This is a genomic window from Halopenitus malekzadehii (genome assembly GCF_900108505.1).
Lineage (GTDB): Archaea > Halobacteriota > Halobacteria > Halobacteriales > Haloferacaceae > Halopenitus > Halopenitus malekzadehii.
In genome coordinates, this window is record NZ_FNWU01000001.1 from 447,685 (window position 1) to 562,622 (window position 114,938).

General features: G+C 66.8%; 109 protein-coding genes, 2 tRNA genes and 1 pseudogene (2 of these 112 only partly in view). 66 read left to right on the top strand and 46 right to left on the bottom strand.

All coding sequences use genetic code 11. The annotated features are described in order from the left end of the window. The 8 genes from BLW38_RS02290 to BLW38_RS02330 form a co-directional block, all read left to right on the top strand. Positions 1-690 carry the 3' portion of a DNA polymerase domain-containing protein gene (locus BLW38_RS02290; RefSeq protein WP_092813709.1) on the top strand. Its footprint begins 3,318 nt before the window's first position, so only the last 690 of its 4,008 coding nucleotides appear in the window; its start codon lies off the left edge, out of view; its stop codon occupies positions 688-690. Positions 691-843: 153 nt separating this feature from the next. Further along, positions 844-1,767, top strand: coding sequence for an ABC transporter ATP-binding protein (locus tag BLW38_RS02295; RefSeq protein WP_092813712.1), 924 nt, complete (start codon positions 844-846; stop codon positions 1,765-1,767). 51 nt (positions 1,768-1,818) lie between these two features. Continuing rightward, positions 1,819-3,243: a Fe-S cluster assembly protein SufB gene (sufB, locus tag BLW38_RS02300; RefSeq protein ID WP_092813715.1), complete on the top strand. Its 1,425-nt coding sequence runs from the start codon at positions 1,819-1,821 to the stop codon at positions 3,241-3,243. A gap of 1 nt (position 3,244) precedes the next feature. After that, positions 3,245-4,474, top strand: coding sequence for a Fe-S cluster assembly protein SufD (gene sufD, locus BLW38_RS02305; protein ID WP_092813718.1), 1,230 nt, complete (start codon positions 3,245-3,247; stop codon positions 4,472-4,474). 125 nt (positions 4,475-4,599) lie between these two features. Then, positions 4,600-5,085 carry a ferritin family protein gene (locus tag BLW38_RS02310; RefSeq protein ID WP_092815512.1) on the top strand — a complete coding sequence of 162 codons (486 nt, stop codon included), beginning with the start codon at positions 4,600-4,602 and terminating at the stop codon, positions 5,083-5,085. 58 nt (positions 5,086-5,143) lie between these two features. Next, positions 5,144-5,575, top strand: a complete 432-nt coding sequence (locus tag BLW38_RS02315; protein ID WP_092813721.1) for a metal-dependent transcriptional regulator — start codon at positions 5,144-5,146, stop codon at positions 5,573-5,575. Positions 5,576-5,736: 161 nt separating this feature from the next. Beyond that, positions 5,737-5,892: an HNH endonuclease gene (locus tag BLW38_RS16765; RefSeq protein ID WP_394327071.1), complete on the top strand. Its 156-nt coding sequence runs from the start codon at positions 5,737-5,739 to the stop codon at positions 5,890-5,892. Positions 5,893-5,926: 34 nt separating this feature from the next. Then, positions 5,927-6,029 (top strand) — tRNA-Gln (locus BLW38_RS02330). Positions 6,030-6,125: 96 nt separating this feature from the next. On the opposite strand, the gene BLW38_RS02335 is transcribed toward BLW38_RS02330, so the two are convergent. The 4 genes from BLW38_RS02335 to BLW38_RS02350 form a co-directional block, all read right to left on the bottom strand. After that, a complete protein-coding gene (locus tag BLW38_RS02335; protein WP_092813727.1) occupies positions 6,126-6,668 on the bottom strand; it encodes a hypothetical protein in 543 nt (180 codons plus the stop codon). Next, the gene (locus BLW38_RS02340; RefSeq protein WP_092813730.1) at positions 6,669-6,986 is read right to left on the bottom strand and encodes a hypothetical protein; all 318 of its coding nucleotides are present in this window, start codon (positions 6,984-6,986) and stop codon (positions 6,669-6,671) included. A 316-nt stretch (positions 6,987-7,302) separates the two neighbouring features. Next, entirely contained in the window at positions 7,303-9,303 is a 2,001-nt protein-coding gene (gene acs, locus BLW38_RS02345) for an acetate--CoA ligase (protein WP_092813733.1), read from the bottom strand. A gap of 123 nt (positions 9,304-9,426) precedes the next feature. Further along, positions 9,427-10,074 carry an FAD-dependent oxidoreductase gene (locus tag BLW38_RS02350; protein WP_092813737.1) on the bottom strand — a complete coding sequence of 216 codons (648 nt, stop codon included), beginning with the start codon at positions 10,072-10,074 and terminating at the stop codon, positions 9,427-9,429. Positions 10,075-10,412: 338 nt separating this feature from the next. Between BLW38_RS02350 and BLW38_RS02355 the strand changes: the two genes are divergently transcribed. The 5 genes from BLW38_RS02355 (at position 10,413) to BLW38_RS02375 (ending at position 16,230) form a co-directional block, all read left to right on the top strand. Further along, entirely contained in the window at positions 10,413-12,158 is a 1,746-nt protein-coding gene (locus tag BLW38_RS02355) for a 2-oxoacid:acceptor oxidoreductase subunit alpha (RefSeq protein WP_092813740.1), read from the top strand. Positions 12,159-12,161: 3 nt separating this feature from the next. Beyond that, entirely contained in the window at positions 12,162-13,025 is an 864-nt protein-coding gene (locus BLW38_RS02360) for a 2-oxoacid:ferredoxin oxidoreductase subunit beta (protein ID WP_092813743.1), read from the top strand. A 155-nt stretch (positions 13,026-13,180) separates the two neighbouring features. Beyond that, positions 13,181-14,440: a digeranylgeranylglycerophospholipid reductase gene (locus BLW38_RS02365; protein WP_092813746.1), complete on the top strand. Its 1,260-nt coding sequence runs from the start codon at positions 13,181-13,183 to the stop codon at positions 14,438-14,440. A 100-nt stretch (positions 14,441-14,540) separates the two neighbouring features. Then, a complete protein-coding gene (locus BLW38_RS02370) occupies positions 14,541-15,383 on the top strand; it encodes an aldo/keto reductase (RefSeq protein WP_394327068.1) in 843 nt (280 codons plus the stop codon). A 109-nt stretch (positions 15,384-15,492) separates the two neighbouring features. Further along, positions 15,493-16,230 (top strand): hypothetical protein, encoded by a 738-nt coding sequence (locus BLW38_RS02375; RefSeq protein ID WP_092813749.1) that lies wholly within the window; start codon positions 15,493-15,495, stop codon positions 16,228-16,230. A gap of 18 nt (positions 16,231-16,248) precedes the next feature. On the opposite strand, the pseudogene BLW38_RS16910 reads toward BLW38_RS02375, so the two are convergent. Continuing rightward, a pseudogene (locus tag BLW38_RS16910) lies at positions 16,249-16,329 on the bottom strand (DUF7097 family protein); the annotation flags it as partial. Positions 16,330-16,410: 81 nt separating this feature from the next. Further along, the gene (locus tag BLW38_RS16640; RefSeq protein ID WP_281241158.1) at positions 16,411-16,545 is read right to left on the bottom strand and encodes a hypothetical protein; all 135 of its coding nucleotides are present in this window, start codon (positions 16,543-16,545) and stop codon (positions 16,411-16,413) included. Positions 16,546-16,863: 318 nt separating this feature from the next. Between BLW38_RS16640 and BLW38_RS02380 the strand changes: the two genes are divergently transcribed. The 3 genes from BLW38_RS02380 to gatB all read left to right on the top strand — a co-directional run bounded on the left by BLW38_RS02380 (position 16,864) and on the right by gatB (position 20,382). Further along, positions 16,864-17,622: a lycopene cyclase domain-containing protein gene (locus BLW38_RS02380; protein ID WP_092813753.1), complete on the top strand. Its 759-nt coding sequence runs from the start codon at positions 16,864-16,866 to the stop codon at positions 17,620-17,622. Then, a complete protein-coding gene (locus tag BLW38_RS02385) occupies positions 17,612-18,724 on the top strand; it encodes a Brp/Blh family beta-carotene 15,15'-dioxygenase (protein WP_092813756.1) in 1,113 nt (370 codons plus the stop codon). Before BLW38_RS02380 ends, BLW38_RS02385 begins: the two co-directional genes overlap by 11 nt. Before the next feature lie 170 nt (positions 18,725-18,894). Further along, positions 18,895-20,382 (top strand): Asp-tRNA(Asn)/Glu-tRNA(Gln) amidotransferase subunit GatB, encoded by a 1,488-nt coding sequence (gatB, locus tag BLW38_RS02390; protein ID WP_092813759.1) that lies wholly within the window; start codon positions 18,895-18,897, stop codon positions 20,380-20,382. Between the two features lie 77 nt (positions 20,383-20,459). Here gatB and BLW38_RS02395 read toward each other — a convergent pair whose 3' ends face one another. Further along, positions 20,460-21,884, bottom strand: coding sequence for an MATE family efflux transporter (locus BLW38_RS02395; RefSeq protein ID WP_092815521.1), 1,425 nt, complete (start codon positions 21,882-21,884; stop codon positions 20,460-20,462). 150 nt (positions 21,885-22,034) lie between these two features. Here BLW38_RS02395 and BLW38_RS02400 point away from each other — a divergent pair, with 150 nt between their 5' ends. Continuing rightward, entirely contained in the window at positions 22,035-22,784 is a 750-nt protein-coding gene (locus tag BLW38_RS02400; protein WP_092813763.1) for a DUF2103 domain-containing protein, read from the top strand. Positions 22,785-22,847: 63 nt separating this feature from the next. Here the strand turns inward: BLW38_RS02400 and BLW38_RS02405 are convergent, their stop codons facing one another. Continuing rightward, complete coding sequence (locus BLW38_RS02405) at positions 22,848-23,948, bottom strand: pyridoxal phosphate-dependent aminotransferase (protein WP_092813766.1); 1,101 nt, start codon at positions 23,946-23,948, stop codon at positions 22,848-22,850. Between the two features lie 83 nt (positions 23,949-24,031). Next, positions 24,032-24,982: a calcium/sodium antiporter gene (locus BLW38_RS02410; protein ID WP_092813769.1), complete on the bottom strand. Its 951-nt coding sequence runs from the start codon at positions 24,980-24,982 to the stop codon at positions 24,032-24,034. A 152-nt stretch (positions 24,983-25,134) separates the two neighbouring features. On the opposite strand from BLW38_RS02410, the gene BLW38_RS02415 reads away from it, so the two are divergent. Next, the gene (locus BLW38_RS02415; protein ID WP_092813772.1) at positions 25,135-25,986 is read left to right on the top strand and encodes a shikimate dehydrogenase; all 852 of its coding nucleotides are present in this window, start codon (positions 25,135-25,137) and stop codon (positions 25,984-25,986) included. Between the two features lie 78 nt (positions 25,987-26,064). Here the strand turns inward: BLW38_RS02415 and BLW38_RS02420 are convergent, their stop codons facing one another. The 5 genes from BLW38_RS02420 to BLW38_RS02440 form a co-directional block, all read right to left on the bottom strand. Continuing rightward, complete coding sequence (locus BLW38_RS02420) at positions 26,065-26,520, bottom strand: type II toxin-antitoxin system VapC family toxin (RefSeq protein WP_245710028.1); 456 nt, start codon at positions 26,518-26,520, stop codon at positions 26,065-26,067. Next, positions 26,456-26,692 (bottom strand): antitoxin VapB family protein, encoded by a 237-nt coding sequence (locus tag BLW38_RS02425; RefSeq protein ID WP_092813778.1) that lies wholly within the window; start codon positions 26,690-26,692, stop codon positions 26,456-26,458. Before BLW38_RS02425 ends, BLW38_RS02420 begins: the two co-directional genes overlap by 65 nt. Positions 26,693-26,772: 80 nt before the next feature. Next, positions 26,773-27,672 (bottom strand): thiamine-phosphate synthase family protein, encoded by a 900-nt coding sequence (locus BLW38_RS02430; RefSeq protein ID WP_092813781.1) that lies wholly within the window; start codon positions 27,670-27,672, stop codon positions 26,773-26,775. Between the two features lie 3 nt (positions 27,673-27,675). Beyond that, complete coding sequence (gene dcd, locus BLW38_RS02435) at positions 27,676-28,326, bottom strand: dCTP deaminase (RefSeq protein WP_092813784.1); 651 nt, start codon at positions 28,324-28,326, stop codon at positions 27,676-27,678. An 86-nt stretch (positions 28,327-28,412) separates the two neighbouring features. Beyond that, a complete protein-coding gene (locus BLW38_RS02440) occupies positions 28,413-29,210 on the bottom strand; it encodes a YIP1 family protein (protein ID WP_177167402.1) in 798 nt (265 codons plus the stop codon). Positions 29,211-29,263: 53 nt separating this feature from the next. Between BLW38_RS02440 and pth2 the strand changes: the two genes are divergently transcribed. From pth2 to BLW38_RS02455, 3 genes are all read left to right on the top strand, one after another. Further along, positions 29,264-29,602 (top strand): peptidyl-tRNA hydrolase Pth2, encoded by a 339-nt coding sequence (gene pth2, locus BLW38_RS02445; RefSeq protein ID WP_092815524.1) that lies wholly within the window; start codon positions 29,264-29,266, stop codon positions 29,600-29,602. Positions 29,603-29,605: 3 nt separating this feature from the next. Beyond that, complete coding sequence (truD, locus tag BLW38_RS02450) at positions 29,606-31,084, top strand: tRNA pseudouridine(13) synthase TruD (RefSeq protein ID WP_092813790.1); 1,479 nt, start codon at positions 29,606-29,608, stop codon at positions 31,082-31,084. 76 nt (positions 31,085-31,160) lie between these two features. Beyond that, entirely contained in the window at positions 31,161-31,619 is a 459-nt protein-coding gene (locus BLW38_RS02455) for a transporter (RefSeq protein WP_092813793.1), read from the top strand. Positions 31,620-31,652: 33 nt separating this feature from the next. On the opposite strand, the gene BLW38_RS02460 is transcribed toward BLW38_RS02455, so the two are convergent. After that, the gene (locus BLW38_RS02460) at positions 31,653-32,579 is read right to left on the bottom strand and encodes a sulfide-dependent adenosine diphosphate thiazole synthase (protein WP_092813796.1); all 927 of its coding nucleotides are present in this window, start codon (positions 32,577-32,579) and stop codon (positions 31,653-31,655) included. A 164-nt stretch (positions 32,580-32,743) separates the two neighbouring features. On the opposite strand from BLW38_RS02460, the gene BLW38_RS02465 reads away from it, so the two are divergent. Then, positions 32,744-33,238 carry a metal-dependent hydrolase gene (locus tag BLW38_RS02465; protein ID WP_092813799.1) on the top strand — a complete coding sequence of 165 codons (495 nt, stop codon included), beginning with the start codon at positions 32,744-32,746 and terminating at the stop codon, positions 33,236-33,238. 45 nt (positions 33,239-33,283) lie between these two features. Here the strand turns inward: BLW38_RS02465 and BLW38_RS02470 are convergent, their stop codons facing one another. After that, positions 33,284-34,045 (bottom strand): PHP-associated domain-containing protein, encoded by a 762-nt coding sequence (locus tag BLW38_RS02470; protein WP_092815527.1) that lies wholly within the window; start codon positions 34,043-34,045, stop codon positions 33,284-33,286. 118 nt (positions 34,046-34,163) lie between these two features. Between BLW38_RS02470 and BLW38_RS02475 the strand changes: the two genes are divergently transcribed. The 11 genes from BLW38_RS02475 (at position 34,164) to BLW38_RS02525 (ending at position 43,489) form a co-directional block, all read left to right on the top strand. Then, positions 34,164-34,454: a DUF7565 family protein gene (locus BLW38_RS02475; protein WP_092813802.1), complete on the top strand. Its 291-nt coding sequence runs from the start codon at positions 34,164-34,166 to the stop codon at positions 34,452-34,454. A gap of 95 nt (positions 34,455-34,549) precedes the next feature. Then, positions 34,550-36,064 (top strand): D-aminoacyl-tRNA deacylase, encoded by a 1,515-nt coding sequence (locus tag BLW38_RS02480; protein ID WP_092813805.1) that lies wholly within the window; start codon positions 34,550-34,552, stop codon positions 36,062-36,064. Between the two features lie 127 nt (positions 36,065-36,191). Beyond that, entirely contained in the window at positions 36,192-37,403 is a 1,212-nt protein-coding gene (ftsZ, locus tag BLW38_RS02485) for a cell division protein FtsZ (protein WP_092813808.1), read from the top strand. 160 nt (positions 37,404-37,563) lie between these two features. Beyond that, positions 37,564-37,740 carry a protein translocase SEC61 complex subunit gamma gene (locus BLW38_RS02490; protein ID WP_092813811.1) on the top strand — a complete coding sequence of 59 codons (177 nt, stop codon included), beginning with the start codon at positions 37,564-37,566 and terminating at the stop codon, positions 37,738-37,740. Next, positions 37,740-38,195 carry a transcription elongation factor Spt5 gene (locus BLW38_RS02495; protein WP_021075180.1) on the top strand — a complete coding sequence of 152 codons (456 nt, stop codon included), beginning with the start codon at positions 37,740-37,742 and terminating at the stop codon, positions 38,193-38,195. Before BLW38_RS02490 ends, BLW38_RS02495 begins: the two co-directional genes overlap by 1 nt. Positions 38,196-38,340: 145 nt before the next feature. Further along, positions 38,341-38,946 (top strand): helix-hairpin-helix domain-containing protein, encoded by a 606-nt coding sequence (locus BLW38_RS02500; RefSeq protein WP_092813814.1) that lies wholly within the window; start codon positions 38,341-38,343, stop codon positions 38,944-38,946. 119 nt (positions 38,947-39,065) lie between these two features. Further along, positions 39,066-39,521, top strand: a complete 456-nt coding sequence (locus BLW38_RS02505; RefSeq protein ID WP_092813817.1) for a Rieske (2Fe-2S) protein — start codon at positions 39,066-39,068, stop codon at positions 39,519-39,521. A 56-nt stretch (positions 39,522-39,577) separates the two neighbouring features. After that, on the top strand, positions 39,578-39,871 hold the full coding sequence (locus BLW38_RS02510; RefSeq protein WP_092813819.1) for a DUF7385 family protein: 294 nt from the start codon (positions 39,578-39,580) through the stop codon (positions 39,869-39,871). A 5-nt stretch (positions 39,872-39,876) separates the two neighbouring features. Continuing rightward, positions 39,877-40,596 carry a cob(I)yrinic acid a,c-diamide adenosyltransferase gene (locus BLW38_RS02515; RefSeq protein WP_092815530.1) on the top strand — a complete coding sequence of 240 codons (720 nt, stop codon included), beginning with the start codon at positions 39,877-39,879 and terminating at the stop codon, positions 40,594-40,596. Between the two features lie 18 nt (positions 40,597-40,614). Continuing rightward, positions 40,615-42,336 carry a cobyric acid synthase gene (locus tag BLW38_RS02520; RefSeq protein ID WP_092813821.1) on the top strand — a complete coding sequence of 574 codons (1,722 nt, stop codon included), beginning with the start codon at positions 40,615-40,617 and terminating at the stop codon, positions 42,334-42,336. 94 nt (positions 42,337-42,430) lie between these two features. Continuing rightward, positions 42,431-43,489, top strand: coding sequence for a glycosyltransferase family 4 protein (locus tag BLW38_RS02525; RefSeq protein ID WP_092813824.1), 1,059 nt, complete (start codon positions 42,431-42,433; stop codon positions 43,487-43,489). Between the two features lie 104 nt (positions 43,490-43,593). On the opposite strand, the gene BLW38_RS02530 is transcribed toward BLW38_RS02525, so the two are convergent. From BLW38_RS02530 to BLW38_RS02545, 4 genes are all read right to left on the bottom strand, one after another. After that, positions 43,594-44,214, bottom strand: a complete 621-nt coding sequence (locus BLW38_RS02530; protein WP_092813827.1) for a halocyanin domain-containing protein — start codon at positions 44,212-44,214, stop codon at positions 43,594-43,596. A 151-nt stretch (positions 44,215-44,365) separates the two neighbouring features. Then, a complete protein-coding gene (locus tag BLW38_RS02535; protein WP_092813830.1) occupies positions 44,366-45,082 on the bottom strand; it encodes a cyclase family protein in 717 nt (238 codons plus the stop codon). A gap of 106 nt (positions 45,083-45,188) precedes the next feature. After that, positions 45,189-46,622: a sodium:solute symporter gene (locus tag BLW38_RS02540; RefSeq protein ID WP_092813833.1), complete on the bottom strand. Its 1,434-nt coding sequence runs from the start codon at positions 46,620-46,622 to the stop codon at positions 45,189-45,191. Positions 46,623-46,760: 138 nt separating this feature from the next. Then, positions 46,761-47,897, bottom strand: a complete 1,137-nt coding sequence (locus BLW38_RS02545; protein WP_092813836.1) for an NrpR regulatory domain-containing protein — start codon at positions 47,895-47,897, stop codon at positions 46,761-46,763. Between the two features lie 256 nt (positions 47,898-48,153). Between BLW38_RS02545 and BLW38_RS02550 the strand changes: the two genes are divergently transcribed. Next, a complete protein-coding gene (locus tag BLW38_RS02550) occupies positions 48,154-49,158 on the top strand; it encodes an agmatinase family protein (protein WP_092813839.1) in 1,005 nt (334 codons plus the stop codon). A 25-nt stretch (positions 49,159-49,183) separates the two neighbouring features. On the opposite strand, the gene BLW38_RS02555 is transcribed toward BLW38_RS02550, so the two are convergent. Genes BLW38_RS02555 through dapA form a run of 6 tightly spaced genes read right to left on the bottom strand, consistent with a single transcriptional unit; the run spans position 49,184 to position 55,711 of the window. Then, complete coding sequence (locus tag BLW38_RS02555; RefSeq protein WP_092813842.1) at positions 49,184-50,443, bottom strand: M20 family metallopeptidase; 1,260 nt, start codon at positions 50,441-50,443, stop codon at positions 49,184-49,186. Beyond that, a complete protein-coding gene (gene dapF / locus BLW38_RS02560; RefSeq protein WP_092813845.1) occupies positions 50,440-51,573 on the bottom strand; it encodes a diaminopimelate epimerase in 1,134 nt (377 codons plus the stop codon). Before dapF ends, BLW38_RS02555 begins: the two co-directional genes overlap by 4 nt. Then, positions 51,570-53,066, bottom strand: coding sequence for a diaminopimelate decarboxylase (lysA, locus tag BLW38_RS02565; protein WP_092813848.1), 1,497 nt, complete (start codon positions 53,064-53,066; stop codon positions 51,570-51,572). Before lysA ends, dapF begins: the two co-directional genes overlap by 4 nt. Then, on the bottom strand, positions 53,063-53,902 hold the full coding sequence (locus BLW38_RS02570; RefSeq protein ID WP_092813851.1) for a 2,3,4,5-tetrahydropyridine-2,6-dicarboxylate N-succinyltransferase: 840 nt from the start codon (positions 53,900-53,902) through the stop codon (positions 53,063-53,065). Before BLW38_RS02570 ends, lysA begins: the two co-directional genes overlap by 4 nt. A 58-nt stretch (positions 53,903-53,960) precedes the next feature. Next, positions 53,961-54,779, bottom strand: a complete 819-nt coding sequence (dapB, locus tag BLW38_RS02575; RefSeq protein WP_092813854.1) for a 4-hydroxy-tetrahydrodipicolinate reductase — start codon at positions 54,777-54,779, stop codon at positions 53,961-53,963. Continuing rightward, positions 54,776-55,711 carry a 4-hydroxy-tetrahydrodipicolinate synthase gene (gene dapA / locus BLW38_RS02580; protein WP_092813857.1) on the bottom strand — a complete coding sequence of 312 codons (936 nt, stop codon included), beginning with the start codon at positions 55,709-55,711 and terminating at the stop codon, positions 54,776-54,778. Before dapA ends, dapB begins: the two co-directional genes overlap by 4 nt. A gap of 454 nt (positions 55,712-56,165) precedes the next feature. Here dapA and BLW38_RS02585 point away from each other — a divergent pair, with 454 nt between their 5' ends. Both BLW38_RS02585 and BLW38_RS02590 read left to right on the top strand, forming a co-directional pair. Next, entirely contained in the window at positions 56,166-56,690 is a 525-nt protein-coding gene (locus BLW38_RS02585; protein WP_245710029.1) for a DUF7342 family protein, read from the top strand. A 4-nt stretch (positions 56,691-56,694) separates the two neighbouring features. Beyond that, on the top strand, positions 56,695-57,138 hold the full coding sequence (locus tag BLW38_RS02590; RefSeq protein ID WP_092813860.1) for a hypothetical protein: 444 nt from the start codon (positions 56,695-56,697) through the stop codon (positions 57,136-57,138). A gap of 66 nt (positions 57,139-57,204) precedes the next feature. On the opposite strand, the gene BLW38_RS02595 is transcribed toward BLW38_RS02590, so the two are convergent. Next, positions 57,205-57,600, bottom strand: a complete 396-nt coding sequence (locus BLW38_RS02595; protein WP_092813863.1) for a hypothetical protein — start codon at positions 57,598-57,600, stop codon at positions 57,205-57,207. A 220-nt stretch (positions 57,601-57,820) separates the two neighbouring features. Here BLW38_RS02595 and nadA point away from each other — a divergent pair, with 220 nt between their 5' ends. From nadA to nadC, 3 genes are read left to right on the top strand one after another with little or no spacing between them, the layout of a single operon-like run. Then, positions 57,821-58,954, top strand: a complete 1,134-nt coding sequence (nadA, locus tag BLW38_RS02600; protein WP_092813867.1) for a quinolinate synthase NadA — start codon at positions 57,821-57,823, stop codon at positions 58,952-58,954. 5 nt (positions 58,955-58,959) lie between these two features. After that, positions 58,960-60,528: an L-aspartate oxidase gene (locus BLW38_RS02605; protein WP_092813870.1), complete on the top strand. Its 1,569-nt coding sequence runs from the start codon at positions 58,960-58,962 to the stop codon at positions 60,526-60,528. Next, positions 60,518-61,366, top strand: a complete 849-nt coding sequence (gene nadC, locus BLW38_RS02610; RefSeq protein WP_092813873.1) for a carboxylating nicotinate-nucleotide diphosphorylase — start codon at positions 60,518-60,520, stop codon at positions 61,364-61,366. Before BLW38_RS02605 ends, nadC begins: the two co-directional genes overlap by 11 nt. 49 nt (positions 61,367-61,415) lie before the next feature. On the opposite strand, the gene BLW38_RS02615 is transcribed toward nadC, so the two are convergent. Further along, positions 61,416-62,342, bottom strand: a complete 927-nt coding sequence (locus BLW38_RS02615) for an HFX_2341 family transcriptional regulator (RefSeq protein WP_092813876.1) — start codon at positions 62,340-62,342, stop codon at positions 61,416-61,418. 115 nt (positions 62,343-62,457) lie between these two features. Between BLW38_RS02615 and BLW38_RS02620 the strand changes: the two genes are divergently transcribed. After that, positions 62,458-62,955, top strand: coding sequence for a LabA-like NYN domain-containing protein (locus BLW38_RS02620; RefSeq protein WP_092813879.1), 498 nt, complete (start codon positions 62,458-62,460; stop codon positions 62,953-62,955). Between the two features lie 22 nt (positions 62,956-62,977). Continuing rightward, positions 62,978-63,163: a hypothetical protein gene (locus tag BLW38_RS02625; RefSeq protein WP_092813882.1), complete on the top strand. Its 186-nt coding sequence runs from the start codon at positions 62,978-62,980 to the stop codon at positions 63,161-63,163. A 27-nt stretch (positions 63,164-63,190) separates the two neighbouring features. Here BLW38_RS02625 and BLW38_RS02630 read toward each other — a convergent pair whose 3' ends face one another. After that, positions 63,191-64,585, bottom strand: a complete 1,395-nt coding sequence (locus BLW38_RS02630; RefSeq protein WP_218143019.1) for an MFS transporter — start codon at positions 64,583-64,585, stop codon at positions 63,191-63,193. 203 nt (positions 64,586-64,788) lie between these two features. Here BLW38_RS02630 and BLW38_RS02635 point away from each other — a divergent pair, with 203 nt between their 5' ends. Beyond that, positions 64,789-65,295: a PUA domain-containing protein gene (locus tag BLW38_RS02635; protein ID WP_092813885.1), complete on the top strand. Its 507-nt coding sequence runs from the start codon at positions 64,789-64,791 to the stop codon at positions 65,293-65,295. Between the two features lie 56 nt (positions 65,296-65,351). Here the strand turns inward: BLW38_RS02635 and BLW38_RS02640 are convergent, their stop codons facing one another. Then, on the bottom strand, positions 65,352-65,987 hold the full coding sequence (locus tag BLW38_RS02640; protein WP_092813888.1) for a DUF7344 domain-containing protein: 636 nt from the start codon (positions 65,985-65,987) through the stop codon (positions 65,352-65,354). Between the two features lie 150 nt (positions 65,988-66,137). On the opposite strand from BLW38_RS02640, the gene BLW38_RS02645 reads away from it, so the two are divergent. From BLW38_RS02645 to BLW38_RS02665, 5 genes are all read left to right on the top strand, one after another. Then, positions 66,138-66,497, top strand: a complete 360-nt coding sequence (locus tag BLW38_RS02645) for a response regulator (RefSeq protein ID WP_092813891.1) — start codon at positions 66,138-66,140, stop codon at positions 66,495-66,497. A 236-nt stretch (positions 66,498-66,733) separates the two neighbouring features. Continuing rightward, on the top strand, positions 66,734-67,264 hold the full coding sequence (locus tag BLW38_RS02650; RefSeq protein ID WP_092813893.1) for a hypothetical protein: 531 nt from the start codon (positions 66,734-66,736) through the stop codon (positions 67,262-67,264). A gap of 112 nt (positions 67,265-67,376) precedes the next feature. Continuing rightward, positions 67,377-69,560: a PKD domain-containing protein gene (locus BLW38_RS02655; protein ID WP_092813896.1), complete on the top strand. Its 2,184-nt coding sequence runs from the start codon at positions 67,377-67,379 to the stop codon at positions 69,558-69,560. Positions 69,561-69,613: 53 nt separating this feature from the next. After that, complete coding sequence (locus tag BLW38_RS02660; protein ID WP_092813899.1) at positions 69,614-69,871, top strand: MTH865 family protein; 258 nt, start codon at positions 69,614-69,616, stop codon at positions 69,869-69,871. A 76-nt stretch (positions 69,872-69,947) separates the two neighbouring features. After that, entirely contained in the window at positions 69,948-70,736 is a 789-nt protein-coding gene (locus BLW38_RS02665) for a J domain-containing protein (protein ID WP_143040786.1), read from the top strand. Positions 70,737-70,946: 210 nt separating this feature from the next. Here the strand turns inward: BLW38_RS02665 and BLW38_RS02670 are convergent, their stop codons facing one another. From BLW38_RS02670 to BLW38_RS02685, 4 genes are all read right to left on the bottom strand, one after another. Next, positions 70,947-72,365, bottom strand: a complete 1,419-nt coding sequence (locus BLW38_RS02670) for an NAD(P)/FAD-dependent oxidoreductase (RefSeq protein WP_245710031.1) — start codon at positions 72,363-72,365, stop codon at positions 70,947-70,949. An 81-nt stretch (positions 72,366-72,446) separates the two neighbouring features. Beyond that, the gene (artA, locus tag BLW38_RS02675) at positions 72,447-73,418 is read right to left on the bottom strand and encodes an archaeosortase A (protein WP_092813902.1); all 972 of its coding nucleotides are present in this window, start codon (positions 73,416-73,418) and stop codon (positions 72,447-72,449) included. Positions 73,419-73,489: 71 nt separating this feature from the next. Next, on the bottom strand, positions 73,490-76,609 hold the full coding sequence (locus tag BLW38_RS16410; RefSeq protein WP_218143020.1) for a BGTF surface domain-containing protein: 3,120 nt from the start codon (positions 76,607-76,609) through the stop codon (positions 73,490-73,492). 1,227 nt (positions 76,610-77,836) lie between these two features. Beyond that, positions 77,837-78,601: a VOC family protein gene (locus BLW38_RS02685; RefSeq protein ID WP_092813905.1), complete on the bottom strand. Its 765-nt coding sequence runs from the start codon at positions 78,599-78,601 to the stop codon at positions 77,837-77,839. A 169-nt stretch (positions 78,602-78,770) separates the two neighbouring features. On the opposite strand from BLW38_RS02685, the gene BLW38_RS02690 reads away from it, so the two are divergent. Further along, a complete protein-coding gene (locus BLW38_RS02690) occupies positions 78,771-80,243 on the top strand; it encodes an MATE family efflux transporter (RefSeq protein WP_092815543.1) in 1,473 nt (490 codons plus the stop codon). A gap of 102 nt (positions 80,244-80,345) precedes the next feature. Here BLW38_RS02690 and BLW38_RS02695 read toward each other — a convergent pair whose 3' ends face one another. Further along, complete coding sequence (locus tag BLW38_RS02695) at positions 80,346-80,957, bottom strand: TIGR04206 family protein (RefSeq protein ID WP_092813908.1); 612 nt, start codon at positions 80,955-80,957, stop codon at positions 80,346-80,348. 4 nt (positions 80,958-80,961) lie between these two features. After that, complete coding sequence (locus tag BLW38_RS02700) at positions 80,962-82,071, bottom strand: OBG GTPase family GTP-binding protein (protein ID WP_092813912.1); 1,110 nt, start codon at positions 82,069-82,071, stop codon at positions 80,962-80,964. A 203-nt stretch (positions 82,072-82,274) separates the two neighbouring features. Here BLW38_RS02700 and BLW38_RS02705 point away from each other — a divergent pair, with 203 nt between their 5' ends. Next, positions 82,275-82,475: a VNG_1110C family protein gene (locus BLW38_RS02705; protein ID WP_092813915.1), complete on the top strand. Its 201-nt coding sequence runs from the start codon at positions 82,275-82,277 to the stop codon at positions 82,473-82,475. Positions 82,476-82,525: 50 nt separating this feature from the next. Here BLW38_RS02705 and BLW38_RS02710 read toward each other — a convergent pair whose 3' ends face one another. Beyond that, positions 82,526-82,981: a hypothetical protein gene (locus tag BLW38_RS02710; RefSeq protein ID WP_092813918.1), complete on the bottom strand. Its 456-nt coding sequence runs from the start codon at positions 82,979-82,981 to the stop codon at positions 82,526-82,528. Between the two features lie 270 nt (positions 82,982-83,251). On the opposite strand from BLW38_RS02710, the gene coxB reads away from it, so the two are divergent. From coxB to BLW38_RS02730, 5 genes are all read left to right on the top strand, one after another. Then, entirely contained in the window at positions 83,252-84,043 is a 792-nt protein-coding gene (gene coxB / locus BLW38_RS02715; RefSeq protein ID WP_092813922.1) for a cytochrome c oxidase subunit II, read from the top strand. Further along, positions 84,043-86,529 carry a cbb3-type cytochrome c oxidase subunit I gene (locus BLW38_RS02720; protein ID WP_092813925.1) on the top strand — a complete coding sequence of 829 codons (2,487 nt, stop codon included), beginning with the start codon at positions 84,043-84,045 and terminating at the stop codon, positions 86,527-86,529. The genes coxB and BLW38_RS02720 overlap by 1 nt, the downstream gene beginning before the upstream one ends. A gap of 119 nt (positions 86,530-86,648) precedes the next feature. Next, positions 86,649-86,792: a hypothetical protein gene (locus BLW38_RS16125; protein WP_177167404.1), complete on the top strand. Its 144-nt coding sequence runs from the start codon at positions 86,649-86,651 to the stop codon at positions 86,790-86,792. Between the two features lie 36 nt (positions 86,793-86,828). Continuing rightward, positions 86,829-87,101, top strand: a complete 273-nt coding sequence (locus BLW38_RS02725; protein ID WP_021074466.1) for a cytochrome C oxidase subunit IV family protein — start codon at positions 86,829-86,831, stop codon at positions 87,099-87,101. 157 nt (positions 87,102-87,258) lie between these two features. Beyond that, entirely contained in the window at positions 87,259-87,666 is a 408-nt protein-coding gene (locus tag BLW38_RS02730) for a universal stress protein (RefSeq protein WP_092813928.1), read from the top strand. 43 nt (positions 87,667-87,709) lie between these two features. On the opposite strand, the gene BLW38_RS02735 is transcribed toward BLW38_RS02730, so the two are convergent. Together BLW38_RS02735 and BLW38_RS02740 are read right to left on the bottom strand one after the other, a co-directional pair. Next, positions 87,710-88,744 (bottom strand): lysylphosphatidylglycerol synthase transmembrane domain-containing protein, encoded by a 1,035-nt coding sequence (locus BLW38_RS02735; protein ID WP_092813931.1) that lies wholly within the window; start codon positions 88,742-88,744, stop codon positions 87,710-87,712. Then, positions 88,741-90,132, bottom strand: a complete 1,392-nt coding sequence (locus BLW38_RS02740; protein WP_092813934.1) for a sulfatase — start codon at positions 90,130-90,132, stop codon at positions 88,741-88,743. Before BLW38_RS02740 ends, BLW38_RS02735 begins: the two co-directional genes overlap by 4 nt. 143 nt (positions 90,133-90,275) lie before the next feature. Here BLW38_RS02740 and BLW38_RS02745 point away from each other — a divergent pair, with 143 nt between their 5' ends. From BLW38_RS02745 to BLW38_RS02755, 3 genes are all read left to right on the top strand, one after another. After that, positions 90,276-91,271 (top strand): glycosyltransferase, encoded by a 996-nt coding sequence (locus tag BLW38_RS02745; protein WP_092813937.1) that lies wholly within the window; start codon positions 90,276-90,278, stop codon positions 91,269-91,271. Between the two features lie 138 nt (positions 91,272-91,409). Beyond that, the gene (locus tag BLW38_RS02750) at positions 91,410-92,447 is read left to right on the top strand and encodes a glycosyltransferase (RefSeq protein WP_092813941.1); all 1,038 of its coding nucleotides are present in this window, start codon (positions 91,410-91,412) and stop codon (positions 92,445-92,447) included. 119 nt (positions 92,448-92,566) lie between these two features. Continuing rightward, positions 92,567-94,210, top strand: a complete 1,644-nt coding sequence (locus BLW38_RS02755) for a DUF2070 family protein (protein WP_092813944.1) — start codon at positions 92,567-92,569, stop codon at positions 94,208-94,210. A 75-nt stretch (positions 94,211-94,285) separates the two neighbouring features. On the opposite strand, the gene BLW38_RS02760 is transcribed toward BLW38_RS02755, so the two are convergent. Next, positions 94,286-95,512, bottom strand: coding sequence for an FAD-dependent oxidoreductase (locus BLW38_RS02760; RefSeq protein WP_092813948.1), 1,227 nt, complete (start codon positions 95,510-95,512; stop codon positions 94,286-94,288). Between the two features lie 96 nt (positions 95,513-95,608). On the opposite strand from BLW38_RS02760, the gene BLW38_RS02765 reads away from it, so the two are divergent. The 4 genes from BLW38_RS02765 (at position 95,609) to gltB (ending at position 103,848) form a co-directional block, all read left to right on the top strand. Beyond that, positions 95,609-96,364 (top strand): GNAT family N-acetyltransferase, encoded by a 756-nt coding sequence (locus BLW38_RS02765; protein WP_092813951.1) that lies wholly within the window; start codon positions 95,609-95,611, stop codon positions 96,362-96,364. 161 nt (positions 96,365-96,525) lie between these two features. Beyond that, on the top strand, positions 96,526-97,218 hold the full coding sequence (locus tag BLW38_RS02770; protein ID WP_177167405.1) for an HD domain-containing protein: 693 nt from the start codon (positions 96,526-96,528) through the stop codon (positions 97,216-97,218). 100 nt (positions 97,219-97,318) lie between these two features. Continuing rightward, entirely contained in the window at positions 97,319-98,794 is a 1,476-nt protein-coding gene (gene proS, locus BLW38_RS02775) for a proline--tRNA ligase (protein WP_092813954.1), read from the top strand. Between the two features lie 305 nt (positions 98,795-99,099). Beyond that, positions 99,100-103,848 carry a glutamate synthase large subunit gene (gene gltB, locus BLW38_RS02780; protein ID WP_092813957.1) on the top strand — a complete coding sequence of 1,583 codons (4,749 nt, stop codon included), beginning with the start codon at positions 99,100-99,102 and terminating at the stop codon, positions 103,846-103,848. A gap of 57 nt (positions 103,849-103,905) precedes the next feature. Here the strand turns inward: gltB and BLW38_RS02785 are convergent, their stop codons facing one another. Then, positions 103,906-104,403: a hypothetical protein gene (locus tag BLW38_RS02785; RefSeq protein ID WP_092813960.1), complete on the bottom strand. Its 498-nt coding sequence runs from the start codon at positions 104,401-104,403 to the stop codon at positions 103,906-103,908. Between the two features lie 377 nt (positions 104,404-104,780). Here BLW38_RS02785 and BLW38_RS02790 point away from each other — a divergent pair, with 377 nt between their 5' ends. From BLW38_RS02790 to BLW38_RS02805, 4 genes are all read left to right on the top strand, one after another. Continuing rightward, positions 104,781-106,706 (top strand): beta-CASP ribonuclease aCPSF1, encoded by a 1,926-nt coding sequence (locus BLW38_RS02790; protein ID WP_092813963.1) that lies wholly within the window; start codon positions 104,781-104,783, stop codon positions 106,704-106,706. A 105-nt stretch (positions 106,707-106,811) separates the two neighbouring features. After that, on the top strand, positions 106,812-107,234 hold the full coding sequence (locus BLW38_RS02795) for a DUF7518 family protein (protein ID WP_092813966.1): 423 nt from the start codon (positions 106,812-106,814) through the stop codon (positions 107,232-107,234). 27 nt (positions 107,235-107,261) lie between these two features. Further along, positions 107,262-110,858 carry a chromosome segregation protein SMC gene (gene smc, locus BLW38_RS02800; RefSeq protein ID WP_092813969.1) on the top strand — a complete coding sequence of 1,199 codons (3,597 nt, stop codon included), beginning with the start codon at positions 107,262-107,264 and terminating at the stop codon, positions 110,856-110,858. Beyond that, the gene (locus BLW38_RS02805) at positions 110,851-111,885 is read left to right on the top strand and encodes a segregation and condensation protein A (protein WP_092813972.1); all 1,035 of its coding nucleotides are present in this window, start codon (positions 110,851-110,853) and stop codon (positions 111,883-111,885) included. The genes smc and BLW38_RS02805 overlap by 8 nt, the downstream gene beginning before the upstream one ends. A 45-nt stretch (positions 111,886-111,930) precedes the next feature. On the opposite strand, the gene BLW38_RS02810 is transcribed toward BLW38_RS02805, so the two are convergent. Further along, positions 111,931-112,698 carry an HD domain-containing protein gene (locus BLW38_RS02810; protein WP_092813975.1) on the bottom strand — a complete coding sequence of 256 codons (768 nt, stop codon included), beginning with the start codon at positions 112,696-112,698 and terminating at the stop codon, positions 111,931-111,933. Between the two features lie 4 nt (positions 112,699-112,702). Further along, positions 112,703-113,398, bottom strand: a complete 696-nt coding sequence (locus BLW38_RS02815) for a phosphoribosyltransferase (RefSeq protein WP_092813978.1) — start codon at positions 113,396-113,398, stop codon at positions 112,703-112,705. Positions 113,399-113,514: 116 nt separating this feature from the next. On the opposite strand from BLW38_RS02815, the gene BLW38_RS02820 reads away from it, so the two are divergent. Next, positions 113,515-114,003: a nucleoside deaminase gene (locus BLW38_RS02820; RefSeq protein WP_092813981.1), complete on the top strand. Its 489-nt coding sequence runs from the start codon at positions 113,515-113,517 to the stop codon at positions 114,001-114,003. A gap of 80 nt (positions 114,004-114,083) precedes the next feature. On the opposite strand, the gene eif1A is transcribed toward BLW38_RS02820, so the two are convergent. From eif1A to BLW38_RS02835, 3 genes are all read right to left on the bottom strand, one after another. Further along, positions 114,084-114,368 (bottom strand): translation initiation factor eIF-1A, encoded by a 285-nt coding sequence (gene eif1A / locus BLW38_RS02825; protein ID WP_092813984.1) that lies wholly within the window; start codon positions 114,366-114,368, stop codon positions 114,084-114,086. A 169-nt stretch (positions 114,369-114,537) separates the two neighbouring features. After that, positions 114,538-114,612: transfer RNA gene (locus BLW38_RS02830), tRNA-Met, on the bottom strand. A 117-nt stretch (positions 114,613-114,729) separates the two neighbouring features. Next, positions 114,730-114,938: the final stretch of a GtrA family protein gene (locus BLW38_RS02835; protein ID WP_245710032.1), read on the bottom strand. Its footprint extends 250 nt past the window's final position; only the last 209 of its 459 coding nucleotides appear in the window; its start codon lies beyond the right edge, outside the window; its stop codon occupies positions 114,730-114,732.

A 114,938-nucleotide genomic window follows, 5' to 3' on the forward strand; every position in this document is an offset into this window, starting at 1 on the left:
GAGTTCGAGAAGCTCTACCGGCGCTTCTTCCAGGCGGGACGCAAGAAGCGATACGCCGGCCACATCGTCTGGAAGGAGGGGAAGGACGTCGACGACATCGACATCACCGGCTTCGAGTACAAGCGATCGGACATCGCGCCGATCACGAAGGAGGTGCAAAAACACGTCATCGAGACGATCGTCACCGGGGACGACATCGAGGCGGACATCGCCGACATCAAGACGTACCTCTCGGACGTCATCGAGGACTTCCTCACCGGGGAGGTGGACCTCGACGAGATCGGCATTCCGGGCGGAATCGGGAAGCGACTCGACGCCTACGAGACCGACACCGCGCAGGTTCGGGGAGCGAAATACGCCAACCTGCTGCTCGGCACGAACTTCGATCGCGGTTCGAAACCGAAACGGCTCTATCTCGAGACGGTCCACCCCGACTTCTGGCGACGGATGGAGGACGAACGCGGGCTCGATCCCCACACCGATCCCCTGTACGGCGAGTTCAAACGCGATCCAGACGTGATCTGCTATGAGTACGCCGACGAGATCCCCGAGGAGTTCACGATCGACTGGGAGCTGATGCTCGAGAAGACGTTGAAGGGGCCGATATCCCGGGTGATCGAGGCCCTCGGAATGAGTTGGGACGAGATCAAGACCGGTCAAGAGCAAAGCGGTCTCGGACAGTTCATGTGAGTTCCGGTACCGATACGGGGCCGATTCGGGACCGTGATTCACACGGTTTTTCGTTTCGGAAAGAAAATTTTCTTTTGACACCCATTTGCACGGGGTAATCCGTAACCATTAACCGCGGTAGCGACCACTATTCGGATACGAGGAATCACAGCTATGGCAACTCTTGAGATCAATAACCTCCACGCCGAAGTGGCAGAAGAGGGCGGAGAACAGATACTCCGTGGCGTCGACCTGGAGGTCGCCTCCGGGGAGATCCACGCACTGATGGGCCCGAACGGCTCCGGAAAGTCGACGACCGCGAAGGTCATCGCCGGCCACCCGGCCTACGAGGTCACCGACGGCGAGATCGTGCTCGAACTCGACGAGGAGGACGTCGACGACATCGACGTCGAGCTCTCCGAGTCGGATTACCGGTGGAACCTCCTCGATATGGAGCCGAACGAGCGCGCAGCGCTCGGCATCTTCCTCGGCTTCCAGTATCCGGCGGAGATCGAGGGCGTCACGATGACGAACTTCCTCCGACAGGCGATCAACGCGAAACACGACGAGCGCCAGGAGCTCTTCGCGGACGAGGCCGACCTCGACGAGGCCGCAGACGAGGACGAGGACGCGGGCTATGAGACCTCCCCGATGGAGGGGCCCGCCGACGACGGCGAGATCGGCGTCGCCGAGTTCCAGGAGCTGCTCACGGCGAAGATGGAGCTGCTCGACATGGACGAGAAGTTCATGCAGCGATACCTCAACGCCGGATTCTCCGGCGGCGAGAAGAAGCAGAACGAGGTCCTGCAGGCCGCGCTGCTCGAGCCGGCGATCGCTGTCCTCGACGAGATCGACTCGGGGCTCGACATCGATCGCCTCCAGGACGTCTCGGAGGGCATCAACGCGCTTCGGGACGAGCAGGGTACCGGAATCCTCCAGATCACCCACTATCAGCGCATCCTCGACTACGTCGAGCCCGACCACGTGCACGTGATGCTCGACGGGAAGATCGCGAAAAGCGGCGGCGCGGAGTTGGCGACCGAACTCGAGGACGAGGGGTACGACTGGGTCCGCGAGGAAGCCTACGAGGCGGCGTAATCACTCGTGGTTACACATAGAGCTATCCGACAGGAGACGTAACTACTACATATGAGTTCAGAAGACCTGCAAGACACCGATACCGAGGCCCGCTTCGAGTTCAAGAAGGAACAGAAGTCGGCGTTAAAAGCGGACAAGGGCCTTACCGAGGAGACCATCCGCCTCATCTCGGATGACAAGGACGAACCGGAGTGGATGCTTGAGCGGCGCCTTCGTGCCCTCAAGCAGTTCCAGGAGATGCCGATGCCGACCGATTGGCCCGGCCAGCCCGACCTTTCGGAGGTCGACGTCGACGAGATCGTTCCGTACATCCGCCCCGACGTGGACGTCCGCGCCGGCGTGGACGACTGGACGGAGCTCCCGGACGACATCAAGGACACCTTCGACAAGCTGGGCATCCCCGAAGCCGAGAAGAACGCCCTCTCGGGCGTCGGCGCCCAGTACGAATCCGAGGTCGTCTATCAGAACATGCGCGACCGATGGGAGGAGAAGGGCGTCATCTTCTGCAATATGGACGAGGCGGTCCAGGAACACGAGGAGATCGTTCGCGAGCACTTCATGACGAAGTGCGTGCCGCCGTCGGACAACAAGTTCGCGGCGCTCCACGGCGCGATCTGGTCCGGCGGATCGTTCGTGTACGTTCCCGAGGACACGACCGTCGATATGCCCGTCCAGGCGTACTTCCGAATGAACTCGGAGGGGATGGGCCAGTTCGAGCACACGCTCATCATCGCCGAGGAGAACTCCGAGGTGCACTACATCGAGGGCTGTTCGGCGCCGAAATACTCGGCGTTCAACCTCCACTCCGGCGGCGTCGAGGTGTTCGTCGGCGAGGACGCCCACGTCCAGTACTCGACCGTGCAGAACTGGTCGAAGAACACCTACAACCTCAACACGAAGCGCGCGATCGTCGAGGAGAACGGCCGGATGGAGTGGATCTCCGGTTCGATGGGGTCGAAGGCGACGATGCTGTACCCCTCTACGATCCTGAAGGGCCGTGGCGCCTCCGACAACCACATCACGATCGCCTTCGCCGGCGAGGGCCAGGATATCGACACCGGCGCGAAGGTCTACCACAACGCGCCGAACACCAAATCCACGATCGAATCGAAGTCGATCTCCAAGGACGGCGGCCGCACCAACTACCGCGGGCTCGTCCACATCGCCGACGGGGCCGAGGGCTCCTCAACGGCCGTCGAGTGTGACGCGTTGATGTTCGACAACGAGTCCACCTCCGACACGATGCCGTACATGGAGATCAACGAGTCGAACGTCGACGTCGCCCACGAGGCGACCGTCGGGAAGATCGGCGACGAGGACATCTTCTACCTCCAGTCACGCGGTCTCGACGACGACGACGCCAAGCAGATGATCGTCTCGGGCTTCATCGAGCCGATCACGGAGGAACTGCCCATCGAGTACGCCGTCGAGTTGAACCGACTGGTCGAACTCGAGATGGAGGGTTCACTCGGATAATATGAGCACGCAGGTACTCGATAGCCTCTCAGAGGACACGGTCCGACGCATCGCCGAGGAACGCGACGAGCCCGACTGGCTCCTCGAAACGCGACTGGACGCGTTCGACGAGCTCGACGAGCTCGATCTGCCGGACGTTATCCAGACGCCCGGCCGCCGCTGGACGAACCTCGAGGGGCTCGACTTCGAGTCGCTCGTCGACCCGCTCAACCAGGCCGACGTCACCGAGCGCGACGGCGAGGACGACGTCGTCGTCCTTCCCTTCACGGAGGCGTTCGCGGAGTACGGGGACGTCATCGAGGCGAACTTCGGCTCCGTCCTGGATCCCCAGGAGAACTACCTCACCGCGCTCTCGGTCGCGCTCTTTACGACCGGAACGTTCGTCTACGTCCCCGCCGGCGTCGACGCCGAGGACGTGACGATCCGCGCGGAGATGAACTCCCGGTCGCTGTTCAGCCAGACGCTCGTCGTCACCGAGGAGTCCTCGTCGGTTACGATCCTCGAGGGGATCGAATCCGGCGCGGACGCGGCGGCGGACGTGAGTCCGGCCAATGCCGACCGGTACTTCTCAAACCTCGTCGAGGTCGCTGCCGGGGAGAACTCCTACGTCCAGTACGGGTCGCTGCAGAACCTCGCGGAGGACACCTACACCTACACGCTCAAGCGTGGGTCGACGGATACGTACGCGACGATCAACTGGATCGAGGGGAACCTCGGATCCGCGCTCACCCGGTCGGACGTCGAGACGGAACTCGACGGCGACGGCTCGGAGACCCAGATCGTCGGCGCCTTCTTCGGTCACGACGACCAGCACCTCGATCTCAACGCGCGCGTCTGGCACAACGCCGAGAACACGACCGCCGACCTCGTCACGCGCGGCGTGCTCGACGAGGAGGCCCGGTCGGTCTACGAGGGCGTCCAGGACGTCGGTCGTGACGCCTGGAACACTTCCTCCTACCAGCGGGAGAACACGCTGATGCTCTCCGACGACGCCGAGGCGGACGCGTCGCCGAAGCTCATCATCCACAACCACGACACCGAGGCGTCCCACTCGGCGACCGTGGGACAGGTGGACGCCGAGGAGCTGTTCTATATGAAGAGCCGCTCGATCGACCCCGAGACCGCGCGGAACATGCTCGTCGAGGGCTTCTTCGTGCCGGTTCTCGAGGAGATCCGCGTTGACGAGTTCCGCGACGATCTCGAGGAGCTCGTGCAGGCACGGCTGGAGTAGCCGCGGCTCGACCCGGCCTGCGTTACGGTATCGGACCGGGTAGCTCCGGCCCGAGGGGAACTCCTTAAGTCGATCACTGCCTGAGAACCGTGTATGCGACCGGTATCGCCGATCGGGGGTGTTCGATGAGCGTCGGAAACCGGATCACCTCCGACGACCAACTCGCGCGCCTCCTACAGATCGGGATCGTCCTTGAGGAAGTCGTCGAGGCGCGCGCGTACCACCACTACTCCAGCCTGGACGCCGAGCTCGACGCGGCGGTCGAGGACCTGCTGGAACACGCCGCCGAGGAGTCGGCCGACCATCGTCGGCGGCTCGAGGACCTCATCGAGGACCTCGACGTCGAGAGCGTTCCCTTCGACGAGATCGAGGGGCTCGTGGAGGCCCGATACGGGCGGACCCAGCCCGACGACTTCGACGGCGTGCTCTACGACGCCCTGTGTAACGAGGAGACGGCCTACAAGTTCTACGACGACCTCATCGAGGCGATCGAGGCCTCGGACGCCGAATTCTCGGTCAACCGCGAGGAGTTGATCGCGACGCTGTCGGCGATCCGCGAGGAGGAGGCCGAGGGCGTCGAGGAGGTCACGGCGATCATGGAGAAACGATGAGGCAGCCGAGAACCCACAGCGACGACCGACCGACCGGGACGACCCAGGAGGGTCAGCCGTGAACACCGCCGACCAGTATCTCAAGACGATCTATCTGATCCAGAACCAGGAGGACGGGCCAGCCTCGACGGGATCGATCGCCGACGCGCTCGACGTCAGTCCCGCCAGCGCCAACGAGATGATCGGCAAGCTCGAGGGGCGTGGCCTGGCCGACCACGAGAAGTACAAGGGCGTCACGCTCTCCGAGGAGGGGATCGTCCGCGCCCGGGACGCGCTCCAGACCTACTGCATCATCGAGCGCTTCCTCGCGAACGTGCTCGGCGTCGAGGAGTTCCGCGCCGAGGCGCGCCAGCTGGAGGCCGTGATCGACGACACCGTCGCCGACCGCCTCGACACGATCATCGATCGGGAGCCGGAGTGTCCCGACTGCTTCGACGCCGAGGCCGACGCCTGCGCCTGTCTGGAGGCGGCCTTCGAGGGCGCGGACTGATGGGGAAATTTTTCTTGTTTTAGGAAAACGTAGTTGGTGAATCACATCATCAATTTCGGGAAGGAGACACAAAATACCGCGGAGATTGGTGGCGTGTCCGGCGTACAGCGCTTTCTCGGGACGATCATAAATGGCAGAATTGTGTCATTAATACGGAAGAGATCGGGCGGGAACCTGATGTTCACCATCTCAAACCGGTCCGGGAGTTTGAGGACCCCCAGGATACCCATACACTTTCGAACGCGGTAACACTATGTCGCTTATGTCATCGGCTGGCGGAAGCGGGAACGATTGAAATCACAAGTCCGAAACAGTAAGTCTATTTGTCGTCGATGGTTTGTGTGTAATTGAAGTCCCGTGGTGTAGCTGGCCAATCATATGGGCCTTTGGACGCTTACTGTTCAACAGGGGCGAGAGACAGCCCATGACGGCGGTTCGAATCCGCCCGGGACTATCCTGCGGCGAACGGTATCGTGAGCCGCAGATATTAGCGGATTCGAACCGCGAGGACTCGCGTTCGCTCGTCCTCTGGATTCGAATCCGCTCGGGACTACACCAAATCGTCGTCGGAGGCGTCGTCGCTAGCTTGTCGGAGGGTTCGGGTCGCTTGCGCGACGTAGGTGTTAGTGTCCCAGCTCCGCGCATCACTCATCTCCGAGACCAGCGCTTGAGCGTCATTCGACGAGAGAAACTCGTTTCGGACGAGTATGGTTACGAGCGTCGGCGTCGTCACGAGGCGGGTATCCGCAAGGGACGCGTGTATAAGAGCGAGGCGATTGAATTCGTCGCAGAGAAACTGCGTCGCGCCGAGGTCGTTAGCGAGAGAAACCGCTGCGTTCTCGCCGTCATCGAGCGGGAAATCCGCATCGAGAGCTGCAGTCCGGACACGGAACGTGGTTCGGCGATCGAGAACCGCCCGTGCAGCGGTTCCCGACTGATCATCGTATGATGCGGTTTCCTCCAACTCCGCGAGCACTCGATCGGGGACGATGACTCGATGTGCATCGAGAATGATATCAAGCGGGTTCCGCTCGTGGGTGGCGACGGTGCCAAGCGTCACGAGAGCGGACGTATCCGCGACGAGAAGCACCATCTATGAGTCTGCCAGCTCCTCCGCGGCTTCTTCGAGAAACTCCTCACGAAGTTGTCCTTTTAAAACACGAAAGTTCGCAGCCTCCTCGTGACCGACGAGTTCCGTTAATTGCTCGAACGTAATATCATCCTCGTAGTATGCGCCGGCGATCTCCTGTTTGATATCGTCATCGTGAGATGCTTCTCGGAGGTATTCACGGAGTGCGTCGGTAAGGATGTCCGTACGGTCCGTCTCGAGGACGGTCGCGAGTGCGTCCGCTCGGTCGATCAAACCTCGCGGCGCGCGGAACTGCACGCGTTTCTTGCTCTCCGAGCTCATATGTGTACAATGTGAGTGCAGTTGGGTAACTCTTTCTACAGGCGGAACAGGCCGAGTGCCTCGGGGTCGGACGGAAATCAAAGATTTCCGTAATGACGAGAGATGGAGTCTCTCGAACCACTTGACCCCGAGCCGGTTCACCGACTGGATCCAGCACTGGGATGGTGACGACGTCGCCTCGCACGCTGCTTTATAAGGGAAAAGACCTCCTACTCGGTTCGAATCCGCCCGGGACTATTCACTCCACGCCGGGTCCGCGATCGGTGACTCCGGAACGTCGAGCCGAACGAGCCCACCTCCGAACCCCGATCCCGCCTCAGTCGCCCTGGACGGTCCGCTGGATGTCCTCGACGACCTCGGGATTTCGCAGGGTGCTCGTGTTGCCGAGCTCCTCGTCGTTCGCGATGTTCTCGAGGAGGCGGCGCATGATCTTCCCGGAGCGCGTCTTGGGGAGTTCGGGCGTGAAGATCACCTGCTCGGGCTTGGCGATCGGGCCGATCGCCTCGTTGACGCCGTCGATGATCCGCTGGCGAAGGTCGTCGGTCTCCGCATAGCCCTCCTCGGTGATGACGTACGCGTAGACGGCCTCGCCCTTGATCTCGTGGTTGCCGCCGACCACGGCGGCCTCGGCGACGCCCTCGACGCCGACGATCGCCGACTCGATCTCCATCGTCCCGAGGCGGTGGCCGGAGACGTTGATCACGTCGTCGACGCGACCGAGAACGGTGATGTAGCCGTCGTCGTCGATCTTCGCGCCGTCCTCGGGGAAGTAGACCCAGTCGTCGGGGTCGTCGCTGTCGACGTCGGAGTACTCCGCCCAGTATTCCTCGATGTAGCGTTCGTCGTTGTTGTAGAGGGTTCGCAACATTCCCGGCCAGGGCTTTTGAACGGTGAGGTAGCCAGCCTCGCCGGCGCCGATCTCCTCGCCGGCGGTGTCGACGATCCGGACGTCGAGTCCCGGCAGCGGCGGGCCGGCCGACCCGGGCTTCATGTCTCCGATCCCGGGCAGCGTGGTGATCATCATCCCGCCCGTCTCGGTTTGCCACCAGGTGTCGACGATCGGACAGTCCTCGCCGCCGATGTGTTTGTAGTACCACTTCCACGCGCGCGGGTTGATCGGCTCGCCGACGGTCCCGAGCAGCCGAAGGCTCGAGAGGTCGTGCTCGGCCGGGTACTCCTCGCCCCACTTCATGAACGCCCGGATCGCGGTCGGGGCGGTGTACAGCTGGGTCGCCTCGTACTCCTCGACGATCTCCCAGAGTCGATCCCGGTCGGGCTGGTCGGGGGCACCCTCGTACATCATCGTCGTCGTTCCGAGCGCGAGGGGTCCATAGACGATGTAGGAGTGGCCCGTGATCCAGCCGATGTCGGCCGAACAGAAGTAGGTGTCCTCCGGTTTGACGTCGAGGACGGATTGGGAGGTCCAGCTCGCCCACGCGAGGTAGCCGCCGGTCGTGTGCTTGACCCCCTTCGGCTTGCCGGTCGTTCCGGAGGTGTACATCAGGAACAGCATGTCCTCGGCGTCGCGGCTGACGGGCTCGACGGTGGCGCCCTCGTGGCCCGCAAGCAGGTCGTCGTAGGTCCGCTGGTCGGGCCCGAGGTCGTGGTCGACGCCGTCGCCGTTGGCCGCGAGCCGTTCGACGACCACGGTTTCGGTGTCGTGTTCGACCCCGTCGAGTCCCTCGGTGGCCTTCTCGAGGTGGTCGAGGGCGTCACCGCGCCGGTAGTAGCCGTCACAGGTGACCAGGTATTCGGAGTCGGCCGCGTTCATCCGGGTCGCGAGCGCGTCCGCGGAGAACCCCGCGAAGACGACGCTGTGTGGGGCGCCGATCCGGGCGCAGGCCAACATCACGATCGGCAACTCGGGGATCATCGGCATATACAGCGTGACGACATCGTCCTCGCCGACGCCCAGATCCCGGAGTGCTGCGGCGGCCTCGTTGACCTCGCGATGGAGTTCCTCGTAGGTGTAGGTTCGGTTCGCCTCGTCGACCGGTTCGCCGACCCATTCGATGGCGGCCTCGTCGCCGCGCTCCGCGAGGTGACGGTCGATGCAATTGGCCGACGCGTTCAGTTTTCCGCCCGTGAACCACTCGTAGAAGGGTGGGTTGTCGTCGTCGAGTACCCGATCGTAGGAGTCCTCCCACTCGAGGAGGTCGGCCGCGGCCGCCCAACAGTCGGGCCAGTTCTCCTCGAACTCCTCGTAGATCGCCGGATCGGTCACGTTGGCCTGGTCGGTGAACGACGCCGGCGGTTCGAAGACGTCCTGTTCGGCGAGTCGCGCTTCCAGTTCGGGTCCCTCGTCCGAGTCTGACATACATGTCGATGATTCGCATCGTCCGCTATAAACGTGTGGTACTCTCGCTCGTGATGCGCACTCACATATACGAAAATCGTTTATATTCGGTCCGCGAACGCTACCGATCGACGTGGAAGCTCGCTACCCGAAGTTCTCGATCTTCGCGCCGTCGGTACTCGATCCGATCGCTTCGAGTGCGTCCTCGACGTCCTCGATGAAGGAGGCGAAGCCGTACACGAATACCTGTTCCTCCGGATCGTCGGTGACGACGTCGTCAACCGCGTCGGCGAGGTCGGTGGTCCCGTCCTCGAGCAGCCGCACCGTTGCGCCGCGGTCCGCAAGCGTTTCGAGCCGCGCGCGATGCGCGAGCTCCTCGTCCCGGTACACGATCGCCGCCTCGTTCCCGTCAGCGAGCGCGCGCTCGCCGATCCCGACGGCGGGGCCGATGCCGGGTCCGCCGGCGATCACCACGACTCGCGGTTCGCCCTCGTAGTGATCGCTGCCGTATGGGCCGCTCATCTCGATCTCGTCGCCGGGTTCGAGCGCGGCGAGGTATGCCGAGAACGGGCCCCCCTCCTCGTGGTCGATCTCGATCGTCGTCTCGAAGGTTTCGTCGGTGTTCGGCGAGGAGAGCGTATAGAACCGTGAGTACTCCTCGTCGTCGACGGTTCCGGTGAGTTTGATGAACTGCCCGGGTTCCGCCGAGAACCCGTCCGGCGTCTCGAGTTCGAGGGCGATCGTGTCCGTACCGACGTCGTCGATCGACGCGATGACTACGTGTGCGTCCATACGTCCGGTTGTGGGTTGAGACACAAACCAGTTCCCGTCCCGGCCGAGGCTGCGGACATCGATGACGGATCGATCGCGGACGCATTCGGACGGTCAGCGAGCACGACCCACCGGCACGCTTGCCGGACCAAACTGGTTCGACGATCGTCGAATACGGTGCGGTCCGGAACTCGTCGATCCGCCACGAAACGTTGACGTTTGGATATAATGGACTCGAATATGGAGAAATAAAACAACACTAGTGCCCATATGTCGACGTTACTGACCAAACGTGAAATGTGGCGGTAGGACGCCTTTCAGAAGTCTTTTGATTGGTGCAACAGAAGAACCGGAATAGTATGGTCGCGGACTTCAACTGGGCCATCGGCGGGGAAGCCGGCGATGGCATCGACTCGACGGGCAAGATCTTCGCCCAGGCGCTGTCTCGCTCGGGTCGGCACGTCTTCACCTCCAAGGATTTCGCCTCCCGGATCCGGGGCGGGTACACCGCCTATAAGGTGCGGACGTCCGTCGACAGAGTACAAAGCGTCGTCGACCGACTCGACGTCCTGATCGCGTTGACGCCACGGACGATCGAGGAGAACCTTCCGGAGCTTCACGAGGGGTCGGTCATCATCTACGACGGCGAACGAACCACGATGGCGAACGCCGAGATTCCCGAGGAGATGGTGGGTCTCGACGTTCCGCTCAAGCGCCTCGCGGAGGAAGCCGGTGGCGCCATCATGCGCAACGTGGTCGCCCTCGGCGCCGCCTGTGAGGTCACCGACTTCCCGATCGAGAACCTCGATTCGGCCCTGGAGAAGCGGTTCAAGGACAAAGGTCAGAAGCTGGTTGACAACAACCAGGAGGCCGCCCGCGCCGGGCAGTCCTATGTCGCCGAGGAGTTCGACCACGAGTTCGATTACGAACTCGAGACGACCGACAACGACTACGTCCTGTTGAACGGCGACGAGGCGATCGGTATGGGCGCCATCGCGGCCGGCTGCCGGTTCTACTCCGGCTACCCGATCACGCCCGCGACGGACGTGATGGAGTACCTCACCGGACGGATCGAACGGTATGGCGGCCACGTCGTGCAGGCGGAGGACGAGCTGTCGGCGATCAATATGGCCCTCGGCGCCGCCCGCGGCGGTGCCCGATCGATGACCGCGACCTCCGGCCCGGGTATCGACCTGATGACGGAGACGTTCGGCCTCGTGGCGACCTCCGAGACCCCGCTCGTCATCTGTAACGTGATGCGCTCGGGTCCCTCCACCGGGATGCCGACGAAACAGGAACAGGGCGATTTGAACGGGATGCTCTATGGCGGTCACGGCGAGATCCCGCGGTTCGTCCTCGCGCCGACGACGATCGACGAATGCTTCTGGAAGACCGTCGAGGCGTTCAACCTTGCCGAGAAGTACCAGACGCCGGTCTATCTCACCGCGGATCTCTCGCTTGCGGTCACTGAACAGACCTACGAGCCCGACGCGTTCGATATGGATGCCGTCGAGATCGACCGTGGATTCGTGGTCGACGAGGAGACGATCGGCGACCACCAGACCGACGCCGAGCAGTTCAAGCCGCACGAGATCACCGACGACGGAATCTCCCCGCGTGCGTTCCCTGGCACGAGCGGCGGCGCTCACATGTCGACGGGGCTCGAACACGACGAGCTCGGACGACGGACCGAGGAGCAGGAGATGCGCGTTGAGCAGGTCGACAAGCGCAACCGGAAGGTCGAGACGGCCGAGGAACGTGAGGACTGGAGCCCGCGCGAATTCGGCGACGCCGAGGCCGACACGCTCGTCGTTTCGTGGGGTTCGAACGAGGGCGCGCTCATCGAGGCGCTCGAGTATCTCGAGGAGGACGACATCGACGTCCGCGTGATCTCGGTGCCCTACATCTTCCCCCGACCGGACCTCACCGAGGCGGTCGAGGCCGCCGAGGAGACGATCGTCGTCGAGTGTAACGCGACCGGGCAGTTCGCCGACCTCGTCGAACACGACGTTCTCGAACGCGTCGAACGGATAAACAAGTACACGGGCGTGCGGTTCAAGGCCGACGAGCTCGCACGCGACATCAAGGCGACCCTGGAGGCGTAACCAATGAGTTCAGACGTTCGATTCACCGACTTCAAATCCGACAAGCAGCCGACGTGGTGTCCAGGATGTGGCGACTTCGGGACGATGAACGGGATGATGAAGGCCCTCGCGGAGACGGGCAACGATCCCGACAACACCTTCGTCGTCGCCGGGATCGGCTGTTCGGGCAAGATCGGGACGTACATGCGAAGCTACGCGCTCCACGGCGTCCACGGCCGCGCGCTCCCGGTCGGGACCGGCGTCAAGCTCGCCCGGCCCGACATCGAGGTGATGGTCGCCGGCGGTGACGGCGACGGCTACTCCATCGGTGCCGGCCACTTCGTCCACGCCGTCCGCCGGAACGTGGACATGACCTACGTCGTGATGGACAACCGGATCTACGGATTGACCAAAGGGCAGGCCTCTCCGACCTCCCGGTCCGACTTCGAGACGTCGACGACGCCCGAGGGGTCGAAACAGCCGCCGGTCAACCCGCACGCGCTCGCGTTGGCCTCCGGAGCGAGTTTCATCGCCCAGTCGTTCTCCTCGGACGCGCTGCGTCACCAGGAGATCATCCAGGAGGCGATCGAACACGATGGGTTCGGGTTCGTCAACGTCTACTCGCCGTGTGTCACGTTCAACGACGTCGACACCTACGACTACTTCCGCGACTCGCTGGTCGACCTCCAGGAGACCGACCACGACCGTCACGACTACGAGGACGCCAAGGAGGTCATCCTCGACGCCGACAAGGAGTATCAGGGCATCATCTACCAGGACGAGGACTCGGTTCCCTACGCCGAACAGCACGGGATCAGCGCGGATATGTCCGACATCCCGGACGGCGCACCGGAGAACGCGACGGATCTCGTCCGCGAGTTCTACTGAACGACGGCGACGTTCGGCCGCCGTCGATAGCCTCTCCCAAGCGGCGCGTGATCGGAGTCCTCAGAGCCGTTTTCGACCCTTTCAAGGGGACGAAAACCCCGGGACGGACGGGGCGTATCAACAACACTCATTAGCGGCACGCGACACGTTCGGGTATGAGCGATCGTTTCGACGTGGTCATCGCCGGGGCCGGCCCAGCGGGCGCCCAGTGTGCCCGCGACCTCGCCGCGCGGGACTACGACGTTCTCGTTCTCGAGACGGAACCTGAGGCGGAGTTCCCGCGCCAGAGCAACAAATCCACCGCGGGCACGTTCCCGTCGATGATGGCTTCCTTCGGGGTCCCCGACGACGTCGTGATGCAGTTCACCGACTCGGTGGTCCTCGAGTCGCCTAACGATTTCTACGTCCAGAACCAGCCGGGAGCGGTCCTCGAGTTCGCGGAGTTCAAACGGTGGCTCGTCGCCGACGGACGCGAGCAGGGCGCCGAGTACCGCTTCGATTCCCGGGCGACCGCGCCGATCGAGTCGGACGGGTCGGTCGTCGGGATCCGGTACGACGGGTCCGAGGAGGTGTATGCCGACGTGGTCGTCGACGCGACCGGCCCCGCCGCGCCGCTGGCGAAGGCGCTGGACGTCTGTGACCTGCACCGCGAGAACCAGGCGATCGGCATCGAGTGGGAACTCGAGGGCATCGACGTGGACCACACCGGCTACGCCGATCTCCACGACGCGATGATGCTGCGGCTCGACCACGACGTCGCGCCGGGCGGCTACTCGTGGATCTTCCACACCGGCGGGGATACCGCCAAGGTCGGGGTCTGTTACATCCAGAACGACCGCCACCGTGAGCACGCCGACGAGGACCTCACGATCGACGGGTACCTCGAGCGCTGGCTCGAGTCGGACCCGCGGTTCGCCGACGCCGAGAAGATCGAGGGGAAGGTCCACCGTGGATCCGCCCACATTCAGCAGCCGGCCGAGATGAGCACGGACGGTTTCGTCGCGATCGGCGATACGGTCCCCTCGATCGACCCCCTCTGGGGAGAGGGGATCCACAAGGGGATGAAGTCCGCCCGCGCGGCGGCGGCGGCGATCGACCGCTGTCTGAGTCCCACCGAACCGGACACCTCCGCCGCACAGCTGTCGACCTACGACGACCTCTGGCACCGCGATGTCGCGCCGAAGGCCCGACAGCGGCTGTTGATGACCGAGCTCCTCTATCTCGCCTCCAACGACCGGTACGACCGCCTGATGCGTGATCTTCGGGCGACCGAGGAGGACACTCTGGCGGAGATAAACGGCGGCAACCTCGCCGCCTTCCCGAATCTCATTCATCTCGATGACCTCTCGCTGCTTGCCACCTTCGGCAAGGAGCGATTCCTCGAGGGATCGCCTCGCTGGCTCGGCGACGACTGATCGGTTCCAGCGCGTTCCGTCGCCGATCGACGGCGATCGTCGCACATCCACCATCGCCCGTCCCACAACCTCTTTCTCACGCGCGCGCCTCGGATCGGCTATGACGGACACACCGCAGCACGGTGGCGACCCGGAGGCGATGCCGACCCACGACGGGATGGCGATGCTCGGATACGGCACCTGGAAGCTGGCCGACCGGGACACCTGTATCGACGCGATCACGACCGCACTCGAGACTGGCTACCGCCACATCGACACGGCGCGGATGTACGACAACGAGACCCACGTCGGGGAGGCGATCGCGAATGCCGGCGTCGACCGCGATGAGGTCTTCCTCGCGACCAAGATCTGGCCGGACGACCTCGCGTACGACGACGCGATCGACGCCGCCTACGACAGCCTCGACCGGCTGAACACCGACCATCTGGACCTCCTGTACGTTCACTGGCCGGCGAGGGCATACGACCCGGCGGAGACGCTCGATGCCTTCGACCGGCTCGTCGAGGAGGGCGTCACGGACCGGATCGGCGTCTCGAACTTCACTCCCGAGCTGCTCGCGGACGCCTGCGATCGGACCACGGCGCCGATCTTTGCGAACCAGTTCGAGTGTCATCCCCTGCTTCCCCGTCAAGGGTGGCGTGATGCATGTGCCGAACACGACGTCCAGCCGGTGGCGTACGCCCCGATCGCGCGCCAGGAGGTCTTCGAGGTCGAGACGATCGTCGAGATCGCTGACGCACACGACGTCTCGCCGGCGCAGGTCTCGCTCGCCTGGCTCCGCCAGCACGACGTGACCGCGATCCCGAAGGCCGCAAGCGCGGACCACATCCGTGACAACTGGGCGTCGCTGTCGTGCACCCTCACGGAGGCGGAGCTGGACGCCATCAACGCGATCGAAACGCGGTCCCGGAAGGTGAATCCGGAGTTCGCGCCGTGGAACTGACCCACGCCGGCAGCCCCCGACCGATCGCCGCCGACGGCGGTGGTTCGATCCGCCCCGCGATCGACACGAGGCACAAGGTTCACGTTCCACCACGCGAGAGTTGACGCCGATGGAACGACGGTCCCCGGGGTTGCTCGGCGCGATACGCATCGACGTCACCCGGCTACACGATACGTGGATGGAGGTCGCCTTTCCCCGCCAGCTCGACGCCAGCAGCGTGCTTGGCAAGTGGCAACCGGAGACGACCCCGCAGCGGATCGCCTACAAGCTGTGGGCGGCGATCGGGATTCCCCTCGTCCTGTTCGGCTACCCGTTGCTGCTGGTCGGGTTCGCGACGCGGTATTACGCGACACGGCTCGACTCCGCGGTGACACGGATCGGCGTCCTCGGCGTCCTCCTCGTCGCGACGCTCGTCTGGGGTACCCTGACGCTCATCACGCGGCTACAGCTCACCACGGAGGCGTTTCTCGCGGTGGGGGCCGCCAGCGTGGTCGCGATCGTGTCCGCGGGGCTTGCCGCGCTGTTCTCGAAGGTCGGCGGCCGAGCCACGAGCGTCCTGCTTGCGTACCCGTTCGCGATGACGGCGCTGTTCCTGCCGCCGGTCGTCGCCGCCCTCTTTACGCCCTCGCTCGGGGAGGTCATCTTCCCGAACAGCACCGAGCTCGCCGTCTGGATCCTCGATACGCTGTTGGCCGTCGGCGGACTCAACGACTGGCTGCGCGCCAACTTCACGCTTGAAGGGACCGGCTACGTCCTGATGTGGTTCGGCCTCGCGATCCCGACCGGTTGGCTGCTCGGCCTGCTCGTGGCGCTCGCCGACGTCATCCGACCGAAACCGGACGAGTGAACGTCTCCACCGCTCGGCATCAGTCCGGTGATCACGGACTCCCACGACGTCGGAGGGGTCGTCGACGCCGACGGGCGTCCCGTTCGGTGTCCGCTCCATACCACCGCGTGCGAGCGACCGTCAAAAACGCGCCGCCGACGGTGGTCAGGGCCAGCGGTGGCGAGAGGTCCGAACCGGAAGCTAGCGCCGCACTATCGACACCGTGACCGCATACAGCGCGCCACAGTCACACGGGATCGTGGTGTTCGGTTCGGGGTCTTCGGTGACGTATTCGATCGTCGATCCACACGACGGGCATTCGAGTCCGATATCCATTGGGTGGTCTCCTCTCCGCGGTGAACACCCCTGGGAAGGCGACGATCACGTCGATACCGGCGGCGTTCCGCCCTGAAGCGGGATGGTATACCGTGGCAACACGCCACATCTTTACCGTCGCACCGGTAACGCTCGACCGCTCCCACCGTGGGGGCTGTTCGAGAGGGAACGCCGAAGCTTGGTGGGCTCCGTTCCCTCTCGCGCACCTGTCGTGCGCACGCCTGGCTTTTTCGTACAGCATTAAGAAGCTACGGGCCGAGTTATCGATACGGATAGTGAACCCCCGGTTCGGGACGGGGGATCGGCCCGAACTCATCGATGACCACTCCAACAACGTATTTCGACGTTCATCTGCTGTTTCTGTTCCCGCCGATCGCCGGTCTCGGCTTCCTCGCGTGGCGTCGATCGGTGCTCGATCGACGGTTTCTCGGCGCAGTCGCGATACTGACCGTGCTCGCGGTCGGATACACGACGCCGTGGGACGCACGGCTCATCGCGGTTGGTGTCTGGTGGTACGGGGATGGCTCCGTGTCTCGACGATTCCTCGGAGTGCCCCTCGGCGAGTACGCCTTCTTCCTGCTACAATCGGTGGTGACGCTGTTGTGGGTGGGCTGTATCACTCGCGGGGATCGACTCCGCGTTCCAGCGCGACCGTCCCGCAGCGACCGGATCGTCGGCTTCCTGGCGGGGGTCTCCGTCGGCGTCGGCGGCTGGCTGCTTCTTGCTGGCCCACGAACGTGGTTGTACCTCGGTGCCATCCTTCTGTGGGCGGGGCCGGTGCTCGCGATCCAGTGGGCCTACGACTGGCCGAGCCTCCGCCGTCGTCGGTGGCCCCTCACGGTCGGCGTCCTCGTACCGACCGGCTATCTCTGTCTGGTCGATCGGGTCGCGATCGACGCCGGCGTCTGGAACGTTTCGAGGACGTACACGACCGGCCTCACGGTCGGCGGACTGCCCGTGGAGGAGGCCGTCTTCTTTCTCGTGACCAACGTGTTCCTCGTCCAGGGCTACCTGTTGTACGACGACCTGTTGGACCGACGAGAGATCGAACGCCCGACGGCGGAGGATGAGGGATGAGACCGTGACCGCCACCGGCGAGGCCGATCGCACGCTCGCCGCGTTCGCCCTCGTTCCCGGCTGGATCGCCGTCGGCGTGCTCATCAGTATCGTCGCCGCTGGGGTATCGATCCCGCTCCGGTATCGGTGGGTTCCGCTGGCCGTGAGCGTGCTCGTGGTCGGGTTCCCACACGGGGCGGTCGATCATCACCTCCTTGCTCGAGTGCGAGACGACTCCACACCCCGTGGATCCCTGGCGCGCGTCGGAGCCACCTACGCCGTCCTTGGCGGCGGATACGCGTTTGTGTGGTTCTTCCTGCCGCGGGTAGCCGTCACCGTATTCCTTCTGGTGACGATCGTCCACTGGGGAACCGGTGAACTGTATCCACTCATCGAGATCGCGGGCGTCCACCACCTCGGATCGTCGACATCCCGACTCGCCACCGCGACGATCCGGGGTTGCCTTCCCATCCTCGGGCCCCTCGTCGCTTTTCCGGACCGGTTTTCGACGGTGGTTTCGCTGCTCGTCACTCCGTTCCTCGGAACGCCACCGGCGTGGATCGCCGCCCTGGGCGACCCACACGTTCGTGCCGCGATCGCCGCGTCGGTCGGGGGTGGCGTCGTCGCGACGCTGGCGCTCGGTGCTGCCCGGGCTCGCGCGGTGGATGCGGCGCTAATCCACAGGGCCCAGCCCACCTCCCAGGTGGACGCGATCGTTCGGCCACGGACCGCAGTCGGCGGCTGGCTGCTGGATGCCTGTGAGACCGTGCTGTTGTGTGCGTTCTTCCTCGTCGTTCCGCCGGTTTTGGCGGTCGGGACGTACTTCTGTCTCTGGCACTCGCTGCGTCACGTTGCCCGGCTGATCACGTTCGACGACCGTTCGACCACCGACCTCGCTGACGGTCGAATCGGCCGGCCCCTGTGGCGGTTCACGCGGGATGCGCTCCCACTCACTGCGGGCGGCCTGCTCGTCATCGCGGGAGTGTTCGTTGCCGTTCCTCGGTCTCCCGGAACGCCGACCGAGTCGATCGGCGTCTACCTCGTGGCGATCGCCGTCCTGACGCTCCCCCACACCGTTCTCGTGGCGATCGCTGATCGCGAGCAGGGGATCGGCCCCTGGTGACCCACGCGGTGGGCGGGTGTGGTTCCTGGCGGCGGCCGCTCACGGGTGAGCTCGAACGGGCGTGGACTCGAACGGGTGTGGACTCAAGCGAGTGGCGAACTCGAACCGGTGGGTGAGCACCAGCGGGCGACTCGACACGCTTTACACCCCACACGCACAACGACTCCGCAATGAGTACGCGGACCGCGACCGACGAGCGGGCGGTCGTCATCGGCCTCGAGGTGCACGTGCAACTCGAGACGGACACGAAGATCTTCTGCGGCTGTTCGACCGAACCGGCCGAGGACGAGGAGCCGAACACCCGGACCTGTCCGGTCTGTCTCGGGCTGCCGGGTGCCCTCCCGGTGCTCAACGAGGGCGCCGTCGAGGCGGCGGTCAAGATCGGCAAGGCCCTCGAGGCCGACATCCCCGAACGGACCGACTTCCACCGGAAGAACTACTACTACCCCGACCTCCCGAAGAACTTCCAGATCACCCAGTACGACGCACCGATCTGTGCCGACGGCGAACTCGAGGTCGCCGTGGAGGACTCCCGACGAACGATCGGGATCACCCGTGCCCACCTCGAGGAGGACCCGGGGAGCCTCCAGCACGCGGGTGGGTCGATCGACACCGCCGACCACACGCTCGTCGATTACAACCGCGCCGGGACCCCGCTCGTCGAGATCGTCACGGAGCCGGATTTCCGGTCGCCCGCCGAGACGCGCGCGTTCCTCGCGAAGCTCGAGGAGGTCCTCGAGTATCTCGGCGTCTTCGATGCGACCCGCGACGGCAGTCTCCGAGTGGACGCGAACATCTCACTCGTGCCCGGCGAGTCGGTCGCCGGGGACGGGTCGATCGACGACGACGCGCTCGCGGCGGCCAATCGGACCGAAGTCAAGAACATCTCGAGCCACAAAGGTGCCGAGAAGGCGCTCGCCTACGAAGTCACCCGGCAGCGGAACGCCCTGCGCCGCGGGCGCGCGGTCGAACAGGAGACGCGCCACTGGGACGAATCGCGGGGAATCACCGTCTCGATGCGCTCGAAGGAGGCCGAAAAGGACTACCGGTACTTCCGCGAGGCGGACCTGCCGCCCCTCGAGGTGAGTGACTGGCGCGAGTCGATCCCGATCCCCGAGCTGCCGGATGCCCGCCGCGAACGCTTCCGTGCGGAGTACGGCCTGGGTGCCGAGGCGGCCGACAAACTCACCTCACGGAAGGCCGTCGCGGACTTTTATGAGGACGTCGCCGACCGATTCGACCCGGATCTCGCGGCCACCTGGGTCGCGGATAACCTCCTCGGCGAGCTCAACTATCGCGATATGGCGATCACCGACGTCGACGACCGCCTCGAGGAGTTCGCCCGCCTGATCGAGCTCGTCGACGCCGATGATCTCACGACGAAGAACGCCGAGGAGGTCGTGCTCCGCGGGATGTTGGACGACGGCGACGACCCCGACACGATCGTCGAGCGTGAGGGACTCGGAACCGCCGACACCGGCGAGGTCGAGGCCGCCGTCGCGGACGCGATCGACGAGAACCCCGAGGCTGTCGACGACTACCACGACGGCGACGACGGCGCGATCAACTTCCTCGTCGGCCAGGTGATGCAGCGGACCGGCGGATCCGCCGACCCCGGCGAGGTCAACGCGCTGCTGCGCGAGCGGCTCGCGGAGTGAGTCGACCGCGACGTGGTCGTCGCAGTCGATCCGGCTTTTTCGCCTTCCGCCCCTTCTGTTTCCGTCCGTTGCCCGGCTCAGTCATCGACCGGCACGACGTCGGGCTCGGCGGTCTCCGTCTCGCCGTCCCCCTCGAGGACGCCCTCCCGCCACGTTCCGCGCAGGAACCACGCGATCCCGACGACGAACGACGCCACGGCCGCGGCCGCATAGGCCCACCAGAGCCCGACGACGCCCCGGTCGAGCCCGGTGTAGGTGAGGCCGATCACGGGGATCGTGACGGTCCCGAACGCCAGGATCGCGGCGAGCGGAATCCGCAGGATCCACCGCGAGAGCAGCGAGAGCACCATCGCGATCCGGGTGTCGCCGGCGCCGCGGAACGCACCCTGTAACACCATCAAACCGCCGAAGAAGCCCCACGAGAGCGCGATGACGCGGAGAAACACGACGCCCTCCCCGATCACGGCGGGATCGTCGATGAACACGCCGATCGCGGCGGCCGGCCGGAGCCACACGGCACCTCCGGCGGCCGTCAGGAGGGCCATCGTCGCCGCCGTCGCGACCATCGTCACCCGGTGGGCGCGGTCGGGCGTCTCCGCGCCCAGGTTCTGCCCGACGCCGGTCGCGGTCGCCTGCCCGACGGCGCCCGAGACGGTCCAGGAGACGGACATCAGTCGCACGCCGATGCCGTAGGCTGCGGTGGCGACGGGGCCGAACCGGGCGACGAGCGCGGCCATCGCCACCGCGGCGAACGACCGGGCCCACCCGTCGAGCGTCGCCGGGTAGCCGACGTCGACGAGCCGGCCGAGGATCGCCGGATCCGGCCGGAGGTCACGGGGGTAAAGCTGGACGCCCCAGTCGCCCCGGACGAGGACGTAGATCCCGATCACCGCGGCGAAGAGCCGCGAGACGAACGTGGCGATCGCAGCACCCCGGGTCCCCATTGCGGGAACCGGCCCCCAGCCGAGGACGAGGAACGGATCGATCACGATGTTGAGGCCTGCGGAGGCCGCCACGAGCCACATCGCGGTCTTGGTGTCGCCGGCCCCCTGCAGGGAGGCCCGGAACGCGAAGAAGAGGAAGGTCAACGGGAGCGCCGCGAGGATCACCTCGATGTACGCGAGCGACTCGGCCAAGACCTGCCCGCGGGCACCGATCCAGTAGAGCAGCCAGTGGCGGCCGAGAAACCCGACGACCGCGAGGACGACCGAGACGACCGTCGCGAGCAGGCACGTCTGGGCGACGATCCGGTCGGCCCGTCGATCGTTGCCGGCCCCGACGTGCTGGGACACCAGCGCGATCGTGGCGGCGGTGACGCCCATCGCCGTCGAGACGAACATCCACGACAGCGGGAACATCAACGAGACCGCCGCGACCGCCTCGGGGCTCACTCGGCCGACCCAGAACATATCCGCGAGGTTGTACAGCGTCTGCAGCAGGTTCCCGAGCACGAGCGGCCAGGCCAGGGTGAACAGTCTGGGCGTGATCGCCCCCGTCGTCATATCCACGCGCGTGTCCTGGTTGGCCACGTGTCTCGCTCCGTCGATCGGATGGGCTGGCGACCGTGTAGGTCTTGTGACTTCATAGCGTGGCCCGATTCGGGATCGACCGCGGACAACGCGCTTTTACTCGCCCCGGCCCTGCGATCGAATATGGACTGTCGGCGGTGTGGCACGCCACTCGAGAAACCGGGGGACTACTGTCTCACCTGTGACACCGCCAACTGCGACGGCGTCGTCATCGAGTTCCGGCCGGACCACGCCGAGGTGACGATGCTCGAGGAGGACGACGTCGTCGGCCGGACGACCGTCACCACGACGCCGGAGCGCGAGGACCTCGGCGAGCGCGGCGTCGTGCAGGTTCGGAACTTCGCCGGACGCGTCGCCGACGAGGTGCGCCGAAAGCGCCCCGAAACCGTCTACGCCGCCGGCGAGCGCGATCCGCTTCGGGAGGCGCGAGCGCAACTACATTACGAGTTCTACCGCGTCCCGAACGCGGACCGGCGCGACGGCGACGGCCTCGTCGAGTGGGTTCGGGATCGACGCGGGGAGCGCTCGCTCGCGGTCGTCGATGCCGCCCCCAGGGAGAAGATCGGCGGCACCCACTCGACGCTCATCGGCGGGCGGACCGGTCGGACGGCGATCCGCACCGTGGCCGAACACCCCCACGTCAAGAAGATCGTTCCCGGACCGATCGACGCCGGCGGGACGGGCTCGCGGACCGGCCTCCGCGCGAAGGCGACCCGCGCCGACACGAACGGGAACGTCCGCCTCCTCCTGCGTGACGGCTCGAGCGTGCAGGAGAACCGCGTCGTGACGACCGCGATGGACCGGGAGACCGGCGAGCGCGTCCGGGAGGACCTGAACGAGGCGCTCGTCGAGGCAGAGCTCCGTGAGGCGTGAGGTCGGAGTCGGCGGCGGGGTCGGAGCCGACCGCAGCGGGCTCGGTGCCGCCCACGAACCGACTCACTCGAAGTACGCGGCCAGCCGCTCGGCCGCCTCTCGCGCTCGCGGCGTCACGAGCGCGAACCGGATCCACTCCTCGCGGGCGGTTCCGAACGTCTCGCCGGGCATCCCGGCGACCCCTGCCTCGTCGATCAGTCGCTCGACGTTCGCCATCGTCCCGGGGAAATCATCGAACCGCGCAAGCACGTAGAACCCGCCATCCGGCGTTGTGTACTCGGCGCCCGCGGCCTCGAGGGCGTCAGTGAACGCGTCGATCCGGTCGGACAGCAGCTCGCGGGACGCCGCGAAGTACTCGTGCTCGGTCGCCTGCAGCGCGTGGTGGACCGCGTACTGTGAGGGCGCGGGGCCGGTGACGTTGACGAGCATATGTCGCGCGCGAAGGGAATCGGCGTGTTCGGGCGGCGTGATGGCGTAACCGACCCGGAATCCGGTGATCGCCAGCGACTTCGAGAAGCCACCGGTGACGATCCGGTTCGGGGAGTCGATGGCGAGCGCGCTCTCGAAGCGTCCGGAGTGGTCGAACCGGTCGTAGACTTCGTCGACGACGACGAGCGCGTCGTGTCGCTCCGCCAGCCGGACCACCTCGGCGACCGCGTCGGGGTCGTAGACCGCGCCGGTCGGGTTGTTCGGCGTGTTCACCATCACGAGCGCGGTTCGGTCGCTCATCGCCTCCCGGATCGCCGCGAGGTCGATGCCACCGTCGCGGGCGGTCGGGACCAGTCGCTGGGTCCCACCGAGCAGCTCGACCTTGCCGGGGTAGTACGGGTAGACCGGGTCGAGCAGGATCGCCTCGTCGCCGGCGTCGCGCTCGAAGGCGCGCGCCATCGCGAGGTAGTTCGCCTCGCCGGTGCCGACGGTGACGACCACCTGGTCCGGGTCGACTCCTCGCCGGTCGGCGATCGCCTCGCGCAGCTCGGGCAGTCCGTCGCTGGCCGGGTACTGGAACGCCGCCGGGTCGAGCCCGGCGTACTCCCGGAGCGCGTCCCGGAGCGCCTCGGGTGGCTCCCAGTCCGGGTTGCCGCTCACCATATCGATCACGTCCCGGTCCGCGGTCGCCGCGTACTGCATCACGCGAAAGAACTGCGGCTCCTCGTAGTCCATGGGTGCCGATCGTCGCGGATCCCCGTGTGTGTTTCGCGATCACTCGAGGGTCCTTCCCCGTGGTCGCCGCCGGCAGCCACGTCTCACGGGAACAGGAGATACACGAACGCCACGTAGGCGACGAGCAGGATCGCGCCGTCGACTCGGGAGATCCACCGACCGCGAAGCATCAGGGCGACGACGAGGAGGGTGAACGCGATGAGGGCGGGGAACTCGAAGGACCGTACCCCGGCCGAGATCTCGACGGGCGTGATCACGGCGAGGACGCCGATCACGGCGAGGACGTTGTAGATGTTCGAGCCGACGACGTTGCCGACGCTGAACTCGGCTTCACCCCGGATCGCGGAGACGGCCGAGGCGGCGAGTTCGGGCAGCGAGGTTCCGAGGGCTAACACCGTAAGCCCGATGAACAGCTCGGAGAACCCGGCGGCGACGAGCAGTCCCTGCCCGCCGTCGATGAGCCAGCTCGAGCCGGCAAGCAGGGCGACCAGTCCCCCGACGATGTAGCCGACGTCGAGGAGGGTCGGGTCCGGCATCCGGTCGCGCTCGGCCGCGGAGATGGAGGCCTGCGTTCGCTGAATACGCCGCAGGACGACCCACGTGAACGCGACGAGCGCCGCGAGCAGGATCACTCCGTCGACCGCGTCCAGCCGTCCGTCGAGTCCGAGTCCCACGAGCAGGAGCGCGGCGAGGATCATGAACGGAACGTGGCTCTTCAACACGGTCTCGGTGACATCCAACGGCCGGATGAGCGCGGAGATCCCGAGGACGAGGCCGATGTTGGCCACGTTCGACCCGAGGATCGCGCCGAGGCCGATGTCCGTCGAGACGGTGAACGCGCCCACGAGCGTGACGAACAGCTCCGGGGTCGTCGTCGCGAACGCGACCACCGTGACGCCGACGGTCGAGGCACGTAGGCCGAACCCCAACGCGAGCTCGGCGGCACCCTTCACGAGCAGCTCCGCGCCGGCGTACAGGAGGGCGATCCCCGCTGCCAGCAGCAACACGTCGACGATCGGCGCGGCGAGTGGCACGCCCGTTCCTTCCGGTACCGGCGGCAAAACGGCGTCGGTCCGGGTCGCGGATTCGTGCCGCGCGTCCCGTTCGCGTGGTCCGGCCCGTGTCGGGCGCGTGGTCCGGACCGATCGAACCGCGGATTTTTGCTCCCCGGGGCGCCCGTTCCGGTATGGACGTCTACGGTCTGATCGGGAACCCGGTCGAGCACTCCCTGTCGCCGCCGTTGCACGAGGCGGCCTACGCGGAGCTGGGGATCGACGCGCGATACGTCACGTTCGAGCCCGACCGCGACGCAGCGGGGCAGGCGATCGACGGCGCCGCCGCGCTCGGCGTTCGCGGGCTCAACGTCACGATCCCCTTCAAACGGGACGTCGTCAAGCACGTTCGAACCGACGACCTTGCCGAGCGAATCGGCGCGGTGAACACGATCGATTTCGGTCCGGTGGCGGACGACGACCACGAAACGGGTACCGACGCCGATCCACCTCGTCCGCGAGGCTACAACACCGACGCGGCCGGCGTTCAGCGCGCCTTCGCCCATCACGACGTGGCGCTCCCGGGAACCGACGCCGTCGTGGTCGGTGCCGGCGGGGCGGGCCGTGCCGCCGCGTTCGCGCTCGCCGACGCGGGATCGCGCGTGCACGTCGCCAACCGGACCGCCGAGCGCGCGCACTCGCTCGCCGAGGCGGTTCCGAACGCCACCGGCGGCGGCCTCGACACGCTCGCCGACCGGGTCCCGGCGGCGGACGTACTCGTCAACGCGACCAGCGTCGGGATGGAGTCGGACGAGACGCCGGTCGATCCGGATCTGCTGCACGCCGACCTCGCCGTGCTCGACGCTGTCTACTCGCCCATCGAGACGCGGCTTCTCCGGGCGGCGAACGCGGCCGGGGCGACGACGATCGACGGCGCGTGGATGCTGCTGTTTCAGGGCGTCGAGGCCTTCGAGATCTGGACCGGCCGCGACGCGCCGGTCGACGTGATGAACGAGGCGCTTCGGGCCGGGTTGGACCGATCGTGAACCATACCATCCCGAACGCGGTCGAGAGTCCTCCGTCCTCAGCGGAAGGGGACGTCAAAACGTGCAGAATCAGTAGGCTCAGTACGTTTCGACGTCGACGCCGAGGCGTTCGAAGTCCGCGACGTTTCGCGTGAGAACAGGCTCTTCCACGACATCGGCGGTCGAGCCAATGATCACGTTACCATCGCCCACGGGAGCTCCGTCGTTCTGCAACTCTCCTGCAAGTCGCCCTGCCTTCCGCATAACGGCGGTATCTGCGGGATGAACGGGTTTTGACGCGAGGACTTGTTCCACCTTCTCCCGCTCGGTTTCGGCATTGACTGCCCGGGCGATGCCATAATACAGCTCGAACAGCGTCATCGAGGAGAGACGTTGCTGAACGAGGTCGTTTTCCAACGTCTCCGCCTTCGTGATGGCGTCCTCGTCGCCATTCATCAGATCGATGAGGAAGGACGTATCGAGCAGCACGTCACGCTCCCCGCATCCGGTCCGCGACCTCCTCAAGTCCGTTCGCGCGGCGTTCACGACGGTCATCGATGGCATCACGGAGTGCGTCGGCTTCCTCGTCGCTTAGAATCCCCGCGATTTCCAGTAGCGATCGCTCACCGGCCAGCCGAAGAACGACTTCGGAGAACGTCTCGTCCTCTGTTTTATGAGCCGCAAGGCGATCGTAGGCCTCCTCCGAGAGGCGAATGCTTTTCGACATATGCATACAGTTGTATGCTCTCTCCCAAATGCTTTTCTTTGGGCGTTCTTTCTAAGTGCCTCTCCCAGTCGTTCAGGCCCTTATAAATACTCCCGGACGATCCGGGCGGCCTCGACGGCGTCACCGGCGAGGACGTAGACGATCGGCTCGACGCCGACCGCGCCCGTCTGGTAGATCACGACCGGCGCGTCGCCGGTCCAGCCGTCGAGCGCGTCCCGGACGGCCTCGGCGGAGGGGGCCTCCGCGTCGAACTCCACGGTCGGATGGTCCTCGCCGAGCGCCGCGAGGAGATCCGGGTCGTACCGGAGGTTGACCGCGCCGCGGACGGGGGCGCCGGCCGCCCGCGCTGCGAGCAGCACGGTGGCGACGTGTTCGCTCACGCCGAACTCGGGGTCCCCGGGGACCATCGTGGAGCCCTTGACGTCGACGAGTCGGCCCGGGATCGCCGCGACGTCGTCGATCGTTTCCGCGTTGGGGAGGGATTCCGCGACGTTCGCACCGACGTTCGGGATGAGCGCGGCGAAGCCGGAAGCGTTCTCCAGCGTGCGGAGCCCGCGTCGGACCGACGCGAGCACGCGCTCGCGCTCCCGGAGCGCGTTGTCCGGGTCGTGAACCGCGAACTCGACGTCCGCGTCCGCGAGCTCGGGCATCGCCTCCTCGTGGAGCTCCGCCAGCAGGTCGCCCGCCTCCAGCCGGCGGATCAGGACCTCGATCTCCACGAGCGCCGCGACTCGGCTCACGTCGCCGGTGGCCAACCCCTTCCCCACCCGGTCGACGAGCTCCTGAACGCGGTCGTCGTCGACGATCCGGGGGTGTCGGGCGACCTCGCCGTGGGCATACTTCGAGACTGCCGACTGGGAGATGCCGAGCGCCTCCGCGACCTCGTGTTGGGTCAGCCCGCGCTCGCGGAGGTCCTCGGCCAGCATCGACCGAACGGTCGGGAGGAACTCCTCGACGACGACCTCCTCGATGAAGCGCATGGCTTATCGCTCCCGGTCCACGCCGTCGGCGCCAGCGTCGGCATCGACGTCCCCCTCGTCGACCTCCGGATCGTTGTCGTCGAACTCCGGATCGCTGCCGATCCGGGAGGCTTGAGGGCCGTCCTGGTTCTGATACTTCGATCCGCGCTCCTCGCCGTAGGGGCGATCGGCGGGCGTGGTCAGCTTCGTGAAGGTGAGCTGGGAGACGCGCATTCCCGGCGAGAGCGCGACCGGCGCGGTTCCGAGATTCGACAGCTCGAGGGTGATCTGGCCCTCGTACCCCGGATCCGCCAGCCCCGCGGTCGCGTGCACGACGATCGCGAGGCGGCCGAGCGAGGACCGCCCCTCGACGTGCGCGACGAGGTCGTCGGGGATCGCCACGCGCTCCGTGGTCGTCCCAAGGACGAAATCACCCGGATGGAGGACGAACTCGTCGCCCTCCTCGACGAAGGTTTCCGTGACGTACTCGCTCACCTCGTCCGCGCTGGCGGGGTGGATGCAGGGGATGTTCGCGCGCTGGAACTCCAGAAACCGCTCGCCGAGCCGGAGGTCGACGCTTGCGGGTTGCACCTGCTGGTCGAGGTCGTCGATCGGCTCGATGGCGAGATCCCCCTCCTCGAGGCGGCGAAGGATGTCGACGTCCGAGAGTATCATACCGGTACCACGGATCGCCGCAACCTTAATGCTCGGAAATCCCGCGGGGGGCACACGGCGGGTGGGGAGCCCACAGCCATCGGGAGTCACACCGCGATCAGTAACGTGATCACGGCGAAGGCGCCTGCCACGGTTCCGGCCGCGAGCGTCGAGACGTCGTGCCGTTCCGTGACCCCGCCCCGAAGGATCCACCACTGCCACGCGATCGTGGCGACGGAGACGACGAGCAGCGGCGTCTCGATCCCGGCGAAGGCGACGAGCAGCTCGTCCCGGAACGCCTCCGGCGAAGCCGCCTCGATCGTCGTGTTCTCGATGGCGTAGTAGATGGCCGAAATCCCCACCGCCAGTCTGAGCAGTTCGGGGACGAGCGCCCACGCCGCCACCGTCAGTGAGTCTCGGATCGTCCCTCCCCCGCCGGCGGCGCGAGCGCCAACGTGAACGACGCCGGCAGCCAGCAACCACCAGAGCCCGACGCCGAGGAACCCGTAGTGGAGGAACCCGGACGTCGCTTCCCGAAGCATCGACCCGAGATCGCGGTCGATCTGTTCCGGCTCCTGGCAGGCCTCGTACATCCGCGAGTCGGCGTCCCCACCCAGTTGCTTGCAGACCCAGTCGTCGGGGCGGTCGGGGTTGTCCACCGTGACCGTCGCGTCGATCGTCGCGTCGAAGACGACACCGAGCGCGAGGATTCCGACGGTGAGCGCGATTGCGACGAGCAGGACCACGCCGATCCCGATCGCGAGGGAGTCGCCGTATGGGGACGATCTGAAGAACCGACGCGGCCTGAGAAGGGCGGTCCGAACCGCTCCGAGACCGGCTTGACCCGTTGCGAGGGCGGAGCGGGCGCTGGCGAGCAGCGCACGCACGTCGCGTTGGAGGGACACGGATCGCGTTTTCCAAAGCGCGTATATAAAACCGTGGCCACGAACGATGGAGTATGAAACAGGCCATCGTCGCCCGGGCGGATCTCGGAATGGGCGAGGGGAAGCTGGCAGCACAGGTCGCACACGCCTCGCTGTCCGCGTACGAGGACGCGGGCCGCAAGGCACGCAAGCGGTGGAAGGGAAGCGGACAGAAGAAGGTCGTTCTCCGGGGCGACTCCGAGAGCCAGCTCTTCGAGCTCGCCGATAAAGCCGAGCGCAAGGGGCTCCCGTACGCGATCGTCCGGGATGCCGGCCACACCGAACTCGATCCAGGAACGGTCAGCGCGCTCGCGGTCGGGCCGGGCTCCGAGGAACTGGTCGACCGCGTCACCGGCGACCTCCCCCTGTACTGACCGATGCGCGAGGCACACCCCCGTGAGCGGGCGGTCGGGATCGACCGTTACGTCTCTGAGACGGACGGGATCGGCGGCCGGCTCCGCGTCTCGCCCGAGGACTTCCGCGTTCGCGAGCTGGAGGCCTTCGACGCCGAACCGATCGGCGACGAAAGCGACGCCGAACCGATCGACGATGGCACGGCCCCCGACCGGGGTGCGTACCCGGAGCTTGTGGTCCGCGTCCGGCTGTTCGACTGGGACACGAACGACTTCGCACGTCGGCTCTCGGACGCCCTCGGGATCAGCCGCGAGCGCGTCTCGTGGGCCGGCACGAAGGACAAACGCGCCGTGACGACCCAGTTGATGACCGTCCGCGACGCGGACCCGGCTGCGGTCCGCGAGATCGCGGGCGGGATCGACGGCGCGTCGATCGAGGTCCTCGGCGTAGCCGGCCGGCCGATCTCCTTCGGCGACCTCGCCGGCAACGCCTTCGAGATCCGGGTTCGCGATCCGGACGTCGGCGGCGGCGAGGGGCGACGTACCGACGCCGGTGCCGCCCCCGACGATCGGGCTGCCGCGATCGCCGACGAGCTGCGCGCGTTCGCGACCGGTGCCGACGACCCCGATTCGGTCGACCCCGACGATCCCGCCGCCGCGCCGAACTACTTCGGCCAACAGCGGTTCGGGAGCATTCGCCCGGTCACCCACGAGGTCGGGCTGGCGATCGCCCGCGGCGAGTGGCGCGAGGCGGTCCGAACCTACGTCGGGAACCCCGACGACGCCGAGCCGGCGGACACCCGCGAGGCCCGGGCGTTCGTCGACGAACAGTTCGCGAGCGAGTCGCCCGACTGGGAGGCCTGTCTCGACCGGATCCCGGGCCGGCTCCGGTTCGAGCGGGCGATGCTCCACCGGCTGACGGAGCCGACGCCCGAGGAATACGCCGATTCGGAAACGGCCGGCGGCCGCTGGCGGCACGCGCTCGAGGCGGTTCCCTCGAACCTCCAGCGGCTATTCGTGAACGCCGCCCAGTCGGTGCTGTTCAACCGGATCCTGAGCGAGCGCCTCGATCGCGGGATCCCCTTCCACGAGCCGGTCTCCGGCGACGTGGTCTGTTTCGCGGACGATGAGGCGCCCGCGGAGCTGTACGCGCCGGACGTCGACCGCCTCCAGCGCGTCACCGAGGACCGCGTGCCGGTGTTGCGACGCCACTGTGCCCGGCAGCGTGCGTTCGTCACCGCGCCCCTGATCGGGACCGAGACGGAGCTCGGCGACGGCGAGCCCGGCGAGATCGAGCGCGAGGTGCTTGCGGAGGCCGGGATCGAGCCGGCGGACTTCTCGCTGCCCGGCGAGTTCGACTCGACCGGGACTCGTCGGGCGATCCTCGTGACGACGGACCTGTCCGTCTCCGAGGACCTCGAGTTCGCGTTCGCGCTGCCGAGCGGGAGCTACGCGACCGTCCTGCTGCGTGAGTTTTTGAAGAGCGGTCCAGTCGATCTATGAGGCCGACTCGAGTGCCGAGGGCGGTCCGTCGGGACGGGTGAACGGTATTTAAGGATCCGGCGATCCTACCGTGGTTATGGACCTCATTCCTGCGGCGGTGTGGACGCTCCACGTCGCCTTCGCGGCCCTGTGGACCGGCAGCGTGCTGTTCGTCTCGGCGACGGTGGTGCCCGCGGCGACCAGCGCGACGATCGGGACCGACGCGATCGCCTCGATCGTCGGCCGGTTGCAGTTGGTGACGCGGCTGTCGGCGGTCGTGCTGTTCGCGACCGGCGGCCACATGGCCGGGACGACCTACACGATCGAGCGGCTGACCGGCACCGGACGCGGCCACCTCGTGTTGACGATGCTCGTCCTCTGGTTCGTGCTCGCCGCACTGGTCGAGATCGGCTCGAAGAAACTTCTGTCGGGCGTCTCAACCGACAAACTCCGTGAACCCGCCCGTGACGCTCGACCCCTCTTCCTGGGTGCGGCGGTGGTCTCCGTCCTCCTGCTCGTCACGGCCGGCGTGCTCGCGAGCAACGTCGTCGCGTGACGTTCGGACCGGGTTGGTGACGTTCGGACCGTCTCAGTCGTCGGCGGGCGCGGGCGAGGAGAACCCGACGTCCGCGGCGTCGACGCCGAGCTCGTCGATGGCGGCCTGGGCGGCGCGCTTGCCGGAGACGAGCATCGCGCCGAAGGTTGGCCCCATCCGTGGAAGCCCGTAGGCCGTCGCGACCGACATCCCGGTGGCGATCAGGCCGTCGTGGACGACGCCGGTGTGGTCGACGACGGCGTCCTCGCTCTCGGAGACCCACATCGAGTCGTGACCGGGCGAGTCGTGACCGGGCGCGCCGTACTGGTCGTCACCGGTCGCGTCCATTCCCGTGTTGTGCTCCTTGGCGTGCTCGATACCGGGCGCCTCGAAGACGCCGCGCTCGTCGAGCTTGCTGATCGCGACTGCCTCGTGGCCCGTCGCGTCGATGACGAGATCGGACTCGACCGCGATCGGGTCGACGCAGGTGATCTCGCGGGGCAGCGCGTGGACCGGCGTCCAGTTCATCACGATTCCGCCGACGCGGTGGTCGTCGCGGACCACGATGTCGGTGAACTCCGTCATGTTCTGGATCTTCGCGCCGGCGTCACAGGCCGCCTTGATCAGTCCGGAACAGGCCTCGGGCCCGTTCGAGACGTAGAGCCCGTCGGCCTCCTCGGTCGGCTCGTAGTCGACATCGAGTTCGTCGAGGACCTCCTGGGCCGGGTCCCGGACGGTCACCTTGTTCATCAGGAAGCCGCCGAGCCAGAAGCCGCCGCCGAGGTAGTTGTTCTTCTCGACGACCATCACCTTCACGCCGCGCTCGGCCAGCTCCTTGGCGGCCATCAGCCCGGATGGCCCGCCCCCGACGATGATCACCTCGGACTCGGTGAACTCCTGGAACTCCTCGCTCCAGGCGTTGCCGATCGCCTTGGTCACGTTCGCCTCGCTGACGTCGCTGAACGAATCGAAGTCGCTCATACAACTAATGAATATTCACGAGTTGTATTAGTGGTTGTGGTCGACATCCGCCACCGGAACTCGTGGTCACTCTTCGGTGGCGACGGGCTCTGGCGCAGGCCCGGGCGCGGACCGCGGATCGTGGGGGGAAACGCTTGAGTCGGTCCGCCTTCGAGCATTCGGTGATGAACAAACGCGGTCACGTGCTCAACGCGTTATTGCTTGCCGTCGGCGTCGGATTCGTCCTCGAACCGGCCGTCGACCGCAACACGGCGATCAAGATCGCCCAGGTCACCGTCCCGATCGTCCTGGGTGCGCTGTTCCCGGACGTCGACACCGCCTTCGGGAAGCATCGAAAGACGTTGCACAGCCTCACCGTGCTCGGGATCGTGGCGGCGTACCCCATCGTCTTCAACAACCTGCAGTACGTCTGGGTCGGCGTTCTCACGCACTACATCCTCGACCTGATCGGGAGCCGGCGCGGGATCGCGCTGTTTCACCCGCTGTCGAGTTCGGAGTACTCGCTGCCGTTCGGCGTCACGACCTCGAGCGACTACGCCGACCTCGTCACCGTCGTCATCACGGCCCTGGAGATCGCCGCGTTCTGGGCGGTCCACACCTACGTCGTCGACCTGAACGTCGACGTCGCGACGGTTTCACAGGCCATCGGGATGTCGTGATCACGCACCCGACCTCCCACCGGGTCAGCACACGTCTCGCTGGGGTCAGTACACGGCGACGTCGTCGAACCGACCCTCGTAGAAGACGCTGTGTGGATTCGTCGGGTCGTCGCCCGACAGGAAGAGCCGGTCAAGGCGCTTCCAGGTGTTCTCGTAGGCGAGATGGGCGTACTCGATCGCGCCCCGTGCGCGGTGTTCGATCCCGGCCCGGTGAACCACGCGGCGGTCGACGTCGCTTTTGAATGCCTCGACGACCGCCGCCGGCGTCTCCAGGTCCGTCTCGAAGGCGGTCCAGGCCTCGCCGACGGTGGCCCTGAGGTGGGCGTATGAGCTGCCGAACGCCGGCAGATCGAGGTCACGAGCCACCCGGCGAGCCCGCCGGTTCTGGTGGGGCAACAGTTTCGCGTTGTATCCCCCGACCGCGTCGATCCGGTCGCGGTGTGCGTCCAGCTCCGGCCGGGTGAGCGAGACGGTCGCGAACGTCGGATGCGGGACGAGAATCGCCGCGTCCTGGCGCTCCAGCTCCGCCATCGCTCCCTCGAAGGTGATGAAGTCCGGGATCGGCTCGGAGAGTCCGAGCGCGAGGAGGTGCCGGCGGTTCCGCCAGTCGCCGGTGAAGACCTCTCGAGCGGGGACGACGAGCAGTTCGTCGTCGGAGAACCGATCGGCACGCTCGCGGATCGTCGGCAGCCGCTCGAAGTGTGGCGCGTAGACGATCGCGTCGAGCCCGCGTTCCTTCGCGCGCTCGACGACGGTCTCGTCGAGTACCTTCACGTGGGCGTCGATCCGGGTCCCGGTGTGTGGCACGTTCGGGACGTCGGCGTCGTCCAGCAAATGCGTGTCGTTCCCCGACGACGGTGTCCGTGGTGACGGCTCAGCGTCTGCGGGGAAAACCGTTAATGCGACTCGGTCCGTCGCTTCGGGTATGCCCGGCTGGACGTGTGGGATCAGCGGATGTCGCGCCGCCTTTGAGGACGTCGAGTCGGCGATCGTTCACCAGACGACCGAGCACCAGCGTCACGAGTGTAAGGTGTGTGGCACCGTCATTCCGGACGGTTACTTTGCGATCCGCCATGCCTTCGACGAGCACACCCGCGCCGAGTACGTCCGCGCGTACGACGCCGACTCCGAGGACGTCCGCGAGCGCGAGCAGATCAAGGAGACGGTCGAGTCGACTGCCGACCTCCAGTCGGTCGTCGACCGGATCAACGGGTGATCCAACCCGGTTTTGGGCTCGATCGGTGATCGGAACTGACGCCTCGCCGTCCGCGATCGACGCCTATTCAATCGCGCCCCGTCGACCATTCGTCAGTGATCGCGATCGTCGTCAGCCGCGCGGACCGCGCGTCCGAACACATCCGCGACCGGCTCCTTGAGCTCGACGACTGGGACGTCTGCGTGGACGAGTCACGTCCCGACGCCGACGGCGGTGGGACCGTTTACCGCCGTCCGGGCGCGGAGCTGCGAACGTTCGAGGACCTCCACATCCACCTCGACGACCCGACGCCCGCCTTTGGGACGGTTACGTCGGCAGTCGATGAGGCGAACGGCTCGGCACCCTCCACTCCCGAGGATCGCGAGCCCGGTCTCCTCGCCGACCGTGAGCCCGAGCTGCTCGTCTTCGTCTCCAGGCACGCCGGCGAGACGGGGCCCCTGTTGACCGCCCACTTCACCGGAAACTTCGGGCCCGCAGAGTACGGCGGGGACGACGGGGCGCTCGCACGCGCTGCCCCGGCGGCCCAGAAGCGGCTGGTCGCCGGGTTCACCGAGCACGCCCCGGCCGACTATGACGTCGGGATCGAGTGTACCCATCACGGTCCCAGCGAGACCGCCGTTCCCTCGCTGTTCGCGGAGCTCGGGTCGGACGACGATCAGTGGGATGATCCCGCGGGTGCCCGGGCCGTCGCCCGTGCCGTCTCGGATCTGATCGACGACTTCGTCACCGGTCGGTCGGCGGATTCGATCGACGCGGCGAACCTCCTCGGTGACGACGGGGTACCCCGACACGTCGTCGGGTTCGGCGGCGGTCACTACGCGCCGCGGTTCACTCGGATCGTCGAGGAGACGGCGTGGGGCGTCGGCCACATCGGCTCGGACTGGCAGCTCGCTGAGCTGGGGTCCCCCGCCGAGCACGCCGACGTCGTCGAGCGGGCCTTCACGGCGAGCGCCGCCGAGTACGCCGTCATCGAGGGCGACCGACCGACCCTCCGTGAGACGATCGACGACCGCGGCTACCGCGTCGTCGGCGAGACGTGGGTCCGGGCGGTCGGCGACCGTCCGCTCGCGCTCGTCGAGCGCCTCGAGGCGGCGATCGCGACCGTTTCGGACGGGCTGCGGTTCGGCGACGTCGTCCCGGAGTCCCCCGATTCGATCACGGTTCGGGAGCTCCCTGCGGACCTGATCTCGCGGGCACAGGGGATCGACCACGAGACGACTCGGGCAGTCGTCGAGCGACACACGGTCGCCTTCGAGACGGAGGAATCGGGGACGCGAGCTGCCGGGAAGGCGGCGTTTGCGCCCGATGGCACCGACGCCGACGCTGCCGATACCGCCGACGACGGTGACAACGACGCCGCCGATGGATACGACGTCCTCGTCCGGGCACTCGCCGACGTCCTTCGGGAGCGGTTCGACGAGGTGACGCTCACTGCGGACGCGGTCGTCGCCAGCGAGGCGGCGTTCGATCCGGAGCTGGCGGCCGAGCACGGCGTCCCCGAGGGGCCGAAGTTCGGTCGACTCACTGCGGGTGACGCCGTCGAGGTCGACGGGCGGACCGTGACGCCCGAGGACGTCACGCGCGATCGAGACGTTCGGTTCCCACGGTGACGCGAAACGCCGTTCCGGTTTCCATTCTTCGGGTCCGTTGAACGTCGAGAACACCCGTCTCGGCGTCTGACGGGAGTCTGACGAATGGGGAAAGGTAATTAACCTCGCTGCACAACCCTTCCCCAAGATGGACTCTATCGTTGAGGACGCGATCGACGAGGCCGAGGAGTCCGGATCCGCGGGATCCGGCGAGATCGGCGAGGCGGACGCGAACGGGGGATCGAGCGCCGGCGGCTCGAACGCCGGCGGAGCGCCACAGACCGGAATGATGACCGACGACGAGCTGCAGGACGTCCTCCAGGACCTGCAGACGAACATCACCGTGGTCGGCTGTGGCGGCGCCGGCGGTAACACCGTCAACCGGATGACCGAGGAGGGGATCCACGGCGCAAAACTTGTGGCGGCCAACACCGATGTCCAGCACCTCGTGAACATCGAGGCGGACACGAAGATCCTGATGGGCCAACAGAAGACCCAGGGCCGCGGCGCCGGGTCGCTCCCGCAGGTGGGCGAGGAGGCCGCCATCGAGTCCCAAGAGGAGATCTACGACGCCATCGAGGGCTCGGACATGGTCTTCGTCACCGCCGGCCTCGGCGGCGGGACCGGGACCGGCTCGGCGCCGGTCGTCGCGAAGGCCGCCCGCGAGTCGGGCGCGCTCACGATCGCGATCGTCACGACGCCGTTCACCGCCGAGGGCGAGGTCCGCCGGACCAACGCCGAGGCGGGCCTCGAGCGTCTCCGCGACGTCGCCGACACCGTCATCGTCGTCCCCAACGACCGGCTGCTCGACGCGGTCGGCAAGCTTCCCGTCCGCCAGGCGTTCAAGGTCTCCGACGAAGTGCTGATGCGCTCGGTGAAGGGGATCACGGAGCTCATCACCAAGCCCGGCCTCGTCAACCTCGACTTCGCCGACGTCCGGACCGTGATGGAGAAGGGCGGCGTCGCGATGATCGGCCTCGGCGAGTCCGACTCCGACTCGAAGGCGCAGGACTCCGTGAAGTCGGCCCTGCGGTCGCCCCTGCTCGACGTCGACATCTCCGGCGCCAACTCCGCGCTCGTCAACGTCACCGGCGGCTCCGACATGAGCATCGAGGAGGCCGAGGGCGTCGTCGAGGAGATCTACGACCGGATCGACCCCGACGCGCGGATCATCTGGGGGACCTCGGTCGACGAGGAGATCGACGGCCAGATGCGGACGATGATCGTCGTCACCGGCGTCGAGTCGCCCCAGATCTACGGCCGGAACGGCGAGGAGGCGCCACAGCCGCAGGGCGTCGACGGGCCTGCCGAAGGCGACGCCGTCGAGGATCCGACCGACGACATCGACTACGTCGAGTAGTCGTCAGTCCGACGCTCGCACCTCGTTCTGACGCTCGTACCTCGTTCTGACGCCGTCGAACCCGTCCCGAGATCGCCAGACACGACGGCCCCTCTCCGCGTTTCCGGCCGGGAGACACATCACAAGGTAAAAAACGCCCCGTCGTGTACGGTCTTCCAATATGGACGTTCCCTACGACCTCAACAGTTACATTCGGGTGCTGAAGCTGGCGAGTACCCCATCCTCCGAGGAGTTCCTGCAGGTGTCGAAGATCGCCGGCGCCGGCATTCTCCTCATCGGCTTCCTCGGCTTCCTGATCTACATGATCATGAGCCTGCTGCCGGGGGTCGGCGTCTGATGTCGTCGATCTTCGCGGTCAAGACGACCGCGAGCCAGGAACGGACGGTCGCGGACATGCTCGCCGAAAAGGAGATGCCGGAGATCCACGCGGTCCTCGCACCCGACCAGCTCACGAGCTACGTGATGGTCGAGGCCGACGACGGCAGCGTCTTCGCCCGCGTCCTCGACGAGATCCCGCACGCTCGCGGCGTCATCTCCGGCTCCGACGGCCCCGCCGAGAGCGGCTTCTCGGAGGTCGAACACTTCCTCTCGCCGACCCCCGACGTCGAGGGGATCGCCGAGGGCGACATCGTCGAGCTCATCGCCGGCCCGTTCAAGGGCGAGAAGGCGCGCGTCCAGCGGATCGACGAGGGGAAAGATCAGGTCACCGTCGAGCTCTACGAGGCGACCGTTCCCATCCCGGTGACGGTTCGGGGCGACCAGATCCGCGTGCTCGACAGCGACGAACGGTAGCAACCGCTCGTTCACGCGACGAGGGAAGCGAGAGCGCTCGAACGGAACCGCCCACGACGAACCCGGCCGTGTCGACCCCAGTCGCGGCAGTGTCCGGTCGATCCGTCGGTGCCTTTTAACTGTCCACCGTTCATACGGAGTCACAATGGCACTCCTACAGAAGCTCAAAGAGAAACTCGGGATCGGCGGCACGTCGACGACCGACCATACCGACACCGACACCGAGGTCACCGTCGAGCACGACCCCGACGAGGCGGTCGCGCAGGACGCCGGCGATCCGGCCGCGGACCCGGATCAGGGTGCCGCGGCGGAGACGGACGCGGCCGCCTCGACGGAGACGCTCGTCGACGAGGCGGCCGCCACGGAGCCCGATGAGGCGGCCGAACCGGCCGAGGCCGCCGGTCCGGACGCGCAGGATCGCGAGGCGACGGCCGACGGTGCTGACGCGGAGACGACCGCAGAGGACGGGGATGCCTCCGAGACCGTCGACACGGAGTCGGCTGCGGCGGACGGGAACGAGTCCACCACGGAGGAGGACGACGTGGACGAACCCGAGGACGCCGACGGTGCCTCCGGCACGCCGGTCGACACGATCAAGGGTATCGGCCCCGCCTACGCCGAGCGACTCGCCGAGATCGGGATCGGCTCGGTCGGGGACCTCGCCGACGCGGACGCCGCTGCGGTCGGCGAGGGCGCGAACGTCGGGGAGTCCCGGGCAGCCACCTGGATCGAGCGCGCGAACGAGGCCTGATCCCGACTGTCCCCCCGGTCGGGGATCGGAGCGGGGTGGCGTCGCCGGAGCGGCGTCGGAGGCACAGCAGACCGTGAGCGTCTCGCAACGTTCAAACCGCCCGCCGAGCACCGGATCGTATGGACGAGGATCGTCGGATGCTTCCCGCGGCGGACGTGCCGAGGGACGGAACGGTACTCGTGACGCTACGGCCGGTCGGGGACGTCGAAACCGGAACCGGAGACCAGGGCGGCGACGGCGAGGAGCTCGAGGCGATGCTCATCGAGCTGGCCGACGGCATCGCCTGCTACCGCAACTACTGTCAACACTGGACGGACGTTCGGATCGATCGTGGAAACGGCGCGACCGTTCGCAACGGGGAGATCGTCTGTGAGAAACATGGCGCGTACTTCGCGTCCGACACCGGCGTCTGTTCGTTCGGCCCGTGTGAGGGTTCGGTCCTGGATGCGATCGACGTGGCGGTTCGAGACGGCCACGTGGTGTTGGCCGATCCCGATTACGCCTTCGAACGGCTCGGTCCCACGGAGCGGCCGGACGCCGCAGGCGGATCCCGGATCGATTTCACCGGATCGTAGCGACGCGATCGACGTCCGGAGTAACATTCAGGTAGCGGTGTCGAGAAGGGATAGGTATGCCACCCGCGACCGACGACGATGACGCCGACGGAACCCAGGGCGGACTGACCGAAGCGGACCTCCAGGAGCTGACCGACGGACTCGTGAAACACTCCTCCGGCGGCGGGACGACGGTGTACAAGAACGCCGCGGGTGTCGGCTGTCCGAACCCGAACTGCGACCGCGGCATCTTCCGGACGCTGTTCGTCAGCGACACGGGCTGGCAGGAGCTCGGCGCCACCCGCGAGGGCGTCCACCTCTGTCTCACCTCGACCGACGACACGCGGCTCGTGTTCATCCACGAGGAGTGATCCCGGTGGACGGCACACCCGATCAGCACGAGGAGGCTGCCGGCCGAGGACCGTCCGGCGACGCCGAGCGCGGGACCCCCGGCGCCGGCGTCACCCCGACCGCGCGGGAGATCGCCCCGGCCGCCCCCGAGGATTTCGGCCTCGTCCAGGTCTGGTGGGGCGACGGCAAGGGGAAGACCACCGCGGCGCTCGGGATGGGAATGCGGGCCGCCGGACACGGCTATCGGGTCCACCTCCTGCAGTTCATGAAGGGCGGCGCCGACTCCGTCGAGCCGGACCGCGGCGAGTACAACGCGATCGCCGCACTACCCGGGATGTCCTACGAGAACACCGGCCACTACGGCTGGCACGGATTTCGGGACGGTTCGGCCGACGACGACCACGCCGCGAAGGCCGCCGGCGGACTGGCGCGAGCCCGGGAGCTGATCGACGCGGCCGCCGACGCCGACCTGACCGATCCGCTCCCCCTGGCCGGCGATCCCGAGGACGGGGTTCACCTGTTGATCCTCGATGAGGTCCTGTATGCCGCCGATAAGGGGCTCATCGACGCCGCCGACGTCCGCGAGTTGATCGACGCGAAGCCGGCCGATCTCGAACTCGTCGTGACCGGGAGCCACACGCGTCCCGACTACCTCGAGGACGACGTCGATCTGATGACCCGCGTCGGCAAGGAGAAACACCCGATCGACGCCGGGATCCGGGCGCGAAAGGGGACCGAGTTCTGAGCCGGAACCCGTGATTCGATGACCCGATCGGACACGCGTACGCTGCTCGTCGCCGGCACGGCCAGCCACGTCGGCAAAAGCACCGTCGCCGCCGGGCTCTGTCGGCTCCTCGCCGACCGGGGCGTCGACGTCGCGCCGTTCAAGGCACAGAACATGTCGAACAACGCTCGAGCCGTCCCCCGCGCGACCGGGTCGGATCACTCCCCGGCGGCCGAGTCGGATGCCGGCTCCGGCTTCGGCGAGATCGGCGTCTCCCAGTACACCCAGGCGCGTGCGGCCCGCGTGCCTCCGACGACCGACCACAACCCCGTGTTGCTCAAGCCCAGCGGTGGCGGCGAATCGCAGGTCGTCATCGACGGCGTGCCGGCGGCGACCGTTCCCGCCGGGGAGTATTATGACGACCACTGGGAGACAGCTCGAACCGCGGTTGACGACGCCCATGCCAGACTCGCCGCTGATGCGGAGATGATCGTCGCCGAGGGGGCCGGATCGATCGCGGAGATCAACCTTCACGATCGGGACCTCGCCAACATCGAGACCGCACGGATCGCCGACGCCGACGTGCTCCTCGTGGCCGACATCGAGCGTGGCGGCGTCTTCGCGTCGCTCGTGGGGACTCTCGAGTTGCTTCCGGACGACGTTCGGGACCGCGTCGTCGGCGTCGTGATAACCAAGTTCCGCGGGGATCGATCCCTCCTGAAGCCCGGTCTCGAGGCGTTCGAGGACCGGACGGGCGTGCCGGTTCGCGGGGTGCTCCCCTTCGACGATCCGGGCTTGCCGGCGGAGGACAGCGTCGACCTCCCGGCGGCCGATGCCCGGACGCCGACGGTTCGCGGGGATGATGACGGCGTTCCCCCCACCGATGCGATCACGATCGCGGTACCGCGGCTGCCGCGGATCTCCAACGTCACGGACCTCGAACCGCTTGCGGCCGAACCGGGCGTCCACGTGCAGTACCTGCCGGTTGGGGACCGCCGAGACGTCGGCTCCGGATCCGCCGCACCGCTCGCGGACGCCGACGCCGTCGTCCTCCCCGGAACGAAGAACACCGTCGACGACCTGATCGCCCTTCGGGATGCCGGGCTTGCCGCGGCGATCCGCGACTTCGAGGGGCCGGTCGTCGGCCTCTGTGGCGGCTACCAGCTGCTCGGCGACCGGATCCTGAACGCCGATGTCGAGGGGACGACCGACGTCTCGACGGTCGAGGGGCTGGGGCTGTTGCCGGTCGAGACGGTCTTTTCACACGACAAGCACGTCGTCGAGACCACCCGTCGGATCGACGGAGTCGGTCCGCTTGCCGGCGCGACGGGGACGGTCCGGGGTTATGAGATCCATATGGGCGAGACGCGACCGGCGTCTCGCGACGCTCCTCTTGCGGCGGGCGTCGACCCGGCGCTGCAGACCCCGTTCTCGGCGATGACCGACACCGACGTCGTCGGTGACGATGCCGACGACGGTGGCGCTGCTGACGGCGGTGACGTGGATCGGGACGACCGGGACGGCGTCGCCCTCGGGGCCGCGCTCGGCGGCCGGTCCGGGGTCGTCGGGACCTATCTCCATGGGCTCTTCGAGAACCGTGACGCTCGGTCCGCGTTCCTCGCAGCGGCGGGCGGTTCGGATCCGGATCGATCGATCGACCGATTCCGCGACTCCGCTGGCGAGGACCCCTCTCCGTATGACGCGGCCGCCGATCTGCTCGTCGAACACGTCGACCTCGATGGACTGCTTCCGGACCGATAGGTTCGGACCGGTACCCGACCGATGCGTTCGGGCGGCGTCGCTCGGCGTACCGGATGGCGTGGATTTTTATCGTCCGGCGACGACCCGTCCACGTATGCGTGTCGCGTTCGTCTCGCTTTTCACTCCACACCACGGCGACACCCCTGCCCGACGTCGAACGCGACGACTCGCCGACGCACTCGCCGACCGCGGCCACGACGTCGCATGGCTGTGTACCCAGTGGTGGGGTGGCGACCACGGTGCGTTCACCGAGGACGGGATCGAGTACCGGCGCGTCGGTGCCGACCCGGAACCGATCGCGTTCACAGCCCGGGTTCCGGCGGCGTTGCGGCGGTTCGACCCGGACGTCGTCCACGCCGTCAACAGCCCACCCGGCGGCGCCATCGCGGCGACCGTGAGCCGGCCGATCCACGGCGCGCCGGTCGTCGTCGACTGGTGGCGCGACCGTCCCGAGGACGGCACGGTCGGATACCGGATCCTGGCTCGACGTGCGGACGCGGTCGTGACGCCGGCCAAGACGGTGGCGACGCGGGTCCGCGAACACGGCGCGCCCGATGACGGCGTCGAGACGATCCCCGAAAGCGTCGACCTCGACGCCGTCGACTCCACCCCCGTCGATGACCGGTTCGACGTGGTCTACTCCCGACGGCTCGACCGGCACGCGAACGTCGACTCGTTCTTACTGGGTCTCGCGGAGCTGCGTGATACGGACTGGTCGGCGGCGGTCATCGGCGACGGCCCCGAGCGCGCTGCCGCCGAGGCGACTGCCGCCGACCTTCGGCTCGCGGACCGGGTCGAGTTCCTCGGCGAGCAGCCGCTTGCCGATCGCCTCGCGACGTTCAAGGGCGCCCACGTGTTCGCCCAAACTGCGACCAGCGAGGCGTTCGCGGGCGATCTCCTCCGGGCGCTCGCGTGTGGTTGCGTCGGCCTCGTCGAGTACCAGGCCGGATCCAGCGCACACGAGCTCGTCGAGGGCGACGCCCGTTCCAGCCTCGTCACGAGCCCCCAAGAGCTCGCGACCGCCTTCCGGGAGGCCGCTACACAGCCACACCGGACGACCGGTGACGGGTTCGAGGCGTACGACCGCCGCACGGTGTTGGAGCGGTATCTCGAACGCTATCGCTCGGTCCGCTCCGATCGCGGCCTGTTGTAGTCCGCTCCCGACTGGATGGACGTCGACGACTGGCTGATCGTCGACGATCGCGACATCGCCTCGGTGGCGGTGTTCGGGACACGAGGACGGTCCGGCGCCGGTGGCTATTCGTCGCCGCCGTCGCCGCCGTATCGGAGGAAGAAGAACGCCATTCCGAGCGTCGAGACCATCGCGATGAACGTCGCGATGCCGAGTGCCTTTGCCCCCTCGGGAACGAAGACGACGCCGGAGGCGCTGTCCCCGCCGCCGGTCGATTCGGTTTCGATGTCTCCGCCGACGGCGATGCCGCCGTGCATACCGACCTGGGAGTGTGGGTCACACTGGTAGTGGGTGATGCCGGCGTCCTCCTCGGAGGTTTCGTACTCGAAGGTGAACCCTTCCTCGCCGGTGATCTCGCTCTCGAAGGAGGCGGGGCCGTCGACCGCGTGGACGTTGTGGTCGCCGCCGTTGCCCGTCCACTCCCAGACGATCGTGGTTCCGGGGTCGACCCAGACCTTCGTGGGGTCGAACGCGAGGCCGTCGCCCGCGCCGACCGCGATCGTTACCTCGTCCTGTCCGCGGGCGTCCGTGTAGCTATCCACGTTCCCCTCGACCGACGAGGGCCACACCGGGACCTCCTCCTGTGCCGCCGCCGATCCGGCGGCACCGGCGGCGACCCCAGCCGCGGCAGCGGTGCCGCCGGCCGTGCGAAGCAGCGCCCGTCGCGAGACGTCCTCCGTACTCATACCCGTGGCTTGGAGACGCCCTGTAGTGAATACTTTGGTTCGCGGTCCGCCGATCGAGCGCCTCGGTCACACGATGCGGCATCGGCGAGCCGTTCATCAAACCACGCTCCCGGCCGTCGTAGGCGGTTCGTGGACCTGTTTACGAGACCGGTCAGTGATCCGCGCTTGGCGCCTCCTCGACGAACGCCACCGCGCGCACGGGCGCGCCGTCGGCGCCGGCGATCGGCAGGGGAAACGCGTACAGCGTGAACCGGTCGGGAAGCCCGTCGAGGTTCGTGAGGTTCTCGACGATCGGGAGGCCGGCCCCGAGAAGCGCGTGGTGGACCGGAAATCCGTCGGGTTCGTCCGGCTGATCCGGGTCGTCCGACCCGTCGGACGTGGCGTCCCCGGAGGGCGTCGGATCCGGGTTGAGCACGTCGATCGCGACCCCACAGTCGGCCTCGCGGAGCGCTCGTGCCGCTGCCGGCGTCAGGTAGGGATGATCCCGGTAGCAGTCGGCGTTCCAGTGGGCGTCCCAGCCGGTTCGGACCACGAGGAGGTCGGCGGCCGCGAGCGCGTCCGGGTTCGGGAGGGCGTCGGCACCGATGGGCTCGCGGGCCGAACACGGCGTGACGTCGAGGAACCGGGCGTCGAAGACGTACTCGCCGACCGGCCGGTCATTGAGGTCCGCCCCGCCGGATTCGGTGTGGCTCGGCGCGTCGATGTGCGTGCCGGTGTGGCTGCCGCAGTGCAGTTCGTGGACGGCGGCGCCGTCGTCGGCGATCGTCGCGGCCGGCGTGAGTTCGACCGGCGGATCGCCGGGGAACGTGGACATTCCGGACTCGATCGGCTGTGAGAGGTCGCGATACGCGTCGGATCGGTGGGGCATACCGAGCCCTTCGACGAGGATCCCCGAGAAACGTGCGGATCGTGAGAATGGTCAGTCAACGGAGGAGGCGGAGGGCCGGTAGTGGCCAACCCGTCGCGCTACGCGGTCACTCGATCGACGGTCCGTCGGAGATGCTCTCGAGCCAGGCCTCGAGCTTCTCACGCGGCGGCGGGCCGGTGACCAGGCTCACGCTCACGAAGAGCACGAGGCTGGCGACGAGCCCGTAGATGATCGGGCGGTTCGAGCCGAAGCCGTAGACGGCCATCGACGCCACGACGACGACGGAACTGCCGAGGATCGACGCGACGGCGCCCTGCCAGGTCCCGCCGCGCCAGAAGAACGCCGCCATCAGGGGCACGAAGATCGCGCCCGTCAGCAGGTTGTACGCCAGCGTGAGCGCGTTGACGACGTCCCCGATGAGGATCGCCACTCCGATCATCCCGATGCCGAGCACGAGGATCCCGACCCGGGAGACCAACGTATACCGTCGCTCGCTGGCGTCGGGGTCGATGAACCGCTTGTACACGTCGTTGGTGAACAGCGTGCTCGAGGCGAGCAGCGCCGAGTCGGCGGTCGACATCATCGCCGAGATGAACCCGGCCAGGATGAGCCCCGAGAGGCCGGTGGGAACCGTCTCGAGGACCAGCTGCGGAAGCGCGAGATCGGCGTTCTCGAGCCCGGGGAACAGCACCAGGGCGATCATCCCGAGCACCGCGGTCGCGATCCCGTAGACGACCGCGTACGCGCCCGTGGCAATGTTCCCGACCCGAGCCGTCCGCGGGCTGTCGGCCGTGAAGACGCGCTGCCAGATGTCCTGGCCGATCATGATCCCCAGGAAGTACAGCAGGAAGTAGCTGATCACGGTGTCGATCCCGATGCCGGTCGGGCTGAAGTAGGAGGGATCCAGTTCCGCCGTGAGCCCCGAGATCCCGCCGACCTCGAGCAGACCAAGCGGCAAGGCAAACACGAAGACGCCGATCGTCATGATGATCCACTGAACGAAGTCGGTGATCGTGACCGAGAACATCCCGCCGAGTGCGGTGTACCCGATGACGATGATTCCAGCCACGAGGATCATCGTGTTGAGCTGGTAGTCGAGCAGCGCCGTGAGCACGGTTCCGATCGATATCACCTGCGTGATCGCAATCGTCAGCGCGTAGATGCCGGCGACGAGCGCGCCGACGGTCGCCGAGTACTTCTCGAAGCGTCGTTCGAGGATCTCGCCGAGCGTGTACGCCTTGAGGTTCGCGAGTTCGGTCGAGATGAGAAAGCCGATCGCCGCGACGCCCAGCCCGAGCCAGACGACGAGCCAGGCGCCGGAGACGCCGTGTTGGTACCCCAATCCGCCGCCGCCGATCGTCGATGCGCCGCCGAGGATGACCGCGGACATCACCGGCACGTACATCCAGATCGGGATGTCCCGTCCGGCGACGAGATAGTCGTCGAGGGTATCCGAACGTCGGTACCCCCAGTAACCGACGCCCAACAGGCCGATCATGTAGAGCACGATGATGCCGAAGTCGATGCCGACGAGTGACATGGAAATTGTTTGCCACCAGTCCGGTTGTAAACGTTTCGCTCCACGAGCGATCGCTCATCAGTCAGCGCCGCTCATCAGTCAGCGCCGCTCATCAGTCAGCGCCGCTCATCAGTCAGCGCCGCTCACCGGTCGTCCCGCTTACCGGTCGTCCCCGAACGGTCCGTCAGTCTCGAGTCGGTCGGCCGGGCGGAGCCGATCCCGATCGATCGTGTCGTACAGCGTGTCCCACTCCGACGACAGGCCGCGTTCGGCGAGCACGGCGATGGCGAGTTCGCCGGATCCGCCGTACGTCGCGGCCCCGAACTCCCAGCCCGGTGGCCCGAGGGGGAAGGGACCGCCCTCCCGGGGGCGACGAACGTCGATCACGCCGCCGAGCGCGTCGCGGGTCGCGACCACGAGATCGCGAGCTTCGGAGTATCGAGTGAGCGGAAACTCCCGGTAGTCGACAGCGAGAACGCCGCTATCACCCTCCTCGAGGATCGGGGTCGTGTCGGTACGGCCCGCCTCGATGAGGAGCGAGAGGACGTCGACGGAGGCGTCCTCGCCGCTGATCACGTCGACGTATCGGTCGATCCGGCCGCCGAATCGACCCTCCTCGTCGGTTCCATCGCCCTCGCCGTCGTCTCCGTCCTCGGAACCGTCCGCATCCGTGCTCGCCACGTCCACGTCGGCGGCGCCTCCGGCCTCGGCGTCGTCGGAGCGATCGGGTCGGGCCGTAGGTGGCGTGTACGCCACCACACCGGCGGTCCGGAGGTCGGTGTCGATCCCGTGTGAGAGGAGGACCCCGTCGAGGGTGAGACTCGAGGGAACGAGGACGCGATGGCGGTCGGCGCCGTCACCGACCGGCTCGATCGCGGCGGGGACGGGACCGAGCGGACTCGTGTGCAGCGACCGGATCGCCTCCAGGGCGGGATCGAGGTCGGCGGTGTCGACGAGCGCGCTCGAGACGAGCAGCACGCCGGTATCCTCGAGGGGATCGTAGGTCACCCGGCTTCGCAACGTCGCGATCCGCGAGCGAACGTGGTCGAGCCGGCTGCTGACGTTTCCCCGTTCGAGCTCGGTCCGTCCGGCAGCGGTGAGGCGGCGTCCCTGGCCGGGGACCTTCTCGGTGAGCCCCGCCTCGTCGAGGTCGGCAAGCGTGAGCCGGATCGTCCGTCCGGTGATCGAGTAGCCGTGCCGCCGCATCAGTTCGACGAGCCGGATGCTCCCGACCGGCTCGTGTCGGTCGACGAGCCACAGCAGGTCGTACGTCCGACCGTCGAGGTCGCGGTCCATCGTTCCGTCCCACGGGCACGGCCTACAAGACTTCGGCGGTCTCCCGGGCGCGGTGGCGTCCCGTTCGCGACGCTGTCCACGCTTGCGGGGACGCGATCGCCGATCGAGGAGGAAGGTTTATGCGAGTTCCGTGACGAATCGGTGGCAATGAGGTTCCACCAATGACGGTCATGCGACCCGATTCGACCGACGCAGAACACACGGGGCGGGCAACGATCACCCACCGATTCGACGGAAGTCGCTTCGAGGTGGTCCGATGAGTCGCGAGACGCCCGCCGGTCGTTTCCGCGGGGACCACCCCGCCTCGTCGCTCGAGTTCGCGTACGCGGGGATCCCGACCTTCCTGAAGGCCGATCATCGCGACGTCGAGGACATCGCGGACTATAACGCCGGCGTCGTCGGCGTCCCGTACGACTCGGCCGTCAGCAACCGCCCCGGGGCACGGTACGGGCCGCGGGCGGTCCGGGAGGCCAGCGGCTGGTGGGATTACCTCTCGGGGTACAAGGGCGGGTTGACGAACATGCGAACCGGCGAGGACGTCGACTTCGGCGCGCTCTCGGTCGCCGACTGTGGCGACGTGCCGGTGTTCCCGATGGACCAGAAGACGACCGCCGAAAGCATCACGGCCCACGTCGCGACCGTTGCCGAGCGGGCGTTCCCCGTCCTCATCGGCGGCGACCACTACTGTACGTTCCCCGCGTTCCGCGGGTTCGCGGAGGGGGCCGGTCACGACGACGTCGGACTCGTTCAGATCGATGCCCACACCGACACCGTCTCCGAGAGTCCGATCTTCGGCCGGGAGTTCCACGGCTCGAGCACGGCGCTGATGGCCGACTCGCCGTACGGCGATCTCGAGAACGTGAGCCAGGTCGCCATTCGTGGCTACGAATCCCCGGCGTTCTTCGAGTTCGCCGAGGAGACCGGACTCAACCTCTTCGCGATGCCCGAGATCGAGGAGCGCGGACTGGACGCGGTGATCCGCGACGCGATCGCGGCTGCCGCCGAGGGGACCGACGCGGTCTACGTCACCTTTGACATCGACTCCGTCGACCCGAGCGTGGCGCCCGGAACGGGGACACCCGAACCGGCCGGGCTCTCGGCCTCGCAGGCGTTGACCGCGATGGAGGTCCTGGGCGGCCACGACGCCGTCGGCGCCGTCGATCTGATGGAGGTCGCTCCGGACTACGACCCGGCCGGGAACACCTCGCGGCTGGCGGCGAACCTGCTCGTGGCGTTCCTCGAGCGCAAGTTCGCGGTCTAACCCTGACGCCGCCGCTGCCCGCGGATCACTCCGCTTCGAGCAGCCCGGACAGCGTCCGCGTGACCGCGTCGCCGGCCCACTCCACCTCGCGAACGCGGACGTACTCGCGGTCGGCGTGGGCCACGGCGCCCTCGGCGTCCGCCAGATCGCCCGGACCGAAGACCACGGTCGGGGCCGGCGAGAAGTAGGACGCTTCGGTCGCGGCCGAGAACGGACGGACCGCTCCGCCCCGATCGCGAACGGCGGCAGGAGCGTCCTGGACCCCGTGAGCGTCCTCGTCCTCGTCCGCGGGCGTGTCCTCTCCCGCAGATGTGTCCCCACCCGCAGGACGCGCCGCATCGATCGCGTCCGCGAGCAGCCGAACGAACTCGTGGTCGGGGTCGGTCGAGAAGGCCTCCAGAAACGGCGACTCGCGGTCGGTGAGTTCGAACGCGACGCCGACGTCATCCGGGACGGCCGCCCGGATGTCGTTCGCCAGCGACTCGCGGAAGCCCGCGGCCGTCTCGGGTGGGATCGACCGCCGGTCGACGACGATCGCACACCGGTCGGGGACCTGGTTGGTCGCGCCGCCGCCGTCGATCACGGTCGGCGTGAGCCGCGCCGGGCCGAGTTGGTCGTGGGACGGCCGGTCCGCGTCGAACTCGCGGACGGCGCCGAGCGCCCCTTCGGCGGCCGCCACCGCGTTGGTTCCTTCGTCCTCGGCGGCGTGGGCGGTTTCACCCGACAACTCGATCGTCCCCTCGAAGCGTCCCTTCGCGGCCGTACAGACGTCGAGGCCGGTCGGTTCGCCGACGATGTACAGATCCCCGTCGAGCTCGTCCCCGGTTCCCTCGAGTCCGCCGGTGAGCGCCGCGGCGCCGAGGGAGTGTACCTCCTCGTCGGGCGTGATCGCGAGCGTGAGCCGACCGCGATCGGGATCGGTCGCGAGAAAGCCGACGAGCAGCGCTGCAAGCGGACCCTTGGCGTCACAGGACCCACGGCCGCGGATCACGTCGACGCCCGATTCGCCCTCGACAGTCGCATCCGGGTCGCGTTCGAACGGGATGTGGGGCGTCACGGTGTCGATGTGGGTGTTACAGACCACGTGTGGTCCGGTGTCGGGGTCGATCGACGGCTTGCTCGCGAGCACGTTGCCGGCGTCGTCGACCCGGGCCTCGATCCCGTGCTCGGCGAGTGTCTCGAGAAGGAACTCACGCATTTCCCCGACGTCCTCGTGGGACGGATGACGGACCGCGGTCTCCAGAAACGCGATCGGATCGAAGCCGTCGCCGTCGGACCGAGTCATCGCGGATCGTCCTCCGCGTTTCGGTTCGGGTCAGCGGCGTCTGCGGCGTCGTCGACGTCGTCAGCAGCGTCTGGGCCGTCAGTATCGGACCCGGACTCGGTCCCCGGATCGACCGCGGGGGTCGCGTCGGCGGCGGCCGCCTCATCGACCTCCGGATCGGCGACGAGCTCGCCGGCGCCCTCCTCGGCGACCGGACCGGAAAGGGTCGCGGGACCCTCGTCGGGAACGGTGATCTCGAGCTCGCCACCCGGCGGTCGCGATCGGACGGTTTCGGCGTCGACCCGGCCGGTCCGGCGCGCGACCGCAGCGATCGCGACCGCGCCGGTGCCGCACGACCGCGTTTCGCCCTCGACGCCGCGCTCGAAGGTGCGCTGGCGGTAGGTGGGAACGAGGCCGTCGAACTCGCGGTCGTCAGCCGACCCGTCGTCGGGCGTGTAACTGACGCGCCCGGCGAGGTTCACGTTCGCCCCCTCCGGAAAGACGTCGGCGTGGCGAACCGGCTCGGCGACCGCTTCGAGATCGATGTCGTCGATCGCCTCAGCGTCCGCATCGCCGTCCTCCTCGATGAACGCCACCGCGTGCGGGACGCCGGTGTTGACCGCGGAGACGGTGAGCCCCTCGACATCGGTCTCGATGAGGGGCGCGTCGGGATCGCCGTCCCGGAGTTCGGGATCGTCAGCGCGCGAGCGATCGACCGGGACGCCCGCGGGATCGAACCGGGGGATCCCCATCTCGATCGTGACGTCCCGGCCGTTCGCGTCGACCGCGGCGCGCCGGTCGCCGGCCGGCGTCTCGATCACGAAATCGGTCTCGCCGGTGCGGTCGTGTGCCCAGGCGGCGACGACCCGGGCCCCGTTGCCACACATCGCCGCGGTGGAGCCGTCCGGCTGGACAAGCGACATCGTGACGCGGGTCGGGTCGGCTTCCGCCTCGATCCCGAGGAACAACACGCCGTCGGCGCCGCGACGTCCCGCGCCCGGCAATTCGACGCCGGTGTCGCGATCACAGTGTGCGATCGCGAACGGGCGACGATCCGCGAGCGCGGTCACCCCGGCTCGGTCGGCGTCGGCCTCGTCGACGACGATGAAGTCGTTGCCCGTGCCGTGGTACTTCCGGAACGGGACCGTCATTCCGCATCCTCCGTGGAACTTATGTCGCCGGCGGGACGCACCGGGTCCTCGAGCGCTGCGAGCCCCTCGTAGCCCGCTCGGCGCTCGACGGCGGTCACGTCGGCGATCGTCTCGCGATCGCGGACCAGGGTCGGGCCGGGATCGGTCGCATCGGGGCTCTCGTCGGTCCCCATGGCCGCATCCCTCCCGGCCCCGACGGCGACTTCAGCCGGTCGCGGCCGGGAGTTGTACTGGCTGGCCATCTCGTAGCCGTAGGCGCCCGCGATCCCGATCGCCAGGACGTCGCCGCGTTCGGGAGCCGGAAGCGGCCGGTCCTCACAGAACATGTCCGCCGTCTCACAGATGGGGCCGGTGACCGTGGCCGGGATGGTCTCACGGCCGCCCCGATCGTCGATGACGTCGCCCCGGTCCTCCCCGCTGTGGGACGACGCCGAGACGTTCCGGATCGGATGGAACGCGTCGTACATCGCGGGGCGGAGCAGATCGGTCATCCCGGCGTCGACGCCGACGACGGTTGTTTCCGGCGCCGGCTTGACGGTGTTGACTCGCGTCAGGAGGACGCCTGCGTCGGCGACCACGTAGCGACCGGGCTCGACGGCGAGGTCGAGGCCGGCATCGTCATCGACGTCGGCGTCCTCCAGGGCGGTCTCGAACGCCTCCCGCGTCGCGTCGGCGACCGCCGGAAGGTCGAGCGGCGGTTCGTTATCGCGGTAGGGGACGCCGAAGCCGCCGCCGACGTCGACGTACTCGAGGGTGATGGGGTCCGCGTCAGCGTTCTCACGATCCCCGGCTGCCGGATCGACGAGGGCGGCGGCCAGCGCACCCATTCGCGAGACGAGCTCGCGGTGGCGATCGAGGCCTTCAGCGTCGATCCCGGAGCCGGCGTGGGCGTGGATCCCGACGACGTCGAATCGATCCGTCGCCTCGCGGACGACGCTCGCGGCGCGGTCGTAGGGGACGCCGAATTTGGCGTGGGCGCCGGTTCGGACCTTCTCGTGATGGCCGGCCCCGACGCCGGGAGTCACCCGGATGCAGACCCGGCCGTCGAAGCCGCGGTCGGCCAGCCGGTCGAGGGTGTCGACCGCGCCGGCGGTGATCGTGATCTCGGGGTGCTCGCGCCATCGATCGACGACGCGGTCGAGATCCCTCGCGGGCGGATTGACGGCGGTGTAGTGGATCCGGTCGCCGGGGAAGCCGGCTGCGAGTGCGCGTTCGAGCTCGCCCGCGGAGGCACACTCCGCTGCGAGGCCTGCACGCTCGACCGTTCGAAGGACCGACTGGCCGGTGTGGGCCTTCACGGCGTACCGGACGTCGGCGTCCGGGAAGGCGTCCCGGAGCCGGGCACAGTTCTCCCGGACCCGATCGCGGTCGATCACGTACAGGGGCGTCCCGTACCGGTCGGCGAGGGCCGCCAGGCGGTCCGGATCCCAGTCGGCGAGCCGGCGAACCGGCGGGTTCGACGACGATGCGTCCTCGGGCGTGGGACCGCTCATTCCCGGAGCGCCTCCTCCCGCTGGGTGGCCTCGAGGGTCTCGTCCTCGACGTCAGTCGCGACGACGGCGGGCTTGTAGGCGCCGCCCTCGAAGAGGTCGTGGTCGCTCACCGAGGATTCGACCATCCGGGTGAACGCACGGCGGTTCGCGGGGAGGTGGCCGAAGACGACCGCCTCCTCGACGAGGTCGTAGACGGGGATCCGCGGGGTGAGAAGCGTGTTCTCGCCGACGATCGAGTTCTCGCCGATCCGGAAGCCGGAGGTGACACGGCAGCCGGCCCCCAGCGCGACGCCGTCCTCGATGACCACCGGTGCGTCCTCGACCGGCTCGAGCACGCCGCCGATCAGCGTGTTCGCGCCGAGCTTGACGTTCGCTCCGATCTGTGCACAGGAGCCGACCGTGTCACAGGAGTCGACGAGCGTCCCGTCGCCGACGTACGCGCCCACGTTGACGAACGAGGGACTCATCATGATGCAGTCGCTCCCGAGGTAGGCTCCCCGCCGGATCGCGGTGCCGTCCGGCGTGTTCCGGGTTCCGCGCTCGCCCAGATCGGCGGTGTCACGCAGCGGGAGGACGTCGTGGTAGGTGACGTCGCCGTATGTCCGTCCCTCGGTCTCGCGGAGCCCGAAGTTGAGGAGGATCCCCCGCTTCACCCAGGCGTTCGCCTCCCAGGAGGTCACGTCGGTGCCCGTCTTCTCGGCCGCACGGACCTCGCCGGCCTCGAGGGCGTCGAGGAAGTCGTCGAGGACCGCCTCGTCGTCCGCGGTCGTCCCACCCGCCGAGAGTCCCTGTTCGGAGCGTCGCCAGAGGTCGGTGACGTCTGCTTCGAGCGTCATGGTGAACCAATGGGTGAGTGGGGGTTTTTAGCCGTCGGTTCCGGGAGCGGTCGCGATCTCACGCATCGTCGATCACGTCGCCGAAGTCGTACCAGCCGGCCGGTCGGTCGGCCAGCCAGACGGCCGCGTCGAGCGCGCCCGCGGCGAACACGCCACGATCGCCGGCCCGATGGGTGAGCTCGAGGACCTCGTGGTTGCCCGCGAGCAGCACTTCGTGCTCGCCGGTGACGTCGCCGGCCCGCCGGGCGTGCACGCCGATCTCGCCCGGCTGGCGGGGCGCGTCGCCCTCGCGCCCGTGGACGCGGCCGTTCCGCGAGAGGTCCTCGCGGACGTCCTCGAGATCGTCGAGGAGCGTGTTTGCGGTGCCCGAGGGCGCATCCCGCTTGCCGTTGTGGTGCGTTTCGGTCACCTCGACGTCGTAGTCGGGGACCGCCGCGGCCGCCTCCCGAACCGCGCGGCGCAACGCGGCGATCCCCCGCGAGAAGTTGGCCGCCTTGAGCACCGGCACCGACTTGGCGACGTCCTCGAGGGCGGCGAACTGCGCGTCCGAAAACCCGGTAGTGCCGGTCACCAGCGGGACGCCGGCGTCGGCACAGGCCTCCGCGTACGCGACCGCCGACTCGGGACCGGTGAAGTCGACGACGGCGTCGGGATCGACCGCGTCGAGCCGCTCGGCGAACTCGTCTGCGGGGTCGACCGCGACGCCCGAGACGGGCTCCGTCTCCGAGCGGTTGACCGCCAGCGCGACCGCCAGGTCCTCGCGATCGACGGCCGCCGCGATCACCTCGGTGCCCATCCGGCCGCCGGCACCGGTCACGGCGATGCGGAGGTTCGGATCCGCGTCGGCGGTTTCGTCCGTTTCGGCGCCCTCGCTCATCGCGACGCCTCCTCCGTCGCGAACGGACCGATCTCACCGGGTGCGGCCGTCTCGTACTCCGCGAGCAGGTCGGCGAGGGATTCCCGGTGCTCCACGGAGAGACGGGTGAGCGGCGACCGGACGTCGGGCCGACCGCGGTCGCGGATGGACATCGCCTCCTTGACTGGGATGGGGTTCGTCTCGACGAAGAGCTCCCGGCACAGCGGCGAGAGCTCGTGGTGGATGGCGCGGGCACGCTCGTAATCGCCCGCGAGCGCGGCGCCGACCATCGCGCAGGTGCGCTCGGGCTCGACGTTGGCGACGACGCTGATGGTTCCCGTGCCGCCGACCGACAGGATGGGGAGGGTGAGCCCGTCGTCGCCCGAGAGGACGGCGAACTCCTCGTCCGCGGTCCGCTCGATGACCTCGCTTATCAGGCCGAGATCGCCCGAAGCGGCCTTGTAGCCGACGATGTTCTCGTGTTCGGCGAGGCGGGCGGTGACGTCGACCGGGATCGACCGACCCGTTCGGGAGGGAACGTTGTAGACGATCTGCGGCAGGTCGACCGCGTCGGCGATCGCGGTGTAGTGCTGGTAAAATCCCTCGGGCTCGGGCTTGTTGTAGTACGGCGAGATGAGCAGCAGGCCGTCCGCGTCGGCGGCGGCCGCGCGCTCGGACAGCGAGAGCGCCTCCGCCGTGTTGTTCGAGCCGGTCCCCGCGATCACGGGGACGTCGTCGACGGCCGCGGAGACGGTCTCGATCACCTCGACGTGCTCGTCGTGGGTGAGCGTGGCCGACTCGCCGGTCGAGCCGACGGGCACCAGCCCGTCGACGCCGGCGGTCTCGAGGTACTGCGCGTTGGCGGCCAGCTGGTCGTGGTCGATCTCGTTCTGTTCATCGAAGGGGGTCGTCATCGCGGGCATCACGCCCTCGAAGGGTGTCGTGGTGGTCATCGTGGGATCGTGTGGTGGGTCGTGGGTCGATCAGTCGTGTTCGGATCGGTTGGGGTCGGTCGTGTTCGGGTCGGTCAGTCGTGTTGCGGGTCGGGTCGTCCCTGCTGCGTGTCGGTCGGATGGAATCGGTCGGTGATCGTCGGATCGACGACCACCGACGCGCTCGCGGACGCGTCGCTGTGTGGTCAGGTCGGGGGCCGCCCGGGACGGGGTCGCCACTCCCGCCGGTGGGCGTCTCACACGCGTTTTTTCGAGAAGAGCCGCGTCGCTGGCGGCGAGGTCGTGCTCCGGATGGACGCGGCGGTCGGCACGGGCGTGAGTGTGGGCTTCTGTTTCTTATACGTTCCGGCTTCGGGGGGAGGCCATATTGCGCGTGAAGATATCGGGCCCTCGATCGCCCGTTACTAATATCCAGTACAATAGATATATATTTAGTAACGGTCTATTCGATCCTATGTCCGATACCACCGAACCGAGCGACGATCACGCCCGCGACGCAATGACTCGGGGTGACCGGGTGCGAGCCGCCGCACGGACGCTTCGAACACCACGGAGCCCAGCGTGGGTCGCCGAGGAGACCGACGTCTCCGTGAAAACCGCTCAAAAATACCTCGACCAGCTCGTCGAGGACGACGTTCTTCGTCGGATCGAACGGGCGGATCGATCGCTATACTGCGTCGATCGATTGATGGCGACCTACCGCGAGGTCGCGGCGCTACAGCGTGAACACGACCGTGAGGAGCTGACCGACGTCCTCGAATCGATGCAGTCCGAGATCGCGGCGTGGAAAACGACTTACGACGTGGAGTCGCCGGGCGAGCTTCGGGCAAGCATCGCGGACGTGGCCGATCCCGACGAGGTCAAGGAGCGGCGTGAGGTCGCCGCCGACTGGGAGCATCTCGACGACCGGATCCCCATCGTTCGTGCTGCCCTCAACGAGTACGACTGGGCGAGCGATCGGGACGTCGTGCCGGTGTGAGAAGATGGGCTTGCCAGGAACGATCGACAGCTCGACCTATCAGGGACTAAAGGACGTCCTGCAACGATATCCGGTGGTCACCACCGTCACGTACGAACCGGACAGCATTCGCAAGCGATCGATTCGAGCGCGGATCGATCCCGCCAGAATCTCACCACCGACGGGACCGGCTACTCCCACCCTGGACGTCGAATGGCGGTTCGAATCCGAGACGTCGTACTACCGCATCCACTATGCGGACCCGAACACGGGGTTTAATTGTGGCTGGCACCGCGACCGGGATCATCCGGATCTCGGCAACGTCCACTTCCAATATCGAACCGAGGGAATGAATCGGCCGGCTCGTGAGGCCGCCGCGTTCGAGCAGGCCATCCCGACGGAGATACTCTGGACGGCTCTCGAACGTCTGTTCGAGACACACCTTCCGTCACTAGTTGGTGAGGAGTGAGGACGAACGGATAGAAGGCCTAAGTAGGAGAGGAACGGACACCTTCGATCCTGACGGCAAGACGTCTCACGTGTTTCCGTCTCGTCGCCGCCGAACGCCGATCGCGAACAGCACGCAGCCCGCGCCGATCGCGCGAACGACCGAGACGAACCGGTCGGACCACTCGACGTCCCCGGGCCGGTCGTAGGCGACCGACGCGCCGACGTCGAGGTAGCGACGCGGGGCGGCGAGGACGACGGTTCCGATCACGCCCATGAGCGTCGCCAGCCATCGGTAGGGCCGACCGCCGATGAGGGCGATCGCGACGTATGCAAGCCCCTCGGCCCGGATCGCCGACTCGAGCCAGGGTTTCGGGGTCGCCTCGCCGGCCGACTCGAAGGCGACCGACTCGTAGACGGTGAGCGTTCGGTCCGGGAGGGCCGCGAGGAGGGCGCCGAGCAGCCCCAGGAGCAATCGTGTCATACGATATCTATGAATTAGGAATATATAAGGGGTGCGTGGTGGTGCGATCGTTCCACGGTTGGGGCTATCGAATCTTTAAAACCTTTATGAAGGCATACCCGTGGACAATATATCTTTCATCCCGATACCGAATCGTGATATGGGTTCAAATCCTATATTGAAGATAAAATTTTATCAATAGTTGCCGTCGACGTTTGAGTCACTACACGATCCATAATCTATGCCAGAACTCAAATCGACCTCCCTCGAAACGGATCTCAGCCTCTTCAAATACGACGATCTCGAGCGGCTGCCGCCGCAATACCGGGATCTGAACGAGGCGGAGCGGACGGAACGGATCGAGACGGCACGCTCGGCGCTCGGCGATGACGTGGTCATCCTGGGACACAACTATCAGCGCCGGGAGATCATCGAGCACGCCGACTTCGTCGGCGACTCCTACGGCCTGAGCGAGCGCGCTGCGGCCGCGGACGCCGAGTACGTCGTCTTCTGTGGGGTCACGTTTATGGCCGAGTCCGCGGACGTCATCACCGACGACGACCAAACCGTGATCCTCCCGAGCATGGAGGCGTCCTGTCCGATGGCTGGGATGGCCGAGGCGCTGCAGGTCGACGACGCCTGGGAGACGTTGACCGCGGCGGCCCCGGACGCGGATATCGTCCCGATCACCTATATGAACAGCTACGCCGATCTGAAGGCCTTCTGTGCCGAACAGGGCGGGCTGGTCTGTACCTCCTCGAACGCCCACGAGGCCTTCGAGTATGCCCTCGATCGGGGTGACACCGTCCTGTTTCTCCCCGACAAGCACCTCGGGGAGAACACGGCCCACCGGCTGGGGATGGCCGACGCGGTCGTCGAGTGGGACCCCTGGGATCCCGACGGCGCCGACGCCGACGCGGTCGCTGACGCGGAGATCGTCCTCTGGGACGGCTACTGTCAGGTCCACGAGCGGTTTACCGCGGACCACGTCGCGTCCGTCCGCGAGCGCCACCCCGACGCGAACGTCATCGTCCACCCCGAGTGTCGCCGCGAGGTCGTCGAGGCGGCGGATGTCGTCGGGTCCACCGCGACGATCCGCGAGACGGTCGCGGATGCCGATCCCGGCGAGACCTGGGCGATCGGTACCGAGATCCACCTCGCGAACCACCTCGACCGGTGGCATCCGGACGTGAACGTGGTGCCGCTGTGTGGGGACGCCTGTATGGACTGCAACGCGATGCGGCAGGTCGACCCGAACTACCTGACGTGGGTGCTTGAGGGACTCCTCGAGGACGAGCCGCGGAACGTGATCGAGGTCCCCGGCCGCGAGGCCAAGCTCGCGTCGCTGGCGATCAAGCGGATGTTGGAGCTCTGATCCCGATGGCCGACCGAACCGACGCACCCATCGACGGGGAAACGACCGACCTGCTCGTGGTGGGCAGCGGGATCGCGGGCTGTGCGGCCGCGCTGGCCGGCGCGCGAGCGGGCGCGAACGTCACCCTCGCCACCGAGGCGAGCCGGCCGGCGGACGCGACGAGCTACTGGGCCCAGGGCGGGATCGCGGTCACCCGGGATGACCCGGAAGCCCTGAAGCGTGACGTGATCGACGCCAGCGACGGCACGGCCGACCCGGCTGCGGTGGACGTCCTCGTCTCGGGGGCCGACGCGGCCGTCCAGGACGTCCTGATCGACACGCTCGGCGTCGCCTTCGACGAGGGATACGGTCGCGAGGCCGCTCACGACGAAGCGCGGATACGCCACGTCGACGCCGCCACGGGGCGACACGTACTGGTTCCGTTCCTCGAACACCTCCGCGGACTGTCGGCCGTCGAGATCCTGGAGGACACCGCGGCCCTCGAACTGTGTACGCACGAGGGGCGCGTCCACGGTGCCCTGCTCGAGCGTGACGGCGAGGTGACCCCGTGGTTCGCCGGCGCGACGGTGCTGGCGACCGGCGGGATCGGCGCCTGCTACCCGCGCTCGACGAACCCCCGGACCGCGACCGGCGACGGGATCGCGATGGCCGCGCTGGCTGGCGCCGATGTCGCCGATATGGAGTACGTGCAGTTCCACCCGACCGCCTTCGCGGGCCAGGGAACGGACGAGCGTGCGACCGGGAACGAAACCGCCGGATCCGGGCCGACGCCGGACCGCGGGACGTTCCTCCTGAGTGAGGCCATCCGCGGCGAGGGAGCGGTGTTGCGCGACGCGACCGGCGAGCGGTTCATGCCCGAGTACCACCCGGACGCCGAGCTTGCGCCCCGTGACGTGGTCGCGCGGGCCGTCGCGACCGAGCGTGAGCGCACGGGGGAGGTCGTCCTCGACGTGACGCCGATCGACTTCGCGGGCGAGTTTCCGGCCCTCGCGTCCGAATGTGCCGATCGCGGGGTTTCCCTCGAGGACGGGATTCCGGTCGCACCCGCCGAGCACTTCCTCTGTGGCGGGATCGACGTCGACCTCGAGGGGCGAACGTCGCTCGACCGGCTCTACGCGGTCGGCGAGTGTGCCCGGACCGGCGTCCACGGGGCCAACCGGCTGGCGTCGACGAGCCTCCTCGAGGGACTCGTGTGGGGACTGCGCGCCGGCGAGACGGCGGCGGACACGGGCGTCGAGGCCGGTCCGAAGCCGATCGAGCCGCCCGAGCTCCTCGATCGTGACCCGGCCCTTCCCGACCGGTTTGCCGCGGAGAAGTTTCATCGGCTCCGCCGCGTGATGGACGCGGAGCTGGGCATCGTCCGCGATCCGGCCGGGATCGAACGGGCACAGGCGACGATCCGCCGGCTCAAGGGCGAGGTCGACGCCTACACGCGAACCCGGACGAGCCGGGCGCTCTACGAACTCCGCGGGGCCTGCGTGTCCGCGCTGTTGATCACACGGGCCGCAGCCGCAAACGAGGAGTCCCGCGGCTGCCACCAGCTCACGGAGGGAGCCCCCGTCGATGCCGATTGAGCGCTCCGCGGTCGAGCGATGGCTGCGCGAGGACGTGGGCCACCACGACGTCACGAACGACGTCCCGGGCGAGACGTCGGGGCGACTCGTCGCGACGGAGCCGGGCGTGGTCGCGGGAACCGAGGCCGCGGTCGCCGTCTTCGAGTACCTCGGCGTCACGGTCACCGACTGCCTCGATGCCGGGGCGCCGGTCGAGCCCGGCGACGTCGCGATGTCGGTTGCCGGTCCCACCGAGGACGTTCTCCGCGGCGAGCGCGTCGCAGCCAACCTGGTCGGGCACGCCTCCGGGGTCGCGACGCGCACCCGGCGGGCGGTCGAGACGGCTCGCGGAGTCTCGGAGACCGTCCGGATCGCGGGCACGCGCAAGACGACGCCGGGGCTACGCGGTCTCGAAAAGCGGGCGATTGCGGCCGGCGGCGGCGACACCCACCGGCTCGACCTCTCACATATGGCGATGGTGAAGGACAACCACATCGCCGAACTCGGCCTGGAGCGAGCGGTCGAACGCGTTCGTGACCGGAGCTCCTTCGCGACGCGGATCGAGGTCGAGGCCGAGGACGTGGAGACCGCTCGGGCGGCCGCGCTGGCCGGCGCCGACGTCGTCCTACTCGACAACCTCCCGCCCGAGACCGTCGAGCGCGCGGTGTCCGTCCTGGGTGATCTGGCGAGTGACGGGTCGGTCGAGGTCCCGAGCGACCGCGTGCTGACGGAGGCCAGCGGCGGGATCACGATCGACGATCTCGAAGCGTACGCCACCACCGGCGTCGACGTCGTCTCGATGGGGTCGTTGACCCACAGCGCGTCGGCGCTGGACTACTCGTTCCGGACGGGGGAGTGAGGCTGGTCGACGATCGACGGGGACACTGACCGCAGTCGCGTCCGTCTGATCACTTCGTCGTCGACCGACTGTCCGTCTCGGACTCGTCGGCGTGTGAGCGGACCCAGAGCTCGCCGATGCGCGAGAGGCGGGTTCGGTAGGACTTGCCGTGTTCCTCGCGTTCGATGTAGCCCTTGCCGCCGGGGCCGAGTTGGTCGACGTTGTAGATGACCTTCGAGCGGAAGGAGTCGGTGTACTCCTCGCCGAGCTCGCGGGCCAGCGTCCCGGCGAGTTCGGAGACGGACTCGAAGACGCCGTGTTCGCCGAGGGTGAAGAGGATCAGCTCCTCGAAGGGCTTGACGTTTGAGAAGGAGGCCACCGGGAGCTCGATGATGTGGTCCTCGCCGAACTGTTTGGCGCCGATCGTCGTACCGCGCTCGTCGAACTCCGCGAGGAGGTCGCGCGCCTCTTCGAGGTGGTCCGCGAGGTCCTCCCGGTCGGCGTCCGCGAGATCGCCGGCGAGGACGTCCTCGAGGTGGTCACACTGGGTGCGCAGCGTTTCGGCCAGCTCGGTCTCGAGATACTTCTCCGGGACGGTGTAGTAGGTGTGGATGCGGTCCCGGTCGCCCTCCCGCTCGACCATGATCGAGTGGGCGGCGGTCGCGAAGGCGAACGAGACCGTCCGGGGCATCGCGGAGACGTTCACCCACACCTCGCTGCCGGCGTCGAGCTCGTCGTTGATCAGCCCGTAGGCCTGCTCGAAGGCGGCGTCGTAGTCGTAGACGTCCTCGACGACGAACCGCTCGGTGTCGGCGCCGAGCAGGTTGCGGAAGTCCTTCTCCAGCTTCTCGGCGAGCCGGCGGGAGTACTCGACGTTGGCCTCGCTGCCCACGGCGCCCTCGAGCAACACCACGTGGTCGACGTCGAGTTGGTCCCGCACGAGCGGGGCGATCAGCCGGTCGTAGTCGAACCCGACCGGGACGATGTGGGTCTGCATACGTTATCCTACGGCGGGTCATTTATATATCCCCTCAAGTGGCATACCGTTCAATCTGAAGCGGGCGTGGTCGCGCAGTGGGAAACCCCTTAAGAGCGGGCGCGGAAGCGGGCGTATGACCGAGATCCACGCGAACCAGCGCGTCGCGGTGTTGACGGACTCACAGAACCTGTACCACAGCGCGCAGAGCCGGTACTCGCGGAAGATCGACTATTCGGCGCTCCTGGAGAAGGCCGTCCAGAACCGCGATCTCGTGCGGGCGATCGCCTACGTGATCCGGGCGGAGTCGCCCGAGGAGGAGCGCTTCTTCGAGGCGCTGCGGGACATCGGCTTCGAGACGAAGATCAAGGACATCAAGACGTTCCCGGACGGGAGCAAGAAGGCCGACTGGGACCTCGGAATGAGTCTCGACGCGGTGACGCTTGCCAGCCACGTCGACGTCGTCGTCTTGTGCACCGGCGACGGCGACTTCGCGCGGCTCTGTTCACACCTCCGACACGAGGGCGTGCGCGTGGAGGCGATGGGGTTCGGCTCCTCGACGGCCGACGAGCTGGTCGACGCCGCCGACACGTTCGTGGATCTCGGCGAGCGCAAGGACACGTTCCTCCTTTAAACTGGGGGCACGAACGGGGAGTATGAGCATAGATCGGCCACCGGCGGCGATCGCCGAGGCGCTCGCGATGCCGTTCATCCTCGGGATGGCACTCGGGTTGACGATCGGCCGGTTTCTCGGCGGGCTCCACATCGGCGTGCCGCTCGGGCTGGCGCTCGTCGCGGTCTTCGCCGTACTCCGGCGGGGACTGATCGCGCTCGCACGGTGACGGCCACACTCACGGACGCAGATCGCGTCACGGACGCAGATCGCCGCGACGAAGCAGCGTCGCGATCGCACAGCCGACGAGCGCGACGGCGGCCAGCACGAGGAAGACGGCCGCGTCCGCGGTCGCGTAGGTGAGGACGACGCCGACGATCGTCGCCCCGAGCGCGCCGATCCCGAAGGTCCCGAGGTAGGTGAATCCGAACGAGAGGCCGCGTGACTCGGGCGGGGAATAGGCCGCGACGGTCGCCTGGCTGAACGGCTGGATGCCGAACAGCACGAACCCGAGAACGGCGCTGATCGCCAGTAGAGGGCCCACCCCGGCCGCCGCAAGCGGGACGAACGCGACCGCGATCGCCGCGAGGAGGAACAGGACGATCGCGAGCCCGCGCTCGGGCTCGATCCGGTCGAGGAGGCGCCCGCTCGTGTACTGTCCCGCGATCCCGATCGTCAACAGCCCCACGTAGACGTATCGCGAGACGTCGAACTCCTCGGCGAGCGGGCTGTCGGGGGCAAAGAGACCGAGCCGGACGTCGCCCACTGCGGCCAGGAGGAACTCGCGCAACAGCTCCGGAAGGAAGGTCACCATTCCGCGGTAGACGAGCCCGTTGCACAACACCACGAGGAAGACGAGCGCGAATCCGGCGGTGAACACCCGACGGCTTCCCGCGAGGAAGTCGCGAAGCGACCGGATGTCCGTATCCGGGTTCGTGTCCGTGTCCGCCTCCGGCTTCGTCCCCGTATCCGGGTTCGTGTTCGTGTCCGTGGATCCGCCGTCGGCCTCGGCGGCGGTGGCGTCGGTTCTCGTGTCTGCGTCCGCCCCCGTGTCCGCGCCAGCACCCGCATCAGACCCCGCGTCGATCCCCGCGGTCTCGTCGAAGTCGGCGGAGAGCCCGATGACGCCGGCGACGATCGAGATCGCGCCGAGGGCGGCGGCGACGACCCGCCAGTCGACGACGAGCAGCAGCACCGCCGCGGCCAGCGGGCCAAAGGCGATACCGACGTTGCCCGCCATTCCGTGGTAGCCGAAGGCTGCGCCGCGTCGATCCGGGTCGACGCCGTTGCTGATGAGCGCGAGCCCGGCTGGGTGATAGACGCTGGCGGCGATCCCCCAGCCCGCAAGCGCCAGCGCGATCCCCACGAGTCCCGGCGCGAGGGCGAGGGCGAAAAAGGACGCGCCCATCCCGAACAGGCAGCCGATGATCAGCCGCTTTGAGCCGAACACGTCCGCGAGCAGCCCGCCGGGAAGCGCGCCCACGCCGAAGAGCCCGTAGCCCACCGTGACGACCCCGCCGAGAACGGCCGCGGTGACCGAGAACTCGGCCAGCCAGACCGTCATCAGGATCGGGATCGACAGCTCGTAGACGTGGACGAGCCCGTGGCCGGCCATCGTGAACGCCGTGATCGAACGGTCGTTCGCGTTCACGGGTCACACTCCGCGGGACGGACGCGGGCACGCCGATCGTGTGTGGGGAGTGAGCAGGGATACATCGGCAACGATCGATACGGAGAGGGACCGGTACCCCAAAGAACCCACCGGATCCGGAACGCTGTGGGTCCGAACGCGACCGCGATCGCCGGTGACATAGCGCACGAGCTCTTTATATGTCGGGGCAGCCAGGCTGGCGTATGAGCGACACGACGACGCTGTCCGACCTGCGGGTGGTTGCGGACTACCAGTTCGGCGCGGGCGCCGGCACGGCGCTGTTTCCACCCGGGGAGCCCCACTCGATCCGGCGGTCGAGCGGCGGCCGCCCGCGTCAGGTGCTTGCTGGCGACGTCGACGCCTCTGGTGGTGATGCGGGCGAGCGACTCGTCTCCTACGGGACTGACGGACGGTTCACCCTCGGGATCGCCGGCGGGCGGCGGCTTCGAGCGGCCCTCGATCCGCCGGCCTACCGCGTCGTCGTCGGTGCCGAGAGCGAGCCCTTCGTCCGGGACGGGAAGAACGCGTTCGCGAAGTTCGTGCAGTCGGTCCACGACGCGGTTCGCCCGGGCGATGAGGTGCTTGTCGTCGACCCCGACGACGAACTGTTGGCGGTCGGGCGCGCTGAGCTTGCCGCCTCGGAGCTGCGGACGTTCGACACCGGGATGGGCGTGAAGGTGCGCGGCGGTGTCGGCGTGGCGGCCGACTGAGCCGCACGCCAGCCGCCGACCGAGCCGCACGCTAGTCCCTGGCTGACGACCATACGCTACGTCGATCGGAGTTCCGGCGGCGGGCCCGCATCGCCCAGCCGGATCCGGTCGTCTCGGAACGTCTGGACAGTCGCCGAAACCGCGACGCTCGCGACGGTGACGGCCGCGATCTGGAGATCGCCGACCTCGGTGAACAGGCCGACGTCGAGCCACGCCAGCCCGATCAGGAGCGCGTTCGCGACGCTGAGCCCGAGGTAGAACTGGCCCCAGGGGATGTCCCGCGGGTCGACGACCTCGAGATGGATGTCAGCGTTTCGGACCGCGTCACGCAGCGCCACCGTCCCGCGGTCCTCGTCGTACGCCACCAGCCCCCGATCATCCATCGACGAGAGGTGGCCCTGGTACAGCGAGATGTAGACGCGCTTGCGCTCCTGGGCGGTGAGCGCCTCGACGGGCTTGTCGTTCTCCCAGGCCGCCACCTGCTCGGCGAGATCGCGGACGTCCACACGCTCGTCGACCTGCTTGAGGTAGTGGATCGCATATCGGCGGCGCTTGTTCGAGAGAACGTCGTAGACGTCGTCCTGGGTGAGTCGATCGTCGCCCTGGCCGCCACCCGGAAGCGACGGTCCGACCCGGGACCGGATCGACGACCGGAGCGTGGTGAGAATCGACGACGGCGATGGGAGGTCCATAGCAGCGACGGTAGTCGTATAACCCGAACGAGTTCCTGTAAGTGTTCCCATCCGTTCGGACGAGTGACGTTTCGGTCCTACAGACGGATCACGGTCCGAGAATAGTTGGATTTTTAATCATTCACTAACAGGATCCGGTGACTCCCCGGAATGGTCGACGTCCTCCTCGTGGAAGATACTGATATGCAGCGTGCCCTCCTGCATGGGTTTCTCATCCCCGAACACACGGTCGTCGGAGTCGCAACGACCGGGGAGGAGGCGATCCGCGAGGCGGAACGCACCGCCCCGGACGTGGTCGTGATGGACGTCGACCTGCCCGGCACCGACGGGATCGAGGCCACTCGGGCGATCAAACGGGCCAACCCTGACGTCGCGGTCGTGATGAGCACCGCGATGGTGATTGATGAGACCCGCGACCGCGCCACCGACGCCGGGGCGGACGCCTACCTCACGAAGCCCTTCAGCAAGGACGACCTTCTCGCCACGATCGACGAGGTGTGTGGACGTTGATCGTGGTGCGTGCTACCATCCAACTCCAACGCTACACGCCAACACATCGAACCCTTCAAACCCTCGAATTCGGCACGTTAGGGCGCCCTAACTAGCCGATACCGGATCGTTAGGATGCTCTAACTACTGGGTAGGTCGGGCTTACAATGATGGTAGGGGTATATGTATGCAATAGAGACGCCGGCCGGGGGCACCGACGCCCGCCGCGCTGACGCGTACACAAGGAGACAACAACTATGGCACGACCCAAAGGAAAGCTGCTTGCGCTGGTATTGGTCTTCGGAGCGATCACGGTCGTCACGGCCACGGGCGCGTTCACCACGGTGGAGGCGGAACGGACCGCCGAAGTGAACGTCACCGGTGACGCGAACGCGCTGCTTGGACTGACGGAGTACGAGGACAGTGATGGTGACACGCCGTACGCGAGGACTACCGACGATGGTCAGATCGTGATGGTTCTTGGTGAGAATATGAGTACTGGCCAAGGTGCAAGCGGTATCAACGCCAACGCGAATACCACGATCCAGAACGCGATAAACGTTACAAATCAGGGGAACCAGGAGGTTGATGTAACCCTTAGCGTACAAGATTCAGAGGGTAACTCCGTTAACGGAATAAATATGATCTGGTCGGACGGTTCCACTGGATCTAAAGCCCTCTCATCGGGAACTACTGAAACGTTCGGGATCGAGATTAACCTCCTCGGCGCTGCATCCGACGGTGACCTGGATGATCTCACGATCGTGATCAACGCGAGCGCAAACTAGACTTATATATAATAGATCACAACGCAGTCCTTGGATAACGCCGAATTCGGTCGCTGCGGTTTTCATACCGAAGTGATCCGATAATCAGCAATCCATTAGCCACCACGCCACAATGAAACTCCGCTCCATCACCGCCGCGGTCGTCGTACTCTTCGCGCTCGGCGCGATAGTGGCGACCGGAGCGGTGTTGGGGACCGCGGGCTCGCCGACGGAGAATCTTTTTAACGGCGAGCCGGACGTCGAGTTCGGCGCCACCAACGGCACGAACGGGAACTACGTCGTGAGCGACGACGACGGCGAGCTCCGGATCGACCTCACGGATCCGGGCGTGAACGCGGAGGCGTACACGACCGTCGACCGGATCTTCTACCTGCACAACCAGGACACCCAGGAGGTCCTCGTGTGGGTAACCCACGACGGCGGCGAGCGGGTCTCGATGACGAGCGATGAGGGCGGAGCGCCGATCGAGGGCGAAGAGAACGCCGTCACGCTCGCGCCGGGCGAGCGCGTGGTCGTAAACGTCGGCCTGGACAGCCAGGGCATCGAGGAGGGCGACCGACTCCTCACGAGCGTGACGATCCACACCGGCTACGAGCTCGAGGAGGAGGTCGGCGACGGCAACGACACCGACGAGAACGCGTCCGACGGCGGACCGGGGACGCCCGGATCCGGCGGCGGGGGCGGAGGCGGTGGCGGGGTCGGCGTACCGGGCGAGGAGACCCCCGAAACGACGCCCGACGAGGAGAGCGAACAGGGCGAACCGGGTGAGGAAGGTGAACAGCCCGAGGGCGACGCGCCCGGCGAGGACGTGATCGACTCCGAGACGGGCGTGGAGGTCGAGTTCGAGGGTGAACCGGACGAGGACGGAACCGCCGACGCGGACGGCGGCGAGGGATCCGATGCCGGGATCACGGTCCGTGAACTCTCGAACGAGGACCTCGACGCGATCGACGCCACCGCCAGGGACGGCAACCCGCGAGCAGTGATCTCGACGGCGGAGGACGAGGACGGCGACGGCGTCAACGACGAGAGTGACGGCTCCGAGGGCGACGCGATCGACCTCGCGGAAGGCACCATCGTGACGACCGTCGGGGAACCGACCCGGCTCTCGGGCGAGCGGTCGACGATCAGCGTTTCGAGCGGGGTGACGGAGCAGGACCGGATCGTGCGCGCGGTGGACATCGAACCGCCCGAGAACCGCCGGAATCAGCCGGCCACGGTGCGGCTGCGCGTCGACCGCGACCGGTTCGGCGACGCCGACCCCTCGGGCGCCACGCTCGGCCACCGGACCGAGAACGGCTGGGAGCTGCTCGACACCACCGTGACGGAAACCAACGAGAACTACGTGGTCGTGTCGGCGCGCACGCGCAGCTTCTCTCCGTTCGCGGTCTTCGTCAACCCGGACGTCACCTACCAGTGGACGCTGCCGGACGGAACCACGCAGAGCGGCCGAGTGCTCGAGTACACCTTCGCGGAGCCGGGCCAGTACGATGTCGGACTCACCGTCCGCGACGCCCTCGGTCGCGAGAGTACGGCCACCCGGACGGTCATCGCCAACGACGTGCCGACCGCCGAGGTCTCCGCGGAGTACGACCGGGCGGCCGAGATGGCGACCCTCACCGCGGACGTCACGAACGAGGTCGGCGATGCCACGGTGACCTGGACGTTCGCCGACGGCACCACGAAAACCGGCGAGACGATCACCCATCCCCTCGAACCCGGCGAGCACGTGGTGGACGTGCGCGTGGCCGACGAGTACGGGGCCGCCACGGAGACCACCGAGCGGATCGCGGTCGCGACCGGCTGGTCGGTCGTCTCCGAGCTCTCGGCGCTGGGCATCGGCAGCACGATCCTCTGGCAGACGCTCCTGTCGCTGACCGCCCTCGGCCTCATCGTCGCCGCCTACCGCTACGTCCCGTGGGGACGCGCCGTCCCCGAGGGTCGCGGTCCCCGAATCACGACCTTTGAGGACCCGCGCGTTAGCCTTGAGACCAACCGCTTCGCGATCGGGTCGCTGTCGGTCATCGATCCACAGGTCGCGCTCGATACGGTCACCATCACGGTCGTCGACGGCGACGGTGACGAGGTCGTCCGCAAGCGCCTCGAGATCGTCGGCGACCGCGAGTACGAGACCACGGATGAGACGATCGTCGTCCCGCCGGGAACCGCGCTCGACTCCGACGAGAGCTACCGGATCCGGGTGACTGCTCGCAACGTGCGCGACCGGACCGGCACGCATAACGGGACCTCGGTACGGGTCGTCGAGGCCCTCACGAACCCGGTTCCGTCGGTCTGATCGGCGGTCACCGTTCCACAACGCTTTTTCGTTCGCTCGGAAACCTCCCACGTATGACTGACGTCGAATCCGAGCTTCGCGCACAGTTCACCGAGGCCTTCGAAGGCGCGGAGTTCCCCGTCGAGAACCAGATGGACCTCGTCCCGGCGCTGCCGAACGGCCCGGGAACGACCTTCGAGGCCGGCGACGTGCGGTTTACCGCGATGGAACTGGCCACCAAACTCGGCGGCGAGCAGGAGTTTCCGTACGAGTCCGTCGAGGCGTTCGTCGACGACATCATCGCCGGACTCAAGAAGAACGATATGATCTAACCCGTTTTCTCGCGCGGATGCGAGAGATCTCCGTCGAGTGGTTCTTCCCCGTGCGTACACTACGCCGGGACAACCCGTGGTGGTCGACACAGTTCCTCCGTTGCCGGCGTGGCTCCTGATCGGTCTCGGAGTCGGACTGCTCGCGACGGGGGGCGTCGTGGTCCTCTTTTATCTCGGCGATCGGCTGTTACCGGCCGGCGGTGCGTCCTCGGCAGCCACGTCCGGCGTGTCGATCGACGGCGACGCCAGGCGTCGGACCGAGATCCGGTCGTACCTGTCCGCGATCGGCGAACGGTTCCAGGAGGACCATCCCGTTCACGACGACCCGGTCGACTTCTATCTCCCCGATCGGAAGGTCGCCATCACGTTCGATGCCCAGCAGTTCTTCCGGCTCGAGCGCGCCGGCGTCGCCGCCGTCCTCTGTGAACACGAACTTCCCGGTCGTGGACTCGGCGACCGGTTGCCCTTCGACACGCCGGAGACGCCGACGTTCGGGTCGGGCGACGCCCGGGACGTCGGTCCCGCTGGCGACTCTGGTCGCGACCGGATCGCCGGGGCGTTCGGGACGTCCGGCAGGCACGGTGAGGACCCGGTCGCAGCCGCCTTCGCGGAGCTGGATATCCCGCGCTCGAGCGACGAAGACGCGGTGAAACGCGCCTATCGCGATCGAGTGAAGGACGTCCACCCGGACCAGGGCGGCGACGAGGCGGCGTTTCGGCGGGTTCGGTCGGCGTACGCCACCGCGACCGAGTACTGTCGACGGAGGAACGACGCCGCCGAGACGGAGCCTCGAGCCGCGGGTCGCCGATCACGGGGATCCACGACAACTGCCAACGGGCGACGCACGACCCGAGGACGTCGGTAGCACGATACTCGATCCTCGGCCGGTCGAACAGCGATATGCCGGTCGAACAGCGATATGCCGGTCGAACAGCGATATGCCGGTCGAACAGCGATATGCCGGTCGAACAGCGATATGCCGGTCGAACAGCGATATGCCGGTCGAACAGCAATATGCCGGTCGAACAGCAATATGCCGATCGTGTCCTCGGCCCCCCACGAGGGTCGACGCCGATCAGGGGTCCACCGCTCCGAGAACGATCTCGCTCGCCTGCCGCCCGCTCGCGAGCGCACCCTGGATGGACGACCAGTCGGTGTACTCACCGGCGAGCACGACCGGTCCCTCGGGTGCGTCGGGAGCCGGCAGCCTCTCCCGGAATCCGGGCGGTTGCGTGAACTGCGCGAACGGGGTTCGGTCGGTCACGAGGGGTTCCAGCCCGTCGAGCGAACGCTCGGGGAACCAGGACGCGAGCGCGCGCTCGGTCTCGGCGGCAAGCGTCGCGTCGTCGCGATCGAACGCATCGTCGTCGACGAACGTGGCCGCGAGCAGCGTCCGGTCCTCGGGGGCGTACTCCGGGGCGACCGCGCCGAGCGGAGCGACCGTGTTCGGGCGATCGCCGCCGGCGTTCAACAGGATCCGGGGGCCAGTTCCGAGCGACCGTCCGGGCGGGAGCGTGTACCACTGCGTGACGCAGCCGACACCGGTGGTCGGTATCGACTCGACATCCGTTAGCCGGCGGGCTTCCGGCGGCGACGTCGCGACGACCGCCGCGTCGGCGACCGTCTCCGAGCCGTCCGCGAGACGCAGTCGGACGCCATCGTCGTCCGCATTCACGCCACCTTCCGTCGATCCTCCACCCCGCGACTTCCCGGCCGCCGATCCCTCGGCCGACGATCCCTCGACCGTCAGCTCCTCGACGGTCGTTTCGAGACGGAGCGAGCAGCCGGCATCCCGGGCTCGCCCGGCGAGCTGCCGAGTGATGGCGCCCATCCCGTCCGCCGGGACGACGGTTCGGCCCTCGCTCATCGCGTGGAAGGTCTCCCGAAAGACGCGTGCGGAGCTCGACAGCGACCGGTCGAGGGTAATGCCGCCGTAAAAGGGGGCGACGAACCGGTCCAAATACGTCTCGGAGAAGCCGCGTTCCCACAGGAACGACCGGATGGATTCGTCGGTGCCGGCGGTTCTTATAAACCCGAATCCGTCGACCGGGTCGGGTTCGGAGTCGGGATCGACGTCGGACTCGGAGCCGGACCCGGTGGCCAGCTCGCGTTTCAGTCGGAGGGTTCGGAGCTTGTCGGCGAACGGTATCTCCCGCGAGAACGCCGACTCGAGGGCTGCCCGCGGATCGCGGAACGGATCCGCGAGCGTCGATCGCGACCCCGGCCGGCAAATTATGGCGCCGGGCGCGAACGCCCGGAGGTCGAGCGCCTCGAGGTCGAGTTCGGCGCGAGCGGCCGGGTAGGAGTCGAAGAACACCTGGAACCCGCGGTCGATCGTGAAGCCGTCGACGGTCCGGCTGCGGACGCGCCCGCCGACGGTCCCCTCGCGTTCGAGGACGGTGACGTCGGCGCCCGCCTCGGCCAGCCGCGCGGCGGCCACGAGCCCAGCAGGCCCCGCGCCGACGACCGCGACCGCCATCTCGGAGTCATCCATACCCGGCGTTCGCGGCGGACCCACAAAAACGTCCCAGGGCCACGAGGGGCGGGAGGCGGCAGAGGGTCCGGTCGGTGGTGGCTACCGATCGACGTTCGTCGGTTCCCGCGGGAGATCGAGTGCCGCAAGCAGGTCGTGCTCCTCGCCGGTCAACACGTAGAGGACGTCCTCGAGAACGACGACGAGCTCCGGTAGCTGGCGAGCGACGAGGTAGGTGATCCCGACGAGCGCGACGACGGCGAGCAGCTGGCTGAGGATCCGGTCGGAGACGAAAAAGGACACGCGGTAGGGGTCGCTGGCGCCGAACATCGCCATCACGAGTTCGGGCTGCCAGTGCATATACTGGTTGCCGGTGACGATCGTGATGAACGTCGTCCGGGCGATGTTCAACACGTAGATGAGGGGAATCGAGACCGCGAGTCCGCGGAGCTTCCGCGAGATCGGGGCGTCGACGGCCGCGATGAGCCCGCCGAAGATCGCCATGCTCCCGATTCCGGTACACGCGAGTACGACTGAGACGAGAATGATCTGCTCTTCGGGGCCGTAGACCCACCGGAAGGTTGCCAGAAAGCCCTCCGAGCTCTCGACCATCGTCGGCGCGTACCCGAGGAGGTCCATCGCCGCAGCCGTCTGGGCCGCCACGATCTCGATGAACACCCGCTTGGGTTCCGGAAGGGTGATCCCGCCGACGGTCACCGCGGGGACCGTCTCGAATGGGAGATAGATGAACAGCATCGCCGCGACCGCGCGAGTCAACACGAACAGGGATCCGCGGCCACGATGGAGCAGATAGCCGGCGTAGGTACACGCCGGAACGGCGACGAGCGACAGGATACTCTCGACGTAGCTCTGGTGTTCGAGGGCGAAATAGGGCACCATCGTGAGCCAGAAGATCCCGAACAACACCCACGTGCCCGCCGCGAACGGTCGCCCGAGCGAGTGCCCACGGCGGTCGAGGAGGGCACCGATCGCGAACAGGACGGCGACGACCCACGCGAACGTGAACGTATCGGGCAGCATCGAGAGCGCCGACTGGCCGATCGCGGCGATCATACACCACCGAAAACGGGATCGCCGGGTAAAGCCCTTGCCGTTGGGGACGATCGGGAACCGATCGACGACGCCTAGCGAACGCGCCGGTACGTCGCGAAGGCGAACAGCGCGACGCTGATCGCGGAGGCGATCGCATCGATGGCGATCCGGTTACGAACCGTGCCGAGTGCGCCGAGGATCACCCCGATCGATCCGGATCGGAGCGTCGCCAGGATCGACTCGATAGATGCACCAACGTCGATGTCCCCGATCAGATCGACCAGGTCACCACTGACCGAGCTGCCGACCGTCTCGATGACCGTTTCGCCGACCGTCTCGACGACGTCACCGACCGCACCGCCCGGTCCACCATCGTCGCTCGCCCCGCCAGGCCCGGTGCCGCGATCGCCGGCCGTTGGCGGGCTATCGGTCGCGCCATCGGCTCCGCCTGCGGGAGTCGTGTCGCCGTCGACGGTGGCGTCATCGGGAGTCACGGTCGCCGCCGGATCGGGCGTCTCAAGCGCACGTATCCGTCCACCCACGGTCGGACGAGGAGAGAGGTCGGCGTCGTGGATCGACACGCGGTATCGGTCGCCGACGGAGCCGGCCGTGAGGTCGAGCGTCGACGTCCAGGTACCGTCCTCACGGACGCGAACGCCCTCGTCCACGGCCCGGAGCTCGGGTGCTGGTTCGTCGGTCGACTGAAGCCGAACCGTGAACTCGGTCCCGGGCGCGAGGGTCGTCGTGCCCGTGAACGACTGGTCCGGGGCGGCGTGTGCGTCATAGGGATCGGCCGTGAACGTCGCGTCGCGCTCGACGACGGTGACCCCGGTCGTCACGTCCGCCTCCTCGTGGGTTTCCACCGCGGTATCGGTATCCATCGCTTTACCCTCCGTATCGGCGCTCCCATCCACCGCGACCGACTGCATACCGATGGCGTCGGGTGACGGTCCAGGGTCACGCGATCGCGTTGGCGGCCAGCCGATCGCTCCAGCCTGGCCCACACCCGCGACGGACCCGCCGATCGGGGAGCGATCCACGGTGACGATGGATCCCGGCCCGGTGACGGGCGATCGGTCCACGGCGACGACCGGCCCCTGCATCGATCCGATAGCCGGCGTGCGTCCGGTGGCGACGGGCTCGATGCTGGCGGGCAGATCGGATCCAGGATCGTCGGCGTCACCGGCGTCGTCGGCGTCACCGGTGCCCCCACCCGACTCCGACGAGGGCGACTCGGCGGTACTGATCCCGAGTTCGAGCGCCGGCGCGAGGCTCGGATCGACCGCAGAGCCGTTCGTGAACCGAAGCGTGTCGGTCTCGACGAACAGTGCGACTCCATCGCCGCCCCGGTCGGGCACGATTCCGAGCGTGCTCGCGCCTACATCGATCGCCCGCGACGCGGTTGCGTCGCCGTGTTCGATCTGGCCGTTTCGTTCGGCTCGTTGGGACCGTTCAGTCGCCGTCACCGCGATCGGGGGCGTATCGAATGCCGGCTCGGCGTCCGGCGTGTCGGTCGCTCCGTCACGGCCCGTGAGCAGACCGAACCGGTCACGTGGTCCGGCGTCCGGACGCCGTCGGTTCGTCAGCGCCAGGGGACCCGACACGCCGGCAGACTCGACCCTGAAGACGGCCACGTCGCCGGCCGCGACGGCGTCGGTTCGAGTGACTGCTCCCCGTTCGACGGCGGTCGAAAGCGCCGTTGCCGGCGTCTCGGCCGCGAGTATCGATCGGGCCGTCCCGGCGGTCGTGGTCCAACTCGAAGCGGATCCCTCGCTCGTGGGCGTCAGCGTGAGCACGCCGTCGGCGTCGGCCGTGACTGCGGCCGGATCGGGGGCCGATGCACCGGAGGCCGCGATCGGGTACTCGCCGGCACCCAGGCCGCCGGAGCGGAGTGATTGGTCGGTTCGCGGATCGAAGTCGATCGTCGCCCCGGCGTCGATCGACGCCGGTGCCAGCTTCACGACGGGGCCGGCCGTCGTCCCCGCGGTATAGGTGTTGACGTGCAGCGTAACCGAGGATGTCGCCCCGAAGTCCGTGATCCGGACCGTCGCCTCGTAACCAGCCGTCCCGTTCCCGATCACGAGCGTGGCACCGGACGCCGAGTCCGTCGTTTCGCCGCCCGCCGAGACCGAGAGCTCGACGACGCTACCGGCGGTGGCATCGATGGTGGTGTTGGCAAGTGATACCGAATTAGGTCGAACCGGATCGTGTATAGGAGCCGACCCGTTCTCACCGCTACGGCCGTCAGCTGGCCGGGTGTCGTGACCCGCGGCGCCACCACCGGTATATCCGCCACGAGGGGTCCTCGTAGGTTTCCCTCCGTCAGAAGGTATGGTCTCCGGTGACGAGACGGGCGTTTTAGTGGATACGGATTCCGGTGTTTCCGTCTCCGGTATCGATGGAGTTGTCGGTACGTGGATCGGTGACGGCGTTGGCGTCGGCGTTGGTGTTGGCGTTGGCGTCGGCGTCGGTGTGGGAGTCGGCGAGGGGGTCGGCGTTGGTGTTGGCGTTGGCGTCGGCGTTGGCGTCGGCGTTGGTGTTGGTGTCGGCGTCGGTGTGGGAGTCGGCGAGGGGGTCGGCGTTGGTGTCGGAGATGGCGCGGGCGTCGCCGTCTCGATCGTCGGCGTCGACAGCGTGATCGATCCGGTCGCCGAATCACCGGTGAGCGATTCGGTGGCGACGATCGGATGCGTTCCGTCGGGAAGCGCGGCCAGCGTCTCGTCGTCGAACGAGACCGAGACGGACCGCGAATCACCGACGGCGAGGCCCTCGAGTCCGGTGACGGTTCGAGTGACCGTTCCCGACCCGACGTCGACGGTCACGTCGAACGGGTCCGAGCCATCGGTCTCCCCGACGTTCGTCACCGTCCCCGCGATCGATACCGATCCCGACTCACTCCGCTCATAGGTGTAATCGGTCGGATCGAGCGTAACCGAATACTGCGGCGGCTCGACGATCGTGACCGTCCCGGTCGTACGGTCGTGATCACCGCGTACCGTGACTGATCGGACGTCGCCGGTCGACGCGTTCTCGAGGCCGTGTGTGAGCGTCGTGATCGCCGTCGATCCGGAGTCGACCGTCACCGACTGCGTCTCGACGACCGTCCCGTTGACCAGCAGTTCGATCGTGTCGGTGTACGTCGATCCGCCCGTGTTGGTGAGGTTAATGCTATAGTTTGTATATTCCTTATTTGCATAGATTGATTCTGGCAAATCTGTACTAATATCTGAACCAGAAATGTTGATCGACGTGGAAGTATCTACATTTGTAGTGGGATCCCCGACAGAGATTCCAGATTCACCAGAAACACCGATGGCATAGTCGCCTACTTTTTCTCCAAGTGTGATATCCTCGTCCGAAATTCCGTACGAAAATTCAACAGTATTGTTCTTAACTGAGTTATTTATATGTGTTTGATCAAAGTATTCATCACCATCAGTATCGATTCCAATGGTTGCTTTGGTAGTTGATTCTCCTGTCTTAGAGACGACTGTTGACTCTGATGAGTTCGATAAATCAAGATCTTTGGATGTTGTCTCGTGAACAGTTCTATCCTTTATATCTAGATCTAGACTTATTTCATCTTGACCCGCTGTCGCATTACTAAGCGATTCAGATCCGGTCTGTATGAGTACGTCGGTAGCATAATGTCCCGACGAAGCAGGATTCAATACCTGATTACCAGCGGTTGAACGATTAGTATAATCACCACCATCATTCAGATAGACAATTAAAATCCCATCTTCTCGAATTTCAAGTGGTTGGCTAAAATTCAATAAAAGTCGATTATCCTGCGTTTCAATAGTGTCGAAGTCAACCTTCTTAGAGAATATAACTTCATTATATACATCATATTTGGACATTGTTCCTTCATAGTAAACAGTAACATCGGAATGGTCAAAAGAATCCCCGAAAACTGGGTCCTCGATCTCTTGACTGTAATCTATAACTAGATCACTCATATTATTTGTCTGAGATGACTTGTCAAATTCAACAGTGACTTCGTGCTGAGATTGGGTATTTATATCATCTGAATAGGCCTCAACGGTACTATTGGAACTATCAATAGCAGTTGTTTTTCCAATTAACCCACCTGGAACCACACCCGCAGTACCGACGAGCGCGACGAGGAAAACGGTACGAAGCATCGATCGTGTCGGAAACGGCTCTCTTGTCATAGGGGACGAACCCACACCGGAACACGGTATACGCGATCGAGGGGCCGCTCACCATTTCGGCTTCCCCAACGGTATATCACTTCACTCGATAGAGTTCAATTAATTCTATTAGTTACTTAATAAAGTATATATTCACAACGTCTGTATTTGCAAAAAGGTAGCCGTCGAAGCGTCGTCGAATGTCACTCAAAAATGTATTCGTGCGTGAATGTCCGCGATCCGGCGTCGATCGGGACGGCGATGTCGGGTGCGAGAGAGCCGCTACTCTCGGTTCAGGATCTCGATCTCGTGGCCGTCCTGATCGGTGGTGAACGCGTACCGGTTGTTGCAGGATTCGGGATCGCGATCGTCGGCGGCGCCGCGCTCCATCAGCGTCTCCCAGTCGCTCTCGAGGTCGTCGGTCCGGACACAGAGGTGGCCCCAGGCGTCGCCCATCTCGTAGGTGCGACCGTCGTAGTTGTAGGTGAGCTCGACGGACATCGCCTCCTCGGCGGCGTCTGCGGGCTCCATGAAGTAGTTCGCGAACGTGTCGGCCTCCCAGCGGCCCGCGGGCTCGTACTCGAACTTGCGGGTCCAGAAGCCGATCGCCTCGTCGGCGTCCTCGACGCGGATCATCGTGTGGTCGAGGCTCCACTTCGCGCCGTGGTCGCGTTTCACGATCTCGATCTCGTGGCCGTCGGGGTCCGTCACAAACGCGTACCGGTTGTTGCAGGATTCGGGATCGCGGTAGTCGTCGACGCCGTTGGCCAGCAACTCGTCGTAGGCGTCCTGCAGGCCGTCCTCCGGCACACGAACCGCGATGTGGCCCCAGGCGTCGCCCATCTCGTAGGACCGGTCGTCGTGGTTGTAGGTGAGCTCCAGGAGCGCGCCGTCCGCGTGGACGTCCTCCGGACCGAGATAGACGTTCGTGAACGTGTCGGCCTCCCAGCGACCTTTCTCCTCGTAGCCGAAGTTGGACTGGTACCACTCGAGGCTCTCCTCGAGGTTCTCGACGCGGATCATCACGTGATCGAGTAGGGGATTCATCCGGATCGATATTGGGTGAAGACGTGGAAAAACGTACCGTCCTCGGCCCTCCCGGCCGTTGGTCGGTCCCGCCACCGATCCGGATCGCGGGCGATGTCGGCAGCTCCCGGAGACGCCTGCCGGCGGCCGAAACGCCTTAGGTGTCACCGGGGAAGGGGTGATGTCTCCCGTGTTCCGTCCCCCGAATCCGGTCCGGCTCCTGATCCTGTGGATCGGGCTCGCGCTCGCCCGTCTCGGCCTCATCGATCGCGATCGGGCGGCGCGGACGACCGAGCTCGCGTGGCCACGCGTGGTGACGGGGATCGCCCGGATGTCGAAGAACGCGGTCGACGTCGCGATGGTCGGCATCGCGGTCGGCTCCGCCGCGATCGCGGGCGTCGGGTTCGCCGGCCCCTTCTGGGGGCTCGCGTTCGCGATCGGTGGCGGGATCGCCGGCGGGACGATCGCGCTCGTCTCCCAGCGCTACGGGGCCGACGCCCACGAGGACCTCGGGCAGGCCGTCCGCGGCAGCGTCCTCCTCGTGGTCGTCGTCACGCTCCCGGTCGCGGCGACCTTCTGGCTCATTCCGACGGACCTGATCGGACTCCTGTCGAGTGACGCCCGGGCGATCGAACTCGGTGCGCGGTATCTCCGGATCGTCGGGCTCGGGATCCCCTTCGCCGCGCTCAACCTCGTCGGCAGTCGCGTTCTCGTGGGGAGCGACGACGCATACACGGCGATGCAGCTCCGTGCCGGCGGCGCGATCGCGAACGTCCTCATCAACGCCGTCCTCATCTTCGGTCTCGACCTCGGCGTCATCGGCGCGGCGATCGGGACGGTGCTCTCGAACGTCGTGGTCGCGACGGCCTTCGCGGTCGGGCTCGTCCGCGGCGGATTGCCCGGGATCGGCGCATTTCCGGTGCGTATCTCGCCGATCGGCGCGTACGCAGACCCGGAGACCATCGCTGATCTCGTCTCCATCGGCGCGCCGGTCGGCGCGCGTAACCTCGTGTGGACGGCCGCCGAGTTCCCGATGCTCGGGATCCTCGACGTCTTCGGCCGCGACGTCGTCGCCGCGTTCGTCATCGCCAGGCGGATCTGGGGGATCATGAACACGCCCGGCTGGGGATTCGGGTTGGCTGCCTCGAGTCTGGTCGGCCAGGAGCTCGGAACCGGCGCGGAGGACGCCGCCGAACGATACGGACGGGACATCATCCGGTTCGCAGTGGCGACGTATCTCGTCTCGGCCGTCCTCGTCGCGGCCTTCGCCGAGCCGATCGTCGGTCTGTTCGTCGACGACCCCGGCGATCCCGCGATCCCGATCGCGGTCACGCTCGTGTACGCCGCCTGCGTCGCGATCGTGTTTCAGGGCGTGGCCGGTGGCGCCGCAGGGCCGCTTGACGCGAGCGGCGACACGACCGTGCCGTTCCTCAGCCAGTTTCTCGGGATGTTCTGCGTCTCGATCCCGCTTGCGTACGTCGGGGCGACGACGCCGCTCGGTCTGTGGGGCGTCTACCTCGGGTTCCTCGCGGAGACGGGCGTCCCAGCCGCGATCAACTACTGGCGGTTCGATTCCGGAACCTGGAAGTCGATCAGCCGGGGCTATCGGCCGGGAAACGAGGCCGGAAGCGACGGCGGGAGTGAGAGCGGACGCACCGATTGATCGTTAACGCTTGTGGAACGGCCATCGGTTCCCGACGGCGGTTCGTCGGCGGCGGTTCGTCGGCGATGGTTCTCAGCGGCATCCGGCTCATCGGTCGAGAGGTCACCGATCGAGAAGTCCTCGAAGCGACGGTCCGTACAGGACGGCCGCACACGCCCACGCACAGATGGTCGCAATCGGGACGACCAGGGTGGAGACGGTGGGTCCGGCGAGGCCGTATCGGGACCCGAGCCCGATCGCCACCGAGAGGCTGGCGACCCCGGCAAGCACGAGCAAGCCGCCGGTAACACGGGGATCTTCCCGATCCACGACGACGCCGGCCGCAGCGCTTCCGGCGGCAAGCAGGTGGAACAGGAGCGCGACCGGCCACGCTTGGATCGACGACGGAAGCGCCCCGAACGGAAGCGGATGGGCGAGAACGTATCGCCAGATCGGGTAGCCGCTGACGGCGAGATCGCCGCCGGCGCCGGGAGCAATGGTGACAAGACCCCAGAGCGAGACGACGGTATACGTCGCGCCGTCGACGATGATGGTGACGGGAACGACGAGTAAGCCGACGATCACGAGGAGCGCTCGTCGGCGAGCTCTCGGCTCCGATCCGGCGGACGTGGCGTTCGGTCCATCGGACCGAGGGCGCGGCCGATCGGCGCGGTCGACGGAGCGGCCGGGGGCGTCGGAACGGGGATCGGAACGGTCGGCGGACGCGTCAGTCACGGCGTCACTTCCGGGCGACGATCCGGAGTTCGTCCTCGTCGGCGAGTTCGTGGTCCCGACCGACCTGCTGTTCGTCGTGTTTCGCGCTCGGTCCGGAGACGCGGGCGAACTTGAAGCGGTCGTCGAACTCGCCGCCGATCTTTTCGCAGGCGTCGCCGACGGTATCCCCCTCGAAGAGGACTAGCGGTTCCTCGTAATCGACGCCGCGGCCCGGTTTGTCCATATAGATCCGGATCAGGCCGAGTTCCTCCCAGACGCGGTCGGTAAAGCCATCGAGGCCACGATCCTCCTCGGCGGAGATGAACACGACCTCCTCGGGATCGAGGTCCCGATCCCGAAGCTCCCGCTCGACCGTCGGGAGGTAGTCGGCGTCGATCAGGTCCGCCTTGTTGACGGCGACCATCGAGGGAAGATACACGCGGTTGTCCATCACGCCGTCGACGAGCTCGTCGATGGTGAGGTCGTGTGGGATCGTCACCTGCGCGTTGACGTACCCGTACTCGCGAAGGACCTGCTTGATCGTCTCCTCCTCGAGGCTCACCTCGTCGCTCGTGGTCACCTGGATGCCGTCCTTGTGCGTCTTGCGAACGTTGATGTTGGGCGGCTCGGTGTCGAGTCGGATGTTCGTGTCGTACAACTCCTCGCGGAGCCGGTCGTACTGTTCGATCTCGAACACCGAGAGCAGAAACACGACCAGATCCGCGGTCCGGACGACCGACAGCACCTCCTTGCCGCCGCCGCGCCCGCCCGCGGCGCCCTCGATCAGTCCGGGGACGTCGAGGATCTGGATCTGTGCACCCCGGTACTGGAGCATTCCGGGGTTGACGTCGAGGGTGGTGAACTCGTAGGAGCCGACCTCGCTGTCGGCGTTGGTGAGGGCGTTGATCAGCGTGGACTTCCCAACGCTGGGGAACCCGACGAGTGCGACGGTGGCATCGCCGTGCTTTTCGACGGCATAGCCGTGACCGCCGCCGGCGGAGGACTGGTTTTCCAGCTTCTCCTTCTTCTCCGCGAGCTTCGCCTTGAGACGACCGATATGGGCCTCGGTGGACTTGTTGTAGGGCGTCTCGGCGATCTCCTCGCGGAGGTCCTCGATCTCCTCTTCCAGTCCCATCAGGGGCAACTCAGCCGCTCAGTTCGTTAAACCTGTTCCTTCGGTGGGCGGGACGCGTCGGCGTTCGTGGAGTGGCGGATCGGCCGCCTCGGCGGCACTGGTGACGGCGACGGGCCGGAACCGAATCCGACGTCCCCGACGGCGCCGGTACTCGCCAGTTTCGTCACGGTTATTTAGGGCCTGTGAGAGGATGCGAGTGTCGAATGCCGGATCCGGCTCGCCTCAGAGACAGCACCCAGATCGTCCTCCCCTGTCGGTTGCTCGATGGGATCCGGGACCGTCTGGAGGCGGAGTTCACCGTAACGATCGTCGAATCGGATGGACAGTGCCGGATCATCGGGAGCCCGGTGGAGATAAAGTCGGTCAGCGAGTTTCTCGGCCGGTCCGGCATCCCGGTCGCGTGACCGGCTGTGACGGGATGGACCGGTGCACGTGAACCGGCGATCGAGACCGATCAGCCGGCGAAGCCGACGACGAGCTGGATGGCGATGACGAGCATCAGGACCATCCCGAGCGCGATCGACCCGGCCGCGACGCCTTGAGCGTTGCCGAGGCCGCGCTCGCGTGTCGCCGCGTACGCGCCGAGGAACACGAACCCGGCGATGAGGAGGCCGACGAGACCGTAGACGACGTTCAGAATGGTCCCGGGAAGCCCCTCCGGAAGCCCGAAGCTCCCGACCGCAAGCACGGTCAATAGCCCGAGCCCGACCGCGAAGGCGATGAACGTCACGGTCCAGACCGCCGGCGAGTGAGCGATCGCTCGGAGCCGGGAGACGGCTCGATCGTACCGGTCGCCGTCGCCGTCGTCTTCGGCAAACTCCCGCTTGCGGCCGACCCGACCGACAGCGATGAAGGTGGCGATCACGAGCAACCCCATCAGTACCGTGCTCAAAAGCGTTAATGAGACCATAACTGTCTGTGTGTCCTCGTTGTACTGACGGTCCGGTCGTGTATACAAATAGCCTTCGTATATGATCGGGCCCGCCCGGTCGTGTCACGACGGAGAATCCCCGATCGTCATCCGAACGGCAACCCTTGATCGTCATCCGAACGGCAACCCTTGATCGTCATCCGAACGGCAACCCTTGATCGTCATCCGAACGGCAACCCGCTGACGACCGCGCTACAAAAGAGATAAGTGCGGCATCACCAACTCACAGGCAAGGGCCGAGAAAAGAACATGATAGCGTCAGTATTACTGCAACAGACCGATGGTCTCCGGGCGCAGGCCGAGATCTTCAACGAGATCTTCTCCGTCTTCCTCGGGCTCGGGACGCTCATCGGGATCATTGTCGTCTCGTATATGCTCTGGAACGCATACAAATACCGGGACGACGGAAGTGAACCGAAAGAGAGCTTCGATCCGCCCGTTCTCGGCGAGCTGCCGACCGGAAAGGGTGGTCCGAAAGCCAAGAAACTCTTCCTGTCGTTCGGGCTCAGTGCCATCGTGGTCATCAGCCTCGTCGTCTACGCGTACGGCCTGCTGTTGGTCGTCGAGGAAGGGCCGGAGGCCCCGGGCGTCGAGTCTGCGGATATGGAAGTCGAGGTCGTTGGGTACCAGTTCGGCTGGGAGTTCCAGTACCCCAACGGCGTCACCACCCAGAACACGCTGTACGTCCCGGAGGATTCGGCGATCGAATTACGGGTGACATCACGGGACGTTTGGCACACCTTCGGAGTCCCCGATTTACGGATCAAGTCCGACTCGATCCCGGGCCAATACTCCGAAACGTGGTTTACCACTGAGGGTGGCCTCGACGCCGGCGAGGAGCAGACCTACGAGATCGAATGCTTCGAGCTGTGCGGGTCCGGTCATTCCTATATGAACGGTGAGATCGTGGTTATGGACGACACCGAGTTCAACGATTGGTACGACGAACAGGCCGCGGCGCTTGAGGAGGAGAACGACTCCGGTGCCGCATCCGGGAACGCCACCGCAACCGGCAACGCCACCGCGGAGGGTGAGGCATAATGTCCGAACTACCGCCGAAGACCTCAGTCCGCCGCTGGCTGGTGACGACGAACCACAAGGACGTCGGGATCCTGTACACGGTCACGGCGCTGTTCTTCCTGATCATGGGGGGGATGCTCGCGTTGCTTATCCGACTCCAGATGTGGGAGCCCGGCGCCCAGGTCCTCTCAGGGATCGCCTACAATGAGGCGGTCACCACGCACGGCCTCATCATGGTCTTCTGGTTCCTCTCGCCGTTCGGGTTCGGGTTCGCAAACTACTTCGTCCCGCTACAGATCGGCGCCGACGATCTCGCGTTCCCGCGGCTGAACGCGCTGTCCTATTGGATGTTCGCCCTTTCCGGGATACTGATGGGAATCAGCTACTTCCAGGGCGGAACCCTCAGTACGGGCTGGACGATGTACGCCCCGCTGAACGTGCCGATGTATACGCCGAGTCTGGGGTCCACGGGCGCGATCCTCGCGTTGGCGATGTTCGTCATCGGGATCACGGCGTCGACGGTGAACTTCCTGACGACGATCCACCACTCGCGTGCTGAAGGGATGGGCCTGATGGATATGCCGCTTTTCACCTGGTCCATGCTCGCGACGGTCTACATGATGCTGTTCGCGTTCGCGGCGCTGCTGGCGGTCGCGCTCATCCTGTTGTCCGACCGCATCCTCGGAAGCATCTACTTCTCCGCGACCGAGGGTGGCGCGCTATTGTGGGGACACCTCTTCTGGTTCTTCGGCCATCCGGAGGTGTACATCGTCTTCTTCCCGGCGCTGGGTGTAATGCTCGAGCTGTTCCAGTCGTTCTCCGGCAACCGGCTCGTCGGGCGGAAGTGGGTCATCATCGCGATCTGTCTCATCTCGATCCAGTCGTTCCTGGTGTGGACCCACCACATGTTCCTCACCACGATCAATCTGGAGGTCAAGACGCTGATGATGGCGACGTCGATCGGGATATCGCTCCCGTTCGACCTCGTCGTCTTCTCGCTCATCTACACGCTCATCAAGGGACGGATCAGGTTCACGACGCCGTTCCTGTTCGCCTTCGGCGCGCTGTTGTTGTTCATCCTCGGCGGCATCACCGGCGTCTTCCTGGGTGCGATCGTCCTCGACTACGAGTTCCGCGGCACCTACTGGGTCGTCGCCCACTTCCACTACGTGATGTTCGGCGGCGCGACGGCGCTGTTCGGCGGCGCCTACTACTGGTTCCCGAAGATGAGTGGGAAGATGTACGACGAGTTCCTCGGGAAGGTTCACTTCGTCGTCTTCTTCATCGGGTTCAACGCGGTGTATTTCTCCATGTTCCTCGCCTGGGAGACGCCGCGGCGCGTCTTCGATTACGACCCGGCCTTCCAGAGCATGCACCGGTTCGGGACGATCGGTGCGTTCGTCCTCGGGCTGTCGTTCTTCATCATGTTCTACAACTTCGCGAAGTCCTACGTGTCCGGGCCCGACGCTCCCGACAACCCGTGGGAGTACACCCGGACCGCCGAATGGGCGGTTCCCTCGCCGCCGCCGCTCGAGAATTGGGGCGGACGCCCCTCCTACGCCTCCGGAAAGCTCGAGTTCGTCTCCGAGGCGCTCACCACGCCCGATGACGATCACGACGGACCGGCCGCGGCGACCGACGGCGGCCACGGTGAGGACCACATCGAGAGCTACCCCTACTGGGATAAACACGCGAGTCACGCCAGCATCTGGCCGTTTGCGCTCTCGTTGGCCACGGGGATCTTCTTCTTCGGGCTGTCCGGAGTCGCCTCGTCGTTCGACATCACGACCGCGGAGACGCTGGCGGGGACCGGAATCACGGTGAGCAATCCGGTGTACCCGATCTTCACCGCCATCGGTCTCGTCGGCCTGATCTGGACGGCCGTGAAGTGGGGCCTCGAGGACTTCTATGCACCGCCGATGGAGATCGCCGAGCGGTGGCCCTTCGAAGGCGTCGAAAAGGTAAAACTCGGGATGTGGTTCTTCCTGGCCTCCGACGTGATCGTCTTCGGGGCGTTCATCTCCGCCGCGGTCTTCATTCGCGTGGCTGCGGGCTGGTACACCTGGGAGCCGCTGACGGACTCCCTGCCGGGGCTCATCAACACCTTCGTACTGTTGACGTCCTCGTTCACGGTCATCCTCGCGCTCGTGTACGCCCGGCGCAAGAGCCGGGCCGGTCTGATCGCCAACCTGGTCGCGACGATGCTGCTCGGGTTCACCTTCCTGTCGATCAAGCTCTGGGAATGGCATCACGAGATCTACGACGTCGGCGTTACGCTCACCCAGAACTCCCACGGTGACCCGGTACAGGCGACGATCTACTACGTCACGACGGGGCTCCACGGGATCCACGTCGTGATCGGCCTGCTGATCGCCGGCTTCCTGCTCGTGCGGGCGTGGAACGGCGCCTACCAGGAGGACTCCCGACCGGTCGAGTACTTCGGCCTCTACTGGCACTTCGTCGACATCGTCTGGGTCATCCTCTTCCCGCTGTTCTACCTCTTCTGAGGTTCACGCCTCGTTTTTGCGGTTCGGAAATTCGAACACGTCGTCTCGGAAAACCGGAATACGCCGTCGATGATGAGTCGTTTGCGCGAATATTTATGTCTCGACGGGCGAGTACCCGTATGGTCACGGACGTGCTTACTGACCCACGGTTTCTCAGCGGGATCTTCTGGACGCTCGTCGGCGTCTCGTTCTGGGTCGTCGGTCCGTTCGTCGGGTACTATCTGTGGAAACGATGGCGAGGTCCCGACGACGCGGATGGATAGACCTAAGAGGCCGCACTCCCAGCTTTCGCGTGAACAATGGCGTCGGATTCGATCAAGCTCTACGCGCTGGTGTACGTCGCGCTCGTGGGGTTGGCGACCTCGAAGTTCGTCTTCTTCGAGTTCGACCAGTTCTTTACCTACGAGCAGGCGTTCGCCGGCACGATGGGGGCCGCCGCGCTGAAGGGGGCGCTCATCGTCGGCTACTACCAACACCTCAAGTGGGAGAACCGATCGCTGACTTACCTGATGGCCGTCGCGCTGGCGTTCGCCCTCCTGCTGATGGCCGCGGCGACCTACTCCATCACGTAACGCATATCGACGCAGCGAGGTTTCAGACGCTCGCGCAGCCCGTTTCTCTCGACTTCGTGTCGCTTCGACCATCGACGTCGTCGACGCCATCTCGTACGGACGGGGTGCGTCCGGCCGGAGGGGAAACACCAAAACCCCTCCGACCGTATCGGCGGGTATGTACCACGTACTACTTGCCGTGGACGAGGACGAGGGGCGAAGCACCCGGATCGCCGAGACGATCACGTCGCTCCCGAGCGCGAGCACGGACGTGTTCGTGTCCGTCTTCCACTGTTTCGTCGACAACCCCGCCGGCGCCTCGGCGACGCAGGTCGGCAGCGTCCGGGCGGTCCAGGGGATCCTCGAGGAGGCTGGGATCGACAACCAAGTGCTCGAGGCAAGCGGTGACCCCGCCGACACGATCCTCGAGGCCGCTGCGGAGGAGCAGGCCGACGCCATTTATCTGGGCGGCCGGAAGCGCTCACCGGCCGGAAAGGCGCTGTTCGGCAGCGTCACGCAGTCGGTGATCCTCGGCGCGGAGCTGCCGGTGACGGTTGCCGGGAAGACGCAGACGACCGCCGAGTAGTCGGGGCAAGCCGTTGGCTCCGGAGCTGCCGGGCGATCGCCGATCACTCCTGCGGGCCGACGTCCCCATCGTCGGTTCGGCCCTTCACCACGAACAGCGACGCGTATCCCGCAAGCAATCCCGGCCAGTAGGTCGTCAACCGGAAGAGTACTGCGGCGGTCACGGCCGTTGCCAGCCCGACGGGGTAGAAAAGCGTCACGAGCCCCGAAAACGCCACCTCGTAGGTTCCGGACCCGCCGGGCGTCGGGGAGACCGTCGCGATGACCGAGAGGTTCACAATGAAGTACAACGAGACGAAGTCGGGATCGATCCCGAGCGACCGGAACACGAAGTACAACGAGACGATCTGCGCCAGGATCGCGAGGTGTGAGCCGACGGCGGTGGTGAGCAGAAAGGACCGACCACTGCCCGCGGTTTGGAAATGCCCCTCGATCCGCTTGATGCGGTCACGGAGGGACTGAAACACGCCCTCCGCCCGGTCGGTTCGCCGCTCGATCGCGTTCACCGTCCCCACCGCGAGGTCGCCGAGGCGTCCGTCGTCGGACCACAGCAGGTACGTCACAGCGCCGCCGATCACCAGGAGCGCGACGGCAACCGCCCCGACGGATCGGAGAAACCCGGTCAGCGATCCTACGACGAGGAGATACCACAGCCCGCCGAGCGTGAACGTGAAGAAGGGCGCGGCGTTCAGGATGTCCGCGGAAACCACGGCCGCAAGCGCCTTCTCGTAGTCCGTCTCGAGGGCGTCCGAGACGACGTAGGCCATAATCGGTTCCCCTCCGAACTGGCCGAGCGGAGTGATCGAGTTCAGGAAGTGGCCGGTGAGAAACAGGGAGACCGTGTCCGTCGGCGTCGGATCCATCCCCATGTGTCCGAAAAAGCGGTGCCAGACCCACGCCCACAACAGCAGCGACGAGAACCCGATGGCGAGCGCGACCGCGAAGTGGGACGGATTCGCCCGCACGAGCGCCGACAGTACCTCCCCGACGTCCGCGAGCGCGAGAAGGGCGGCCAACAGCACGCCGGTCACGATGAACCAGATCCACTCGCGCCGCCCGGCCGCGATCGGGACGTTCATCGATAGCCCAGCTGTTCGAGCCGGTCCTCGACGGCGCCGTCGACCGGTCGGTTACCCTCGTCCGGACGGTCGCCGTCGGCATCGTCGGCGTCCGCATCGACGTCGCCGGTTCGGTTGACGGCGGCCTTGAGATCCGGTGGGACCGCGATCGACTCGTCCGCCTCGTGGTCGTACGCCTCGTAGGTGGCGTCGCCGTCCTCGGTGACCGACTTGACCACCGTCACTCCGTCACGTTTCGCGTAGCGGTGTTTCCGGTAATACTCGTCCCACCGATCGGTCGGAATGTAGCCCGTGAAGTTCTGCGGATACTCACACCCGCCAAGGACCGTTTTCGGGAAGACGTCCTCGTGGGTGGGTTCGGGCGCGATACCGGCGTAATACGGGACGAGTCGGCTGAGCGACCGGAGCTCGATCGGGTCCGTGACCCTGTCCACCGCCAGATCCGGATGGGAGACGAACAGGACGGTGTTGATCACCGGTTCCGCGACGGTGAACTGGTGGCCGAACTCGCCGCCGTTCTCGCCGAGCGCCTGGCCGTGGTCCGAGAGCAGCACCACCACGGTGTCCTCGCGGAGGCCGTTGTCCTCGAGCGCGGCGACGATCCGTCCCACGAGGTCGTCGGTGTAGTCGACGGAGGCGTCGTAGACGCGCTCGAGCTGGTCGAAATCGATGTCGTCCATCGTGAAGACGTCCTTTTGCCGGTGGGGGATCGTCGCGTCCGGGGCCACACCGTGCCGATCGGCGTATCGATCCGGAGGCCGGTACGGCTCGTGGGGCTCCATCAGGTTGGTGTACAGGAAGAACGGCCGGTCATCGTCCTCGCGGGACGCGAGATACTCGGTCACGGCGTCGACGGTCTCCTCCGACTGCGTGGAGTCGTCGACGTCGAACAGTCGGAAGACGCGGTCGATCTGTCGCCCGAGGATCCGACGCGGCGTCTCACCGAGGGCGTGATAGAACTTCGCAAACGCCTTCGAGAGGCGAACGCTCAACCGGTTGTCAGCCGTCCCCAGGAAGTTCTCGACGTGGTCAAAGTCCTCCGTCATCCCCTTGTGGGGGGTGATCCAGACGTTCGGCGTTATCGCGGCTGTGTCGTACCCCGCATCCCGAAAGGCGGAGACGAACGTCTCCCGGTCCTCGTCGAAGTAGCTCTTCGCATGGGTGGTGCCGTGCTCCCAGGGATACTCCCCGGTGAACATTGAGGCGTGCGATGGCAGCGTCCAGGGTGCTTGCGTGACCGCGTTCTCGAAGACGATCGACGAGTCGGCGAGCTGCTGGATGTGGTCGGTGAACTCGACGTCGGCGTTGTACGCGGACACCCGGTCCGTCCGGAGGGAATCCAGAACCAGAAAGACGACGTTCTTCGTCCCCGAAACGGTGTCCTCCATACCCGCTACCCGGACCGCCCGGCAGTTAGGTACGTCGGTTCGAACCGGTGCCGGTGGACCGGTTCGACCGGAGCCGACGAATGAACCCCGGATCGTCGGAGCGGACCCACGACCGATTTATAGGGGACGCAACAACGGGGGGTATGGTCGAGAGCGTGGCGATCGTCTACTGGTGTGACGGGGCCGGACACGCGGCCAGGAGCATCCCGGTCGCCAAGGAGTTCGAGTCACGCGGCATCGACGTGTCGATCGCCGGCGGCGGACAGGGCGCGCGGTTCGTGGAGATGAACGGCTTCGACCAGCCGGACCTCACGACCGTCTCGGTCGAGGGGAGCACGCCGCGGGCGTTCCTTGAACACACCCTCTTCGATCTCGCACCCTCCGCAGTGAAACGGACGCGGGAGATCCACCAGTGGCTCAAACGGGAGGATCCGGACGTGCTGGTGACCGACGACGTCTTCGCGGGCCTGTCGGCGGCGGCCCAGGGGATCGATTTCTACCGGATCGACCACCTCACGCCGGATCTGTTCGGCCCGGTCTGGGGGACCCCGCTGCGGATCTACAACGCGGCGTCGTTGCTGTTCGGCGAGGGGATCCTCGTGACGTCCCTGTGGCCCGACGAGCCGGACCCGACGGGAATCACGCGGGTCGGACCGCTCGCCCAGGAGGGCGACCGTGGCGATGGAGACGACGTCGACGATGGTTCCGATTTCGGATCCGCCGGCGAGATCGACGAGTACGATGTGCTCATCAATCCGGGAACACACGGCGAGGGCTTCGACGAGATACGGTCCCGACTGGAGGCGGACGGCTACACGGTTAGAACGGTCGGGGATGACGACTGGGAGACGAAGCCGACGATGACTCCGTATACGGAGGCAGCCGACGTCGTGATCTGCACCGGCTTCTCGTCGATCGCGGACACGGTCGTCGCGGGAACGCCCTGCGTGATCTACCCGTTCCTCCCGTTTCAGAAGGCGATCGCGGAGCGCGCCGAACGCGAGGGCAACGAGGGGATCGCCAGGGCCGCCTCGGTGCCCGACGCCGTCCTGAAAGCGAAACGCTTCTGTGAATCCGATGAAAGTCCCGACTACGAGAACGGTGCCCCCGAGTTCGTGGATGCGGTCCTGGATGCGTAGCCGTCCCGACCGCCGACGTCGGCCGGTGATACCGAAGGACCGGATCGTGACCCTGCAGGGCCGGATCGTCCCACCGCAGGGCCGGTTCGTGAGGCTCGCCTCGGGCGCACGCGTCGATCGGAACGAACGGAGGACGGTATGAGAATCGGATTCTTCACGGACAGCTACTTCCCCGGGATCGACGGCGTCACGTACACGATCCAGGCCTGGCGCGAGCGTCTCGAGGATCGGGGTCACGAGGTGTACGTCGTGTATCCGGCAAGCAGCCACGAGCCGGATGACCACGAGCTTCCGGTCCGGTCGTTCCCGAATCCATTTTATAAGCAATATCGGTTTCCGACCTATCGCCGACTCTCGACGCTGCCGGAGTTGGACGTCGTCCACTGTCACGGGCCGGCGTCGACGGGGATCATGGGCCGACGATACGCGACGCAGACGGGCGTGAAATCGGTCTATACACACCACACGCCGGTCGAGGACTACCTCGAACGCGGCCTCAAGTTCGAGTCGATCGCCGCGGCCGCGTCGAGACTCTACGTGGCCTACGAGAACCGGTTTCTCCGGTCGTTCGACTGTGTGACTGCCTCGACCTCGCGGATCCGACGGGACGTGGAGCCGCGACGGCTCCCCGTCGGCATCGAGATGGACACCTTCCGGCCACAGTCGGACCGGCTGTTCTCGTACCCGGAACCGGTCATCGGCTACAGCGGGCGGCTAACTGTCAAGAAGAACGTCGACGAGATACTCCGGCTGGCGGCCGAGATGCCGGAGCATCGATTCGTGCTCGTCGGTGAGGGACCGGAGCGGGAGTCGCTCGAGCGACGCGCACCCGAAAACGTGACCTTCAAGGACTTCCTCCCGCGCGAGGATCTTCCCACGTTCTACTCGTCGATCGACGTCTTCCTCACGGCGTCGACGTGTGACACCCTCGGGCTGTCGACACTCGAGGCGAACGCCTGCGGCACGCCGGTTGCGGCGGCCGACGTCCCGCCGTTCGATGAGACGATCGGAAAGGCGAACGGGGCGCGGTTCGCGTACGGTGATCTCGAGGAAATGAAACGCGCCGTCGAGGACTGCCTGCGCCACGATCGAGACACCCGAAGCGCGGTCGAGCGGTTCTCGGTGACCGAGACGATCGACGAACTCGAACGGATCTACGGAGTGACCGACCGATGATCGACGAACTCGAACGGATCTACGGAGTGACCGACCGATGATCGACGCGGGGACCGAGCAATGACCGACGGAGAGCGGATGACCGACGGAGAGCGGATGACCGACGCGGGGATCGACTGATGGGCGCGGACAACGTCGACGTCTTCCAGCGGTTGGTGTTCAGTCTGCCGCCGTTGAAGGCACAGATCCCGGCGCTCGTCGTGTTGAGCCTGGTGTACAGTTTCGGGATGCATCTGGCCTTCACGGTCTTCACGCCGATCCGTCTGACCATCCCGCTCGTGCTCGTTGCGGGATCGCTCGTGTTCCTCCTCCCGTTCCTGTTCGCGGGGGAGCTGTTTCACCAGGTGTTGCCCCGCTATCCGCGCTCGTGGAGCTACTTCCTCGCGTTGGTCAACCAGTTTGTCCTGTTCGTCTACGGGCTCATCCTCTCGGGGGCTGACACCACCGGAAACGCCTGGAGCATCGTCTGGCTGGCGTTCATCACGCTCCACGTCAACAACGTCCTCGTCCTGTTGATCTCGACGGGCATCGAGTACTACAAGCGCATCCTCGTGGTCTCCTCCGCACAGACGGGCATACTCATCGCCGTCTTCTACCTGTTCGTCGGCGGCGCGCTGGGGATCGAGACGTACAGACACGTCTTCAGCCTCGCCTCTGTCGCCATCGCCGCCGTCTTCGTCGTGCTCATCCTGTTAGCGGTGGAGTACCTGATCAAGAGCAACACCGACGTCTCGGCGTTCACGCTCACGGCCGGGCTGCTCAGGAACGACCGCGAGTCGCTCGATCTGGGCTTTGAGTCCGAGCCCCACGTCCAGACCCTGTCGATCGACAACGGCGATCGGCTGACGCTTGCGGCACCGTGGATCCATCCGGGTCCGCTCGGCGGGTTCGGAGGCGGACAGCTCAGCGGCACCGTCATCTCCGAGCTGAATGCGGAGGGAACGGGCTTCTTCCTGCACGTTCCCTGCACGCACAAGGAGGACCTCGCGAACCCCGACGACGCGGAGAAGGTTCTCGATGCCGTCGCCGATCCCGAGCAGGTCAGCCGCGCCTCACGGCTCGTGAGTGAGGATTACGGGGAGATCGAGTTCTTCGGCCGCCGGTTCGACGGGAAGCGGATCGTGTTCCTCCACGCCGAGCACATCGACGACTACGACACCGGCGTGTTCATGCGGGACGTCGAGGAGTCGTCGGTGCTCCTCGTCGACCTTCACAAACACGACATCCAGGAGGGCCCCGAGAAGGAGGTCCAGTACGGAACCGCCGAGGCGAACCGGCTGAAAGGCCACTTCGACGACTTCCTCGAGACGCTGGAGGCGGCCCCGTTACACGAGTACGAGGCAGGGTTCGACGTGCATCTCGACGATCAGGACCTGTTCGCGATGGTCGAGGTCGTCGACGGCGAGCGCACGCTCCTGCTGGGTACCGACACCAACGGCGTCACGGCGGATATGCGGGACCTCGAGGAGGAGTACCGCGAGGAGTTCGATCACGTCCTGCTGTTCTCGACGGACACGCATGCCTCCATTCACGACCTGGCGAACATGAAGCGCTCGAACGTCACGGCGATGCGGCGCGCCGTCGAGAACGCGGCCGCCAGCGTTGCGCCGGCGACGATCGGCCTGACGAGCCGCACCACGCGGCCGCTCGATCTCCTCAAGAACCACTACAACGGGCTGGTCTTCAGCGTCAACATCCTCATCCGACTGACGATCATCTCGTTGTTCCTGTTCTACTTCGTCCTGATCGTCTGGATGTTCTGACGGGACGTCCTCGTCACGCCCATCACCATCGTCGGCGCCGCTCCTGTAAGCACCATCGCCGTCGATTCCCCGATCCTACTCCGGCACGTCCAGGAGGTCCACGTCGGCCGGTCCCGCGCCGTCGAAGGTGGCGACCGCACGATCGAGGCGGTTCGGATCGTCGACGGCGGGCAGTTCCCGGTCGGCGGTACGGCAGGAGGCATCCACGCCGAGCCAGTCACTGACGAGATCGGCAGTCGATTCGGCCATCAGTCGGTACGTCGTCAGCTTCCCCCCGACGACGGTGACGAAACCGTCCACCCCGTCGTCGGCGTGATCCAGGAGCGTGAACCCGCGCGAGATCCCGCGACCGCCGCGGTCAGCCTCGTCGGGAGCGTATAACGGGCGAACGCCCCACCAGTGTCGGACGATCGGGCGATCGGCGAGTTCGGGCACCATCGCGGCGCACTCGTCGATCACCGTCTCGATCTCCCCGCGGGGCGTGTCGTAGTCATCGGGGTCACGAACGGGAACGCTCGTGGTTCCGAGGACCGCCTCGGTCCGGTGTGGGACCACGATATCGCCATCAGCGGGGCTTCGACAACGGTTCAAGACGGGGCCGATCCCCTCGCTGTCGACGGACACCATCACGCCGCGCGTGGGCTGCATCGCGACGGTCACGCCGGCCATCGCGGCGACCTCGCCGGCCCACGCACCCGCCGCGTTCACGACGACGTCGGGACGAAACACGTCGTCGAGCCGTCCGCCGACACGGGCGGCCGTCACTCGCTCGCCGCGGACGGTCAACGACTCGAGCGGTGCGTGTGGGTGGATCGTGGCACCGTGTCGGTCCGCGTCGAGGGCGGTCGCCGCGACCAGACGAGACGGGGAGACGACCGCGTCCGGAACCGACATCGCGCGTTCGACGTCTGCCGACAAGCCGGGTGCGCGATCACGTGCAGTCGCGGGATCGACGGTTTCGACCGGGATCCCGACCGAGTCACAGGCGTCCCGTTTCGCGTCGAAATAGGCGTCGTCGTCGCCATCGAGGGCGAGGAACAGGCCACCGGTCTCGCGGACACAGACGCCGGCGATCCGGCGAAGGATCCGGTTCTCCGCGAGACACTCCGCCGCCCCCTCGGGATCGGTGTCGGCGTAGCGCGCGCCGCTGTGTAACAGGCCGTGGGATCGTCCCGTGGTCCCGCCACAGAGGCCGTCCCGGTCGATGAGGGCCACGTCCACGTCACGCAGCGCGAGGTCGCGTGCGACGCCCACGCCGGTCGCGCCACCCCCGATCACGAGTACCTCCGGTTCACGCGTCATACCCGTGGTTCGTGCGGCAGCGGATGAATATGTCCGGATCGTCCGGACGCGATTCGCGCGCGAGGCTTTTTGTGACTGGCCGTGGACCGTACCGGTATGGACCTTCGAGCGGCCACGCCGAACGACGTCGAGGCGATCCGGTCGGTCGCACGCACATCGATGGACGACTCCTACGGCCACGCGGTCTCGGAGTCGGTCCTCTCGGGGTCGATCGACGAGTGGTACGATCCCTCGGAGCTGGCCGCGGACGTCGACTCACGACGAACGGTGTTCCCGGTCGCGGTGGACGACGGCGAGGTCGTGGGGTTCGCGGAGAGCTACGTGGTCGACCGCCGGGAGCGTGTCGGGGAGATCGACTGGCTCCACGTGCACCCCGATCACCGCGGTGCCGGGATCGGCCACCGGCTGCTCGCCCGCGTCGAGGAGACGCTCCGGGACCGGGACGTCGACCGGATCGAGGGGCGGGTGCTCGCGGCGAACGAGTCCGGGACGCGGTTTTACGAGGAGGAGGGGTACGACCACACCGGAACCGAGGAGATCACGATCGACCGGGAGACGTTCCGCGAGCTGATCTACACGAAACGACTCGACGAGACCCACCCGACCCTCGAGTCGGAACCGTACACCGACGCTGACGGCGAGACGGTGTACGTCGACTTCGAGGACAGCGAGCGTGGATCGACGGGCCCGTTCTTCGCGGCGTACCGCGATCCGGACCACGAGGACCGGTACGGGTACCTCTGTGGGAACTGTGAGGGACTCGACGTCACGGTCGACACGATGGACCGGCTCGAGTGCGCCGACTGCGGCAACCGGCGCAAACCCACGCGCTGGGACGCCGCCTACCTGTGACGCGCTTCGGGGCAAGATTTCGGCGACCCTTCGGGGCGGACGCTGCCGATCGCCGCGAGATCCGGGGCTGTCGTAACGCCTAAGAACGAAACGGCCATGGTCTCGGACAATGAATACCGAATTTCGCGATCGATCTCCGAACCGACGCCGGGGGCCCGACCGTGGGCGTTGAAATAAAGGAATCCCGGGTTCCGGACGACGAGTTCGAGGAGATGGCGGCGTTCGTCCACGACTACCTCGCCGCCAGCGTCGAAAGCGAGGACGACGGCGGCCGGATGCGGTGGTATCCCTGGCACTCCGCGGAGTACCGGTTCAACCACATTCTCAACGTCGTCGACCTCGCGACGCAGATCGCCCGAGCGGAGGGCGCCGACCTCGACGTCGTTCGCGTGGCGGCGCTGTTTCACGACGTGGCCAAACTCGAGGTCGATCAGGACGTCCACGCCGAGGAGGGTGCCCGGATCGCCCGCGAATACCTCCGGAACCGGGGCGAGTACCCCGAGTCGTTCATCGACGAAGTCGCCCAGTCGATCGTCGACCACTCCTACCAGGGGGACCTCTCGAACGTCTCGTTGGAGTCGCGATGTCTGATGGAGGCGGACCTGCTCGACAAGGTCGGCGCGAACGGGGCCGCGCTGATGCTGTTGCGGATGGGCTATGAGGCTCGCACCCATATGGACGCAGCAAAGATGGTCGACCGCGTGCTCGAGCGCGGCCGCGACCACGCCGAGCGCGTGCGGTCGGACACCGCCGAGAGCATCGCCCACCAGCGTCTCAAACGCGTGAAGTGGTTCCGCGAGTGGCTCGAAGCCGAGGTGACGGAGATGGACCCCGAGGGCGTCACCGACCGGTGACGCGTCGATCACGTCGATCGTGTCGAGCGCCTCGATCGGGGCGGACCGGCGCGACGGGGCTTCGGTCGGTTTAAGTCCCGCACGGCGGATCCACGATGTAATGACCGACGACGAGCAGGAACTCGGGATCACCGAGTCCAAATCACACGACACCGGCGACTGGTACGCCGAGGTCGTCCGGAAGGCTGGGCTCGCGAGCTACGGGCCGGAAGGAATGAGCGGATTCATCGTGACGCGACCGCGTGGATACGCGCTCTGGGAGGCGGTCCAGAACGCGCTCGACGCGGAGTTCAAGGACACGGGCGTGCAGAACGCCTACTTCCCGATGTTTATCCCCGAGTCGTACCTCGAGCGCGAGAAGGAGGTCGTCGAGGGGTTCGACCCCGAGGTCGCCTGGGTCACCCAGGGCGGTCACGAGCAGCTCGAGGAACGGCTCGCGGTGCGGCCGACCTCCGAGTCGATCATCGCACCCTACATCTCCCAGTGGGTCCGGAGCCACCGCGACCTGCCGATGCGCGTCAACCAGTGGTGCTCGGTCGTTCGGTGGGAGGCCACCGAGACGAAGCCGTTCTTCCGCACCAAGGAGTTCCTCTGGCAGGAGGGACACACGGCCCACGAGACGAGCGAGGGGGCGTGGGAGGAGACGATGCTGCGGCTCGACCAGTACGAGTCGCTCTACGAGGACGTCCTCGCGATCCCCGTGTTGCGCGGCCAGAAGCCGCCACACGACACCTTCCCCGGCGCCAAGACGACGACGACCGTCGAGGCGCTGATGCCGGACGGAAAGTCCGTCCAGGGCGCGACCTCCCACCACCTCGGGCAGTCGTTCGCGGAGGCGTTCGACATCACGTTTTCGGACGCCGACGAGGAGGAGCGGGTCGCACACACCACCTCCTGGGGCGTCTCCTGGCGGTGTCTCGGGGCGCTGATCATGACCCACTCGGACGAGCAGGGGCTCGTGTTGCCGCCGACCGTGGCGCCCACGCAGGTCGTGATCGTCCCGATCTGGCAGTCGGACACGCACGAGGAGGTCCTCGAGTACGCCGAGGGCGTCGCCGACGACCTGGAGGACGCCGGCGTCAGGGTCGAACTCGACGACCGGGACGAGCGCAATCCCGGCTTCAAGTTCAACGAACACGAGCTCAACGGCGTCCCGCTCCGGATCGAGATCGGTCCGAACGAGGTCGAGGACGGGGAACTGACGCTCGTTCATCGGCCGGACGGCGAGAGCATCGTCGAGGACCGCGAGGACGTGTCGGACACCGTCGAGAGCCACTTCGACGAGGTCTACGCCAAGCTGTACGCCGCCGCCGAGGAGACCCTCGACGGTGCGGTCCGAGAGGCCGACGACCGCGCGGAGATCCTGGGGACGCTCGGCCGCCACGGTGGCTACGTCGAGACGCCGTGGTGTGGCGACGAGGACTGCGAGGCGGAGATCAAAGAGCAGATCGCCGCCGAGATCGTGATGGTGCCGTTCGAGGACGACGACGAGCTCCTCGGGACCGACCACGAGGAGACCTGCGGCGTCTGCGGCGATCCCGCCGAGCGGACCGCCTACTTCGCGAAGTCGTACTGATCGCTCCACCCGTCGGACGCACCAGTTCGCGGACCCGTCCGTCCGGTCGCCATCGAGGCGATCGACGCCAAACGAAAATTGAAAAGACGTGTTCTAGAGCGGTTGGTTATGGGCCATATTTGGTTTGAAAACCCGATATATGTTTTCCTATTTTGAGAAAATGCAGGTATATATTATGATTACAAATCTGTGGTATTGAGTCACAGGCCCTGTAGAATAATGACCTTATATTCCCTAATGGGTGGGTAAGGCACCCTACGTGTATCAGGGTTAGCCCTTTAAGATGGAGACGGGTTCGGTACGGTATGACCAAGCCACACAGTATCACCCCCGAGCCGAGCGACGGCGCGGCGGGCTCCGGGCGAGACGGAGACGAGGAGAACGCCCGCGATGGTCTCGCGGACCCGACCGACGAGCGATCGAACTGCGGCGTCGGCGCCGTCGTCGATCTCGCCGGCGAACCCAGCCACGAGACCGTCGCCGATGCCGTCCGTCTGCTCGAGAACCTCGAACACCGTGGAACGACGGGTGCCGAGACGAACACCGGCGACGGCGCCGGCATCATGGTCCAGCGGCCGGACCCGTTCTTCCGATCGGTCGTCGACGTCGATCTCCCCGCGGAGTACGCGGTCGGCTCGCTGTTCCTCCCCCGGAACGACCGTGCCCGTGAGGAGCTGTTCGACGTCGTCGCCGAACGGCTCGCGGAGTACGACCTCGAGGTTCTCACCTGGCGGTCGGTTCCGACCGAGAACGACGACCTCGGCGCGACGGCGCTCGAGTCGGAGCCGGACCACTGGCAGGTCTTCGTGGCGCCGACCGACGAGGCCGCCCTCGCCGACCGGTTCGTGGACGCCGACGCCGATGCCGACGCCGACCGGGACCCGGCACTGATCGGGTTCGACCGCGCGCTCTACGTCGCCCGAAAGGCGATCGAGACCGCCGCCGCGGACGTCGATGGGAGCGGCCGATTCTACGTCGCCTCGCTCGATCGCCGCCGCGTCGTTTATAAGGGGCTCCTGAAGGGCGAGCAGCTCGCCGACTACTTCCCGGATCTCAATGACGATCGGTTCGCCTCCCGGGCCGCGCTCGTTCACGCCCGGTTCTCGACGAACACCCTCGGCGCGTGGCACCTTGCACACCCGTACCGCAACATCGTCCACAACGGCGAGTTCAACACGATCCAGGGGAACATCAACTGGATGCGGGCACGGGAGACCGACGTCTCCCATCCCGGGTTCGGCGCCGACCTCGAGACGGTCAAACCGGTTATCGACGATCCCAACCAATCGGACACCGCCTCCGTCGACAACGCGCTCGAGCTGCTCATCCAGAGCGGTCGGGAACTCCCACACGCCCTCCGAATGCTGATCCCCGAGGCGTTCCGCGACGATCACCTGATGGACGAGGATCGGGCCGACTGGTACGACTATCACGCCTCGCTGGTCGAACCATGGGACGGCCCCGCGCTCGTGCTCGGGTTCGACGGCGACCACGTCGCCGGCGTCCTGGACCGCAACGGCCTCCGCCCGTGTCGCTACGAGGTCACGACCGACGATCGCCTGATCGTCGGCAGCGAGGTCGGCGCGCTGCCGACCGATCCCGCCGACGTCGAGCGGCGTGGTCGGCTCCAGCCCGGCGAGATCTTCGTCGCCGACCTGGAGTCGGGTCGGGTCGTTCCCGACGAGGAGGTCTTCGCGGAGCTGACCGACGACCGCTACGGCGAGTGGGTCGCCGAGGAACAAGTCGACCTCGCGGAGATTCGCGAGACGGATGATCCGACGAGCGCCGGGATCGGTCCTGACGCCGGCGACGAGGACGTCGACGCGGAGGGAGACACAGGCGACGTCGAAGGGGCCTCGCCGCTGCGCGCCCGCCAGGCGGCCTTCGGCTACACGACCGACTCGATGAACCACCTCGTTGAGCCGATGGCCGAGACCGGGTCCGACCCGGTCGGATCCATGGGCGATGACACCCCGCTGTCGGTGCTCTCGGATATTGACCGGCCGCTTTTTACCTACTTCAAGCAGCTGTTCGCGCAGGTGTCGAACCCGCCGATCGACTACATCCGTGAGGAACTCGTGACTTCCCTCGAAACGCGGCTCGGTTTCCAGCGGAACCTGCTCGACGAGTCGCCCGAGCACGCGCGCCAGCTCGTGTCCGAGACGCCGATCCTCACGGACGCCGAGACCGAGTCGATCAAGGCGCTCGGCGAGGAGGCGGCCGCCGACGCGACGAGCACGGACGCCACGAACGCCACGAACGCCACGGACGCCGCCCTCGACTCGCGGGTCCTCGATACGACCTTCGAGGCAGGGACGGACCTCGAGGACGCGGTGTCGCAACTCCGCGACGCCGCCGCCGCGGCGATCGAGGACGGCGCGGACGTGATCGTTCTGTCGGACCGCGCGATCGGCCCCGACCGGATCGCGATCCCGAGCCTGCTCGCGACCGGGGCGGTCCACCACCATCTGGTTCGCAACGGGCTCCGGAACCACGCCGGGCTCGTGGTCGAATCCGGCGAGCCGCACGAGGTCCACCACGTCGCGACCCTCGTCGGCTACGGCGCGGGCGCGGTGAATCCCTACCTCGCGTACGCCTCCATCGCCGACGTCGTCGCCGGCCCCGACGGGGCCGACGAGGCGGAGGCGATCGCCGCCTACCGCGGCGCGCTCGAGGACGGCCTGCTCAAGACGATGGCGAAGATGGGCATCTCGACGATGGAGAGCTACCAGGGCGCACAGATCTTCGAGGCGGTCGGCCTCGACTCCGGGTTCGTCGCCGAGTACTTCTCGGGCACGGAGATCCGTACCGAGGGGATCGGAATCAACGAGATCGAGGGAGATGTCCGGACGCGACACGCGATGGCGTTCGGCGCCGACCCGCAACTGGAGACCGTCGGCGAGTACGAACACCGCTCGTCAGGGATCAAACACGGCTGGAACCCGCAGACGGTCGGGACGCTCCAGCAGGCGGTTCGGGCGGGCGAGTACGACCAGTACCTGGAGTTCGCCGAGGCGGTCAACGACCAGGAGGACTCGCCGCACACGCTGCGGGGGCTCCTCGAATTTGACGCCGACCGCGATCCGGTGCCGATCGACGAGGTGGAGCCGGTCGAGGAGATCGTGACGCGGTTCTCGACCGCGGCGATGTCGCTGGGCAGCATCTCGCCGGAGGCCCACGAGAACAACTCGATCGCGATGAACCGGATCGGCGCGAAATCCAACACCGGCGAGGGCGGCGAGCCGCCCGAGCGGTTCGGCACCGAGCGCGAATGCACCGTCAAGCAGGTGGCCTCGGGGCGGTTCGGGGTCACCGCGGAGTACCTCGCCTCGGCCGACGAGCTCCAGATCAAGATGGCACAGGGGTCGAAGCCGGGCGAGGGCGGCCACCTTCCCGGCAAGAAGGTCAACGAGATGATCGCCCACGTTCGGTGCTCGACGCCGGGGGTCGGGCTCATCTCGCCGCCGCCCCAACACGACATCTACTCGATCGAGGACCTCAAACAGCTCATCTACGACCTGAAGTCGGCCAACCCGGACGCCGACGTCAACGTCAAGCTCGTCTCGGAGGCGGGCATCGGAACGATCGCTGCCGGCGTCGCGAAGGCGAACGCCGACGTCGTTCACGTCTCGGGCCACTCCGGCGGGACGGGCGCGTCCCCGAAGACGTCGATCAAGAACGCGGGGCTCCCGTGGGAGCTCGGCCTCGCGGAGACGAACCAGATGTTGCGGGCGACCGGGCTGCGCGACCGCATCCGGGTGTCGGCCGACGGCGGGATGCGGACGGGCCGCGACGTCGCCGTCGCCGCGCTGTTGGGCGCCGAGGAGTACGTCTTCGGGACGGCCTCGCTCGTCACCTCCGGCTGCGTGATGGCCCGGCAGTGCCACGAGAACACTTGCCCGGTCGGCGTCGCGACCCAGCGTGAGGACCTGCGACAGCGGTTCCCCGGCGAGCCCGATCACGTCATCAACTACATGACCTTCATCGCCGAGGAACTCCGTGAGATCATGGCCGAACTCGGGTTCCGGACGGTCGAGGAGCTGATCGGCCGCCCGGAGCTGCTCGCACAGCGCGAAACGGACCACGAGAAGGCGAAACACCTCGACCTCTCGAGCGTCATCGCGGAGCCGACCGGGTCGATCCGGACGAAGGTCCGCGCACAGGACCACGGGATCGACGACCGGCTCGACTGGGACCTCATCGACGACGCTGCCGACGCCATCGCCGACGGCGCGCCGGTCTCGATCCACGAGGACGTCACCAACGTCGACCGCGCGGTCGGCGCGACCCTCTCGAACCGCGTCGTGAGCGCACACGGCGGTGAGGGGCTGGCCGACGACACGATCGCCGTCGACTTCGACGGCTACGCCGGCCAGAGCTTCGGCGCGTTCCTCGCGGAGGGCGTCACCTTCTCGCTGACCGGCGCGGCCAACGACTACGTCGGCAAGGGGCTCTCCGGCGGGAAGCTGATCGTGAACACGCCCGCGGACGCGGGCTACGAGGCGAGCGAGAACGTCGTCGTCGGCAACGTTTGTCTGTACGGCGCGACCGCGGGCGAGGTCTACGTCAACGGCGTCGCCGGCGAGCGCTTCGGCGTCCGCAACTCCGGGGCCAGGGCGGTCGTGGAGGGCGTCGGCGACCACGGCTGTGAGTACATGACCGGCGGCGTCGTAGCCGTCCTCGGCGAGACCGGCCGGAACTTCGCGGCCGGGATGTCGGGCGGTGTCGCCTACGTCCACGACCCCGATGGCCGCCTCGCCGAGCGGGCCAATACGGGGATGGTGTCGCTCTCACGGGACCTCTCCGAGCGCGACGAGGCAATGTTGCGCCGGCTCATCGAGAACCACGCGGCCTACACCGAAAGCGACCGTGCCCGCGAACTGCTCGACGACTGGGAGGCGACCTGCGAATCGTTCGTCTGCGTGTTCCCCGACGCCTACGCCGACGTCATTGCGGAGGGGATCGGCGAGGACGTTCGCGACGCGCGGCCCCCGGCCGCGACGGCGGAGGCGCTCCCGGAGGCGGACGCGAACGCGGTCTCGAGCGACGACTGACCGGCTGCGATGGCCGGTTGAAGCGGTGACCGTTCGATCGACGTCCGGGCCCGCGCCTCAGCCATCCACGTCGACGCCGAAGGGGCTCGGCTCCTCGCGCCACGTCCAGCCCGGCAGTCGCGTCTGGAACCCGGCCGCGAGGGCGGCATCGAGATCGTCGAGTCCGGCGGGATCGGCCTCGGCTGCTCCATCGTCCGTGTGAATATCCGCGAAGTGGAACGTCGCCGCGGCAAGCAGCGAGAGCGGCTGCCCGCCGGCGATCGTCTCCGCGAGCGCGCGACCCAACACCTCGTCGACGACGAACCCGGGATAGTCGTTCGCGACGTCCAGATCCCGGAGGATCGCGACGTAGCCGGCGACGTTGACCGCCACCTCGCCGTCGGCGAAGACGGCGTCGACGGCCTCCCCGTAGGCGGCCGGCGAGACGGATGCCACGTCCGTGTCGAACCGGTCGCCAAGAGCCTCGCGGGTCTCGTTGATGAGCGCCACGACGGTCGGCTCGCGCTCGCGAACCCACTCGTACTCGGCCGCGACGCGGTCGGGCGTGAGTCGCATCGTAGCTCACTACGGCGGCGGCGGGTCAAGTACGTTCCCCCGATCGCCGGCACATTTTCCCGGTTGCCGGCTTGGTTCCCCGATCGCCGGTACATTTCCCCGGTCACCGGTCGTGATCGTTATGGAGGGCCGCCATCGGCGGTACGACGATCGAGGGGTGGTTTGCGAAGGCTTTTATAACGGGTGGCGTCTATGTCCGAATAAGCGGGTTTTCACCGTCTCTTCCCGCAGACGAAGCTACGGACAGTACTCGCCATTATGCCTCCCTCGTCACCACTGACGACACAGCAGTCGTCGGACCTCGAACCCGAACGTCCCCATCCGAGCAGCCGGAGACGGACGTCCTCGGCGTCGGTTACCGCGGGGGATTTGTACCTATGAGCCAAGTCGATACCCAACTCGAAGACATCAGATCCCAGATCGAACAGGAGATCCCCAACGACGTCACGATCACGGACGTAAAATACGAAGGCCCGGAGCTGGTCGTCTACACTCGCGACCCCAAGCGGTTCGCGGGCGACGGCGACCTGATCCGCCGGCTCGCCTCCCAGCTGCGCAAGCGGATCACGGTGCGGCCGGACCCGAGCACGCTGTCGCCGCCCAGCGAGGCCCGCCAGCAGGTCCTCGACGTCGTCCCCGAGGAGGCGGGGGTCAGCGACCTCGACTTCCACGCCGACACCGGCGAGGTCGTCATCGAGGCCCAGAAGCCGGGGATGGTGATCGGCCGTCGCGGCTCGACGCTGCGTGAGATAACCCAGGAGGTCGGCTGGACCCCGGAGGTCGTCCGGACCCCGCCGATCGAGTCCTCGACGGTCTCGAACGTTCGCAACTTCCTGAAACAGGAGCGCGAGGAACGTCGCGACATCCTCGAACGTGTGGGGAGACAGATCCACCGCGAGGAGCTCTCCGACGACGAGTGGGTCCGGATCACCACGCTCGGCTGCTGTCGCGAGGTCGGCCGTGCCGCCTTCATCCTCAACACGCCCGAAACGCGGATCCTGATCGACTGTGGCGACAAGCCCGGCGCCGAGGGCGAGGTTCCGTATCTACAGGTGCCGGAGGCGCTCGGCGCGGGCGCACAGAACATCGACGCCGTGGTCCTCACCCACGCACACCTGGACCACTCGGCGCTCATCCCGTTGCTGTTCAAGTACGGCTACGACGGGCCCATCTACACGACCGAGCCCTCGCGGGATCTGATGGGGCTGCTCCAGCTCGACTACCTCGACGTCGCCGCCAAGGAGGGTCGCACGCCACCCTACGAGTCGGCACAGGTCCGGGAGGCGATCAAACACACGATCCCGCTGGAGTACGGCGACGTCACCGACATCGCGCCCGACGTGAAGATCACCTTCCACAACGCGGGCCACATCCTGGGGTCGGCGGTCACGCACTTCCACATCGGCGACGGCCTCTACAACGTCGCCTTCTCCGGCGACATCCACTACGACGACACCCGGCTGTTCAACGGGGCGGTCAACGACTTCCCGCGCGTGGAGACGCTGGTGTTGGAGTCCACCTACGGCGGTCGCAACGACTACCAGACGGACCAGGAGGACTCCGAACGAAAGCTCAAGGAGGTCATCAACGAGACCTACGACCGCGGCGGCAAGGTCGTGATCCCGGCCTTCGCCGTGGGTCGCTCCCAGGAGCTGATGCTCGTCCTGGAGGAGGCGATGCGGAACGGCGACATTCCGGAGATGCCGGTCCACCTCGACGGGATGATCTGGGAGGCGACGGCGATCCACACGACCTACCCCGAGTATCTGCGCGACGACCTCCGTGACCGGATCTTTCACGAGGACGAGAACCCGTTCCTCGCGGACCAGTTCAACCACATCGACGGCGGCGAGGACGAACGACAGGAGGTCGCCGACGGCGACCAGTGCATCATCCTGTCGACCTCCGGGATGATCGAGGGCGGACCCATTATGTCGTGGCTTCGCCACATCGGTCCCGAGTCGGACTCGACGCTGACCTTCGTCGGCTACCAGGCGCAGGGAACGCTCGGTCGACGGATCCAGAACGGCTGGGACGAGATCCCGGTCGACGGCTGGGGCGGCGGCGGGCGCGGCGACACGCTCACGCTGAACATGCAGACCGAAACCGTCGACGGGTTCTCCGGGCACGCCGACAGACAGGGGCTCGAGAACTTCGTGAAGACGATGAACCCCCGTCCAGAGAAGGTGCTCTGTGTCCACGGCGACGAGAGCTCGGTCCAGGACCTCTCCTCGGCGCTGTATCACGATTACAATATGCGGACGTTCGCGCCGAAGAACCTCGAAACGTTCCGGTTTAAGTGACACACCGGTCGGCCCATCGTCGACGACGCCTCCGCGCCTCGAATGAGGGTCAGTCACACACACGTCTGACACACATTTATACGTCTCGGCCGACCGAACACACGTATGAGTAATCGGGTGACGGAACTCGAACGCCAGGTCTCGGAGCTTCAGGCGGCGGTCAACGGACTCACTGAGGAGCTCGTCGAGACCAAAGAACGCGTTCGACAGCTGGAGGCGGGTGACGCGTCCGGGTCGACCGGGGCGACGGCCGACGAGACGTCAGAACCGGCCGCGAACCGCAGCGGGAGCGACCAGCCGGGTGCCGGACCGACGCCGGAGGCTCCCGAACCGACGGAACGGACGACGAAGAGCGACGATCACGTGAACGTGGTCGAACAGACCGAATCCGACGGCGACGCCGACGCGACCGCTGCAGCCGCGGAAGCGGCCGAAGCCGCAGCCGATGCGGCGGCGGACGACGTCGACGCGGACACGGACGAAGACACGACGGGCGGCCTCGAGGAAAGCGACATCATCGTCGCGTAAGCTCGCGGCCCCCTCGCGAGCCCATCAATGCACATCACAGAAGTCGTTCTGGACGATTTCAAGAGCTTCGGGCGGACGACGAGGATCCCCTTCTACGAGGACTTCACGGTCATCACGGGCCCGAACGGGTCCGGAAAGTCGAACATCATCGACGGGATCCTCTTCGCGCTCGGGCTCGCACGGACCCGCGGGATCCGCGCGGAGAAGCTGACCGACCTGATCTACAACCCCGGCCATGACGGCGCGGAGTCCGGCGACGGTCCCGACGAGGCCGCCGTCACGGTCGTACTCGATAACTCCGACGGGACCCTCGATCGCGGACAGGTCGTCTCGGCTGCCGGCTCCGAGAACGTCGGCGACGTCGAGGAGATCACGGTCAAGCGGCGCGTCAAGCGAACTGACGACAACTACTACTCCTACTACTACCTCAACGGTCGCTCCGTCAACCTCTCGGACATCCAGGACCTGCTCGCGCAGGCCGGGGTCACGCCGGAGGGATACAACGTCGTGATGCAGGGCGACGTCACGGAGATCATCAACATGACGGCCTACCAGCGCCGTGGGATCATCGACGAGATCGCCGGCGTCGCCGAGTTCGATGAGAAGAAGGAGGCCGCCTTCGAGGAACTGGAGGCCGTCGAGGACCGGATCGGGGAGGCCGACCTCCGGATCGGGGAGAAGGAGGACCGCCTTGACCGGCTCGCCGACGAGCGCGAGACTGCCCTGGAGTACCAGTCCTACCGCGAGGAGCAGGAGGAGTACCGCGGCTACCGCAAGGCCGCCGAACTCGAGGAGAAGCGCGAGACCCGCGAGGAGGTGTTCGCGGAGATCGAGGAGACCGAGGCCGAACTGGCCGACCGGCGGGCGGAACTCGACACGCGCCAGGGACGCGTCACGCGTCTCGAATCGGAGCTCTCGGAGCTCAACGACGAGATCGAACGGACGGGCGAGGACGAACAGCTCGCGATCAAAGCCGAGATCGAGGAGATCAAAGGCGACATCTCGCGTCTCGAGGGACAGATCGAGAACGCCGAGAGTCGCCTGGAGGAGGCCGAGACCGACCGCCGCGACGCGTTCGTCCAGATCGACCGCAAACAGGAGACGATCGACGACCTCGAGGCGGACGCCAAGGAGATCAAAGTCGAGAAGGCATCGGTCAAAGCCGACGTCGCCGACAAGCGGTCGGAACTCGCGGAGATCGAAGCGGAGATCGACGGGATCGACACCCAGTACGACGAACTCAAGGCCGATCTCGCCGAGAACAAAGAGCGGCTCGAGGAGCTCAAGGCCGACAAAAACGACGTCCAGCGTGAGAAGGACCGGCTGCTCGATGAGGCGCGGCGACGATCGAACGAGATCAGCGAGGCGCAGTCCGATCTGGAGGAGGCCCACGAGCGGATCCCGGATCTGAAAGCCCGGATCTCGGAGCTGCACGGCGAACTCGACACGGCGGAGACGAACCGCGACGCGATCGAGGAGACGATCGCGGACCTGTTCGCCGAGAAGACGGAGCGACAGGAGCGGCTCGACGCCCTCGAGGACGACCTCCGGGAGAAGCAAAGCGAGTACGCCACCCTCGAGGCGGACGCGAAGAACCGCGGCGACACCTCCTGGCCGCGAGCGGTGACGACGATCCGAAACGCCGGAATCGACGGGGTTCACGGCCCGGTCGGTGAACTGGCGTCGGTGGACCCGACGTACGCGGAAGCGTGTGAGACCGCGGCCGGCGGCCGACTCGCGAACGTCGTCGTCGATGACGACGGGGTGGGCGAGACCTGTATCGACCACCTCAAGAGCCGCAACGCGGGCCGTGCGACGTTCCTGCCGATCACGGAGCTCGACGACCGCGGCCTCCCGAACGCGCCGACGATGCCGGGCGTGGTCGACTTCGCCCGAAACCTCGTCGAGTACGACGCCCGCTACGATCCGGTCTTCTCGTACGTTCTCGGGTCGACACTCGTCGTCGAGGACATGGCGACCGCTCGCGATCTGATGGGCGACTACCGGATGGTGACCCTGGAGGGCGACCTCGTCGAGACATCGGGCGCGATGACCGGCGGCTCGGGCGGCGGATCCAGATACTCCTTCAGCACCGCTGGCGGCGGCAAGCTCCAGCGGCTGGCCGAGGAGATCGAGGAGCTCGAGGACGAACGGCAGTCCCTCGAGTCCGAGATCGACGACCTCGACGCGGAGATCGACGACGCACGCGAACGGAAGGCGGACGCGGAGGAACGCGTCCGGTCGGTCGAAGCCGACATCGACCGGGCCGAAACGGACCTGGAGGATGGACACGACCGGATCGAGGAGCTGGAGTCGACGCTGGAGACGCTCCACACCGAGCGCGAGGAGGTCGACGAGCGGATGACCGAGCTCGACGCGGAGATCGAGGAGTTGGCGAGCGAGCAGGCGGCGGTCGAGGACCGGATCGCAGAGATCGAGGCCGAGCTCGCGGACTCACGGATCCCGGAGCTGACGAGTCGGGCCGACGACGTGCGCGATGAGATCGAGGACCTCGAGTCGCGGATGGACGACCTCGACGGCCGGCTCAACGAGGTGCAACTCGAGAAGGAGTACGCGGAGGACGCCGTCGAGGAGCTCCACGACCGCATCGAGGCGGCCCAGAACAAGAAGGCCGAGGCTGAGGAGACGATCGCCGACCACGAGGCCGCCATCGAGGAGAAGCGGGAACTGCTCGCCGAGAAGCGCGATGAGATCGAGGACCTGGAGGAAGAACTGGCCGAGCTCAAGGCCGAGCGGTCGGACCTCCGGGAGACGCTGTCGGCCGCGACCGAGGAGCGCGACGAGCAGCGACAGCGCGTCTCCACGGTGGAATCGACGCTCTCGGACCTGTGCGACCGCGCGGACCGCTTGGAGTGGGAGATCGACGAACTCGAGTCGCAGGTCGGCGACTACGACCCCGAGTCGATCCCCGACCACGACGAGGTGGAGCGTCGCATCGAGGAGCTCGACGCCGAGATGGAGGCGTTGGAGCCGGTCAATATGCGCGCGATCGACGAGTACGACGAGGTCGAAGCGGCACTCGACCAGCTTCAGGAACGGCGCGACGTCCTCGTGACCGAACGCGACGGGATCGAGGAGCGAATCGCGGAGTACGAGTCACAGAAGAAACGGACGTTTATGGACGCCTTCGAGTCGATCAACGACCACTTCGAGGACATCTTCGAGCGCCTCTCCGCCGGGACCGGCGAACTCGTCTTAGAGAACCCCGAGGACCCCTTCGAGGAGGGACTCACGATGAAGGCCCAGCCGGCCGACAAGCCGGTCCAGCGGCTCGACGCGATGTCCGGTGGCGAGAAGTCGCTGACCGCGCTGGCGTTCATCTTTGCCATCCAGCGGCACAACCCGGCACCCTTCTACGCGCTCGACGAGGTCGACGCCTTCCTCGACGCGGTCAACGCCGAACGGGTCGGCGAGATGGTCCACGACCTGGCCGGCGAGGCGCAGTTCGTCGTGGTCTCACACCGCTCGGCGCTCCTCGAGCGCTCCGAGCGGGCGATCGGCGTGACGATGCAGGAGGACAACGTCTCCGCGGTGACGGGGATGCAGTTCGGCGCGGACGGCGAGGAGGCCGACGGGGACGGGGAGGTGCCGGCCGATGACTGACGGCGAGGAGGAAACCGACGGCGGATACGTCCCCGAGATCGACCTCGCCGGCGAAGCCGATGTTGACACGTCCGTGGCTGGAACGCCCACGGTCGGCGACGGGACGTCATCGGCCGGCGACGCCACGGCCGACGGCGACGCCACGGCCGACGGCGACGCCACGGCCGACGGTGCCACGACCGACGACGCCACGGACGACGAGGTCGAACCGGTGGAGCTGCTCGTCCAACTGGCCGAGGAGGGCGAGATCGAGCCGTGGGACATCGACATCGTGCAGGTGACGGACGCGTTCCTGGCCGAACTCGACGCCCGGGACCTGCGGACGACCGGACGGGCGCTGTTCTACGCGAGCGTCCTGTTGCGGATGAAAAGCGACGCGATGCTCTCGGACGACGAGGAGGACGACGCCGACGAGCCGGAGTTGGAGCCCTGGGAGGCCGCGATGCGCGGCGAGGGACGCCCGGGCGTCGGCGCCGGCGACGGGGACGGGGATCCGACCGACGGCGACGGGTTCGATCCGGTCGACCGCCTCGAGGCGGAGATGGACCGCCGGCTGGATCGCAAGAACACCCGGGGGTCGCCCGAGACGCTCGACGAACTGGTCCGCGAGCTCCGGGAGGCCGAGCGCGGCTCGTGGTGGAAGCGATCGCGGGAGTACGACACCTCGGAATCGCCACGGGGACACGACCGCGGGACGCAAACGCTCGACTACCGCGCCGCCGGCGACGTCCGCCGGGAGGGCGAGCCGACCGAGGGCGACGTCACCGGCGGGACCCACGACGAGGACATCGAGGAGGTCATCGACGACGTCCGGACCGCAGTACGGACCCAGTACGACCAGGGCCGCACGGAGGTGCTGTTCGCGGAGATCGAGACGATCGGCGGGCGACCCTTTATGACCTACCTCGCGCTGTTGTTCCTCGCACACCGCGGCGGCGTCCGACTCCAGCAGGACGACCTCTTCGGCGACCTGTGGATCCGGGACCCGACCGCAGCCACCGTCGAGGCGGAAGCGATCGCAGACTGACCGCGGCCATCGCTCCCCGTCGTCATCGGCAGCACGTCGGCGACGTCACGCCGGATCGTCGTGATCACGGGCGGCAACGTATCGATCGTGGATGCGGTCGAGATGGGAACGCCCCGTCTCCGTCGACACGCTTCGACGAGCCGTCACGAAGAACTCGTCGAGCGCGTCGTACTCGGCGAACGCGTCCGCCGTCGGAGCGCCCGACGCCGGATCGTCCGTCGTCGGATCGTCGGCCGATGAGTCGGCCTGGTCGTATCGATCCGCACGCTCGTAGACGAGCGCTTGGAGGCACATGTCCACCACGTCGAGATCCTTGACGACCCGCGCCTCGGGACGGTCCCGGCGTTCGTAAGTCTCCCAGTCCGCACGGAGTCGCTCGGCGGCGTCGAAGGGCGCAGTCAGGTCGGCAACCGCACCGCGTTCGGCGGCCGCCTGCTCGTCCGCGTCGGGAAGCGATTCGGCGGCTTCGGGATCGGCGCGGGTGGGGACGTCGCCGGTTTCGGCCTCGCCGAGGTCGTGGACCACCGCCATCCGGAGGGCGGCATCGAGGTCCAGGTCGGGGAACTCGTCGGTGAACGTCTCGCCGATCGCGACGACGAGATAGGCGACCCCCCACGAGTGGGCAGCGACCGACTCCGGATCGTGGACGCCCCGAAGCGCCCAGCCCGTTCGCGTCTCGTCCTTCAGCGCGAGCGCGTCACACAGCGCCTCGATCGCCGATTCGCTGACCGTCGTCGCCCGAGAGTCATCGGCGTCGTCGTCGAAGTCGGTATCGGTGTCGAGGTCGCCATCGGCCGCGGGGTCATCCGTCATCGGATCACTGGACCAGCCGCCACTCGCCGTCGCCTGCCATCTCGATCACGTCCCGACGCTCCATCTCGGTGAGCACCTCCGCGAGACGGTCGGGTTGGGCGATCTCCATCTCGATGCGGTCGATCCCGTGGTACTCGGCGAGCACGGCGCGGACGTCGGCCTCGGAGAACGTCGTCTCCGGGGCACGCTCCATCGCGCCGGCGATCAGGTCGATTATGTCCTCGATGAAGTTCCACGGGTAGACGACCCACGTCCACTCCGCGAGGCGCTCGCCGACGAAGTCGGGATCGAACTCCGAGGTGCCGAGCAGCTGGAGGGTCGCCGTTCGGACGGTTCCGGCGTCGCGGTCGGTGACGTATTCCTCGGCACGCCGGATGGATCCGCCGGTGTCGGCGATGTCGTCGATGATCAGCACGTCCTTGTTCGCGACGCTACCCTCCGGCATCGGGTAGCGCACCTGGGGTTCGTCGGCCTTCTCGCCGGTGCCGACGTAATGTTCCATCTTCAGGCTGGTGAGGTCGTCGAGCCCGAGGAAATCGCAGGTACACCGGCCGGCGAACCAGCCGCCGCGGGCGAGCGCGACGACGACGTCCGGCTCGAAGGACGCGCGTTTGACCTGGTTCGAGACGGTCCGACAGAGCCCGTAGATGTACTCCCAGTTGGTGATCGTGCAGTCGAAATCGTCCGGGAGGTCGCTCATTCGTGTGCGGAACTGGCGGGCCGGTCCTCATAAGCGTATCCGACGAGTCGTGGCAGTCGTCGATGGAGGATCCCACTCCCCGATCGCTTTTCGGGCGGGACCGCAAACGACGGCCGATGACCGACGCACCCAAACTCGACACGGTCGATCACGAGACGCATCTCCGTCGGGCGATCGAGCTGGCCCGGGTGGCCGCCGACCGCGGCGACGAGCCGTTCGGATCGGTGCTCGTCCGCGACGACCGGATCGTCGCCGAGGCGTCGAACCGGGTCCACACTGCCGACGACGTCCGACGCCATCCCGAACTCGATCTCGCCGCGCGCGCCGTCCGCGACGCCACGCCGGCCGAACGCGCACGGACCGTGATGTACACGAGTACCGAACCCTGTCCGATGTGCTCGGGCGGGATCCGGTCGGCGGGGCTCGGTCGCGTCGTCTACGCCGTCGGGAGCGATGAGATCGCCGAGTTTCAGGGTGAACCGATGCCGCCAGTTCGGTCACGGGACGTGCTCGCAGGCGTCACCGAGGTCGTCGGACCGGTGTCGAACGCGGCCGGCCGCACCGTCCATACGGAATACGGGTGGGACGGCCGGCGTGACGACTAGCGGGATGGCGGCTGATCGAAGGGAAAAAGACGGCTCGAAAACACGGGACCGCCGGAACGTGCGACCGCCGGGTCGCTGAACTACTCGATGTGGCCTTCGCGGCGGAGCTGGTCGGCCGCCGAGTCGTCGTAGCGCCACTCGATGTTCGCCTTCTCGTCCTGGAAGCTCCAGGGCTCGGCGAGGACGACGTCGTCCCGGTTGATCCAGTTTCGGTACTTCATTCGACCCGGAATCCGTCCCATCCGCTCGACGCCGTCGGCGCATCGCAGCCGCACGCGGCTGTGGCCGAGCATCTCGGTCACAACGGCGAATACCTGATCGTCGTTGGGCATTCGGAGGTCCCGACGCCCGCTTTGTTCGCTCACACACTTGATACGCTCCGGTCACGTATAAGGGGTTGGATCGTGAGACCGACTGCCACGTGCTTCGTCGGGTGGATATTCGGGCCGAACACGGCGACCGCGAGAACCGACACGACGGTGACACGATCGGCTATTCCGGCGTAAAAACGCGATCTCGAAAAACGATTGGGAGTAGCGGGAAGTGGATTTGAACCACCGATCTCCGGGTTATGAGCCCGGCGGAATCTCCTGGCTATCCCATCCCGCTACTGGAACGAAAACGAGTCCAACGGTTAAGGGTTGTGATTCGACTGCCGTATGCGAGTTAACCGCGTGCGAAACGTTCCATCACTTATAAATGGTTCGTGCGGCTGAAACGGTCGTCTCACCGGGTAGCGGCCACGCGCCAGGTGAACAGGCTCTCGGTGACGTAGTTGACGACGAAGGAGACGCCGATGGCGATGGGCATCGTCACCACCGCCCAGACGTCGGTGCCGGCCACGAGCACTTCGACGTCGAGGCCGGTCAGCGACCACACGACGAGGAACTGCACGGCGAGTCCCCCGGATCGGACGACGTTCGACCGGATCAGCC

Coding starts and splice junctions, on each gene's coding strand:
- BLW38_RS02640 (WP_092813888.1), bottom strand. CDS start 65,987: ATGGACCTCCCATCGCCGTCGTCGATTCTCACCACGCTCCGGTCGTCG.
- BLW38_RS02725 (WP_021074466.1), top strand. CDS start 86,829: ATGGCGTCGGATTCGATCAAGCTCTACGCGCTGGTGTACGTCGCGCTC.
- nadC (WP_092813873.1), top strand. CDS start 60,518: ATGCCGATTGAGCGCTCCGCGGTCGAGCGATGGCTGCGCGAGGACGTG.
- BLW38_RS02430 (WP_092813781.1), bottom strand. CDS start 27,672: ATGCGCTTCATCGAGGAGGTCGTCGTCGAGGAGTTCCTCCCGACCGTT.
- BLW38_RS02405 (WP_092813766.1), bottom strand. CDS start 23,948: ATGGACTACGAGGAGCCGCAGTTCTTTCGCGTGATGCAGTACGCGGCG.
- BLW38_RS02545 (WP_092813836.1), bottom strand. CDS start 47,897: ATGGACCGCGACCTCGACGGTCGGACGTACGACCTGCTGTGGCTCGTC.
- BLW38_RS02350 (WP_092813737.1), bottom strand. CDS start 10,074: ATGGACGCACACGTAGTCATCGCGTCGATCGACGACGTCGGTACGGAC.
- BLW38_RS02595 (WP_092813863.1), bottom strand. CDS start 57,600: ATGACACGATTGCTCCTGGGGCTGCTCGGCGCCCTCCTCGCGGCCCTC.
- BLW38_RS02750 (WP_092813941.1), top strand. CDS start 91,410: ATGAGAATCGGATTCTTCACGGACAGCTACTTCCCCGGGATCGACGGC.
- BLW38_RS02705 (WP_092813915.1), top strand. CDS start 82,275: ATGCCGGATCCGGCTCGCCTCAGAGACAGCACCCAGATCGTCCTCCCC.
- BLW38_RS02335 (WP_092813727.1), bottom strand. CDS start 6,668: ATGGTGCTTCTCGTCGCGGATACGTCCGCTCTCGTGACGCTTGGCACC.
- BLW38_RS02660 (WP_092813899.1), top strand. CDS start 69,614: ATGACTGACGTCGAATCCGAGCTTCGCGCACAGTTCACCGAGGCCTTC.
- BLW38_RS02590 (WP_092813860.1), top strand. CDS start 56,695: ATGGGCTTGCCAGGAACGATCGACAGCTCGACCTATCAGGGACTAAAG.
- sufD (WP_092813718.1), top strand. CDS start 3,245: ATGAGCACGCAGGTACTCGATAGCCTCTCAGAGGACACGGTCCGACGC.
- BLW38_RS02605 (WP_092813870.1), top strand. CDS start 58,960: ATGGCCGACCGAACCGACGCACCCATCGACGGGGAAACGACCGACCTG.
- BLW38_RS02785 (WP_092813960.1), bottom strand. CDS start 104,403: ATGCGACTCACGCCCGACCGCGTCGCGGCCGAGTACGAGTGGGTTCGC.
- BLW38_RS02740 (WP_092813934.1), bottom strand. CDS start 90,132: ATGGAGGACACCGTTTCGGGGACGAAGAACGTCGTCTTTCTGGTTCTG.
- BLW38_RS02655 (WP_092813896.1), top strand. CDS start 67,377: ATGAAACTCCGCTCCATCACCGCCGCGGTCGTCGTACTCTTCGCGCTC.
- BLW38_RS02530 (WP_092813827.1), bottom strand. CDS start 44,214: ATGAGTACGGAGGACGTCTCGCGACGGGCGCTGCTTCGCACGGCCGGC.
- BLW38_RS02365 (WP_092813746.1), top strand. CDS start 13,181: ATGAGCGATCGTTTCGACGTGGTCATCGCCGGGGCCGGCCCAGCGGGC.
- dcd (WP_092813784.1), bottom strand. CDS start 28,326: ATGATACTCTCGGACGTCGACATCCTTCGCCGCCTCGAGGAGGGGGAT.
- BLW38_RS02670 (WP_245710031.1), bottom strand. CDS start 72,365: ATGGATGACTCCGAGATGGCGGTCGCGGTCGTCGGCGCGGGGCCTGCT.
- BLW38_RS02815 (WP_092813978.1), bottom strand. CDS start 113,398: ATGAGCGACCTCCCGGACGATTTCGACTGCACGATCACCAACTGGGAG.
- BLW38_RS02455 (WP_092813793.1), top strand. CDS start 31,161: ATGGACCTCATTCCTGCGGCGGTGTGGACGCTCCACGTCGCCTTCGCG.
- BLW38_RS02820 (WP_092813981.1), top strand. CDS start 113,515: ATGACCGACGCACCCAAACTCGACACGGTCGATCACGAGACGCATCTC.
- dapF (WP_092813845.1), bottom strand. CDS start 51,573: ATGACGGTCCCGTTCCGGAAGTACCACGGCACGGGCAACGACTTCATC.
- BLW38_RS16640 (WP_281241158.1), bottom strand. CDS start 16,545: ATGGATATCGGACTCGAATGCCCGTCGTGTGGATCGACGATCGAATAC.
- coxB (WP_092813922.1), top strand. CDS start 83,252: ATGATAGCGTCAGTATTACTGCAACAGACCGATGGTCTCCGGGCGCAG.
- BLW38_RS02525 (WP_092813824.1), top strand. CDS start 42,431: ATGCGTGTCGCGTTCGTCTCGCTTTTCACTCCACACCACGGCGACACC.
- dapB (WP_092813854.1), bottom strand. CDS start 54,779: ATGAGCGAGGGCGCCGAAACGGACGAAACCGCCGACGCGGATCCGAAC.
- BLW38_RS02295 (WP_092813712.1), top strand. CDS start 844: ATGGCAACTCTTGAGATCAATAACCTCCACGCCGAAGTGGCAGAAGAG.
- BLW38_RS02370 (WP_394327068.1), top strand. CDS start 14,541: ATGACGGACACACCGCAGCACGGTGGCGACCCGGAGGCGATGCCGACC.
- BLW38_RS02645 (WP_092813891.1), top strand. CDS start 66,138: ATGGTCGACGTCCTCCTCGTGGAAGATACTGATATGCAGCGTGCCCTC.
- BLW38_RS02765 (WP_092813951.1), top strand. CDS start 95,609: ATGGACCTTCGAGCGGCCACGCCGAACGACGTCGAGGCGATCCGGTCG.
- pth2 (WP_092815524.1), top strand. CDS start 29,264: ATGAAACAGGCCATCGTCGCCCGGGCGGATCTCGGAATGGGCGAGGGG.
- BLW38_RS02760 (WP_092813948.1), bottom strand. CDS start 95,512: ATGACGCGTGAACCGGAGGTACTCGTGATCGGGGGTGGCGCGACCGGC.
- BLW38_RS02380 (WP_092813753.1), top strand. CDS start 16,864: ATGACCACTCCAACAACGTATTTCGACGTTCATCTGCTGTTTCTGTTC.
- BLW38_RS02500 (WP_092813814.1), top strand. CDS start 38,341: ATGGCACTCCTACAGAAGCTCAAAGAGAAACTCGGGATCGGCGGCACG.
- BLW38_RS02635 (WP_092813885.1), top strand. CDS start 64,789: ATGAGCGACACGACGACGCTGTCCGACCTGCGGGTGGTTGCGGACTAC.
- BLW38_RS02505 (WP_092813817.1), top strand. CDS start 39,066: ATGGACGAGGATCGTCGGATGCTTCCCGCGGCGGACGTGCCGAGGGAC.
- artA (WP_092813902.1), bottom strand. CDS start 73,418: ATGATCGCCGCGATCGGCCAGTCGGCGCTCTCGATGCTGCCCGATACG.
- dapA (WP_092813857.1), bottom strand. CDS start 55,711: ATGACCACCACGACACCCTTCGAGGGCGTGATGCCCGCGATGACGACC.
- BLW38_RS02495 (WP_021075180.1), top strand. CDS start 37,740: ATGTCGTCGATCTTCGCGGTCAAGACGACCGCGAGCCAGGAACGGACG.
- ftsZ (WP_092813808.1), top strand. CDS start 36,192: ATGGACTCTATCGTTGAGGACGCGATCGACGAGGCCGAGGAGTCCGGA.
- BLW38_RS02805 (WP_092813972.1), top strand. CDS start 110,851: ATGACTGACGGCGAGGAGGAAACCGACGGCGGATACGTCCCCGAGATC.
- proS (WP_092813954.1), top strand. CDS start 97,319: ATGACCGACGACGAGCAGGAACTCGGGATCACCGAGTCCAAATCACAC.
- smc (WP_092813969.1), top strand. CDS start 107,262: ATGCACATCACAGAAGTCGTTCTGGACGATTTCAAGAGCTTCGGGCGG.
- BLW38_RS02420 (WP_245710028.1), bottom strand. CDS start 26,520: ATGACCGTCGTGAACGCCGCGCGAACGGACTTGAGGAGGTCGCGGACC.
- BLW38_RS02585 (WP_245710029.1), top strand. CDS start 56,166: ATGTCCGATACCACCGAACCGAGCGACGATCACGCCCGCGACGCAATG.
- BLW38_RS02790 (WP_092813963.1), top strand. CDS start 104,781: ATGAGCCAAGTCGATACCCAACTCGAAGACATCAGATCCCAGATCGAA.
- BLW38_RS02745 (WP_092813937.1), top strand. CDS start 90,276: ATGGTCGAGAGCGTGGCGATCGTCTACTGGTGTGACGGGGCCGGACAC.
- BLW38_RS02490 (WP_092813811.1), top strand. CDS start 37,564: ATGGACGTTCCCTACGACCTCAACAGTTACATTCGGGTGCTGAAGCTG.
- gatB (WP_092813759.1), top strand. CDS start 18,895: ATGAGTACGCGGACCGCGACCGACGAGCGGGCGGTCGTCATCGGCCTC.
- acs (WP_092813733.1), bottom strand. CDS start 9,303: ATGTCAGACTCGGACGAGGGACCCGAACTGGAAGCGCGACTCGCCGAA.
- BLW38_RS02535 (WP_092813830.1), bottom strand. CDS start 45,082: ATGCCCCACCGATCCGACGCGTATCGCGACCTCTCACAGCCGATCGAG.
- BLW38_RS02540 (WP_092813833.1), bottom strand. CDS start 46,622: ATGTCACTCGTCGGCATCGACTTCGGCATCATCGTGCTCTACATGATC.
- BLW38_RS02795 (WP_092813966.1), top strand. CDS start 106,812: ATGAGTAATCGGGTGACGGAACTCGAACGCCAGGTCTCGGAGCTTCAG.
- BLW38_RS02355 (WP_092813740.1), top strand. CDS start 10,413: ATGGTCGCGGACTTCAACTGGGCCATCGGCGGGGAAGCCGGCGATGGC.
- BLW38_RS02735 (WP_092813931.1), bottom strand. CDS start 88,744: ATGAACGTCCCGATCGCGGCCGGGCGGCGCGAGTGGATCTGGTTCATC.
- BLW38_RS02385 (WP_092813756.1), top strand. CDS start 17,612: ATGAGGGATGAGACCGTGACCGCCACCGGCGAGGCCGATCGCACGCTC.
- BLW38_RS02460 (WP_092813796.1), bottom strand. CDS start 32,579: ATGAGCGACTTCGATTCGTTCAGCGACGTCAGCGAGGCGAACGTGACC.
- BLW38_RS02510 (WP_092813819.1), top strand. CDS start 39,578: ATGCCACCCGCGACCGACGACGATGACGCCGACGGAACCCAGGGCGGA.
- BLW38_RS02465 (WP_092813799.1), top strand. CDS start 32,744: ATGAACAAACGCGGTCACGTGCTCAACGCGTTATTGCTTGCCGTCGGC.
- BLW38_RS02730 (WP_092813928.1), top strand. CDS start 87,259: ATGTACCACGTACTACTTGCCGTGGACGAGGACGAGGGGCGAAGCACC.
- BLW38_RS02570 (WP_092813851.1), bottom strand. CDS start 53,902: ATGACGCTCGAAGCAGACGTCACCGACCTCTGGCGACGCTCCGAACAG.
- BLW38_RS02375 (WP_092813749.1), top strand. CDS start 15,493: ATGGAACGACGGTCCCCGGGGTTGCTCGGCGCGATACGCATCGACGTC.
- BLW38_RS02620 (WP_092813879.1), top strand. CDS start 62,458: ATGACCGAGATCCACGCGAACCAGCGCGTCGCGGTGTTGACGGACTCA.
- BLW38_RS02685 (WP_092813905.1), bottom strand. CDS start 78,601: ATGAATCCCCTACTCGATCACGTGATGATCCGCGTCGAGAACCTCGAG.
- BLW38_RS02555 (WP_092813842.1), bottom strand. CDS start 50,443: ATGACTCGGTCCGACGGCGACGGCTTCGATCCGATCGCGTTTCTGGAG.
- BLW38_RS02475 (WP_092813802.1), top strand. CDS start 34,164: ATGCCCGGCTGGACGTGTGGGATCAGCGGATGTCGCGCCGCCTTTGAG.
- BLW38_RS02615 (WP_092813876.1), bottom strand. CDS start 62,342: ATGCAGACCCACATCGTCCCGGTCGGGTTCGACTACGACCGGCTGATC.
- BLW38_RS02425 (WP_092813778.1), bottom strand. CDS start 26,692: ATGTCGAAAAGCATTCGCCTCTCGGAGGAGGCCTACGATCGCCTTGCG.
- BLW38_RS02340 (WP_092813730.1), bottom strand. CDS start 6,986: ATGAGCTCGGAGAGCAAGAAACGCGTGCAGTTCCGCGCGCCGCGAGGT.
- gltB (WP_092813957.1), top strand. CDS start 99,100: ATGACCAAGCCACACAGTATCACCCCCGAGCCGAGCGACGGCGCGGCG.
- BLW38_RS02550 (WP_092813839.1), top strand. CDS start 48,154: ATGAGTCGCGAGACGCCCGCCGGTCGTTTCCGCGGGGACCACCCCGCC.
- BLW38_RS02400 (WP_092813763.1), top strand. CDS start 22,035: ATGGACTGTCGGCGGTGTGGCACGCCACTCGAGAAACCGGGGGACTAC.
- BLW38_RS02650 (WP_092813893.1), top strand. CDS start 66,734: ATGGCACGACCCAAAGGAAAGCTGCTTGCGCTGGTATTGGTCTTCGGA.
- BLW38_RS02360 (WP_092813743.1), top strand. CDS start 12,162: ATGAGTTCAGACGTTCGATTCACCGACTTCAAATCCGACAAGCAGCCG.
- BLW38_RS02520 (WP_092813821.1), top strand. CDS start 40,615: ATGACCCGATCGGACACGCGTACGCTGCTCGTCGCCGGCACGGCCAGC.
- truD (WP_092813790.1), top strand. CDS start 29,606: ATGCGCGAGGCACACCCCCGTGAGCGGGCGGTCGGGATCGACCGTTAC.
- BLW38_RS02710 (WP_092813918.1), bottom strand. CDS start 82,981: ATGGTCTCATTAACGCTTTTGAGCACGGTACTGATGGGGTTGCTCGTG.
- BLW38_RS02625 (WP_092813882.1), top strand. CDS start 62,978: ATGAGCATAGATCGGCCACCGGCGGCGATCGCCGAGGCGCTCGCGATG.
- BLW38_RS02810 (WP_092813975.1), bottom strand. CDS start 112,698: ATGACGGATGACCCCGCGGCCGATGGCGACCTCGACACCGATACCGAC.
- BLW38_RS02395 (WP_092815521.1), bottom strand. CDS start 21,884: ATGACGACGGGGGCGATCACGCCCAGACTGTTCACCCTGGCCTGGCCG.
- BLW38_RS02720 (WP_092813925.1), top strand. CDS start 84,043: ATGTCCGAACTACCGCCGAAGACCTCAGTCCGCCGCTGGCTGGTGACG.
- BLW38_RS02755 (WP_092813944.1), top strand. CDS start 92,567: ATGGGCGCGGACAACGTCGACGTCTTCCAGCGGTTGGTGTTCAGTCTG.
- BLW38_RS16125 (WP_177167404.1), top strand. CDS start 86,649: ATGGTCACGGACGTGCTTACTGACCCACGGTTTCTCAGCGGGATCTTC.
- nadA (WP_092813867.1), top strand. CDS start 57,821: ATGCCAGAACTCAAATCGACCTCCCTCGAAACGGATCTCAGCCTCTTC.
- sufB (WP_092813715.1), top strand. CDS start 1,819: ATGAGTTCAGAAGACCTGCAAGACACCGATACCGAGGCCCGCTTCGAG.
- BLW38_RS02415 (WP_092813772.1), top strand. CDS start 25,135: ATGGACGTCTACGGTCTGATCGGGAACCCGGTCGAGCACTCCCTGTCG.
- lysA (WP_092813848.1), bottom strand. CDS start 53,066: ATGAGCGGTCCCACGCCCGAGGACGCATCGTCGTCGAACCCGCCGGTT.
- BLW38_RS02310 (WP_092815512.1), top strand. CDS start 4,600: ATGAGCGTCGGAAACCGGATCACCTCCGACGACCAACTCGCGCGCCTC.
- BLW38_RS02700 (WP_092813912.1), bottom strand. CDS start 82,071: ATGGGACTGGAAGAGGAGATCGAGGACCTCCGCGAGGAGATCGCCGAG.